The organism is Rhodococcus sp. KRD162 (assembly GCF_017168335.1).
Classification (GTDB): Bacteria; Actinomycetota; Actinomycetes; order Mycobacteriales; family Mycobacteriaceae; genus Rhodococcoides.
The window spans coordinates 177,196-287,468 of record NZ_JABFAU010000005.1 but is presented as its reverse complement, the minus strand read 5'-3'; the positions used below and the strand labels follow the sequence as shown (position 1 = coordinate 287,468).

The window sequence follows — 110,273 nt, the reverse complement described above, 5'->3', positions numbered from 1 at the left end:
TCGAGTCGAGACCAACCCGGTCACGCGGTCCTACCGTTACACCGACTACTGGGGCACGGCCGTGACTGCATTCGATTTGCACGCACCGCACACCGAACTCGAGGTCACCGGATCTTCGGTCGTCGAGACCGATCCCTTCGTCTACCCCGACGAGACTGCTTCGTGGAAGGAACTGTCGAGCGATCCGATCACGGATCGATTCAACGAGGTGCTCGACAACACCCAGTACGTGCCCAAGAACCGGCAGCTGACGTCCGTGGCGAAGAAACTGTCCAAAGGGTTGCCGCCGCAGGAATCGGTGGTGGAGATCGCCAACTGGGTCAACCAGGAGATGTCGTACGTGCCGGGAACGACGGGTGTGCACACCTCGGCCGTCGAGGCATGGTCGGAGAAGAAGGGCGTCTGCCAGGACTATGCGCACCTGACCTTGCTCATGCTGCGCAGTATCGGTATCCCGAGCAGGTATGTCTCGGGCTACCTGCACCCCAAGAAGGAAGCTGCGATAGGTGCGACGGTCGAAGGGCAGTCGCACGCCTGGATCGAGGCCTGGACCGGTGCCTGGTGGGGCTACGACCCGACCAATGCCATCGCCGTGAACGAGCAGCACGTATCGGTGGGTCTCGGCCGTGACTACGCGGACGTGCCCCCGCTGAAGGGCATCTTCTCCGGCGGTGGTTCGACGGCTCTCGACGTGGTCGTGGAAATCACTCGGCTCGCCTAGGGTCGTGCGCCTTTTGCGTACCTCTGGGTACGCAAAAGGCGCACGACGTCAGGACCAGCCGAAGTCGCGGCGCAGCCGGTCTGCGACGGAATCGAATTGGGGCTTGCTCAGAATCGCGCCCTCACGGCGGATTCCGTCCTCGGGCACGTCGAGCACCCGGTCCAACCGAATCCAACTGGGTCTTCCCTTGGCGTCCCAGGGGCCGGATCCGATCGACTGCCAGTCGCGGTCGCCGTCGCGGCTGCTCTGGCTCGACAGCATCAACCCGAGCAGGTCCTTGCCCTCGCGCCCGACGACCAACACCGGACGATCCTTGCCCTGGCTGGCGTCTTCCTCGTAGGTCACCCACGTCCAGACGATCTCGCCCGGATCCGCTTTGCCGTCCAAGTCGGGGGAGTATTCGATGGTGCGGGCGCGCTGTGCAGTCGGCCTGGTCTGCGATGCGACCGGGCGACCTGGGCGCGCGGCCGGGGCGGACGGTTGTGCGCCCGTTCCGCTGATCGCGTCCTTGCCCTTCTGCAGAGCACCGGACTTTTGTAGTTGACGCAGCAGTCGTGGGCCCTCGCGCATCGCGATCTTGCCCAATTCCTTGCCGAATCTGCTCCAGTTGCCAGCCATGCGGCGAGTGTAGCCATCCCAGCGCTGCTGCTCACAGCGCGAAGCCGGACTGCAGAACACCCGAGTCGGACAGCCGGAGACGGCGCACCGTACTCGGCGTGGGACGATAGAGTCGCCCGTTCGCTCATTTCGAACACGCCAGCCGAAGGATACGAGTGCCCAGCTTCGCCGACACGACGTTCACCGATCCGACCAGGATTAGGAACTTCTGCATCATCGCCCACATCGACCACGGTAAGTCGACGTTGGCGGACCGGATGTTGCAGCTCACCGGAGTCGTCGACGATCGGTCGATGCGCGCGCAGTACCTGGACCGCATGGATATCGAGCGCGAGCGCGGAATCACCATCAAGGCACAGAACGTCCGTTTGCCCTGGGTAGTCGACGGTGAGGAATTCGTTCTGCACCTGATCGACACTCCCGGACACGTCGACTTCACCTACGAGGTCTCACGCGCACTCGAGGCCTGCGAAGGAGCGGTGTTGCTCGTCGACGCCGCACAGGGCATCGAGGCTCAGACATTGGCTAACCTGTACCTGGCCCTCGACAAAGAGCTCACCATCATTCCGGTGCTGAACAAGATCGACCTTCCGGCGGCCGATCCGGATCGCTACGCCGCCGAGATCGCCCACATCATCGGGTGCGAGGCCGACGACGTGCTGCGCGTATCCGGCAAAACCGGTGTGGGCGTGGAGGAACTGCTCAACGAGGTCGTCAAGCTTGTTCCGGCACCGGTCGGCAACCCCGACGGCCCGGCCCGCGCAATGATCTTCGACTCGGTCTACGACACCTACCGCGGCGTCGTCACCTACGTCCGTGTGGTCGACGGTGCGCTCAACCCGCGGGAGAAGGTCACGATGATGTCGACCGGCTCGACGCACGAGCTGCTCGAGGTCGGCATCGTTTCACCGGACCCGAAGGCCACCAAGGGCTTGGGCGTCGGCGAGGTGGGGTACCTCATCACCGGCGTGAAGGATGTCCGCCAGTCCAAAGTCGGCGATACCGTCACCACCTTCCGCAAGGGTGCGACCGAACCGCTGACCGGCTATCGCGAGCCCCGGCCGATGGTCTACTCCGGTCTGTACCCGGTCGACGGTTCGGACTACCCCGACCTGCGCGACGCTCTCGAGAAGCTGCAACTCAACGACGCAGCCCTGACGTACGAGCCGGAGACCTCCGTCGCTCTCGGGTTCGGCTTCCGCTGCGGCTTCCTCGGTCTGCTGCACATGGAGATCACCCGTGAGCGGCTCGAGCGGGAGTTCAACCTGGATCTGATCTCGACCTCACCGAACGTGGTCTATCGCGTCGAGATGGAGGACGGTGCCGAGCACATCGTCACCAACCCGTCGTACTGGCCCGAGGGCAAGGCGAGGGAAGTATTCGAGCCGATGGTCAAATGCACCATCATCTCGCCCAGCGAGTTCATCGGTTCCATCATGGAACTGTGCCAGGGACGACGCGGAGACCTGGGCGGTATGGACTACCTGTCCGAGACCCGTGTGGAATTGCGCTACACGATTCCGATGGCCGAGATCATCTTCGACTTCTTCGACATCCTCAAGTCCCGAACGCGCGGATACGCCAGCCTCGACTACGAGGAGATCGGCGAGAAGAGCGGGGCGTTGGTGAAGGTCGACATTCTGCTGCAGGGTGAGGCCGTCGACGCGTTCTCGGCGATCGTGCACAAGGACGCCGCTGCCGCGTACGGGAACAAGATGACGACCAAGCTCAAGGAACTGATTCCGCGTCAGCAGTTCGAGGTCCCGATCCAGGCCGCCATCGGATCACGCATCATTGCCCGCGAGAACATCCGCGCGATCCGTAAGGACGTGCTCGCGAAGTGCTACGGCGGCGACATCAGCCGCAAGCGCAAACTGCTCGAGAAGCAGAAAGAGGGCAAGAAGCGGATGAAGACGATCGGTCGCGTCGAGGTGCCGCAGGAAGCCTTCGTCGCCGCGTTGTCCTCGGAGTCCTCGGCGGACAAGCCGAAGAAGTAGGACGGTAGCTCCCGGTCGCTGGAACGAACCTCACACCTTTTTCACCGACTGCGCGCCCCTCCTCGCATCAGAGCAGGGGCGCGCGGTCGGCAATGGGGGCGCGCGGTCGGCAATGGGGGCGCGCGGTCGGCACCGAACTCTGTCGTCAACGACGGGGGAGTACGTTTCGAACCTGTGACCACCTCGATTCTGAAGCAGTTGCGTGTTCCCGTTGTCGGTGCTCCCATGGCCGGTGGCCCCAGCACTCCGGAGTTGGCCCGCGCGGTCTCGGAGGCCGGCGGATTGGGGATGATTGCCGGGGGTTTGCTGACGCTCGAAGCGTTTGCAGCGCAGATCGATTCGGTTCGCGATGTGACGATCGGAGTCAATCTGTTCCTGCCGGAAGAGTCGTCCGGTGCCGACGTCCAGGCGTACGCCGAGCGGGTGGCACCCTGGTTCGAGCGCTTCGATGCCGAACCGGGAGTGTTGCCGCGTCGCGACGACTTCTACGCTGACAAGTTCGCCTGGCTGCTGGCACATCCGGTGCCGGTGGTGTCGAGTACGTTCGCGACGTTCGATGCGGACGAGGTCGCGACACTGCACTCGGTGGGTACCGAGGTGTGGGCCACCGTCGCCACGGCGTCCGACGCGTCGGTGGCCACCGCGAACGGAGTCGACGCACTCGTGGTGCAGGGCCCCGAGGCAGGTGGGCACCGAAGTACGTTCGACGGCTCGGCCCCCGAGCAGCCCTTGACGGAACTGCTGGCCGCAGTACGCGAGATTTCCCAGCTACCCCGAATCGCTGCCGGTGGATTGATGGACGGCAACGACGTTGCGCCACTGCTCGATTCGGGTGCAGCGCACGCTGTGCAGCTGGGCACGGCGCTGCTGAACACGCCGGAAGCCGGTACCAAACCGGTACACCGACAGCAGTTGACGCGCGCGACGGACACCGCTGTGACCAGGGCGTTCTCCGGTCGTCCGGCGCGGGGTCTGGTGAACGAGTTCATGCGCGAGAACTCCGAGGCCGCGCCGCTCGCGTACCCCGATCTGCACTATTTGACGGCACCGCTGCGTGCGAAGGCAGCCGCACAGAACGATCCGTCGGCACTGTCGATGTGGGCAGGTACCGGTCATCGCCGAGCGCAGTCGAAGCCCGCGGCCGAGTTGGTCGCCGAATGGGCGAGGCAACTCGGCCGCTGAACGACACTGCTCAGGTGTTGGAGTGCGCAGGCTGGAAATGCCCTGCCGCCTGAGCCTCCTCGGCGCGGATGACGTGCACCACGGCGTTGATGAGTGCCAGGTGGGTGAATGCCTGCGGGAAATTGCCGAGGTGACGGCCGGTGCGATGGTCGATCTCCTCGGCGTAGAGCTTGAGCGGGCTCGCGTAACCGAGGAGCCGTTCGCACAGGTGCTTCGCTCGCGGGAGCTCGCCGATCTCGACCAGCGCCGAGACCAGCCAGAAGGAACAGATCGTGAATGTTCCTTCTTCGCCGGCCAATCCGTCGTCGGTGGTGTCGGTTCGATACCGCAGCACGAGCCCGTCCTCGGTCAACTCGTCGGCAATGGCAAGCACCGTCGCGCGAATACGCTCGTCATCGGCAGGTAGGAACCGCAGCAGCGGCGCGAGCAGCAGTGACGCATCCAGCGAGTCGTGGCCGTAGCGCTGGGTGAGAACACCGCGGGAGTCGATGCCGTTCGCGAGAATGTCTTCCTTGATCTCGTCGGCGATCTCGTTCCACTTGGCCGAATATTCGTCCTGGCCGTGGATGTCGGCGAGCTTGGCGCCGCGGTCGAGCGCGACCCAACACATGAGCTTCGAGGACGTGAAGTGTTGCGGTTCACCGCGTACCTCCCAGATACCACGATCGGGCTTGCGCCAGTTGGCGATCGCTTCCTCGACCTGACGCTTGAGTAGCGGCCACAGGAACTCGGGGACGTGTTCTCGCGACTTGACGTGGAGGTACACCGAGTCGAGCATCGTGCCCCAGATGTCGTGCTGTTCTTGGTTGTAGGCACCGTTGCCGATACGGACGGGTTGGGCACCGTCGTAGCCGGACAGGTGCGACAGCTCCTCCTCGTCGAGGGTCTTCTCGCCGCCGATGCCGTACATGACCTGCAGGGGATTGACCTCGCCGTTGGCTGTGGTCGCGACATCGGACATGAACGCGAAGAAGTCGTTGGCCTCCCGGTCGAGTCCCAGGGTGTACAGGCCCCACAGAGCGAAAGTGGAATCCCGCACCCAGGTGTATCGATAGTCCCAGTTACGTTCTCCACCAGGCGTTTCCGGAAGTGACGTGGTCGACGCGGCCAGCAGAGCACCGGTCGGCGCGTAGGTCAGGCCCTTGAGAGCCAATGCGCTGCGCTGAAGGTATCCGCGCCACGGATGGTCGGGGAATCGGCCGATCGTGATCCATTGCCGCCAGCATTCCGACGTCTGCCACATCTTGCTCGAGGCTTCCTCGAACGTCTGCGGCGCAGGTAGATCGGACCAGGACAACGCGACGAACACGTTGTCGCCCTCGGTCAAGCGGGTGCGTGCGCGGGCCTCTCGGCCTTCGATGCCGATCCGCAGATTGGTGGTCAGTTTCAGCGTCGGCTGATCGCCGTCACTGCTCGCGGCGCAGGTTGCCGTCGTCTCCTCGTACACCTTCCCGGTGTATTCCCACTTGGCCGGGGCGCGGTGGTAATCGAAGGCCGGCTCGCAACTCATCTCCAATTCGACCGTCCCGCTGACGCACTTGATGGTCCGAAGCAGAATGTGCTCGGCATCCCAGTCGCTCGGCGCACGTTTGTGGGTTCGTGAGCGTTGATCGGTGTTGTGCCATGGGCCCATCACCAGGGCGTCGCGTACGGTGATCCACCCGGTCTCGGTCTGCCACGTGGTTTCGACGATCAGGCCGCCCGGCAGGTAGCGGCGGGCAGCCGGGACGGACTGGCCGTACGGTCCGACCCGAAAGTGACCCGCACTGCGATCGAGAATTGCGCCGAAGACGCTGGGTGAGTCCGGCCGTGGCACACACATCCACTCGACGGACCCGTTGCGTGCGATCAAACAAGTCGTTTCGCAGTCCGAGAGGAACGCGTAGTCGTCGATCGGCGGAAAGGCGCTGCGATACGACGTCGCCGCGTACGCCGGCGAGTCGGTACGTCCCAACGCTCCTTGAACTTCGACTCCGCCCAAACCTGGGTGTCCCGATCCCATAACGGGTTCGTCGGCCACCGGGGGTACGGGCGAAGTATTTTCGAATGCCGTCATGGCGTAATCATCGACGCATCGATGGCAGTCGTCCACTGCTGGTCGTCGGTCGGCGTGGCGTGGGTGTGGAGCCGGCTGGTTTAAGCTGCGAGGGTGGAACCGGTTGCACGATGGTGGGACGGCGTCGAACTGTGGATAACGGGATTGCCGTTCGTGCCGCAGTCGGTCGTCGCGTTGCTGGTCATCGTGCCGACGGCGTTCCTGTTGGCACGGGTGTTCGATCGACTGCTCGCAGTGTTCCTGCGTCTGCTCGGACGCGACGCCCGTGCGGCTCGGGAGGCGGAGTCGACGGCGACGGCCTCCACCACGACGAAGGACGGATAGTAATGCCACGGTCTCGGGTCACGTTGGCGCTCATCGCGCTGCTGGTGCTGGTTGTCATCGCCTGGTTGCTCACTCGGTAGCCTTTCCGGCCCCGACTCGTCTGCCGAGTTAGAGCCGACACCGATCCTCTGCTAGATTTCTGCCGTGTCGTCTGCAGCCGAGTACCGCGTCCGCCATCAGTTGGCGTTGATTGCTGTCGGCATGTTGGCAGTCGCCGATATCGACTGTTGTTGATTTCTTCCCTCGTCGAACAGGTTCCGTCGATCCGCTGTCGGCATGCGCATGCCTCGCACGCGGCCGGGATTCGTTGTTCGTGCGATTGCGCACGGTGACCTCGGCCTCGGCCACACGGCTTCGGTCGACGAGGGTATCGACTCGGCCCAGTTCGTTCTCAGTGCACACCATCATGAAAGGCCCTCGCTCGATGAGGCATGGCTCTCGCTACCTGCTGACCACGTTTGCTGCCGTGGGGGCGTTGGTACTCAGCGGCTGCAACGGCGGGTCCAGTGACGTCGTCGGTGGCCCCCCGGACACTGCCAGTGGTCCTTCCCTGACCCTCGTCGGCTACGCAGTGCCCAAGAACGGCTGGGACGCAATCGGTACGGCCTTCGCAGCGACCGAGGACGGCGACGGCACCGCGATCAACGCCGACTACGGCCCTTCGGGTAACCAATCTCGTAAGGTTGCCGACGGCGCGCCCGCCGATATCGTCAACTTCTCCGTGGAGCCCGATATCACGCGACTCGTCGACGCGGGCAAGATCGACGAGGACTGGAACCGCAATGCCTACGGGGGAGTGCCGTTCGGCTCCGTGGTGACGATCGTGGTTCGGGAGGGCAACCCGAAGAACATTCGCACGTGGGACGACCTGCTCGAGCCGGGTGTACAGGTGATCAGCCCGAGCCCGCTCAGTTCCGGATCGGCCAAGTGGAACCTGCTCGCCCCGTACGCGGCGATGAGCAACGGCGGCCAGGACGAGCAGGCGGGTCTCGATTTCGTTCGTACGCTCGTCGCTGATCATTTTCCGGTGCAGCCCGAGTCGGGTCGCGCGGCCACCGAAGCGTTTCTGCAAGGCCAAGGTGATGCGTTGCTGAGTTACGAGAACGAGGCACTCCTCATCGAGCAGCAGGGCCAGCAGGTGGAGCACGTCGACGTTCCCGTGACGTTCCGCATCGACAACCCGGTGGCGGTGGTCAACAGCAGCGCTCACCTGGACCGGGCGAACGCTCTCAACGATTTCGTCTATTCCGACGAGGGGCAGCGGATCTGGGCCGAAGCGGGCTTCCGTCCGGCGAACCCGGAGATCGAGTCGGAGTTCTCCGACAAGTTCTTCACTCCCGAAAAGCTGTACACCATAGATGATCTGGGCGGCTGGGAGCAGGTCGACGCGGACCTGTTCGGTGACAACGGCGCGATCGCGAAGATCTATCAGGAAAGTACTCGGTAGATATCGATGTCACCTTCGACCACAGATACATCGACTGCGGAATCGACCGTTCCGCCCGGTACGAGATCACGGTTTCGTCCAGGCGGCGAGGGCCGCAAGTTCAGGGGGCCGGGATCGGTAGGGCCACTCGGGCTCGGGGTGGCCGTGCTGTGGCTCAGCGTCATCGTATTGCTTCCGCTGGCAGCGTTGACCGTTCAGTCGTTCGACGACGGTCTGTCCGGTTTCTGGGATGCGATCTCCGAGCCGCGGGCAGTGGCCACGTTCAAGGTGACACTCGAGGTATCCGTCGCGGCAGCAGTGCTCAATCTGTTCCTCGGCACGCTCATCGCATGGGTGTTGGTGCGGGACGAGTTCCCGGGGAAACGGTTCGTCAATGCGCTGATCGATCTGCCGTTCGCACTACCGACCATCGTCGCGAGCCTCGTGCTGCTCTCGCTGTACGGCCCGGCGAGTCCGATCGGGTTGGTGTTCAATGCAACCAAGCCCGCAGTGGTCGTCGCGCTGCTGTTCGTCACGCTGCCGTTCGTGGTGCGGGCGGTGCAGCCGGTGTTGATCGAGCTCGACAAGGACGTGGAGGAGGCGGCTGCCTCTCTCGGGGCGAACAACTGGACCATCTTCCGGCGCATCGTGTTGCCGGTGTTGTTGCCTGCCGTGCTCTCCGGCGGTGGCCTTGCGTTCGCCCGCGCCATCGGTGAGTTCGGATCGGTGGTGCTCATCGGTGGCAACATCCCGAACGACACCCAGGTGGCCTCCCAGTACATCCGTGAGCTGATCGAGTACGACAGGTCCACCGATGCAGCGGCAATCTCCGTGGTGCTGTTGGGAATTGCGTTTGCGGTGCTGTTCGTCCTGCGTGTGGTGGGCAATCGGCTGGCCCGTCGTGAGGAGCAGATCTCGTGAAGATCGGTCTACCGGTCAAGCTGACCCTGCGCACCGTCGCCCTGCTGTATCTCGCCGTACTCGTGCTGCTGCCGCTCGGGACCATTTTGTACCGCACCTTCGAAGACGGCGTCGTCACGTTCTGGGAGCTGATCACCACTCCGGCCGCACAATCGGCACTGCAGCTCTCGCTGTTGATCGTTGCCATCGTGGTGCCGATCAACATCGTGTTCGGTGTGGTCACAGCTCTCGCGCTCGTACGCGGGCGGTTCCGCGGCAGGGGCGTGCTCGAGGCGATCGTGGATCTGCCGTTCGCGGTGTCGCCGATCATCACCGGTGTTGCGCTGATCCTGCTGTGGGGTGCGAACGGTTGGTTCGGCGGCGTCGAAAGCTTGGGCTTCAAGGTCATTTTCGCGCTTCCTGGCATGGTCATCGCGACCATCTTCGTCACGCTGCCGTTCGTTGTTCGCGAGGTCGAACCGGTGCTGTACGAAATCGGTGAAGAACAGGAAGAGGCCGCCTCGACATTGGGCGCGTCGTCCTGGCAGACGTTCTGGCGCATCACGTTGCCTGCGATCCGGTGGGGCCTGACCTACGGCGTGGTACTGACCGTCGCGCGATCCCTCGGCGAGTTCGGTGCCGTCATCATGGTCTCGACCAATCTGCCGGGAATCTCGCAAACACTGACACTGCTGGTCAATTCACGCTACGAGGACTTCAATCAGCAAGGTGCGTATGCGGCCTCCACGCTGCTCATGGCGATCGCCGTGGTCGTGCTGCTGTTGATGACGGCCCTCGAGAAGAAGAGGACGAACCAATGACCGAGACATCCCCGGAGATCGAGATCTCGGTCGCCGGTGCCAACAAGCGGTACGGCGATTTCGCAGCGCTCGACGATGTCGACATCGACATCCCCAAGGGTTCGTTGACGGCATTGCTGGGTCCCAGTGGTTCGGGCAAGTCCACTCTGCTGCGCTCGATCGCGGGCCTCGAGCAGCTCGACTCCGGCCGCGTGGTGCTTGCAGGGCAGGACGTGACCTGGGTGAGTCCGCAGCGTCGCGAGATCGGCTTCGTGTTCCAGCACTACGCGGCGTTCAAACACCTCACGGTGCGAGACAACGTCGCGTTCGGTCTGCAGATTCGCAAGCGGCCCAAGGCCGAGATCGCCAAGAAGGTGGACGAGCTACTCGAGATCGTCGGGCTCGCCGGCTTCCAGAGCCGCTACCCGGCGCAGCTGTCCGGTGGACAGCGGCAGCGCATGGCGTTGGCCCGTGCACTGGCCGTCGACCCGCAGGTGTTGCTGCTCGATGAGCCGTTCGGTGCACTCGACGCCAAAGTACGGGCCGACCTCAGGACGTGGCTGCGGCGACTGCACGACGAGGTGCATGTGACGACCGTGCTGGTGACCCACGATCAGGAAGAAGCGCTCGACGTCGCCGATCGAATCGCCGTGCTCAACAAGGGAAGAATCGAACAGATCGGGACGCCGGAGGATCTCTACGACCGTCCGGCCAACAATTTCGTGATGTCGTTCCTCGGCCAGGTCGCCAGACTGAACGGAGTTCTCGTCCGCCCGCACGACATTCGCGTCGGACGCGATCCGTCGTTGGCGCAGGCGCAGGCCAGCGGGACGGCGGAATCGGCGGGAGTGACACGTGCCATCGTCCAGCGCGTGGTGCGTCTCGGGTTCGAGGTCAAGGTCGAATTGGAGAACGCCGCGACCGGTGAGTTGTTCGCCGCGCAGATCACTCGTGGCGACAGCGAAGCCCTCGGTCTTCGTGAGGGCGACACGGTGTACGCGCGAGCGACTCGGGTACCGGAAGTTGCCGACGCAGCTCACCAGGCTGCCTCGGCCCCTGTGAACTGACCGTCGCCGCGTATCTCACGCGGTACGGTGCCGACACACGCGCTGCAGGGCGGCGTCGTAGCGCCAGGAAGCGATCTCGGCTACCGCCGGATGGGAGCCGATGACCTCGGCGAATGTCACGTCCGGGTGCTCCAACAGCAGACGTGTGACTCGGTCGGTCAATCTGCCCGGTGCCAGAAACCATGGTGCCACCACGATGCGAGTGGCACCCATCGAGCGCAGCTGCGCCACGGCCTCGGTAGCAGAGGGTTCGACCGAGGTCGCGAAGCAGGCCACCGCCCCGGCCCAGGAGCTTCCGGACACCAGATCTTGGGCCAGGAGTTCGGTGCGTTCGTTCGCCGATGCGTCGTTCGAGCCGACTGCGGCCAGCGCGACGCCGACGGTCGTATCGTCGAGTGCAACCCCGGTCTGCACGACACGATCGCGAACGGCATCGACGAGCAGACGATCACCACCGAGTACGTCCGATTGTGCGATGGACAGGTGCGGATGACGTCCTCGCGCTGCATTCAGCAGCGCGGGTAGGTCGACCTTCGCGTGATAGGCGCTGCCCAACAGCAGCGGAACTGCGACGATGCGCGTATGACCGGACGAGGCCAGCTCGTCGACCACCGTGTCGACGCCGGGATCGGTCAGATCGAGAAACGCAACCCGGACGTCCAGATCCGGTCGCCGTCGACGTAGCACGTCGACGGCGCGGCGGATCGAAGCGCCCGAGCGCGGGTCGCGGCTGCCGTGGGCAACCGCGATCAGAGCGGTCACGCCGGAACTGCCGACCCCAGCTCGACCGCAGCCAATGCATTCCCCACGAGCCCGGCCGCGAGGGTGTTTCCACCGGCTGGATCGATCAGCAGGAAGCTACCCGTGTGCCGGTTGACGGCGTAGTCGTCGGCCACGATCGGTTCGGCGACGCGCACGGAAATTCGGCCGATCTCGTTGAGCTCGAGCGACTCCGGATTCTCCTGCGCAGTGAGATCCTGCTCGTCGAAACGTTCGATGAGAGTGCCGACGATGGCCTGCGTCGTACGGGTTCCGTGCTTGAGCAGCAGCCGGGCACCCGGGCGGAGCGGCTTCTCGGCGAGCCAGCAGACAGTGGCCTCGAAATCGCCGATGGGCTCGGGCGCGTCCTGCGGGGAGGCGATGGTGTCTCCGCGCGAGACGTCGACATCGTCGGTGAGCACGAGAGTGACACTGCGCCCGGCGTGCGCCGTACGCAACTCACCGTCCGCGGTGTCGATGCGTTCGACCGTCGTTCGGGTGCCGGAGGGCAGAATGACCACCTCGTCCCCGACGTCGACGGTGCCTGCTGCGACCTGGCCTGCGTACCCGCGATAGTCGGGGAACTCTGCCGTGCGGGGTCGAATCACGTACTGCACGGGGAATCGAAGACCGACGCGGTGTGGCTCGGCGTCGACCGGTACCGACTCGAGGTGCTCGATGAGCGTGGGCCCGTCGTAGTACGGGGTTCTGTCCGACTGCACCGCGACGTTGTCACCGTGTAGCGCAGAGACCGGGATCTCGACGACGTCCTCGCTGGACCAGCCGAGGGAGGAGGTCAGCGAGTTGAACTCGGCCGAGATGTCGGCGAAGACCTGCGCGGGGTCCTCGACCAGATCGATCTTGTTGACCGCGAGGACCAGCCGTGGAACGCCGAGCAGAGCGAGAACCGCTGCGTGCCTGCGGGTCTGGGTGATGACACCCTTGCGGGCATCGACCAGCAGGATGACGAGCTGAGCCGTCGACGCCCCGGACACGGTGTTGCGGGTGTACTGCACGTGGCCTGGGGTGTCGGCCAGCACGAACGAGCGGTGTGGCGTCGCGAAATAGCGGTAGGCGACATCGATGGTGATGCCCTGTTCGCGCTCGGCGCGCAGTCCGTCGACCAGCAGGGACAGATCCGGCGTGGCCAGGCCCTTGTCCACCGATGCCCGAGTGACGGCGTCGATCTGGTCTGCCAGAACGGATTTGGTGTCGTACAACAGCCGTCCGACGAGGGTCGACTTTCCGTCGTCGACGCTCCCTGCGGTGGCGAGGCGAAGGAGCTGCGTGCCTGTGCTCGAGCTGCTCATCAGAAGTATCCTTCTCGTTTGCGATCTTCCATTGCAGCCTCGGAGACACGGTCGTCGCCGCGGGTCGCTCCGCGTTCGGTCAGCCGCGATGCGGCGACCTCGGCGAGGATTGCCTGGTTGTCGGCGGCCTCGGAGAGTACTGCGCCAGTGGTGGATCCGTCGCCGACGGTGCGGTAGCGCACCGACAGAGTCTGCAGTTCTTCGTTCTCGGCGGGCCCACCCCACACGCCGGGTGTCATCCACATGCCATCACGCTGGTAGACGGGTCGCTGGTGGGCGTAGTAGATGCTCGCCAGTTCCACGTCGTCGCGCGCGATGTAGCGCCAGATGTCGAGTTCGGTGAAGTTGCTGAGCGGGAACACCCGCACCTGCTCGCCGGGGGAATGCTTGCCGTTGTACAGGTTCCACAGTTCGGGTCGCTGCTTCTTGGGCTCCCACTGGCCGAATGCGTTGCGCAACGAGAAGATTCGTTCCTTCGCACGGGCCCGCTCCTCGTCGCGTCTGGCACCGCCGAAGACGGCGTCGAACCGATTCTCGGAGATCGCGTCGAGAAGAGGCACGGTCTGCAGCGGGTTGCGGATGCCGTCGGGACGCTCGGTGAGGCGTCCGTCGGCGAGGTAGTCCTCGACCCTGGCCACGTGCAGGCGCAGGTTGTACTTGGCGACCACGTGATCGCGGAAGTCCAGTACCTCCTGCAGGTTGTGGCCGGTGTCGACGTGGAGCAGCGCGAACGGCAGGGGAGCGGGCCAGAACGCCTTGATCGCCAGATGCAGCAGAACGGTCGAGTCCTTGCCGCCGGAGAACAGAATGACGGGACGCTCGAACTCGCCCGCCACCTCCCGGAAGATGTGAATGGCCTCGGATTCGAGTGCGTCGAGGGTGTCGAACCGATCTGCGTCGAGATGGGTTCGACCGACGGTGGCCGAGGTGAGGTCGAGTGTCATGAGGCGTGCAACCCACATTCGGTCTTGGCCTTGCCGGCCCAACGACCGCTACGCGGGTCGGCTCCGGGGGCAGGTTTGACGGTGCACGGTGCGCACCCGATGGACGGATAGCCTTCGTCGACGAGGGGATTGACCAGAATCGAATGCTCGTCGATGTAGGCCTGCATCTGCTCATCCGACCACGGTGCGATCGGGTTGATCTTCACCAGGCCGAAGGCGTCGTCGAACGAGATGAGCGGAGCGTTGGCGCGGGTGGGTGCTTCGACCCGCCGGATGCCGGTGACCCAAGCGCTGTAGTTCGCCAGTTCCTTCTTCAGCGGGGCGACCTTGCGCATCGCGCAGCACCGGTTGGGCTCACGTGCGAACAGGTCCTTGCCCTCGATCGAATCCTGTTCCGCAACAGTCTTCTCGGCGCGGGCATTGATGACGTGCACGCCGTACACGGATTCGACGGCGTCGCGTGTGCCGATCGTCTCGGCGAAGTGGTAGCCGGTGTCGAGAAACAGCACATCCACACCGGGATGAACCTGTGCTGCGAGATGAACGAGAACCCCGTCCTGCATGTTGGAGGCGACGATGAAGTCCTCACCGAAGGTGTCCTCGGTCCACTGCAACAGCTCCAGTGGGCTCGCCCCGTCGAGTTCGCGGGCACCGCGCTCGGCGATGTCCTTCAACTCCTCCACCGTCAAATTCAGCCTGGTACTCATCGCAAATCCGCCTCGTCTGCTCGTACGGCCCATTGAGCGAACCGTTCGCCGTCCTCGCGGTGCTTGTCGAAATTGCGCACCACTCTGTCGATGTAATCGCCCAGCTCGGAGCTGTTGACCTTGTGCTGGCGCAACTTTCGGCCGAACGCACTGTCCAGACCGAGGCTGCCTCCGAGATGAACCTGGAATCCCTCTACTTGATTCCCGGCACCGTCGTCGACCAGCATGCCCTTGAAGCCGATGTCGGCGATCTGTGAACGCGCGCACGAGTTGGGGCAGCCGTTGATGTTGATCGTGATCGGAACGTCGAGTCGACTGTTGATGTCGGCCAGGCGCTGCTCGAGCTCGGGCACGAGAACCTGTGAGCGCTTGCGGGTTTCGGCGAAGGAGAGCTTGCAGAACTCGATGCCGCTGCAGGCCATCAGATTCTTGCGCCAGTGCGAGGGTCGGGCCGGCAGGCCCAATGCGTCGAGATCTGCGATCAGCTGCTCGAGCCTGTCGTCCGGAACATCGAGAACGATCAGCTTCTGATACGGCGTGAAGCGAATCCGATCAGACCCGGCTTTCTCGGCGGCATCGGCCACAGCGGCCAGGATGGTGCCCGAGACGCGTCCTGCGATGGGCGCGACACCGACCGCGTTGAGACCGTTCTTCAGCTTCTGCACACCGACGTGATCGCGAGGCCGAGTCGGCTTCTCGGGGGCCGGTCCGTCGATGAGCTTGCGGTGCAGGTATTCGTCCTCGAGGACCTGGCGGAATTTCTCGATACCCCAGTCCTTGATCAGGAACTTCAGCCGCGCCTTCGTGCGGAGCCGGCGATACCCGTAGTCACGGAAGATCGAGACGACGCCTTCCCAGACGTCCGGTACCTCCTCGAGGGGAACCCAGACGCCGACACGTTGCGCGAGCATGGGATTGGTGGACAAGCCACCGCCGACCCACAGGTCGAGTCCGGGACCGTGCTCGGGGTGGTTCACTCCGACGAACGCACAGTCGTTGATCTCGTGCACCACGTCCTGAAGGCCGGAGATGGCCGTCTTGAACTTGCGCGGCAGGTTCGAGTACTCGGGTTTGCCGATGTACCGCTCGACGATCTCGTCGATGGCCGACGTGGGGTCGAGAATCTCGTCGACGGCCTCACCGGCGAGAGGGGAACCGAGCACCACCCGTGGGCAGTCGCCGCAGGCCTCGGTGGTCTCGAGCCCGACCGCCTCGATTCGACGCCAGATCTCGGGAACGTTCTCGACCTCGACCCAGTGGAACTGGACGTTCTCACGATCGGACAGATCAGCGGTGTCACGGCCGAACTCCTTCGAGATGTTCGCGAGGGTGCGCAGTTGTTCGAGGTTCAGCGCGCCTGCGTCGCATCTGATCCGCATCATGAAGTACTTCGCCTCGAGCAGATCGATGTTGTCGTCACCGGTGAAGGTGCCGTCGTAGCCCTGCTCGCGCTGTGTGTAGAGGCCCCACCACCGGAAGCGGCCGCGCAGGTCGCTCTTGTCGATGCTGTCGAACCCCTGCTTGGAGTAGATGTTCTCGATGCGGGCACGGACGTTGAGCGGGTTGTCGTCCTTCTTGGACTGCTCGTTGGCGTTGAGTGGCTCTCGGTAGCCCAGGGCCCACTGTCCCTCGGCTCGACGCTTGGTCGGCCGCGGCGTGCGCTCCCGTGGCTTGACGGAGGCAGCGTCGGTGGTCGCGTCGCTGGTCGACGACATGCAATGCTCCTGCATCTTCTGTGCGGGCCGGCTCTCGGGTTGTGCGCGTGGATGTGCGCTACCCACATGAAGGGAGTGCCGGTGAATCGAATGGACGTGCTCGAAGGAGGCTGGTCAGCAGCCGGACGTGCATCGACACGACGCGCTACAGACGCGGCCGAGATCGACATGGCGGCGCGCCACGAGTCGAACTCCTGAGTCGGTCACGGGTGCCATTGTGCCACGTCATCGCAGCATTGCCGACCGCGGAGCCTATTTACCCCGTTTTTCGGGTAAATAGGCTGGCAGACCTGCCCGACGGCGGGTGGGCAGAGTCGATCGCCGACTCTGGGACACTGGTGAGCGTGAACAACGCCGTCTCCATCCCGTCCGACTTCGAGTTGCCGCACGAGGCATTCGCCGGCGTGGGGGACCGAGCGTTCGGCATCTACGTACATGTCCCGTTCTGCGCGACGAGATGCGGGTACTGCGATTTCAACACCTACACGGCGGGCGAGTTGGGGACCTCGGCGTCGCCGCAGTCCTGGCTGGAGGGTCTGCGACGTGAGCTGGACACCGCCGCGGCCCTGATCGAGGCGGGGACCGGGCGAGTTCCGACAGCTGACACGGTCTTCGTCGGTGGTGGCACGCCGTCACTGCTGGGGGGCGACGGTCTGGCCGAGGTTCTCGGTGCCGTCCGGTCCAGTTTCGGACTCACCGACGGCGGCGAGGTGACCACCGAATCCAACCCCGAATCGACATCCGCGGAATTCTTCGACCGACTTCGGGGGGCAGGCTTCACCCGAGTCTCGCTCGGAATGCAATCCGCCGCGCCGCACGTGCTCGCCGTACTCGATCGAACCCACACGCCCGGCCGGGCGGTCGCGGCCGCCAAGGAGGCGCGCGCTGCCGGTTTCGAGCACGTCAACCTCGACCTCATCTACGGCACCCCCGGCGAGCGAGACAGTGACCTCGACCAGTCGCTCGCCGCGGTACTCGATGCCGGTGTCGACCACGTGTCGGCCTACGCGTTGATCATCGAGGACGGAACTGCCATGGCGCGCAAGGTGCGGCGTGGCGAGTTGCCCGCTCCGGACGACGATGTACTGGCGAGCCGCTACGAGCGCATCGACACAGCCCTCGGTGCTGCGGGCCTGTCCTGGTACGAGGTATCGAACTGGGCCGCCGACGCCGATGCACAGTGCCGTCACAACATCGGTTACTGGGATGGCGGCGACTGGTGGGGTGCCGGCCCTGGAGCGCACAGCCACATCGGCGGTACCCGATTCTGGAACGTCAAGCATCCTGCTGCGTACGCCGATCGCCTCGCAGCTGGGCAGCTGCCGGTCATGGGGAGCGAGGTACTCAGTGTCGAGGATCGGCACCTGGAGGAGCTGATGTTGACCGTGCGATTGCGCTCGGGGGTGCCGATGGCTCTGCTCGGCCCTGCCGAGCGTGCCGCCGCCGAGCAGACCGTCGCGGACGGGCTCATGCTGCGGTGCGGTGATCGGCTGGTACTGACCGATCGGGGCCGGTTGCTCGCGGATGCAGTGGTGCGCAGCATCGCCGCGGCGTGAGAACTCGGCCTCAGGCACCGAGTGCGTCGTAGTCGAACACCCTGGCGTGCAACACCGTTCGATTCCGTAGAGCCGCCCGAACCGCTCGGTGCAGGCCGTCCTCCAGATAGATGACGCCGCGGAACTGCACAGCGTGCGGGAAGAGGTCACCGTAGAAGGTGGAGTCCTCGGACAACAACCGGTCCAGTTCGAGCACCTTCGTGGTGGTGACGATCTCGTCCAAACGCAGTTGGCGTGGCGGAATTCTCGACCAGTCCCGGATGGAGAGTCCGTGCTCGGGGTACGGCTTTCCGTCGCGGACGCCTTTGAAAATCATCGCGAGCCCCGAGCCACTGGACCGAATCGACAGACAGTTTCCACTCGGACCACAGTAAGGCCTTGCACCATCATGCGTCGGTCGGCTACTAGACTCGAGCGGCGATTGGAAACGAGAACGGAGGTGGGCACCGATGTCGAGCACCGACGACAGGCGGTTCGAGGTTCTACGAGCGATCGTGGCGGACTACGTGTCCACTCAGGAACCCGTCGGATCACGTGCTTTGGTCGAGCGGCACAACTTGGGGGTGTCGAGTGCAACGGTGCGCAACGACATGGCGGTGCTCGAGGCCGAGGGGTACATCGCCCAGCCACACACCAGCTCGGGCCGGGTCCCCACCGACAAGGGTTACCGGCAGTTCGTCGACCGGATTGCCGACGTCAAACCGCTGTCGGCGGCCGAACGCCGCGCCATCCTCGAGTTCCTCGAGAACGGCGTCGACCTGGACGATGTTCTGCGACGCGGCGTGCGATTGCTCGCTCAGTTGACCCGTCAGGTCGCCGTGGTGCAGTACCCGACTCTGTCGGCATCCTCGGTTCGACACCTCGAGGTGGTCGCGCTCACTCCGGCCCGGCTGCTGTTGGTGCTCATCACCGACTCGGGCCGAGTCGATCAACGCATCGTCGAACTCGGTGACGTCATCGACGACGAGAATCTGGCGCAACTGCGCAGGCTTCTCGGCGGCGCATTGGAGGGCAAGCGTCTGGCTGCCGCATCCGCCGCCGTGGCCGAACTCGCCGAGAACTCACCGCCCGGCCTGCGCGACGCGATGATTCGTTCGGCCACGGTGCTGGTGGAAACGCTGGTCGAGTACCCCGAAGAACGCTTGGTTCTCGGCGGAACGGCAAACCTGACCCGCAACGCGGCGGACTTCGCAGGCGACGCGGGGTTTCCCGGGTCGCTCCGGGCGGTACTCGAGGCGCTGGAAGAACAAGTGGTGGTCCTCAAATTGCTCGCTGTGACACAGGACACCCGCACCGTCACCGTGCGGATCGGCGAGGAAACGCAGGTCGAGGAGATGCGCGGAACCTCGGTGATTTCCACCGGGTACGGCTCGGCTGGCATGGTCCTCGGTGGCATGGGTGTCCTCGGGCCGACCCGAATGGACTACCCAGGAACAATCGCGTCGGTCGCCGCGGTTGCCAGATACATCGGTGAGGTCCTGGCCGAGCGCTGAGAGCAGCACGAACCGATCGACCGCCGGTAGCGGGGGCAAGGCCGCCGGCACACAGCATCAACGAACGAGATTCATCTTCTAGGACGAAAGAGACGACGTGGCACGGGATTATTACGGGACTTTGGGCGTCGGCCAGCAGGCGACGGACCAGGAGATCAAGCGCGCCTACCGCAAGCTGGCGCGAGAGCTGCACCCGGACGTCAACCCGGACGAGGCCGCGCAGGCCCGATTCAAGGAGATCTCCACCGCATACGAGGTGCTCTCCGACCCGGAGAAGCGCCGCATCGTCGACCTCGGCGGCGACCCGTTGCAGCAGGGCGGCGGAGGCGGCGGCGGTGGGTTCGGTGGTGCCGGCTTCGGCGGCGGCCTGGGAGATGTGTTCGAGGCCTTCTTCGGCGGCGGCGCAGGCGGCGCGCAGCGCGGCCCCAAGGGGCGGGTGCAGCCGGGAGCGGACTCGCTGCTCAGAACCAAGCTCACGCTCGACGAGTGCGCGACCGGGGTGACCAAGCACATCACCGTCGACACGGCCGTCCTGTGCGATCTGTGCACCGGCTCGGGCACCAACGGAGACTCCAAGCCAGTTCGCTGTGAGACCTGCGGCGGTGCCGGCGAAGTGCAGTCGGTGCAGCGTTCGTTCCTCGGCCAGGTCATGACCAGCCGTCCGTGCCCGACGTGCCGAGGTGCAGGCGAGACCATCCCGGACCCGTGCCGCAAGTGCGGCGGCGACGGACGCGTGCGCTCGCGTCGAGACATCTCCGTCAAGGTTCCGGTCGGAGTGAGCAACGGCATGCGGATTCGACTCGCCTCGCAGGGCGAAGTAGGCCCAGGCGGCGGCCCCGCAGGAGATCTCTACGTCGAAATCGTCGAACAGCAGCACGAGGTGTTCGTCCGTGACGGTGACGATCTGCACTGCACCGTGCGTGTCCCGATGGTCGACGCCGCACTCGGCACGGCCGTGTCTGTCGACGCGATCATCGACGGACCCACTGAGATCTCGATCGAGCAAGGTACGCAACCGAACTCGACGACAGTGCTACGCGGTCACGGAATGCCGAAGCTCCGCTCCGGTATCCGCGGCGATCTGCACGCGCACCTCGAGGTCATCGTGCCGACCAAGTTGGACAGCAAGCAGACACAACTGCTCGAACAGCTCAAGTCCATTCGGGATCGTGATGCGGCCGAGGTCGTCACCACCGGTTCGGCGCACAGCGGCGGACTGTTCTCGCGGTTGCGGGAAGCCTTCAGCGGTCGCTGATCCATGGCCCCCACGGTCTTTTACCTCTCCCCGTTGCCGCAGGTCGGCGAACTCGCAGTCCTCGACGGCAAAGAAGGACATCACGCCGCGACGGTTCGACGCATCCGCGTCGGCGAGCGAGTACTGCTCGGTGACGGGGCAGGTGGGTTGGCCGACACGGTCGTCTCGGCTGCGGAGAAGAACCGACTGGAGCTGACCGTCCAGTCACGCAGCGAGATGCCGCCGCCGACTCCTGCCGTGACGCTCGTCCAGGCGCTGCCGAAGGCAGATCGGTCCGAGCTTGCGGTCGAGCTGGCCACCGAGGCAGGCATCGACGCGGTGGTGCCCTGGCAGTCCTCACGATGCGTGGCGCGATGGGAGGGCCCCAAGGCCGTCAAGGGCGTCGCGAAGTGGCGTAGTACGGCAGCCGAGGCGGCCAAGCAGTCACGCCGGGCATACATTCCGGAGGTGGCCGAGCTACACGATTCACGGTCGGTCTATGCCCTGGTGGGCGACATCGTCGAGCGCGGGGGGATCGTGGCCGTGCTGCACGAGGAGGCCACCTCGGCGTTTCGTGACCTGCCGTTCGGCGAGGTGCCCGAGGTCGCGATAGTCGTCGGACCCGAGGGTGGCCTGGACGACCGTGAAGTCGCCGCTCTCACCGAGGCAGGGGCCACCCCAGTGGTGCTCGGCCCGACGGTGCTGCGGACGTCGACAGCAGGGGCCGTCGCTCTCGGTGCGCTGGGCGTACTGACCTCACGATGGACCCAACTGCCGCCCGACTTCCAGACCGCATGAGCGCACGAATCAAGATCGCCTACGGCGAACACCCGGAGCAGTTCGGCCATCTGTACCTGCCGGCCGAACCCGTCGACACATCGACGCCGGTGGTCGTGGTGGTGCACGGTGGCTTCTGGAGTGGACAGTACGGATCGAACCTGGGGACACAATTCGCCCGAGCCCTCGCCCGCGCAGGCGCTGTCGCGTGGAACATCGAGTATCGACGCGTCGGTGCGGGTGGGCATTGGCCGCAGATGCAGCAGGACGTGCGCTCGGCACTCGACGTTGTCGCAGGTGACGTGCAGCGTCACGCGCCGGTCGGTGTCGACGATGTACGCGTTGTCGGGCATTCCGCAGGCGGACACCTCGCAGTGTGGCTCGGCGGCGAGACCGACACGGCGGTGCGCCCGTCGCGCATCGTTGCCCAAGCCGGGGTTCTCGATCTCGAGCCGAGCGCATTCGGACGGACCAACCCCGCGGTCGAGGCATTGCTGGAGGCTCGGTACGAGGACGACCCCGTGCTGTACCGATCGGCCTCGCCTGCGGCCCGTGCACCCATCGGCATTCCGACGATCTGTCTGCACGGATCGCAGGACGTTCAGGTGCCGGTAGCGCAGAGCGAGCGGTACGTGCAGGCCGCGCGGGCGGCCGGAGACGATGCGCGGCTGACGATCGTGCCAGGCGAGGACCACTTCGCGTTTCTCGATCCCGATTCGCGATGCTGGGCGCTCTCGCTCGACGCCGTGCTGGGCCGAGGCGACGAACAATAGGAATGCGCATCGATCCGTCGGCGTTAAACTTCACCGAACACCACTTGATGTCTTCATCGTCGAAACAAGAGAGCAGGCCATAGCCACCACGTGAGTGAACACAGCGAATTCCCCGCCGAGCGCGATGTTCGGTCCACCTTGGAGCTCGCCCCCGAAGCAGTGATGCCACTGCTGGGACAGTCGGACGAGAACCTGCGGGCGCTCGAACAGATGCTGACGGCAGATGTCCACGTACGAGGAAACGCCGTGACGCTCACCGGGAAAGTGGCCGACGTGGCTCTGGCCGAACGGGTGATCTCCGAGCTGGCCGCGCTGGCCAAGCGCGCTCAACCGGTGACACCCGACGCGGTGCGGCGCTCGGTCGCCATGCTCACCGAGGGCGTATCGGATTCACCCGCCGAGGTCCTGAGCTTGGACATCCTGTCGCGTCGCGGCAAGACGATCCGGCCCAAGACTCTGAACCAGAAGCGGTACGTGGACGCGATCGATGCGAACACGATCGTGTTCGGCGTCGGGCCTGCAGGTACCGGCAAGACGTACCTCGCGATGGCCAAGGCCGTACAGGCATTGCAGACCAAGCAGGTCACCCGCATCATCCTGACGCGTCCGGCAGTGGAGGCAGGGGAGCGGCTCGGTTTTCTTCCCGGAACGTTGCACGAGAAGATCGACCCGTACCTGCGCCCGCTGCACGATGCATTGCACGACATGATGGACGACGAAGCGATCCCCAAGTTGATGCAGGCGGGCGTCATCGAGGTCGCTCCACTCGCGTACATGCGCGGTCGTACGCTCAACGACGCCTTCATCATTCTCGACGAGGCGCAGAACACCACCGCCGAACAGATGAAGATGTTCCTGACGCGTCTGGGCTTCGGCTCGAAGATCGTCGTCACCGGCGATGTCACTCAGGTCGACCTTCCCGGCGGCGCGAGATCGGGTCTGCGCGCGGCGTCCGAGATTCTCACAGACGTCGACGACATCCACTTCGCTCAGCTCAACAGCAGCGATGTGGTGCGGCACCGACTGGTCTCCGAGATCGTCGACGCATACGAGCGCTTCGAGTCGGCATCGGACGGTGTGATTGCGAACCGAGCCCAACGCCGTGCCGGTGGCTCGCGTGCGGCGAGACGATGAATTCAGCGGTACGGAAACGGTAATGCAGGCAACGAGAACGTGGGTAGTGGCTAGATGAGTATCGAAGTGTCCAACGAGTCGGGGATGGACATCTCCGAACCCGAGCTGGTCTCGGTCGCCCGATTCGCGATCGCCGGCATGGACGTGCATCCCGCAGCGGAACTGTCGATGGTGCTTGTGGATTCGGCGACGATGGCGGACCTGCACATGCGGTGGATGGATCTGCCCGGCCCCACCGACGTGATGTCGTTTCCGATGGACGAGCTCGAGCCCGGTGGCCGCCCCGATGCCCCCGAGCCGGGGCCGGCGATGCTCGGCGACATCGTGCTGTGTCCGTCGTTCGCCGCGGACCAGGCCGCTGCCGCAGGCCATTCGCTCGAGCACGAGCTGGCGTTGCTGACCGTGCACGGGGTACTGCACCTGCTGGGCTACGACCACGCCGAACCGGACGAAGAGAAAGAGATGTTCGAGTTGCAGAACCGGCTTCTCGCCGAGTGGTACGAGGAGGCCCGGCGGGCAGAGCGGGCTGCCGAACAGGCCGTTCGAGATGCTCGGCTGCTGGGCAAGGCCGGTTTCGTCGACGGTGGGGAGCGATGATGTGTGGGTTCGCACCAGCGGGAGTGCGGGGTTCTAGCGCGTGAGTAGTGCTGTCGCACTCATAGTCTTCGCTGTTCTACTGGTGCCCCTCGGAGGCATGTTCGCCGCTGTCGACTCCGCGCTGAACACGGTCTCTCGGGCGCGCATCGACGACATGGTCAAGGACGAGCGACCGGGTGCAGCCGGCCTCGTCGTCGTGGTCGGCGACCGCCCGAGATACGTCAACTTGATGGTCCTGCTGCGCATCCTGTGCGAGATCGGCGGCGCCGTTCTGCTGGCGGGCGGACTGACTCAATTGATCGATTCGACGACAGCGCTGGTGATCACCGTGGTGGCCATGGTGCTGGTCAGCTATGTCGTGATCGGTGTCGGCCCGCGAACCCTCGGCCGCCAGAACGCGTACTCGATCGCGCTGGCGGCTGCGTTTCCGCTACGGGCGCTCGGTTGGCTCCTCGGCCCGATCTCTCGACTCCTCATCCTCATCGGTAACGCGATCACCCCGGGCAAGGGATTTCGCAACGGCCCCTTCGCCTCCGAGATCGAACTTCGGGAATTGGTTGACATGGCCCGCGAGCGCGGCGTGGTGGCCGACGACGAACGGCGAATGATCCAATCGGTGTTCGAGCTCGGTGACACCTCTGCCCGTGAGGTCATGGTGCCTCGGCCGGAGATGGTGTGGATCGAGTCCGACAAGTCTGCAGGCCAAGCCACTTCCCTGGCCGTGCGTAGCGGCCATTCGCGGATTCCGGTGATAGGCGAGAACGTCGACGACGTCGTCGGCGTCGTGTATCTGAAAGATCTCGTTCAGCGGACGTACTACTCCACCGACGGTGGGCGCGGAGTACAGGTGTCCGAGCTGATGCGTCCGGCTGTGTTCGTGCCGGACTCCAAGCCGCTCGACAGTCTGCTGGCCGAGATGCAGCGAGATCGCAACCATATGGCGCTGCTCGTCGACGAGTACGGCGGCATCGCAGGTCTGGTGACCATCGAGGACGTCATCGAGGAAATCGTCGGCGAGATCGCCGATGAATACGACTCCGACGAGGTAGCGCCCATCGAGGAGCTCGACGATGGACGCTATCGAGTGTCCTCGCGGGTTCCACTCGAAGACCTCGGCGAGATTTTCGGCATGGACATCGAATCCGAGGAAGTCGACACCGTCGGTGGGCTGCTCGGCCACGAACTCGGTCGCGTACCGTTGCCCGGTTCGCAGGTGATCACCCACGGCCTGCTCCTGCGCGGTGAAGGGGGAGCGGACCCGAGGGGCCGCGTCCGCATCACCACCGTGCTCGTCGAAAAGCTCGAAGCCGACGAAGAATCCACCGAGGACGACGATCCGTCGGACGTCACCGACCAACACTGAAATCTGGAGGTGCTCGATGTCCGAGCAGCACAACGAAGAGTTCCGATCCGGATTCGTCTGTTTCGTGGGCCGACCCAACACCGGCAAGTCCACCTTGACCAACGCGTTGGTCGGCACCAAGATCGCGATCACGTCCTCGCGTCCGCAGACAACGCGGCACACCATCCGCGGCATCGTTCATCGTGAGCACGCACAGTTGATCCTCGTCGACACCCCCGGATTGCACCGTCCCAGAACGCTTCTGGGGCAGCGTCTCAACGACCTGGTGCAAGAGACCTACTCCGAGGTCGATGTCATCGGCCTGTGCATCCCGGCCGACGAGAAGATCGGGCCGGGAGACCGGTGGATTCTCGAACAGGTCCGGCACATCGCGCCGAAAACGACACTGATCGGCATCGTGACCAAGATCGACAAGGTCAAGAAGGAACGGGTCGTGCAGCAGTTGATGGCGCTGTCCAAGCTCCTCGGGGACTCCAGTCACGTCATCCCGGTGTCGGCCGAATCCGGTGAGCAGGTGGAGAAGCTGGTCGATCTGCTGGCCTCCGAACTGCCGCCGGGACCGGCGTTCTACCCCGACGGCGAGCTGACGGACGAGCCCGAGGAAATTCTCATGGCCGAGCTCATCCGCGAGGCAGCACTCGAAGGCGTCCGCGACGAGCTGCCCCACTCGCTGGCTGTCGTCATCGAGGAAGTCGTTCCCCGCGAGGGCCACGACAACATGCTCGACGTGCATGCGATTCTCTATGTCGAGCGATCGAGTCAGAAGGCGATCATCATCGGCAAGGGTGGATCGCGACTGAAAGACGTCGGCACCGCGTCGCGCCTGCAGATCGAGAAGCTGCTCGGTACCAGGATCTACCTGGACCTGCACGTGAAAATTGCGAAGGATTGGCAGACCGACCCCAAGCAGATGGGCAAGCTCGGCTTCTGAACGCACCCGTCACCGTAGCCGGCGATGCACTCGGTTTCGCGGTGTGGGAATTCTCCAGATCGTGGTGGGCTACGAAGTTTCGCAGGACTCGGTCCACCAGGGTTCGGGGCGTCTGCGGTGCCACTGCAGCACGTTCTCGAGTTGAGCCGCAACCGACACCAGCAGTGGCTCCGAGGACTCGTGCCCCATCAATTGCAGGCCGATGGGCAGCCCGTCTCTGGTCAGGCCTGCCGGGACGTTGACGCTCGGCCACCCCAACACGTTCCACGGCCAGGTGTACGGGCAGTGCTCGGTGATGACGCGATCGGTGTCGGCGTTGGAGATGCCGTCGATGGCATCGACCCGCGGCGGCGGGGTGGCCGTCGTCGGTGCGAGCACGATGTCGTAGTCGTCGAAGAACCGGCCGATACGGCGTCCGATTCGCGGTTCGGCGGCGCGGGCGGCGCGCAACGGTGCTCCGGCGAGGACTCGGCCGCTTGTGGCATTGGCCCGCGTGCGCGGATCGGCAAGAGACGGGTCGGGTAGCCGATCGAGCCATGCGGCGACACCGGCCAATGAGCGAGGTAAGAAGTTCAGGCCCAACAACATTCCGTACGCCGGATCGTCGACCACCACCGTATGGCCGAGCAATCGCAGCACCGCGGCCATCTCGTATGCGGCAGCGGCGATCTCGGGATCCAGCGCGGCAGGTGTCGGGATGAACGGCTTTCGCAGGCTCAGCGCGATTCGGAGCGGACCGCAGTCGCGACCGATGGCATCGGAGACGGTCACGGGGGCCGGTCGATGCTTGTCACCGTCGTGGCTACCCGAGACCACATCGAGGAGAAGAGCCGCATCGGCGACCGTGCGGGCGAGCGGGCCGATGACGGTGATGCCGTTGAAGGCCTCGGGATCCGGCCAGGTCGATATGCGTCCGCGCTGCGGTTTGATGCCCACGAGATTGGTCCACGACGCCGGGATGCGAACCGAGCCCGCACCATCGGAACCCAGTGCAGCAGAAACCAATTCGGCCGACACCGCGGCGGAGCTGCCGCCGGATGAGCCGCCGGGGGTGCGTTCGCGGTTCCACGGGTTGCGGGTGTGGCCGAAGGTGCCGCTGGTGAACGGCCATTGGCCGAGCTCAGGGCTGTTGGTCTTTCCCACGATGATCGCGCCGGCGGCGCGTAGTTTGCGCACCACCTCCGAGTCCGCGGTTGCGGCCGGAAAGTCGCCGGCGCAGCCGAACGCGGTCGGTTCGCCGGCAATATCGACATCGTCCTTGACGGCGATCGGAACACCGAGCAGCGGAGCGCGCGTTCCGGCGGCGAGCTGGCGATCCGCCTCGGCGGCCTCGGCGAGGGCGGCACTGCGGCGCACGATGCGGAAGGCGTTGAGCGTGGGTTGGCTCCTGCCGATCCGATCGAGTGACGCGGTGACCGCCTCTACCGAGGTGATGCGACCCGACGCGAGCTCGGCGGCCTGGGCAACGAGAGTCGACCGATGAAAATCCACGTCTGCACAGTATCGACCGTGTCCAGCGCGGGAAACGGCCACCGACAGGGTGCCCATGGGACACTGGAGACCGTGAGGCCATACCGTGACAACGCAGTCGTCCTGCGCCAGCACAAGCTGGGCGAGGCCGACCGTATCGTCACGCTGTTGACCAGGGAGAACGGGATCGTGCGGGCCGTCGCGAAGGGGGTTCGCCGTACCAAATCCAAGTTCGGCGCGCGGCTGGAGCCGTTTGCGCACATCGACGTTCTGCTCTATCCGGGGCGCAACCTCGACATCGTCACCCAGGTGCACACGGTCGAGGCGTTCGGTGGAGACATCGTCGCAGATTACGGCCGCTACACCACGGGGTGCGCGGTTCTCGAGACCGCCGAACGGCTGGCAGGTGAAGAGCACGCACCCGCGCAGCGACTGCATCAGCTGACCGTCGGTGCTCTGCGTGCTCTCGCACAGCACATTCGGCCTCCCGAGTTGGTGCTCGATGCGTACCTGCTGCGCGCCATGGGATTTTCCGGCTGGGCTCCCGCCTTGACCGATTGCGCGCGGTGCGCAGCGGCTGGGCCGCACCGGGCATTTCATGTGGCGGCCGGTGGCGCGGTGTGCGTGCACTGCCGACCTCCGGGATCGGCGACGCCGTCGACCGGTGTTCTGGATCTGATGGTGGCGCTGGAGAGAGGGGAGTGGGACTACACCGTCACTACCTCCGATGCCGTTCGCAAGCAGGCCAGCGGACTGGTGGCGGCGCACCTTCAATGGCATCTGGAACGACAGCTACGCACACTTCCGCTCATCGAACGCTCGCACCCGCATCAGGTGCCGCTGGCGCAACCTGGCTCCGTCTTCGCCGACACCGTCGGGCAGGATGGGGACCGTGATTCGACGACGAGAGCCGCAACCTCGGCCTGACGCACAGCCGACGGTGCGCCCTCCCGATCCGCATCCGTCGGGCGCTCGACCGCCGATTGTGCAGCCGGAATTGATACCCCGCCACGTCGCGCTGGTGATGGATGGCAACGGTCGGTGGGCGCAAGACCGGGGTCTGCCGCGTACTGCGGGGCACGAGCAGGGTGAAGCGGTGCTCATGGACACCGTCTGCGGGTGCATCGAGATCGGCGTGCAGTGGTTGTCGGCTTACGCCTTCTCGACGGAGAACTGGAAGCGCAGCCCCGACGAGGTCAAGTTTCTGATGGGCTTCAACCGCGATGTCATTCGGCGTCGACGCGACGAGATGAACGAGATGGGCGTGCGGGTCCGCTGGGCCGGTCGACGGCCGCGGTTGTGGGGCAGCGTGATCAAGGAGCTCGAGGTTGCCGAGGAGCTGACCAAGGACAACACCGTGATGACGTTGACGATGTGCGTCAACTATGGTGGGCGGGCCGAGATCGCCGATGCCACAAGGGAAATTGCTCGACAGGTTGCCGCAGGAAAGCTGAACCCCGAGAAGATCACCGAGGCCACTGTCGCCAAGTACCTCGACGAGGCGGATATGCCGGATGTGGATCTGTTTCTGCGTCCGTCGGGGGAGCAGCGGACGTCGAACTTCTTGCTGTGGCAATCCGCATACGCGGAGTTCGTGTTTCAGAAGAAGCTGTTCCCGGATTTCGACCGCCGGGATCTATGGGAGGCGTGTATCGAATTCGCTTCGCGTGATCGACGGTTCGGGGGAGTGAAATATGAGTGACGATGCGAACGAGGCAGCGGCTGAAGGGCTTTCGTTACAGACACGCGCGCAGCTGGCCTTGTCCCAGTTCGCGACCGTCACGGTCGGTGATGAGGGTTCGCTCGGTTTCGACTATGCCGGTGCACTGTGCTCGTTGCGTGCGGTTCGGCTCTCGCCCGAGCTCGAGGTTCTCTCGCTCACTGCGGTGCTGGCGTGGGATCGGCCGCTCAAGGCCGCTCTGCACAAGAAGGTGGCCGATCGTAATGCCGATTCGCAGTTCGGTGCCATCTCGGTCAATACCCATGACAAGCTCGCAGATGTGTTGCTGCGCTACACCTTTCCGGCCACCGGCTTGGACGACGAGGCCATGCTGACGATGCTGATTCTGGTGCTCGCCGGGGTGGAGAAAGCACGCGAGGGTTTGCTCCCCTGATCGGTCCGCCAAGGCGGGCAAGACTGCAGCGGTGGTGCTTCCGTACGACGGCACCAACTTCTACGTCCCGGTTTCGGCGGAGAACATCTCGATGCTCGATGCGGACCTGGTGCTCTACCTCGGAGCCGGTGACGGTATCGACGTGGTGGCGGAGCACCCGATCGTCGGAACTCCGACAGCCGCCCGCAACGATGCCATCGTTGCGGTGTCCACCGATCAGCGCGGGGCGATCACGTACAACTCGGTGCTGTCGATACCGTTCGCCCTCGAGTCGGTGGTGCCTCGTCTGGCGGGCGCTGTGGCGTGAGACGGGCTCAGCGACCGGCAGCGCTGCATTGACTGCAGGTGCCGAAAATTTCGATCGTGTGGCTCACGTCGGTGAAGCCGTTGGACTCGGCGACGCTCTGCGACCACTTCTCGACGGTGGGCCCTTCGACCTCGATGGTGAAGCCGCACGACCGGCACACCAGGTGATGGTGATGGCCGGAGGAACAACGCCGATAGACCGACTCGCCGTTGTCGGTGCGGAGTACGTCGACGGTCCCGGCGTCGGCGAGGGTCTGGAGGGTTCGATAGACGGTGGTCAGCCCGATGCCCTCGCCGCGTTTACGCAACTCGTCGTGTAGATCCTGTGCAGACTTGAATTCCTCGATGGTGTCGAGCAGATCCGAGATCGCACTGCGCTGCTTGGTCGCTCGTACTCCGACGACGACAGGTCGTCTGGGGGTTGCGGTGTCGGTGGACTTGTCGGTCACAGGTTTCGGCCTTCCTCGGCGTGGGCCACGGCGTCGACGACGATATGGGAGAGGTGATCATCGACCAATCGGTACAGCACCTCGCGGCCGTTGCGTTCTCCACGGACAACGCCGGCTGCCTTGAGTACTCGCAGGTGTTGGCTGATCAACGGTTGGGTGACTCCGAGAGCGACCACGAGTTCGTGAACGCAGCGCTCGGACTCGCGCAACTGAAGCACGATGGCGATACGCACCGGGGCCGCGAGCGCGCGGAGGATGTCGCCTGCCGCGGCCAGCGTCTCCTTCGGCGGAATCGCAGCCGGGGGAGCCGCTGCGAACGGGTCGTCCTGGTGCATCGGATGCTCTGGGTCCTGCCGATGCTTCGAGTCTGATTCCACGGCCTGCTCGGTGGACACGGTTGCGGCTCCTTCGGTCGCCGATTCGGTCTCGGCGCACTCGCCCTGCGTGGTCGACGTCATGACGTCAGGGTAATGCAGTTGTTGTTATTGCAAATCGTAATCATTGTGATATGCATAGGTGCGCATGTCAATTTCCGCGCCCGACCGCTGTTCGGACGCACCCGCCACGCCAGATAGTCTGATCAGGTCCGAAACCGCCCGCGGCACCCCCCGATACGCCGTGACCGAAGATGGAGAGCTCCGCCAGTGGCACCCAAGTCCAAAGTCGACACCGTCGCCAACCTCGCCAAGCGCAGAGGCCTCGTCTACCAGTGCGGCGAGATCTACGGCGGCACCAAATCGGCCTGGGACTACGGCCCGCTCGGCGTCGAGCTCAAGGACAACATCAAGAAGCAGTGGTGGCGCAACATGATCACCAGCCGCGAGGACACCGTCGGGCTCGACTCCTCGGTGATCCTGCCGCGTGAGGTGTGGGAGGCCTCCGGCCACGTCGAGACCTTCTCCGACCCGCTGGTCGAGTCACTGCACACCCACAAGCGCTACCGCGCGGATCACCTCATCGAGGCCTACGAGGAGAAGCACGGTCACCCGCCGGAGAACGGCCTGGCCGACATCCGCGACCCGGAGACCGGAGAACCGGGTTCCTGGACCGAGCCGCGTGCATTCTCGGGCCTGCTCAAGACCTTCCTCGGCCCGGTCGACAACGAAGAGGGCTTGCACTACTTGCGCCCCGAGACCGCGCAGGGCATCTTCGTCAACTTCGCCAACGTGCTGACCACCTCACGCAAGAAGCCGCCGTTCGGCATCGGCCAGATCGGCAAGAGCTTCCGCAACGAGATCACTCCAGGAAACTTCATCTTCCGCACCCGCGAGTTCGAACAGATGGAGATGGAATTCTTCGTCAAGCCGGGCGAGGACGAGCAGTGGCATCAGTACTGGATCGACTACCGCATGAAGTGGTACACCGATCTCGGCATCGACCCGGAGAACCTCCGCCTGTACGAGCACGCTCAGGAAAAGCTCTCGCATTACTCCAAGCGGACCGTGGACATCGAGTACAAGTTCGGGTTCCAGGGCAGTGCATGGGGTGAGCTCGAGGGTGTCGCGAACCGCACCGATTTCGACCTCTCGGTGCACTCGAAGGCCTCTGGTCAGGACCTGAGCTACTACGAGCAAGCCACCGACACCCGGTACACCCCCTACGTCATCGAGCCGGCCGCAGGCCTGACGCGTTCGCTGATGGCGTTCCTCGTCGACGCATACAGCGAGGACGAGGCTCCCAACGCCAAGGGCGGAGTCGACAAGCGGGTGGTGCTCAAGCTCGATCGCCGTCTTGCCCCGGTGAAGGTTGCGGTGCTGCCGCTCTCACGCAACGCCGATCTGACGCCCAAGGCGAAAGATCTTGCGCAGCAACTGCGTCAGTACTGGAATGTCGAATTCGACGACGCCGGGGCCATCGGCAGGCGCTACCGTCGTCAGGACGAGATCGGCACCCCGTTCTGCATCACGGTCGACTTCGAGACCCTCGACGATCACGCAGTCACCATCCGCGAACGCGACACGATGGCTCAGGAGCGGGTGGCTCTCGATCAGGTCGAGGGCTACCTCGCCGCTCGCCTGATCGGCGCATAACACCACACCTTCAGCAGCAGGGCCCGATCTCACGGAGAGATCGGGCCCTGCTGCTGCTTTATGGACGGTCAGAAGCGGCCGCCGCCGCCACCGAAACCGCCACCGCCTCCGCCTCCGCCGAAGCCACCGCCCCCGAAGCCGCCACCGAATCCTCCGCCACCGCCACGCAGCACGCTGTTGATCAGGATTCCGCCGAGCACGGCACCGGCGACATTGCTGCCGCTACCTCCGCCACGTGGGCCGTGACGGTTTTCCCAGTTCCGCACATCGGACTGGGCGATCTGCGACGCGCGCGAGGCCAACTGGCTGGCGGCATGCGCATGCTTGAGGGCCTCCTCGGGGTTCTCGGGTTCGAGCTGACGAGCCGCCGCGAGATGCCGTTCGGCCTCGGACAACCGAGTTCGAGCATCGGCACCCACCCCGCCGCGCCGTGTCGAGATATAATCCGCCGCTGCGGTGATCTGCGCCTGAGCGGCCGCAATATCTCGATCCAGCCGCGCCCGCAACTGGTCCTCGGCGGCTTTCTCCTTCGATGCCTCGTCGACGATCTTCTCGAGTTCGGCGTCGGCCTCGGACAACGCGGTGTAGCTACCGAGCGGATCCGAGGACTGCGCCGTCTCTGCGTTCTTCAGCGCTGTCTGCGCCGCGGAGACTGCCGCCTGCAACTCGGCGCCACCGTGTTCGACCAACCCACGTGCCTGCTCGATGTCGCGTCGGACGTCGGCGATGGCGTCGGGCAGGGTGGCGATCGCGTGGCCGATGTCGTCCCGGGCGTGGTCGACGCCATCGAGCAGGGTTCTGGCCTGATCGACGGCTCGCTCGGCCGTACGGATCGCGGTCACCGCAGGACCTTGCTTTCCGGGCGGCAGCGCCGCAGCTTTGCGGCCGGCCTCGATGTTCTCCTCGGCCAGGGCCAGCCGTTCCTTGGCCATCGTGACGTTGTCTGCGATGGAGGACAATGCGGTCGCGGCGAAGTCCGAATGCAGCTGAGCAAGAACCGATTCGGACTGAGGAATTCGCACCGTCAACTCGACGACGGCTTGGGTCAGTTCGTCGAGGTGGGATCCGGCGTTCATCACCAGGTCACGGAATCCATCGAATTCCTCGACGCGTGAATCGAGTTCGCGATCGGCTTGTCCGCAGGAGGAGATGATCTCGACCAGCATCGCCCGCCGCTGGTCCGGGGTTTCGGGAATGGCGTCGTCCAGGCGTTGTCTAATTTCGAAGGCAGAGGCCAGGGCTTTTTTGGCGTTGTCGTGGGCGGTGATGAACGGCGCGGCCGCGGAATCTCCGAATTCGCCTCGTGCGAGGGACAATTCCTCGTTGCTCGCACGAACGGCGTTGTCGGTTTCGATCAGAATTTCCTTGGCCCGGGTGTCGAGTACATCGATCGGGAATCGAGCGAGGGCAGCCGGATCGCTCGGATCGATCTCGGCTATCGCGTCGACCTCGGCGGCGACGCGCGCCTTCTTGCGCCGCGAGGAGTAGACAACGGCTCCGCCGCCCGCCACGGCCAGGGCTCCGACGCCGATCAGCAGCGGAACCGACGATCCACCGCTGCCGCTCGAGGCGTAGGCGTCGCCGAGGGCACCGGCCGCTGCTATCGCGGCACCGGACCAATCTTCCTCGCGCAGGGCTGGTTCGAGGTCGTTGACTCGAATGTCGTCCTGCTCGGAGCTGGTGATCTGCGTCAGCCCGGTATTGACGCCGAGGTAGTACGAACGGTCGACGGTCGCCACAGCGAGAAGGATGTCGCGCTGACCGAGGTCACTTCTCTGAGCGGTCTGTTCAGCCCAGTTCGCTGCCGACATGTTGTCGAAATCCGCAACGTAGGTGACCCACAACCGAAGCTGGCTGCTGCTGTAGAGGTCGTCGATGGAGGTCTGCACCTCCGCCATCGAGTCGGGGTCGAGGGCCTGGACGGTGTCGGTGATCTGAGTAGCGAGCCGCGACGGTGCCTCGGCGGACGCGACCCCCGGAGCGAGCAGGACCGCGGCGAACAGGGTCAGCGCGCCCGTGGCGGCGAGCCGACGGAATCGATGGACTGACCTTCTGACGTCTGTGGCGTTGGTATGCCGCCGGTGCTGGACTGCCATGGCGTGAAATCTACCGGCTGTGCGCCGGCGAGATCGAGAAGGTCGATGTGCATGCATGACAGTTGTCACTGCGCAATCGTGACGGTCGGACGAGGTCGATGCTCCTCGATCGCAGGAGAGTTGTTCCCATGACCACAACGAATGCAGTCGAACTGCGAGACGTCACCAAGACCTACGGCTCGGTCCGGGCGGTGGACGGGCTCAGTCTGTCGATCGAACCGGGCGAGGTCGTCGCGTTCCTCGGACCGAACGGAGCGGGAAAGACCACGACGATCGACATCATGCTCGGCCTCGCGACACCCACGACCGGTTCGGTCTCGGTATTCGGCGGTACCCCCGCGGACGCGATCTCCCAGGGACGTATCTCGGCCGTGATGCAGACCGGTGGCTTGCTCCGCGACCTGACCGTCCGCGAAACCGTCGAGCTGACCGCGGCGTTGTTCGCCCACACCCGTTCGGTGCAGGAAGTGCTCACCCGGGCAGGCATCGCCGACATCGGAGATCGCCGAGTCGCGAAGTGCTCCGGTGGTCAGCAGCAACGGCTGCGGTTTGCGCTCGCACTGCTGCCCGATCCGGATCTGCTGGTGTTGGACGAGCCGACCACCGGCATGGACGTCGAAGGACGCCGCGACTTCTGGAATGCCATTCGCGAGGACGCCAGCACGGGTCGAACAGTCCTCTTCGCAACGCACTACCTGGACGAGGCCGATGCCTATGCCGATCGCATCGTGCTGGTTCGGCACGGCAAGATCGTTGCCGACGGCAGTGCCGCCGAGGTGAAGAACCTGGCCGCAGGACGCACCGTCACCGCCACGCTGCCCGGCGTCGACCCGTCGCAGTTGCTCGCACTGCCCGGGGTGGACAGCGTCGAATCGCGGGGCGATCGGGTGATCGTGCACGGACGCGATTCGGACGCCGTGGCTCGATACCTGCTCAACGACGCGCACGCGACCGACCTGGAAATTGTCTCGCGCAACCTCGAGGACGCGTTCCTCGCCCTGACAACCGATTCCGAAAACGACTTCGCTGGGAGCGTCCGATGACTACTACCACCACCACTCAACTCACCACCCGCACGGGCGGCAGAGCCGTTGCCTGGGGCGGATTCTCGCCGACGTTCCTGAGACTGGAAATTCGCCGTCTGTTCCGCAACAAGCGGACGCTGATCTTCACGTTGGTGATGCCGCCGGTGTTCTTCGTCATCTTCGGTACGCAGTCGGACTTCAAGACCGACTACGCCTTCGCGCACGGCAACGTCACCGGTTACATCGCCATCAGTATGGCCGTCTACGGGGCGATGCTCGCCACTACCAGCGGGGGCGCGATGGTCTCGGTCGAGCGGGCCCAAGGTTGGAGCCGCCAGCTGCGGTTGACTCCGCTCAAACCCGTCGCGTACATCGTCACCAAAGTTCTCGTGGCCATGACGATGGGTGCTGCCGCAATCGTCGTCGTGTGCGTCGTCGCGAAGTTCTTCGGTGCCGACATGCCGATCTGGGTGTGGCTTGCCTGCGCAGTGATCGCCTGGCTCGGGTCCGCTGTGTTCGCCGCGTTCGGTTTGTTCATGGGCTACCTGTTGCCGTCGGAGAACGTCATGCAGATCCTCGGACCGGTGCTCGCCTTCCTGGCGTTGGCCGGCGGATTGTTCGTCCCCCTCGGCGACAGCGGCTGGTTTCCGATGCTGGCCAAGTTCACCCCGCTCTACGGCCTCGCCACGGTGGCCCGGGCACCGTTCACCTCGGCCGATACCGGCACCCTCGTGATCGCCGTGATCAACCTGGTGGTGTGGGCCGCGGTGTTCGTCGCCGGAGCGGCCCTGCTGTTCCGAAAAGACACCAAGCGTGCCTGACGCGGAAACCGCTGATCGTGTCGCCCACGGGGATACCGTGGGCGACATGGCCACGTTCACCGCTGATCTGCCCGAGGGCAGGGTGTGGCGATACGGTTGGTTGTTCGGGGCCATCTGGCTGATCTATCTGATCTATCCGCTCAACGAGATACTGGGCCTCGAGTCCGTGGTTGCTCGGGTTTTCGGCATCATCGTGATCGTCGCATTCTGTGTCGTGTTCACCACCACGTTCTGGCGATTCCGCAACGGCCATCGCCGTGGACATCCGCTGCCGACCTCGCGGGCGTGGATTGCGTTGGCTGCCATGGTCGCATTGACCGTGGCAATGAGCGCCTTGATCGGAACCTCCGGATTCGGCGCGACCGTCTACGTCGCGGTCCTGGCGATGATGACCCTGCCGGTCCGGCAAGCGTGGACGTTGGTCGCGGTGATGGTACTGATCATCGAGACAGCACCCCGAGTCGTCTCGTCCTGGGAGCCAGACAATTTCTTCGTATTCCAATTGCTGATCAGTTCGGCTGCGGCGTGGGGCATCACTCAGGTGTTCCAGCGCAACCACGAACTCGCGGTGGCGCGGCAACAATTGGCAGATCTGGCCATAGTCGCAGAACGCGAGCGAATGAGTCGAGACGTCCACGACATACTCGGGCACTCGTTGACGGTCATCACCGTCAAGAGCGAGCTGGCCGGCCGTCTGCTCGAGATCGATCCGGAACGCGCTGCCGTCCAGATCGCCGAACTGGAAGTCCTCGCAAGGCAAGCTCTCGCGGATGTTCGCAGCACTGTCGGCGGCTTGCGGCAGGTCGATATCGGGACCGAATTGGCCAACGCGCGGACGGCTCTGACGGCAACGGGCATCGAGGCCGATCTTCCAGCCGACGCCGATCTCGTGCCGCTCCGTCACCGAGAGCTCTTCGGTTGGGTCATCCGGGAGGCGGTGACCAACGTGGTGCGACACTCCAGCGCCCGGCACTGCCGGGTGACGTTGACGGCATCGAGCATCTCGATCGTCGACGACGGCTGCGGGCCCGCCGAGGGGACCGGTGACGGCAACGGGCTGCGCGGTCTCGGCGAACGAGTGGCGGCCGCCGGTGGTTCACTGACGATCGGCCGGGTTCCGACCGGTGGATTCAAGGTGGAGGTGCACTGTGAATAGACCTACAGCGAATAGACCTACGGCGCGATGAGCATCAGACTGTTGTTGGCCGACGACCAGGCGCTGGTGCGGGGCGCTCTCGCGGCGCTGTTGGGTCTCGAACACGATCTCGACGTGGTCGCCGAGGTGGGCCGGGGTGACGAAGTGATCCCGGCCGTGCTCGAACATCGGCCCGACGTGGTTCTCCTCGACGTGGAGATGCCGGGCAAGAACGGTATCGATGTCGCGGCCGAGCTGGCACTGGTGGCACCGGAGGCGAGGGTGCTGATCGTCACCACCTTCGGTCGACCCGGATATCTACGTCGCGCGATCGACGCAGGCGCATCGGGATTCGTGGTCAAAGACACCCCCGCCAAACAACTGGCCGACGCCGTCCGGCGTGTGCACATGGGACTTCGCGTGGTCGATCCGACCCTCGCGACCGAGACCCTGACCGACGGAATATCACCACTGACGGCCCGCGAGCAGGAAGTTCTTCGCGCGGCGGCGCAGGGTGGGACGGCCGGCTCCATCGCCGCAACAGTGCACCTGTCCGAAGGCACGGTGCGCAATCACCTGTCCTCTGCGATCGGCAAGACCGGTACCAGCACCCGGGCCGAAGCTGTCCGGGTTGCCGAGGAGCGCGGCTGGCTGTAGCTCGGCCCGCGAGATCGACTCGAGGCGCGCCGTGACCGTACCGATGCGCGGGCCTGGCAAACTCGAGGTGTGAATTCAACTCTCGACCGAGATTCGTACGGCGATCCGTACGGCGATCGGTATGCCCCCGACTCCGGTCCCGAGCGCCTCGGGTTCTTCGGCACGCTCGGGCGCTGGACCGGCCGGTTGGTCGCGGGAGTGGTCCTGATGGCGGTGGTGCTGGTCGCCGGAACAGCGATTCGCGTATGGCAGGTCGCTCGCATCGACGACTACTCGAAGGCAGATGCCATCGTGGTGCTCGGCGCTGCGCAGTACAGCGGTACGCCCTCGACGGTGTTCGAGGCCAGACTGTCTCAGGCCGCTGCACTGTACGAACGGGGCATCGCTCCCGAGATCGTCACCGTCGGCGGCAAACAGGAGGGCGATCTGTTCACGGAGGCGGCGTCGGGGCGCAACTATCTGATCGACCAGGGCGTTCCGCCGGACGCGATAGTGGCCGTCGAGACCGGCTCGGACACTCTCGAGAGCATCGAAGCTGTGAGCGAGACACTCCGCGCACAGGGCAAGTCGTCCGTCGTACTGGTCAGCGATCCCTGGCACTCGCTTCGCACTCGGACGATGGCGCGCGATGCCGGACTCGACGCGTGGACCTCACCGACACGCACCGGCCCAGCTGTCTACACCCGAGAATCGCAGGCACACGGGATCGCCAGGGAGACCGGCGCTCTGCTGTGGTACCAGCTGACTCACTTCACCGCAGACTTCTCCTACACGGCAGGCCAGTGACATGACCGGCACCTATTCGGCGCACGACGTCGAACGATTCGTCCCCGAACCCCCGAAGACAGCCGGGCTACGTCCGGGAGCAGACAACGCCTCGCATCGAAGTGCGTTCGCGCGCGACCGGGCCCGAGTGTTGCACTGCGCCGCATTACGACGGCTCGCAGACAAGACTCAGGTGACCGGGCCCCGAGACGGGGACACCCCACGTACGCGGTTGACGCATTCGCTCGAAGTGGCGCAGATCGGCCGCAGTATCGCCGAAGGGCTCGGCAGTGACCCCGATCTGGTCGACCTCGCCGGGTTGGCTCACGACATCGGTCACCCGCCCTATGGGCACAACGGTGAACGGGCCCTCGACGAAGTGGCCAAGGACTGCGGCGGGTTCGAGGGCAATGCGCAGAACCTGCGCATTCTCACCGGACTCGAGCCGAAGATCCTCGACGCCGACGGTGCCAGCGCCGGATTGAACCTGACCCGAGCATCTCTCGACGCCGCGACCAAGTATCCGTGGATCCGGCCGGCCCCCGGTGCGAAATTCGGTGCCTACGACGACGACTCCGCGATTCTGGACTGGGTCCGCGACGGTGCTCCGAACAGGCACAAGTGCCTCGAAGCGCAGAGCATGGATTGGTCCGACGACGTGGCGTACTCGGTCCACGACGTCGAGGACGGGGTGATCGACGCCCGAATCGACTTGCGGGCGCTCTCCGATCCGATCGAGCAACGCGGACTCGCCGAACTCGGCGTTTCGGAGTTTCGTGGACTCGATGTCGACGAACTGATCGAAGCCGCGAACCGGTTGTCGCGGATGCCTGTGGTGATTGCGGTGGGGCGCTACGACGGCACGCTGGCCGCGTCGGTGGCGCTCAAGCACATGACCAGCGAACTCGTCGGGCGCTTCGCGACCGCGGCGATCGAGGGCACCCACGACAAGTACGGCACCGCGCCGCTGAGCCGATACGACGCAGATCTCGTCGTGCCGTCGATCGTCGGCTCGGAGGTAGCGCTGCTCAAGACGATGGCGCTGCGGTACGTGATGTCCGACGCCGGTCACAAGATTCGCCAGGAGCGCCAGCGCGATCGAATCCACCGCGTCGCGCAATGGTTGCTGCGCTCGGCCCCGGGAGAGCTCGATCCGATCCTGGTCCCTGCCTGGCAGCGCGCAAGCAGTGACGGCGAGAGAACCCGAGTCGTCGTCGACCAGATTGCCTCGTACACCGAGAGCAGACTCGAACTGATCGACAAGCGCTCACTGGGAGCTCAGGCCAGCTGGGGCTGATCGTGCTGCTGCGGGTGTCTGGTTCGGCGCTAGACTGCCCTTCGTGGCCGGCCGAATTCCTGAACGCGACATCGCCGCCATTCGTGAACGCACGCGGATCGAGGACATAGTCGGCGACTACGTCTCGCTCAAGCGCGCGGGAGGCGATTCGATGAAGGGACTCTGTCCCTTCCACGACGAGAAATCCCCGTCGTTCCACGTGCGCCCCAATCACGGTCACTATCACTGCTTCGGTTGCGGCGAGGGTGGCGATGCCTACTCCTTCCTGCAGAAGATCGAGCACATCTCCTTCGTCGAGGCCGTCGAGCAACTCGCCGACCGGCTGAACTACTCGATCTCCTACGAGGGCGGGGGGCCGTCGGTCCAACGTGATCGTGGTACCCGGGCGCGCCTCATCGCCGCCAATGCCGCGGCGCAGGAGTTCTACGCGGGCAGGCTCAGCGGTCCCGACGCCCAGGCCGCACGGGACTACCTCACCGAACGCAACTTCGACGGGCACGCGGCACTGGCGTACGGCTGCGGATATGCGCCCGACGGCTGGGACACCCTCACCAAACATCTGCTGGGCAAAGGCTTCGAGGCCAAGGAGATCGTCGACGCGGGGCTGGCGACACCAGGCAAGCGCGGAACCCCGATCGACCGTTTTCGGCGCAGGTTGGTCTGGCCCATCCGAAGTCAGAGTGGTGACGTGATCGGCTTCGGCGCGCGCAAACTGTTCGACGACGACACGATGCCGGGCAAGTACATCAACACCCCGGAAACCATGCTGTACAAGAAGTCTCAGGTGCTGTTCGGTCTCGATCTGGCGCGCAAGGAGATCGCGAAGTCGCATCAGGCCGTCATCGTCGAGGGTTACACCGATGTGATGGCCATGCATCTGGCCGGCGTCAAGACGGCGGTGGCATCCTGCGGCACCGCGTTCGGCGAGGATCACCTGGCGATGCTGCGCAGACTGATGATGGACGACAGCTACTTTCGCGGCGAAGTGATCTACACCTTCGACGGAGACGACGCAGGCCAGGCCGCCGCGATGAAGGCGTTCGAGGGCGATCAGAAGATTGCCGGTCAGACATTCGTCGCCGTCGCACCGGACGGTATGGATCCGTGCGACCTACGCTTGAAGTCCGGCGACAACGCCGTTCGAGACCTCGTCGCACGACGCACTCCGATGTTCGCGTTCGTCGTCAAATCACTGTTGCGAGAACATGACCTGGACACTCCTGAGGGGCGCGTCGAGGCGTTGAGGCGGACCGTTCCGGTGGTCGCACGCATCAAGGACGCGTCGTTGCGGGACGAGTACGCGCGGCAGTTGGCCGGCTGGACCGGCTGGGACGACACCGCGATGGTGCTCGCTCGCGTGCGCGACGAGGCGAAGAAGGGGGCCCGAGGGGAGCCCAGTGGTGCACGCGTTCCCTTCACCAAGCGCCGACAGGAGCCCGCGGAGGCACCCTCTGGACCACCCCGCCCCAACCCGACCGATCCGACACTGTGGCCCCAGAGAGAGGCTCTCAAAGCGGTACTGCAGATGCCCGCGATGGCGGGCACGGTGTTCGACTCACTCCCGCCGGAGAGCTTTCACCACCCGGCGTACTCGGCCGTGCGCGATGCGGTTGCCGCGGCAGGCGGCACCGCCGCAGGTCTGGGCGGAGGGGAGTGGGTCGATGCCGTGGCCAAGCAGGCCAAGGACGCCGTTGTGGTCTCGTTGGTGACCGAGCTGGCGGTCGATCCGATGCGGGTGGCCGACGACGCCCTCACGCGCTACATCTCGGGTGTGCTCGCGAGGCTGCAGGAAGTGTGGGTCGGCCAACAGGTCGCCGAACTGAAATCGAAGCTACAGCGGATGTCGCCGGCGGAGAAGCCCGACGATTACAACGCGCTGTTCGGCGACCTGATTGCCCTGGAGCAGTATCGCCGAAGTCTGCTCGAGCTCGCCGTCGGAAGTGTGGCCGAGGTCGGCTAGCGGCGGAGCTGATCGCGCGGAACGTAGACCTGTGTCTCGTCGTCGATAGGCCGCATCGGCTCGAGTCGGGGCTGGGTGTTGAGGGAGTCGGAGAGCTTCTGGCGGCCGACCTCGATCGCCTTCTTGGTGGCCGGAGACGACGCGACCGCGCTGGCCGTCTTACGAATCTGCTCGTACCGGCCACGGCCCGCCTTGGCACCGAGCACGTATGCAGCCCCAGCCGCCAGTACCAAACGAATCATCAGTGGGTCCTTCCGTAGAGCGTGCGGCTGTGCGTCCATCTTGCCCGATGACGCTCGGGCAGGCCGATCAGGTAGGCGAGCGTCTCGCTGCGGGGGTCCGTAGCCCCGATTTGGTGGTTGGCAGGGGGCATGCGCTATTGTTTCCAACGGCTCACGCGAGAGTGTGCAGCAGCACGACAATCCCCCATAGCTCAATTGGCAGAGCATTCGACTGTTAATCGAAGGGTTCCTGGTTCGAGTCCAGGTGGGGGAGCTCAGAGCCCCCGTCCGGTCCATCCGGGCGGGGGCTTTCGACTGTCCCCGTCTGCAACCAGCTCACCGGAACACCGGTAGCGAGCGCCCAGGCGTTGAAGACCAACTTCCGAGGTGAAGTCTTTCCGCTCTCGGCATTAGACACGCTCTGTCGAGAAATTCCGATTCGTTCCGCAAGCTCGGCCTGTTCGAGGCCGGCCTCTTCGCGCGCAATGCGCAGCCGGTGTCGCGGCTGAATCTCAGGTGCTCGTCCCTGGTCATACACGGTTGTCATGGTTCGTAGCTTAGAACCACGTTCGTAACTTGGCAACTGGTGCGGATGGTGTGTGTGACGGATAACAACATCTACGTCGACAAAATAGCTAAGGACTAATAGTTGACGTGTGCCAAGTTGCACGGTAGAACTTGACCTATGCCAAGTATCGAACACTTGCTAACCGTCGCTCAAGTGGCGTCTCGGTTGGGCATCACCCGCCGCGCAGTTCAGCAGGCCATCGCCCGCAATGCACTGGCCGCCCAGAAGTTGCCCACGAAGACCGGGGCTTACCTGATCGAGCCGGATGAGGTCGATCGATACGACCAGGCGCGCCGTCACGAAACGGCAGTCTCGTGATTGCCATGCAGCGCAACCGATCTCCTCGCAGGTTGGCTCTGTGGTTGCTTGCGATATGTGCGGCGGGCGCGGCCTCGTGGGTGTTGATCTTGTGGGCGTTCATGCAGGTGGGGTCCGCGTTGAAGGTGTGGCTGTGACCGCGCCCGAAGATCCCGACTCGAAGTCGGTGACCATCCACCATCCCGATCGCACGCTGGTGATCGCCGGGGTCGAGAACGTTGTTTGGTTCTCGCCTCGCAGCGCGCCGCACGCTGAGGTTGGGCTGATGATATCTGAGGACGGAACCGTTGAGCTCCTACTCGGTGACGGTCACGCGCACCTGTCGCAGCGCGGTCTTGAGAAGTACCAGGACCTACTGCGAAGCCTGAGCGAGATTGTCAGGAACGACCAGTTCAGGGCTCGAGTCGAGGGTGGCGCGTCATGACCACCAATCCCGTTCAGCGTCAACGGTTCCTCCTGTCACCGGACAAGAGGTATCCGAAGCCCTACAGTCGCGACTCTTTCGATGACGCTGCTGGCCGTACAGTGCCGGAGATCCGCGACGAGGTCGATCGCCGCGACGGGGAGCGTCAGCGTGCCAAGTCGGTTCACGACGCAGCTCGGATGGCGACGTTGTGGATGCGTGATGCGATCCGTGCGATCGAGGACCTGGACTATGTCGACCGGGTCGGGTTTCTCGCTGAGGGTGCCGACCGTCTCGATGCTGTTGCGCTGGAACTTGATCAGCGCTTGGAGCGTCTGCAGACGACGCTCCGTGCTGTGCTGACGGCCCACGAGATTACGCCGAACGTCTACGTCTCCAACGCTGCTATTGAGTCCGACATCGAGAAGCTGATGAAGCGGAGTCCGGCTATGACGGCCCAGGTCCACATCAACAACATGGTCGAGCATGTCTATCAGCTATCCGGCAACGATGCGTTGCGTACGGAGCCTGCGGTTCCGAAGCCTGGCCAGCATCTCAAGAGCCGCCCGTCGGGGAAACCTGCCGGGCTGTCTGACCGTCACGGTGGCGCGCTGAATCCCCCTGCGGCCCCTGACGGTTCAGGCCCCGGTGGTGGCGGCTGACCGGCCCCCCGAGTCGCCGCCACCACCGGTTTCCAGCTACCTCGACCGACAAAGTAACGGGCCCCGCATTGCCCGCGAGGCCCGTCTACTCACCAGAAGAATCGAGTGAATCCTGATGAGCACCAGCAACAATACCCCCGACGATCTGTCCGGCCCTGCATTCGCCGCGCAGCTCGGCTACGACCGGTTCATCCCGGCTGCTGCGACCCCGTCCGACCGTCCCGACGGTGTCGAGCTCCTCGTCCCGCACGTCAACGATGCAGGCAAGACCGTCTACACGGTGTACCCGTGTCGGATGGTGTACCGCGGTGAGCTCGACGGTGTGCACCTGTGGCAGGCCGTCAACGACCGGTGGATGAAGCCCGGAGACAAGCTCCGCGTCGCGTATCTGCCACCGCGCTCGCAGATCACCGGCCCACCGCTCGCAGCGCCGGCGGTGACGCATGGCTGACACCGCCTGCGTCGGCGTCATCAACGGCCGCCGCGCGATCCGAATGGCTCGCGAGGCGAAGCGCGCGCAGCTTATCGACAACGCCGAACTGATCCGGCGGGCAGCGAAGTCCGCTGTCGACCAGCTTGCCGACACCGACGTCGACCGTGATCAGCACAAGCTCATCACCCACATCGCATACCAACTGAGCCTGCTCGAAGCGGTCCTCGAAAACGTAGCGGAGGCATGACATGTCCGACATGAAAGTGATCGTGTCCGAGGTCAACGCGAAGCGTGGCCTGGTCAACGAGCGGTACTTCATCCAGATCGACGCCGTCGACAAGCAGTCGGCACTCGGGAAGGCAGTCGTCGAGCAATCCCCGCAGGGCGGCGGCGAGACACCGATCAACGAGGTCACCGCCGACGCACTCCCCAAGCACGTCCGCGACGCCCTGTACTTGTGGCTCGCATCGGTCGAGGTGATGGCGTCATGACCGACGAACGAATTGCCTACGTCCTCATCGTGGTCGCCGCGGTCAGCGGCTACCTCGCAATGCGTCTGATCTGCACGCTGATCATCGCTGCCGGGTGGTACGTGTCATGAGCAACCAACTCCCACCGGAACGGTGTCGCCTCCGGTTCCACCTGCTGTTCATCGCCGGTCTGGTCGTGATCATCGTCGTGTCGTCACTTCTCCCGCTGGCCGGTGCGCGATGACCACACCTACTCCTCCGGCGGCTCGCCGGTACCAGCAGGTCCCGAAGCAGGTCGACGCGATCGTGTGGACGGGCGACAACTTCGTCGAACTGCTGAAGTTCGTCTCTGACGAGAACGTCGCCAAGCGCGGTGACCGGTTCTTCATCGAGCCACTCGATGAGGAGTCGATGTTTGCGGTGCCGGGTGACTATGTGGTTCGCGATGCGGCCGGCAAGTACCAGTGCATTCCGGCGATCGAGTTTCAGTCCAGCTACGCCGTGGTGGTGTCGCTGTGAAGCGCCTCGACCATCCGGAACGCTTCGAGCAGGCACTCGCGGGACGTCTGCCGGGTGAAGCTTTGTCGCCGTATGACCGGCGGGTATTGGTGTCCACTCTCGTCCGCCGGTGCATGACCGACCGCGAGATCTCCGAGCTCACGAAGTGGACGGACTACACGGTTGTCCGGATCCGCGAGCACCTCGGACTCGAACCGGTATCCGCCGCGCCGGACGTCCGCGAAGAGACCCCGGCGAACCACATCCCGTGCCTGCTGTGCAACGAGATCACCGCGGTCACGGCCGAGTCGGCGCGACACGGAATGTGTCCGGACTGCGCACCGGTGATGGCGCAGACGCGCGCGTCAGTCCGCCGGCATCGAGTGCTCGCCGGTATTCGAGCACGGACCGGCTGAACGAGGAAGGAGTGGAGCGGGCTGTGGCGAGCGAATGCAAGGACTGTCACGCGCCGGTGCATTGGTGCAAGTCGATGTCCCGGGAGGACCGATGGATTCCAGTGGACATCTCACCGGACCCGGAACTCGGCACGGTCCGCAAGCACTTCTCCGGACCGGTCAACGGCCGCGTGGTGTACGGCGAAGTCCTCAAAGGCTCCGACCTCGACGCGGCCCGCGCCGACGGGGAGCGCCTGTGGATTCGGCACTCCGAGATCTGCACCGCCCGTAAGCCGTACAACCCACGCCCCGCTCACGTCCAACTCGATCTGCCGAACAGAACCTGACCGCCCGCTACATGCCAGGAGCGCACACGATGACCACCACACAGTCCGACCCCACTGAGGTCCGCGAGACCATCCTCGAACACCTACGACCGACCGCGATCGTCCCGCACCCGAAGAACCCGCGGACCGATCTCGGTGACGTGTCCGAGCTCGCCGAATCCATCAAGGGTCAGGGTGTCCTCGAACCGTTGATAGTGACTCCCGCGAATGCGAAGGGGAAGTACACGCTCATCGCCGGGCACCGTCGTCACGCGGCCGCGAAGAAGGCGGTACTGAAGACGGTTCCGTGCATCGTTCGGTTCGACCTCGCTGGCGACGACCGTGCGCAGCTCGAAGTGATGCTCACCGAGAACCTGCACCGCTCCGATCTCAACGTCGTGGAGGAGGGCAACGCGTATCAGTCGCTGCTCGAGTTCGACGACGTCGACCTGAAGGGCCTCGCGTCCCGCACCGGGCATAAGCAGAAGACCATCAGGGATCGCATCAAGCTGGCGAATGCGCCGCAGTCGGTGCGCGACAGGCTCGTTGCCCGTCAGGTCACGATCGAGGATGCGCTCGCGCTCACCGAGTTCGCCGCCGATCAGCCGGTCTACGACCGACTCGCTCTATTTCTCGGCACACCGAACTTCGCGTTCACCCTCGAGGAGGCACGCAAGGACAGGGACTGGCTCAAACGCGAAGCGAAGATCGTGAAGGAGCTGACCGACAAAGGGATTCGTGTGGCCACCGACGACGAGCTCGACGAGGAGGCCGACGCAGCTACCGATGCCGCAGAAACCGACCCCGCCGTGGTCACCTTCGATTGGATCGAAGCCCAGAACGAGGAGGAGATTCCAGACGGTGCGGAGCGTGTCGCTCTGACCGACCGGAATGTGGTGTCCGGGTACGTGTGGAAGTACAAGCAGTTCTTCCCCGGACCCGAAGGTGACGCCACCAATCCATCGGGTGAGCCGATCAAACCCGCCGCCGAGACGCCGGCGCAGGCACAGGCGCGGGATGAGCGGGAACGTAAGGCGAAGCTCGACGAGGACCTCCGGATAGCGGCGACAGTGCGCCGCCGTTTCCTCGCCAAGGCCGCAGCCGAGAGCAACTCCGACTTCGCGGTCCGCTGCCTACGCCTGCACGTGATGGACCACTGCACCCGATCCGGATACACCAAGGCCACAGCGGTCGAACTGCTCGGCGTCCCACCGATGACGAAGGACGACGACGAGAACGACCACGCCGAGATCGAACGCCACGTCAACAAGATGACCCTGCCGCAACTGGCAGTGTCCGCATACCTTCTCGGCAACCTTCTACAGGAAGAACACCTCACCGCCGCCTTCCAGTGGCAACGCGCCCCGTACCCGGCGCTCGATGCCTGGCACAACGACCTCACGTCGGTGTTCGGGTACGAGTACTCCGACGTCGAGCAGGGTCTGCTCGACGCACTCGATGCGGCCACGGCCGATGCGCAGGAGTAACCGGTGGACGCCGCCGCCCTCGCTGCCGCACAGCAGTGGTTCCTGTCGCTTCCACCGGAGCGGCAGGTCGGTATCCACCGCTACCTCGCGGGCAAGGAAGCGGCGGCCCCGCACACCGAAGTCGAAGGCCAGCTCGCCATCCCCATCCCCGGGCAACGACACCATCGAGCAGGAAGGGCATAGACCATGAGCGACGTCATCATCACCGTCGGCACCGCCGACCTCCGCGCGGCACTGTCCTCGGTCGTCGTCCACGCCGGCAACGACGAGCACCTCCCCACCTACACTCGCGTCCGGCTGCTCGTCGACCCCGTCAACCTGTGGGTCACGGCCACCGACCGGTTCTCGATGGGACAGGCCATCGTGTCGATCTGGGAGCAGGTCGAACCAGGCGTTGCCACGATCGACGTGCTACCGGAGGACGTGAAGAAGATCCTCTCGATCTTCAAGGCAGGCAAGGAGAAGGCCGACTCGGACGCCCCAGAGTTCCAGGTCCGGATCGAGGCCGACGACGAGTTCGTCACCCTGATCGACTGCGCCGGGTTCGTCGACGGCCGCTCCTACAAGATCCCGCGGCTTCCGCACGATGAGCAGTTCCTCGACATCCCGAAGCTGATCTCGCGATCCCACCACGCGCCGCCGGTGTTGCTCGAGAACATGGCCGTCAACGGCACCGACCTTGCCCGCTTCGCTGTCGCCGCCAACGCCTACGTCAAGCCGCTGCTCATCGAGTCGCACACCGGATCCCGCGCCCTTCTGATCCGGGCAGGGGAGTCGTTCCTCGGCATGCTTCTGCCGCTGAACATCAGCGAGGACACCGAGGCCCGGAACAAGGAATGGGCCGTCGCGTGGTCGTCACGGCTACCGAACCCCGACCACATCAACAACCACGACGAGGCGGCGAGCTGATGTCCAACACCTTCAACGTATTCCGATACTCGATTCCCGTCGTTGGGCCTGAATTCTTCGTCCCGGTCTCACCGAACTCCGTGCTGCTGTCGGTCGCGGACTCGCGCACCGACCCTGGTCGGAAAGTCGACGTGTGGGTGCGGGTGCCAAAGTCCGATCGCTACGCCACCGAGACGGGACGGTACGCGGTGCTCTGCATCAGGGGCACCGGCCATGACGTGGAAGCCGAGGATGCACCCGAATTCCTCGGCACGGTCGTCACCGCTGTCGGTCTGGTGTGGCACGTCTTCTACCGCTTCGAGACCTCGACAGACGGGATGGCAATCCGATGAACAACCCACAGTCTCCGGCAACGCCGCCGGCATTCATCAGCACCTTCGTCGCCACGGACACCCCGGAGGCCCCAAGCGACATGAAAGTGATCATCACCTGCCGAGGAATCGGCGAACCGTACGGCACCAACAGCCTGTCCGGTGTCACGAAGAACTTGGACCCCAAGAAGTACCTGATCATCGAACTGGTGTGGTCGGCCGCGTTCGGGCCGGTACCCCGGTGGGACGGAAACAGCTTCACCGTCAATGTCCTTCACGCCGAACACGCGCTGCTGGGGCTGATCGCCAAGTATCCGGGCGCGATCCTCCTGGGATACTCCGGCGGCGCGCAGGTTGCCGGGAATGTCGCGGCCCAGATCGGTGAAGGCCGGCACCCGGCGCTGACCATCCGCGCCGTCGTCCTGATCTCCGACCCGTCGCGCCACAAGAGCCAGATCATCGGCGTCAACCGCGGCGGCCAAGGCATCCTCGGCGGCCGCTACATCAAGTCGGACCGATTCCAGGTGCTGCAGTTCTCGGCCCCCGGTGACCCGATCTCCGAACTCCCCGAAGGCAACGCCCTCGCCGACCTCGCGCAGCTGATCACCAGCCTGTCCCTCGTCGACGTCCCCGCATGGATGGAAGATCTTCGCCGCAAAGCCCTCGCTGGTGTGCTGCAGTTCTGGAAACGATCGGGAGTGGACTGGTGGAACGCCTACAAGTGGTCCCTGGGCTACACCGCACACGGCCGCCACACCTGCTACCTCCACGAGAAGATGCAGGGCGAGTCCGTCACCTACGCCGAGCGCGCCGCCACCATGATCGCGGGTGTCCGATGAAGAGGTTCAGCACACTCACCGTCTGGCGGCACGGCAACAACGAACGCACCCAGAATCCGAAGGCCGGCGAATTGGTGAACTGGCGCGGATGGATCGACGTACGAAGCAGCGAGAGCGACAAAGCCCGTTCGCTGGCATCCGGTCAGATTCAGATTGTGCTCGCACGCAAGGGTTTCAACCTGTTTAGTGCCCGCCTGCACGTTGGCACTCTGGGCTCCGAGACGCCGTTCGACGGCGACCTGCAGATAGGTGGGGCAGCTGTCTACTGGGGCATTGGCAACGGCCGCAAACTCGCCCAGTGGCTGACCCACGTTACTGGCGACAAGCACGAGTACGACGGCCGAGACGTAGCCTTGACGATCACCGATGGTGGTGCCCTCTCGTGGGAACTGTGGGTTCACCGTGACCGCACCGAACGCGACGAGTTTGCGCGGTGGCGTGACCAGTACATCAACATCAACCTGTTCGACCGGATCTGGGGACCGAAGCGATACGACTACGCCAACCTCGAAACAGCTGCCTTCGTAATCGATATGCCGGAAGGGTCGTACCCGGTCGTCGCTACCGTGCAGCGCCAGACGTACAGCCGCACCAAGTCTCGCCGCATCATCGAGCAGAAGCTGGTTCTCGACGTCCACTCCCGTCACGGCGTTCCGTATCGGTACGACTCTTCGGGCGGCTTCAAAGGTGACCGAGTCCATGGATTCAGCCTCCCGTTCAAGATGCCCCGCAAGAAGGACTGGCAGGTTGACGCCAAGGCGGCGATCACCGGATGGGTGTATCAGCGCAGGGCCGAAACAGGATTCCGCACCGCACAGGAGCAGTCGTCATGACCCAAGACCATAAGACCCCCGCAGGCGCACCAGACCTTGACGCAGAAGAGTTGATCGCCAAGGCGGTCAACGCCCTTATCGATCGCCAGCGGATATTCGACAACGGCATCGCCAATAAGTTGACGGGCGAGCAGGTCGCCGACGAGGTCCTGATGGAGCTGCGCAGCAATGGCTGCTCGATCTCGACGCCTCAACGATTCACGCCGACACCCGCCGACTTCGCATTCACTGCGTACGGAGTCAGCCTCTCCGAGCTCGGTGAAGACAGTGACAGCATGATCGCGCTCGGGCACATCGAACCCCGCCGAATGTTAGCAGCTCTCAACAAGTACTGGCGCAAGTTCTGCGGACTGGACTACGTGGACATCAAGTGGGCGTTCGAAGACACTGTCGGGTCGACTCAGGTCAAACATCGGTGGGTTCAGTTCACCAGAAATCCTCATGCCGACGGTTCGGACTTCGAGTTCGAGTGGATGGCGTGGCCGGCACCTGCGCCGAACCCCGGCGACCCCTACCGCTTCGACATCGCTACCCCCGTAACGAGGTGGGAAGCATGACCTGGCCCGTAACACACGTCTACCGCAGCACCGCAACCGATCTGGTCGAGGCACTGACTCTCGCAGAGACACGCCGCGCGAACTTCAAAGCCGAGTGCGACGACTGGGCAGACACCTACCCGATGGACTCCGCCGACCGCGAATATCAAATCCGCTACAACGGTGTGACCCTCGATCGATGGTTTGCCGGGTTCGAGCACCACAGCGGTGACGACACCCGCTACCGCCGCAAGGTTGCCGACGCGCCGCACCCGGGCTGGAAGTTCAACCGCCGCATCGGATGCTGGGTAGCCGACACACGCACCGAAGCAGGCAAAGCGCTCGCCCGATCGATGCCGTACGTGAGGGGCGCTGCGTCGATCGCGGAACGGATCACCGGCCTGTCCACGATGATCGTCGTCGGATCGACCCGCGACGGCGGAACCTCGTGCACCTCGGCGCGGATTACCGTCGCCGACGGTGTCGTCACCGCAGTCTGCCCCGGTGATCCGTTCTCGCACAACATTGTCGATGGGCCCACCGAGGACTTCCTCGGTTACTGGACCCCAGTGAAGCTATCGGACTACTACGCCGAGCAGGGGCTCTGATCGCCATGACCGCACCGAGTTCGTTCCCGATGGCAGTGGCCGTCACCGATTTGTTCGTCGACCACACCTACCAACGCGATTGCGACGTCAAGCGAGTCCGGAAGATCGCCGCCGAATGGGATCCTCGGCTCGTCGGCGTCCTCGACGTCTCGGATCGAGGCGACCACGCCTGTCCGCGTTTCGCGATCATCAATGGCCAGCACCGCTGGGCTGCGGCAGGTATGAGAGACCCCGACGCGCACCTCGTCGTCAACGTCCATACCGGACTCGACCTCGCTGGCGAGGCGAAGCTTTTCGATGACATCGATCGCAAGACGAAACCCATTTCGACATGGGACCGCTGGCGGGCGCGCAAGGCGGCGGGCGACGCGGACGTCACCGTCATCGAAGACGCGGTCACTCAACTCGGGTTGGAGATCAATCCAAAGCCCGGTCCGAAGAACCTCCGCTGCATCACCAGCCTCGAAAAGCTGCTTCGCAAAGGTGGACAGTCCCTCGTCGTGAACACCCTGTTCTTGATCACGGACACATGGCCGCCGTCCCAGGACGCCCTCGAAGGCGCAATCGTGGCGGGCGTCGGAATCCTTCTCGACTCGTTCGATGACGTCGAGGCCGGTGCCACGTTCAAGACCGGGCGGCTTGCCGACGCCATGACTGAGATGACACCTCGTCAGATTCGCGCACAGGCCCAGAGCCTGCGTGAGTTCGAGTCAGGCTCTCTCGCAACGATGGTCGCCGTTGTATTGATTCGCCTGTACAACCGGGAGCGCGGGCCGAAGCTCGACGAAAAGGCGATCCGCGCATGAGCACTCTCCCAGAGAGCCTCACCTGGCTGGTCTTCGTCGCCGTTGCCGCTGTCGCTGTGTACGGCATCGCGTGGGCAGTTCTACGGGAACCGGATTCGACTCGTGCTCGTAGCTATTCCTGGAATTCCCCTGAGGCTCGAATCTTGAGAGGTGAACTGTGACAAACGCACTGGTGTTCTTGGATACGGAAACGACTGGACTGCATCACGATCGGCGTCCGTGGGAGATCGCGCTGATTCGACGAGAGCCGAACGGCTATACGACGGAGCTGCGGGTGTTCGTTGCCGACGTGGAGCTGTCGTCGGCGGAGCTGATGGGGTTGAACGTCGGCCATTTCTACGACAACCATCCCTCGTTCCGAACAGAGCGACCGATCTCTCTGCGCAACGACCCGGATGGGGCTGAGGAGTGGGAGTTGTCACCGGGAACATGGTTTGCGACCGAGGCGAAGGCCGCGAAGTTGGTCGAGCGAATGACGCGCGGTGCGACGATCGTGGGTGCTGTCCCAAGTTTCGATACGGAATGCCTTGCTGCGATGCTTCGCCGCCATAACCTCTGTCCGGCATGGCATTACCACCTGATAGACGTCGAGGCGGTGGCCTTGGGATATCTCAGCTACCGATACCTCCTGGATCCGGGTCCGGGAAACATTGGTCCCGCTGAAGTGCTCATGCCGCCGGTAAGCTCCGACAAACTGTCGGATTTGTGCGACGTCAAGCCACCCGTGGGGGACGAGCGACACACGGCGATCGGCGATGCGCGGTGGGTGCAGCGTTGGTACGACTCGCTGACGGGCTACTTCAACGGGTACATCGCGGATGAGGACGATCCGTCGTGAGCCGCTCTGAGATCGGCTCTGTCGTAGTCGCATTAGGCCTGGCGACGTCGGCGGTGTTCTTCGTCGCGTTCCGTGTGACGTCGGCGGCTGTGGCGGTAGGCGAGGTGTACCTCGAGCGTCGGGGCCGAACATGATTCGCCCGGTCCACGAGCGCGGGATGAAGGGCTGGAAAATCACCTGCGATTCGTGCGAGAAGGTCGCGCACTTCTACGTCGACACCGCGCGTGAGGCATTCGGCGTCGCCCGACGGCACTCGTGGACCAAGAGCAACAACCGCGATTTCTGTCCCGATCACCCTTCCTGAACCGAGGAGAAGACCATGCGCGTATCCACGAGGGCCCCGCCCCCTAACCATTAATCGTGTTGCCTGCCCGTTGTTTCCCGTTCTCTGACAAAGGATGTCCGTTGCCGTTCTTCCAGCTGGTCGACGAGTTGTCCAACAACCGCAAGATCAAGGCGTTGTTGGATCCCACACTCGACGGCGACATGTCTGGTTGTGCAGCGTTCACCGTGTGGTCGATCTCGGGGACCACCTCTCAGGCAGCGGGTAGCGATGGGGTGGTCAAACGTGCTGACGTCGCGAGGATTCTTCTCGACACTCGGATGAGCCTCGACGCCGCCACGATGTTGGTCGAGGTCGGTTTGTGGCACGCACCGGGGCACGAGTGCCCTCGGTGCCCGCCGGTCGCGGACGGGACATTCCTGTTCCACGACTGGTTCGACTTGAAGTACGACACGGGCGCAGCGGTCCGGCTCAAGCGGCGCAAGGCCGCCGAGCTGAAGACCGAGAAAATAGTTGCGGCTGTGTGGGCGCGGGATTGCATCGATCCGAAGGTCCCGGCGAAGCAGATGTCGGCGCACTGCCGCTACTGCGGCGTCGTGGTCAAGCGCATGGACCACAAGTCACCCGTCAAAGCACACCTCGAGCACGTAGACCCCGCAGTGGCGAACGGCGCACGCAACATCGTGATCGCGTGCTCGCCCTGCAACCAGAGCAAAGGCAACCGAACCCCGCAGGCCGCTGGCATGACGCTACGTCCGGCTCCGCGCCCAGGTCCTGAGCAGCACAGTTCCACCGTGGTCTCGCCGCCACGTTCCGATGACGGGTTGGTTTCGTCTCCACGGTCCGACGCCGGGTTGTCTTCGACGGGTAGCTCCCGCGAAGACGTACTCGCCGGCCGCGACGCAGACGAAGCGGTACTCGCCGGAACCGGTGACGCAGGGACGCAGCTCGCCGCCCAGGATCGCCCCGCTCGGCCGCAGGTGGCCGACCCGTCAACAGTTGTCACGCCAGGCTCACCGGGGCAACCCGTCGCTGGGGCAGTGCACGACAACGCCGACGAGTCGGCCACCACCCGGCCATCGGACCATGACGCGACCAAACCGGATCAACCTTCGATCAAACCGGCACGGCCAGCGGCGAATCCGGAACAAACCCCGATCAAACCGGATCAACCCGGAAATCAACTTTCCGGCACTGTGCTCGGGCGCGTGCGGGCGCAGGTGCGCCAGGCAGGGTCAGGGCAGGGTGATGGTTTGGGTAGGGGTCTGGGGGAGGGTCACTCGTCTGGGTCACCCGACCACCATCCATCCGGAGACACCGCTCGTAAACGTGGCCGCCGCAGATCTCGTGGTCGTTCCCGTAGCTCTACGAAACAGGCCAGTCCAGATCCATCTCCTGACCGACCTGTGAATCCATTACCACCGAGATCAGTCACCACCGCCCAACTCCTGAACCTGGTCGACCAATCGATGGATGCGGGCGCTGCACCCGATGTCGAAGTACCGGCCAGATTCGGCTCGCCGTGGTTCGGGTGGCGGGGCCCGGCGTCGACGGTGACGGAAACCATCTGCGAGATCCACGGCCAGCACGAACCATGTTCCGCCTGCAAGACGAGCGAGGAGTGACCGTGAGCGATTACCCATCCGGCCTGACACTGCGGCCGATCGAGCGGTGGCCGGCACCACCGAACAAAACGCCGGGGCCGTCGCCATTCTCCGCTCCCTGGCGATCGACCCTGCAACTCCTCGACCGCGAGCTCCGGGCGATCGGAACCGGCAACCGACCAGCGACGGCAATCCTGCAGATCGCGATGCGTGAACAGGACTTCCGTCTCGACGGCCTACCGAGAGCGAACGCTGTGCCGACGCACCCCGGTGTCATCCTGTCGATCGAGTCGAGCAAGGGCCCGCTGTCGTTCCCGTGCGATCGGTTCACTCACTGGCAGGACAACCTGCGTGCGATCGCCCTGTCGTTGGAGGCGCTCCGCAAGGTCGACCGATTCGGTACCACGCCGAACGCCGAGCAGTACACCAGATTTCGAGCGATCGGGTCCGCTGCGTCGCCGCCCTCGCAATCGTCGACGAAGGGTGCTCGTCGAGCATTGGAGCTGATCGCGTTCCCGGAAACCGATGGTGTCGACCCATCGGGCATCGGGTCGATCGACCGGCTGAAGCGGTTGGCCAAGGCGAACTCTCATCCCGACCGCAACGGCGGCGACAGTACGCAATTTGGTGTCGTCCAGGATCTGATCAAGGTCCTCGGCTGGGATGAGGGCCGAGGATGAGCATCGACGTCGCTGTCACCACGTGCGTGTGCTCGCTCCCGCACAAGCGAACCCCCGACAAGGGACAGCCGTTCACCGCGGCCGACGGCAAGACCGGTGTCGGTGACGGGATGACGCCGGTGTGGGAGTACGCGGTCGACGGTGGTCGAGCGGTCACCGCCTCGCACGACGGCTCGACCCTCTGCCGCGGTCACCTCACCCGGCTGCAGGATCTCGTCGCGTCGACGCCCCGCACGGTGGAGTGGATGCGCGAGCAGATCGAGCCGTCGAACACCGCTCCGGATCGCAGTGCGGGATACACGAAGCCGTCGAAGAAGGAGCCGCCACTACCGATCTCGGCGGCCGCAGTCGACGCCGCCGACGAGGAACTCGTGTTCCTGTGCGAGTGGGCAGAACAGGTCTCGGCGGATCGCGGGGAGATGGGCCCGGACTTGGCCGGCGCACGCACCACGTGGCGGTCGACGTACCGGCCGGTCGCACCGCTGCAGCAGGATCGCCGCGTCATCGGGTTCCGAGCCATCGACCCGGTCGCCGTGAACCGCGTAGTCAACTCGGTCACGAAGTACCTGCTCGATCGACTGGACTGGATCCCCGAGCAGGAGTGGGCGGGGCAGATGATGACCGAGCTCGGCGCGAACCGCCGCTCGCACACCAACCGGTGGCCACTCGGCGATACCGCCCGCCGCGCAAAGGGATTCCGCTGCATGGACTGCAACCGCGAATCCATCGTCGTCCACCCACCGGCACACGCACCGATGTACGAGGAGATCCCCGTTCTGCGGGAGCCACCCGAGCACTACCCCCCCGGTGGCATCGGCCCTCGGATGGAACCGGCCCCGTTCCCTCGGCTCGACGAGTACGGGCACCCGCTCCTCGATGACGACGGCCGACCGGTCCTGCACATCACCCGCCGCGAGCTGTACGCGCACCCGATGCTCGTCGCCTGCTCGGACCTCCGCTGCGGCGGCCGGGTCGACGAAGTGTATTGGAACTGGGCCAGTCTCGTCGCCGAGTCGGGCGCGGACATCCGAGACAAGGACATCCGAAGCCGAGCGATGGGCACCACGTCCGGGGCAAGCATCTACGAAGGGAACGGCTGGACATGACCGATCAGAGGGCACTCGCGTCCGCACTCGCGGCGAAGCTCACCGAGGAACTGGGTTGGGACTGGAAGGGCGAGCGATTCGAGGACGTGTGCATGCGCGGCGGATCAATGGATGTGCCGTCAGGTAAGCAGGTGATCCACGAGTTGGCCGAGAGCCTGGCGTCTGTGGTGGCTGCCCTCCCTAGCATCGCCATCGACGCGGCGCATCTCACACATCAGCGTGACTGGAGCCGAACGACATTCGGCCCAGGCTCACGCATCGAGGGCGTACTGGACCACATCACGAAGGAGATCGCTGAGGTTCGTGCCAAGCCGGGCGATATCACCGAGTGGGCCGACCTTGCGATCCTCACGTTCGATGGTGCACTACGGCAGGGCTTCGAGCCTGAGGAGATCATCGCCGCGATCAAGGCGAAGCAGTCGAAGAACGAGAGACGAACCTGGCCAAACTGGCGAACTGCCGATCCCGACAAGGCGATCGAGCACGTCCGAACTACGCGAGGCCAAGCATGAGCGCGCCAATCGAACCCAACGCAGTAGTGCAGTTGATCGAGCAATACATCGACGACGAACACCGGGCCGCCGAGAGAGCCGACAACAAAGCTCTACTGGACGAAGACGGGATCTATGGACTCCACAACGTCGCAGCGAAAGTGTACGCCCTCGGCTTCTATGACGGCACCTGTGTCGCGAACGAGCGCCACAATAGGCGTCGGGGCCGCGAGCGGGAGAGTGCACGACCCGAGGGCGACCAATGAACACTGAGGAGTTCGCGGCGATCGAAGCCCGAGCGAAAGCGTGGGAAGCCGCCGTGAAGGAGAACGGACGCCTGTTGGCTGCGGTGCGGGAACGGGACAACACCATCGCACGAGTACGGGAAGTCGGCCTTCTCGGCCTCGATGAGATCGCACAGAAGTCGATCGACGCCACAGTTGCCAGAATGCAGGACCAACTGGGATGCATTCCCGATGATCTAGGCCCCGACGTCATGGCCAAAATCGTTGACTCACACATCGAGCAAGCCGAGCTTTTCGCGGGTCCGGTGCTCGATGCCCTTCGCGCTGCCCTCGACCCACCGCGGGAACAAGACGATCGCGTCCATGCACTGACCATCAGTGATCTGAGCCTGTGTGGTCTCGAAATGGGATGGGGTCTGAACGGCACCTTCAGCAGATCCCATGTGACGTGCGGTGATTGCACCGCTGAACGGATTGGACGCAGTGGAAGTGCTGAGCAATGAACAACGTCGATCCTCTCGATGTGGACTCGGATCAGTACGTGACGCTGGCCGAAGCTCAGCGGCGGACGTCGCGCTCGCGCCGCACGGTCCTGCGTTGGGTGAAGGCCGGCACAGTGCGCACGATTGAACGCCAGGGACTTCGCGGATTCCATCTCGCAGATCTCGTCGATGCGGAAGCGGCGGCACATTACAACGCGGCTCGGACACGAAAACCGTAGAAGCGCTGTGACCAGCGTGTGCCCATGCGGTGGTGTACTCTTCGCGTAAGCGATCGGTGACTCCACGTCCCGGTCGCTTTGTCGTTCCCGAACAAGGAGGTCGCATGACCCGCAGTGAGGAGCAGCGCGAAGCTGACGAGGCACTGACTGCAGCGATCGAGCGCGTGTGGCGCGCATACTACCCGGACACTGAGCCAGGCATCTTGATGGAGTACGTGGTGAACGCCAGGCGACGGACCTTCGACGAAGACGATGGCAGTCCGCTTACCTCGAACGCGACGATGCCTCGTGATGGCAACGTGCCACTCGACACACTGCTCGGTCTTCAGATGTTCGGAGCTCTCCGTACTCAGGCCCAGATCCAGCAGGACTGATGGCACGGGCATCCAAGCGGGTGTGCTCGATGCCTGGGTGTCCGTCGATACAAACTGGACCGCTGTGCACGGTGCATGCGAGGGAGCGGGAACGTTACCAACGAGCAACAGTGCCGACCAAGGTCACTCGGGACCGGGCCGAGCAACGGCGTCGCGCGCAGGCCGTCGCGGATTGGGTTGCGCGGCATGGCTATTGGTGCCCCGGTGTTCGACGGTCAGGGCATGCATCGCGGGACCTCACTGCGGCACACGATCCACCCATTGCGCTCGGCGGTGACCCGCACGGGCCGCTGAAAGTGCACTGCCGGAGCTGCAACAGCAGGCAGGCTGCACGCTTCTGACCAGCGGTAATGCAAATGGTTCGCGACGGTAAACAATGCTCTGACCTGCGGCGGTGCACCCCAGGGGGGTGCCCCTACGGGGCCCTCCTCGAGGTTCGCCGTGGGGGAGGGCTCTCCGAGGTGCGGAGGGTTCAAGAAGTTCCAAAAAAAACAGGAAGGGCTGCTGCCGATGCTCGATCCGAATCGCCAGCCAAGCGACGCGGAGTATCTGCGGATGGTTGAGGCGTGGATGAATCCCGGCCTGGATTTCACTCGAGAGATGTACGACGAGAAGGCGCGCATCGCTCGGCTATTCGGCGGCACCACATCGGAGCCTGCTTCACGAGCTTGAAAGGAACTGCGACATGCCAGTGCAGATGTTCCAAAAGAAGCCAATCAAAGTCCGATCCATTCAGCTCAACTGGGCGAACTGGGACGACGTCTGCACCTTCATCGGTGAGGGCACTTTGACTGACGCGCCTGGTGGTCCGCACGCGGCGATGTCGGAGGAGTACTCGGATACCTGCGGTGAGGGACCGCAATACATCATCCTGTATCTGTTCACGATGCACGGCGATCTGACGCCGTTTCGTCACGGCGACTGGATCATTCCGGATGGAAAGCCCGGGACCTTCTACCCGTGTAAACCTGACGTCTTTGCAGTTACCTACGAACCGGTGAGCAGTGTCGATCACTGATCGGTTGCACAACCTGGTCGCGTCCTGTGTCCGGAAGTTCGCCCACCGCATGGGTTGGTTCTGATCGTTTTTCCCGCGGCGCACTGCTGCGGTGTCTGTTCGGCGCACTGCCGAACGTAGGAGTTGGTGGCGATGACGAATCACGGAGGTGCACGTAGCAGGTCCGGACCGAAGCCGTCGATGTACTCGGCTCGCTCGGATGCCCGTGATCTGAAGGCGACTCGTTTGCCGGTCGAGGGATACAGCGACGACTTCCCGCCGCTGTCGGAGTTCTTACCCGATGCGTCCGAACGTGAAGGACTCGTGTGGGCCGAGGCCTGGACGACTCCGCAGTGAGGTGTACTACTGATGTGAGACACAGTTTGAAAGGATTGTGCTCATGTCTGCTCGACCTACCTATTCCGATGAGTTCAAGGCTGATGCCGTTGAGCTCGTGGTTTCATCTGGCCGTTCGCCGGCTCGGGTGGGCGGGCGAGTTCCTCGAGATCGTGACGATGCCGATGCCGGCGCAGCCGTTCCCGTGGGAGCCGGAGGTGGACGGCATGGTGGAATTCTTCACCACCGCCAACGTCCGGATCGATTTGGAGTGCCGCCTCGGTGCCGTGTCCGGGCCGTTGCTCGCGCGTGGTCCGGCGGTCGCGATAACCGCATTCCAGAATCAGTGGATTCCGCGTGTGCTCTCTCGCGCGGCGGAGGAGACGATCTCTGTTCCGACGTCCTCGTCGACGATCGTTCCGGCGAACACCGCGGTGAACATTTTCCTGATCGCACGCAAGATCGAGACCACGGCGCAGACTCGCCTCGAAACACGCAAGGAACGCGCCTACCTTCGGGTCCGCCCGATCCCGGTTCCGGTGTAGGCCTGTGCCCGAATACTTCGATCCGAAGAACCCGGACATCGGCTACAACGGCCGCGACCAGGACCCTCCCGGCGGTGTGAACATCGGCAACTCGGAGGCGCTGCGTGCGCTCGGTGGGGTGCTCGCGGGTGATCAGGGTTTCGAGAACACTCCGGATGCGCAGGACCGGGAGTACACCGCGCAGGTGCTGACGGCCGGGTTGTCGGCGCGCTTGCTCACCCTCGAAGGCAAGATGGCTGAGGGCGCGGAGTACTCCGACAACTTCAACCGCGACAACTCCTCGAACCTGGGATCGCCGAACCCGGGAGCAGTCCCGGCGTGGATCACATTCGGTCACGGGCAGCCTCTGGAAATCATTGATCAGGCAGCGCAACTCAACCCGTCCGCGCCGTTCAACCTCGTCGATGATGGAACACGATTCGCCTTGTGTCCGCAGGCGGCCTCGTCACCGAATTACACGGTGGTGGCGATCGTGCACCCACTCTCCAAGTCGGGCAAGGTATCGACGAAGGCGTGCACAACAATTTACGGACGGTGTAATGCGGCTGGCACCGAGGGCGTGTACGTCGATTTCTATGGCGGACGGTGCGAGCTCGGCCGGTTCACCCGCTCCGGGAACTCGGTGAATCGAACGCAGTGGAAGTCGAACACCGAACTCTCGTACAACTTTTCGTCCACTCCGGAACTGCGGATGAAGGACAACCGCTACGTGGTGGTGGTCAGTGGTGTCGAGCTGATCGTCCACGACGATGTGTCGGGGTTTCCTGTCGACGGCAATCACAAGTTCTCGATGTTCTCGTGCGAGGCATGGACTGGATTCTTCGGTGCCACACCGGAGTTCTCGGCTGGACTGACCGGCTTCGCGATTCGTGGTAGCGAGTTCACCGCGATCGAGGATGCGAAGGCCGATGCGGGGGCGGCGCTCGAGGCGGCCCAGGGTGCGCAGGATGCCATCGGCACGGTGGTCGAGGATGCGACTGCGGCGGCGACGTCGGCGGCGGAGGCAGCTGCGGCGGCGATCGGGGCGGCACAGCAGCAGTCGATCGACAACACCCAGGCTGCGATCATCAAGGTGCAAGCAGGTCTGCCGGTGGTTCCCTACGACCATTGCATGACCAACCACGAGTGCACGTTCGATCAGATCCTGCGCCGCAAGGTCGCGTCCGGTATCTCGGGCAACGTGAGCAGTGTGTCGGGTAGTTCGTGGAGTACGCACGATCACGTGCGTGGCACTGTCGGATCGAACACTGGCGATCGCACGCTCAGCCCGCACGGGCACAGTGACAGCTTCTCGTTGTCGAAGTCCGATCCGATGTACCTTCCGCCGCAGAACTCGGTGGAGGGCGGGTTCATCCGGGCGAAGTGGGCGGGCGGTCGTGCCTCGATCGTGTACGCGTTGGGTACGGTTCCGTCGTCGTCGCCGAATCCGCTCTACATCTACATCTCTCGGATGAACCCTGACGATGGGTCGTTGCTGCTCGAGCATGTCTCGCCGGATCAGACTGCGGCGATCACCGGCCCGGGGGAGCAGATCTACAACCTGCCCGATGAAATCGTCTTCGATACCAACGAGTCGATCCATCTGGCAATTCATCAGCCGGGCCCGTCGAATGCGCAGCGCCAGTTGGTGGGGATCATCGATGCGGCGTCGATCTCGCGGGAGGGCCTGCTGTATCCGCCTCAGCAGGCGACTCGGTTGATCTCGTCGTCACCGTTGACGGAGCAGTCGGTGATCGCGGCGGATTCGTTGACGTTCGCGGCAGCGGCTCCTCTGTTGTGGATCGGCATCGGTCAGCCCACGGAGTTGCCGCTCCCGGATCCGGTCACGTATTTCGAGGACTTCTCATCGGGGTCGATTCCTGCAACGCTGTCTCGTCAGCAGGGAGCGGCAGCGATCGTCGACAACGGGGCGATCATGCTGCCCGGTGGTCTGATCAACGACGGCCGGCGGCGCTACCGGGTCACGGCGAAGATGGCGCGAGACGATCACGAGGCCACTGGCCAGATTCGGACTCCGACATCGGAACCGGCGTACTTGCGTGTCCGCAGCTATGTCGATGTCGAGGTTCGTGCATCGGGTGTCAAGCTCGCGTACCGCCCGTTTTTCGGTGGTGGAGTCCTGGCCTCCCAGGACTTCACTGTCGATTCCGGTGACGTCTTCCGCCTCCGCGCAGCCGGCAATGTGTTCACCGTGGCCAAGCTGACCGGTACCGATACGTGGTCGACCGTACTCACCTACCCGGACACCACGAATGCGATCCCACGTGGTGCCGCCTACCGATACATCGAGATCGGCCTCGACCGTTCCAGCTTCGTCAATTCCGGCGGCTGGGAATTCATCCTCGCCCGCGATACACCCGAACCCGAATAGGAGCTGTGCCCATGAGTACGGAGTTCACTGTCGAAGGGGAGCGGTTCACCGCACATCGTGACCCGGACGATCCCGACATGTTGGTGGTGACGTGTCTCGATTCCGGGATGTCCTTCTCCGGCCGCTGTGTCGATCTCCCCCGATACGAGCCGGTGTTCGTTGTTCCCGACCCCGAACCGTATTCGGGAATCGGACCGGTGCTCGACGGTCAGGTTGTCGCGGAGCCGGGACCTGATCCGGAGGCACTGCCCGCTCTCGACGTGGAGGAAGGATCGCTGTGACGTCACCGGGGTTGGAGTACGGGCGTGTGGAGGATTGGATCGGTGGCCTCGTCATGGACGGGGTGGACTCCGACGATCTGCCCGATGATGTGGCGTTGACGGGCACGGTGAAGTTGGAGCCGATGCTCGTCGAGACGGCGGGCGGTATCCGGGTGCCGACGATGCCGAAATGGTTGTCGGTTCAGCCGATCACCTGTCAGTACATCAACGGTCGTCTGACTCATCGTGGTCTGCCGTATGTAATGTTGCTGGCCCCGAACGAGGCGACGAACCCGACGAACTGGAAGTGGCAGGCCTCGTTCGATCTGCGGCTCAATGGTGCGCAGGTCGTGCGCAAGCAGTTCGCGTTCGTGCTCCCGATCTACGATCCGGATGCCGAGTTGGTTGCGGGCCGCAATCCGACGGTGGTGAATCTGACGACGGTGCAGCCGGTGAATGTGCCGGGGTCGGGGACCGGTGTGGTGCAGGGACCGGCGGGGTTCTCGATTTCCGGTGTCGAGATCGTCGAGGACGGCATCCAGTTCTATCGCGAGGCTCCCGGTTCGCCGGACGGTCAGGTGCCGGTCGGTGTTCCGGTCCCGTTGCCCGCCGGCAGCGGCGAGGTGGCCGACGATTCGATCGACGCGGCCAAGCTCGCGCCGGAGGTCCGCGCAAAGGTCGACGCGGCCTTGGACGAAGATGCTGCTGACACACGTTATGCACCCGTTTCCGTGGCCGATGTGGCGTCCGGTGCCGCTGCCGCAGCGGCCACCCTGGCAACGCAGAAGCTCACCACCCCGTCAGGCGGCACAGCGGGACAGGTGATCGCCAAGACTGCTGACGGCTTCGCCTGGGCCGACCAGTCCGGTGGCGGCGGTGCATCCGACGCGCTCTACAAGCAGCTCGCTCGCACACCGGAATCTCTCATCGTCGGCGCGATCACCTTCGACGCGAACGGCGCAGCCATCTCGGCGGCGGTCGTCTGGCCGGACGGCACCCCCGGCACGTACACCGCTGATGCCGTGTCAGCGGACTTCCCCTCGGCGGTCGACGCCTACAAGATCACCTACGGCAACCCAGCGACGAAGGTCTACACGCAGCCGTTGATGACCCGAAACGCTGCGGGTGCGGTCACCTCGGCTCCGGCGATCACCGTCTCCGCGGGTGGCGACTACACGACGGGCCTCAAGTTCCACTGGACATTCGACGACCTCGGCCTTGCAGACGGCGCGGCCATCACGAACGTCCCCGCCCTCGTCGGCGGGTATGCGCTCACCGCGCACGCGACCGTGTCCAAACAGCCCACTATTCATCTCAACGCCGCGAACGGCCACGCGGCGGCGAGATTCGTCCGAGCGAACGCGCAGTATCTCCGAACAGCACTGTTCGCGGCACAGGACATCATCGGCCAGCCTGCCACGCAGTACACCGTGTTCAAGCGCACCTCGACCGCTGCTGCAGGATTTGTCATCACGGGCGGCGTGTCGGGCGTTGGACAGCACATGTCGATCAGCGCGGAATCCGCGACGAATCTTGTGAACATCTCGGCGCAGAACGGTGGGTCGGCGGTTACTTCCCCAGCATCGCCGGACATAAATTGGCATGCGGTCGGTGGCGTGTTCGACGGCGCGTCGTCTCGACTCAATGTCGATGGCTCTATTACCACTGGAACTGTGACCAACGACCCTAACGGCGTTCTTCCCCGCGTCACCCTCGGTTCCAATGCAGCAGCAACTGCCACGTACCTCGACGGTGAAATCCTCGAAGTCCGCGTCTACAACCGAGCCCTCACCGAGCAGGATCTCGCCGCACTGCGCACGTCCCTGCAAGCCCGCTACGCGATCGCCTAGGAGCGCCGAACCATGAGTGAATTCACCCGCCCTATCGGCGTACCGAAAGACCAGATCCTCGCGTCCCGGCTGACACTGAACCCCGGCATGCGCCCGTTCTACCGAATGCTCGGCCAGCGCACGAAGCGCAAGCTCATCGGCGTAGGGCTGGGCGCATCTACCTGGGAGGGTTCGGTGGCGGACCCGAATCGGCAGATCTCCTGCCAGCTCGAGAAGATGCTCCAGAATTCGTACAATCCGGCGGGTGTCACGGGCGGCTACAGCCTCAAGTGCCGCAATGCCGGCGTGGCCGGTGCACTCGGCTGGGTGAAGTCCGGATCGTCCGGCGAGATCCTGGATCAGGACACCAAGAAGCTGTCCACTCTCGCCGCAGGAACGACAGCGACACACACCACGTTCCAGCCGTCGACCGGGCTCGACATCTTCTTCCCGTCCGGGCCGACAGTAGGAGCGTTCACCGTCACGATCGACGGCGGCGCACCAATCACCGTCACCCCGTCGTCGACGGAGGGCTACACCGAGAAGTGGTCATCGGGCGTTCTGACCCGACAGGTGCACACCTACGTCATCACCGCTACCTCAGCGACGGTGATCGGCCTGACGTACATCCGCGACCAGGACGAGAACTACGGGCTGCGGCTCTACAACTTCGGTAGAGCGGGTGGCGCGACGACGCAGTTCGTCGACTCGACAGCCGACTCGACATGGGCGCGGATTACGTCGATGCAGCCGGACTTCTTCACGCTGATGCTCGGGCACAACAACCTCGGCGCGACGACGGTGGCGCAGATGCAGACCGACCTCGGGATCATCGCGGACCGAGCGGCGGCGATCGACACGACCAAGAAAGTGCCGATCCTGGTCATGGCGCAGCACTCGACGGATTCGCGATGGCCTGCATTCCACGCGGGCATCAAGGCGTTCGCACAGACCAGGGGCCTACCGTTCGCGTCGTTCTACGACTTCTTCGCGAAGGACACCACCGCAGCGACCACGTCGGGGGACTACTACACCGACAACCTGCACCTGATAAACGAGGGCCACGACATCGCCGCGCTGGCTGTCGCAGATCAGTGGCAGTTGCCGTCACGGAAGACGTTCGCGGTCACTCCGTAGGTAGTTTGCGGATCTCCTTGGCGGGCACGCCTGCGTACAAGGTGTGCTCGTCGAGGTCGGCACGGACCAGAGAACACGCTCCCACGACTACGCCGTTACCGATTGTGACACCAGGAAGGATTGTGGACCCGACCGCAATCCGTGAACCATCCCCGATCGTGATCGGACTTCCAAAGCCTTTTCCTGATCGCTTCGTGGGATCGGAAACGTCGTGGTCGGAAGTGAGGAACCGCGCATCGGCCCCAACGGAGACGTTGTTTCCGAGCGTGATCCCATCGCGCGTATCGAACATGACTCGGTAGCTGATGACGCAGCCAGGTCCGATTGTGACGTTCTTCGACTTGAACAGAACATGTGCGCGAATGATTGCTCTCGGATGAATGCCGGGGATGAACAAGCGCAGGAGTTGCGTTCGGATGCGAGCCGGGAAAATGAACAGGCCGAGCACGTCATTAACGACGAAGAGCCAGAGCACGGAGTGGCGGTCGCCCGCTTCCTGCCACAGGATCTCGCGCAGTCGTCCGAGTTTCACAGGACGTAGTTGAGAGGTATCGCCGCACTAATTTTGTCGCGTACCGCGTCGGCGAACGCGCGGCCCGATAGGTCGGGATGTTCGGCAGCGACAGAGAGCACGAGCGTCCAAGCGTCGTCGTAGCCCTCATCGAGAGAGACGGCGAGTGCTACGAACGGCACCAGTTCGTTTTCGGTCATGCGCGACATCATGCCGTACCGCCCGGTCTCACCGCTCGGCAAGCTCTCCCGCTACCCGCCCATAACACCAATTATGGGCGTGTCGAACTGTTCGGAATCGCCGATAAGTTGGCCGTATGCTGGCGGTATGGCCGACGCGGAAGTTCTCTACCGATCACACTGTGGTCATCTGGAGTACGGGCACGCCGCCGGAGAGGTCGTCCTGATCCGTGCCGAGCCGCGAATCACGGTCCGGACGAACTGGCTCGAGTACATCGAGCGTGTCGCTCGGCTCGGCGGATGCGGCGATTCCGAAAACCCGAGACACGCATGGGTCGATGCATTCGAGCTGGTCGACCACAGCGGCCGGCAGTTCCTGAAGTTCACATCGGCGGCGGCGCAGGACTACATCTGGGAGCTTGGACCGGCCTACGTGCCAGACGACGCGGGATCGGTCTCTCGCGTCGACCCCAACGCCATGACCGTCCGAGATGGGGTCTGGCCGGACTGATCCATTATCCGGTCACTTCGGCACAGCTACCAAGAGGAAATCAACGATGGGTGAGCTCCGAGTTGGGGATAGAGTGTGCCGCAGTTGGCCTGGCTGTGTCGACAGCGTTGGCGTCATCACCGAGCTCGCACCGATACGAACCATGTTTGTGCAGGAGCCGATGGTCCCGGGCGCGATCGTGAAGGTGGAGTCGGGTCCGTTCTGGGGGCAGGTCATGCCGTTCGAGTTGTCTGAGCTACGCCCGGCTACTCCGTCGTGTCCACGTCTGCTCGTTTGAGGATGATGACGTCGTCGCTGTCGGGGTATCGGTAGCCGTAGCGTCCGTCGGGGAGTAGGACCATGCCTGCTTGACCCTCGTCGGGGTCGGGTGGGTATGCCATGCGGAGGATTCTACGAGCGTCCGCGCCCGTCGAAGCTGCCGTCCATGCACTCCGCCGTCCTGGGCGGCGTGTATGTCACCGCACCGCACTCGCGACAGGTGTGGGTGCGATGGTGGTGCACCTCGCAGGAGCAGACTTGGGAGCCGACGAGCACACGGCCGCCGCGTAGCTCGTGGCCGCGCGGGCAATGGGTGGGCGCGGGTTCGGCCCATCGATCGCCGATCCGGTACAGCTCCACCATGCCTCCGAACGTGAGTGCGGGGCTCGGTCTGGCTTCCCTTCCGAACCTCACCCCGCTGACTCGACCATAGCAGGAACTCGAACGGGTGTGCGGAAACGGTCTGTGAGGTGTTGCTGTGGCAGAGGTCCCGTGCGTGTGGTGCCGAGGGTTCGGCCGAATTTCGGCTGGTGAAGTGCGCACCGGCAAACACGTAACGTCGTGGCCCGATCATGCGTGCCCGGACTGCGCTGGTGTGGGCATGCGCGAACCGCCGCCACGGCGTCGATGGCCCAAGAACTGATCGGTGAAAATCTCCCGAGCGCAACGCTTCTCAACAGGAGGAGGTGTCGCCCTGTGTGGTGGCAGATAGGCGGAGCGGTCGCACTCGCGGCCGTGCTCGCATCGAACGAATTCACGAGAAGGAGCACCATCATGGCAGTAGGAACAGAATCCGCCAAGGCCATCGCCGAGGTCCGCGAGGCGGTGGCGGCCGAGGTCGATCAGGCCGCGACGAAGATCATCGAGGCCACCCGGGCAGACGCAGACACCGCTGCGGAGATTCGCACCTTGCTCGCACCGGTCAAGGGAATCATCCCCGACGACGAGGCAGTCGAGACCGGTGCCGGCGACACGGGCGGCACTCTCGAACCCGCTGAGTCCGGTGTGAACGACTCCGGTCAGCCCGAGGCAGTGCAGACCGACGAGACCACGCTCTGACCTGATCAGGTCTGCATGGACGAAGCCCCACCCGGAATCCGTTCCGGGTGGGGCTTTTTCGTGTTCGAAATCGGTACCGATCTGCCGGGTTTGCGCGTACTGTGGCGGGAAATTAGAAGCGGCCCCGGCCGGTGCGGGAACACCGATCGAGGCCTTGCCACCCACCAATCATGTGACATTGGAGCGTGACCGTGCTGAACGGTACCGCGTTGCTTTCTGCAGCGCAGCCTATGCCCGTAATCGACCGCGAGTTTTACGTCGAGTCTTTCCTGCAACGCTGGGACGGGAACACTCGTATCAGCTACCGCGCCGACTTATCTATGTTTCTACTGTGGTGTGACACAAACGGATTCGAGGCGTTCGCGATCCGTCGTCAGCACCTCGAAATGTACATGAGGTATCTCGCCGACGATCGCGGAAACTGCCCGTCCACGGTCCATCACCGACTCGGCACGCTGAAACTGTTCTACGAGCTCGCACTCGATGACGACCTCGTAGCGAAAAACCCTGCACGCCTGTTGAAGATGCCGAAGATCCACCGATCCGCGAACGAGAAAGTGCACCTCGACCGGAACGAATTGCAGGCCGTGTGCCGGACGGCGTACGACTCCTCGCCCGTCGACTACGCGCTCGTGGTCATCATGGGCTACACGGGATTACGTGTCTCCGAGGTCTGCGGCCTAGACGTCGGCGACGTGTTGTCGTATTCGCGTGGCCACCGGATCATGTCGTTCGTGCAGAAAGGTGGAGCGCAGGCGATCGTGCCGCAACCGCCCGTCGTGATGCGCGCGATCGACGCGGTCGTCGACGGCAGGTCGAGTGGGCCGCTTCTGCTGCGGCGAGACGGGACGCGCATGACCCGACGATCGGCCGACCGCGTGTGTAAACGTGTCGCCCGCGCGACCGGTATCACCATGAATGTCTCACCACACACGTTCCGGCACAGCATGATCGTCAACGCAATCGACGCCGGAGTTCCATTACGTGAGGTGCAGCTCGCCGCCAGGCACGCGGACATCTCGACGACCATCGGGATCTACGATCGCGGCCGCCGAAACCTCGACACACACGCATCACACACGTTGGCGGCCTACCTCGGGGCCGTAGCGTGACACAGGAGTACGCGCGGTTCGGGGACAGTGTGTTCAGTTTCCCGGATCGACACGTTCGAAGTCAGCGGTGTGTGAGAGCTTGTTGCACTCGAACGTGTACTCGGGGTTTCCGCTTTCCAATGGATTGCGGAAGGTCCCCGTGGTGACCGTGGTTGTTCGATCGTAGGCAATGTCTATGACGTCGAGCGGGGTGGACGAAGTGATGCCGTTGAGCTTTCGGCCCAGGTCTTGAACGCAAGAAGACGTGACAACTGACTCCTGTGTGTCGGCCTTCTCGTTCTCGCGGGATACGCCCCAATAGACCACGCCAGCCAGAATAAGCACGGCGATACCGACGACAACCCAGATCTTTCCACGTGTGGTCACACAGGTGTGTCTACCAGGTGGGCCTCGAATGTTTGAACGATAGGCCGCGACGGCGGACGTCGAATCCCCCATCGCGGCTGGCTCAGCTTGCGCGCCGGGCTTCCCGAAAGGCGGCACCGAGGTCGGGTACCTCGCTGTCCGAACTGGGAAGTGTCGTGACCAACGGCTGCACTCGTGTGGCCGCGGGGGCCTCCTCCGCCGACTCGAGTGCCGGTGCATCGCGTCGAGTCAGGAGGTACGTCAGGTGGGTGACAGCCAGCAGCGACAGCGGTGGTACGGCGGCGACCAGTATGCGAACGGCGACGGGCAACTCCCCGGTGTACGTCGCGTGCAGTGAGTTACCGACGAGGGACAGGCTCGCCCCTAAGCCGAGCAAAGTCCAGGCGTACCACCGGTGGTGGTCGAGTGCGACGACGGCAACGGTGGCGACGAGGACCAGCCCGTCGACGATGAGGGGCCAGACCCAGGCTTGTCCGGCGGGGACGCCGGACCTCACCGCCAGATCCCGGAGTGCGGTGAAGCTGAGCCAGAACGCGCCGAGCGCGATGAGCGTGGTGCCGACCTTTGCTGTGGCGTCGGCAGGGCGAAAGCTGGACATGGTTTCTCCTGTGTCAGGCCGCGTCGGCGAGTGCGTTGACTGCTGCGCGGAGGTCTTCGTTGCTGGTGGCGAGGTAGCGCTGTGTGGTAGCGACGTTCGAGTGGCCGAGGAGGCGGCAGACGATCATGATGTCGCGCCCGCAGGCTCGGTACATCCGTGTGGCGAATCGGTGGCGGAGCTTGTGCATCGTCCACCCGACGGGGAGGAGGTCGCCGACGAGCTTGCCGACGTAGTGCGCGGAGATGTGCCCGTCGACCGCGCCGGGGAAGAGATACCCGTGCCGGCCGAGTCCGTAGGTGTGTCCGCCCGGCCCGCGGAGGATATCTTTCGCCAGTTTGTCGGTGATCGGGACGGTCCGTTGCTTGCCGCCTTTGCCGTGCACGACGAGCTCGTATCCGTCGAACGATTCCAGCACATCGCTGGTGTGGCACTTGGCGACTTCCTCACGCCGCATTCCGACTTCGTCCGCGAGCCGTGCAGCCATGAGCTCTCGCGGGCCGGCGTTGACGATCAGCTGTGCCCACATGTTGTCGGGGACGGGCCGTGGTCGTGGACGGGACTCGGAAACTTTGGGAAGGGAGATCGCCGGGTTCGTTGTGGCGATGCCGACACGTATGGCCCAGTCGAAGAACTTGATCAACGAGGACTTCAGTCCGCGCCGATGGTCTTTCGACCAGTTCTGGTGCGCGGTGACGTGGACGATGTCGTCGGCAGTGACCACGCCTGGCGAATCGCATCCGAGCTTGCGGGCGACACCCCGAACGTGGCTGCGGCGGGTGCGGATGGTGGTGGCGGGAGCACCGGCCGAGATGAGCCATTCGACCCACCTGATGACGGCGTCCTCCCACTCTGGGGGCAGTGAATACATTTGCTTGTGCATGGTCTGACTGTGATGCAGGTAACGGACTGCTGGGTTGGGTTTCGATACACCCGTCCCAGATCCGTCACGTACATCTAGCGTCGGACGCAGGTGTGTCAGCGACATGCGTACCTCACGCTACCTGCGGAAACGCCAAGGTCAGGGCATTCCCGAACTGGTAATCGAAGGGTTCCTGGTTCGAGTCCAGGTGGGGGAGCGCAATCCCCGTCCGGCATGCCGGACGGGGATTTTTGTTTCCCACCAAAATATCGGGGGACTCGGTTGGTTATCAGACTGCGACGCAGTTGGCTGTATATCGAACGGATGAATCCCTCCTTCGGATGTCAGATTTGTCGGTACCGCACGGGATACTGAACTCACGGTCCGGGAGGCTCAACAGTGCTATAACAAACCGGATCGGTCGGTTTTAAGGGGCTCCATGAGTTTGAGTTACGCGTCCACAGTTCCACGTCACCTCGTCCATCGGCGTTCGCCGGCAGATGTGTTGCTGACCGACTTCGAGACCGTCGACGGGACGCATCGGGCGGCCGTGCAGCTCCCCACGTCTCATCGGACGTTCGCGCCGGTGCGGCGAACACACGACTCGTTGATGGTGGCCGAGGCGCTGCGGCAGGCGGTCAGCCTGTTCTGTCACGTCGACCACGGGGTACCCATCGATCATGTGGTGCTCATCGAGCACTTCCGCTTCGATATCCTCGAGCCGCTGTCGGTGGACGACATCGATGATTCGCTCGTGGCAGAGTCGGTGACGTACGACGTGAGCTACGCCAGCGATCGCATGGACGAATTGACGCTCTCGGCCCGGCTGCTCAACGGCACTCACGTCGTGGCGTCGGGGACGGCAACTGTCCGGCCCATCGATCCCGAGATGTTCTCGCAGCACCGCACACCGACCATGGCCGATCCACATTTTCGGCACCTCCCTGCCGGCACCGAAGTGGTTCCGGCCGCCATCGTCGGACGCCTCGATCCCGCCGATGTGGTGTTGGCTCGGCATACGTCCGACGGAACCCTCGTCGTGGCACCCGACCCGCGCAACATGGCGTTGTTCGATCACACGACCGAATACCTACCGGGGGTGACGATGCTCGAAGCGGCCCGCCAGGCCCTACGGCTGACCACTGGCATTCGCGAGCTCGATTTCATCTCGCTCGAGGTGACGTTCACGGGGTTCGCCGAGTGGGGCAACCCGTGTTCGGTGACGGTCGATGGTGAGTCGGACGGCGTTCACCAGATCCGGTTCGAGCACGACGCGTCGTTGCTGTCGGCGATGTCGGTCCGAGCGACCTCCGAGCCGTGGCTGGCGGTCACCGAGCGCTCCAGTCGGTAACTGGCCCATCGGCCACCAACCGGATCCGCGCGAGCCGTCGACGCGGCACCACCGACGGCAGCACCATGTGCCACAGCTCGGTCATTCGGTCTTGCAGGTCGGCGCGGCCGGTCAGCATCTCCGACACGGTCTGCACGCCCGTGAACGACGCGACGATCAGCCTGGCCAACGACGTCGTATCCACATCCTCGGAGATATCGCCCTCAGCCTGAGCGCGGTCGGTCAACGCCGCGATCCGTCGTATCCAGTCGTCGAACGATTTGGCGTTCGGGTTCTCTGCAGAGGTCGATTCCAACGTCAGCCTCATCCCGCCGCGGGCAATCACCTCGGACTGCAACTGACGCGCCAACTCCTTGGTGATGAGGATCAGCGCGTCGATAGCTTTCGGTGTGTGCTCGATGATGGCGGCAGCCGCCGCCTCGGCCATTGCCATCTGCGCCTCGATGACGGCCTGGGCGAGGTCTTCCTTGGACGAGAAGTGGAAGTACATCGCGCCTTTACTGACGCCCGCGTTGGCAATAATGGTGCTCAAACTGGCTGTGCCATAGCCGAACTTGTCAAAACTGGCCGCAGCACCCTCGAGTACGGCTTGCCTGGTCGATTCTGCGCGCTCCTGCATCGGTAGACCATAGCTGCTGCCTGGGTCGGCGGCATCGCGTGTGGTGCAGGAAGCACTTCACTGGTAGTCGGTGTCCGAGCCCAACGGCCGAGCCTCACGGCACTGGTCCAGTCGACCCTTCAGATACGTTTCGATCCACTCGAACGACGGCGAACCCAGAGGTAAGCGCAGTGGGGGATCCTCCGAGGAAATCGCGGCCAGAACAGCCTCGGCTCCGCGGCGGGGGTCGCACGAACGAATTCGCGTCCGAATCCCGAGCTCGCGCCAGTGATCAACCAGACCCTGCTCGATCCCGTGGTGCTCATTTTCGGTCTCCTCGGGCGTTCTGGATCGGCTGTGAACTGCGAAGACGGTAACGACGGCAGACAACGGCGAGCAAGCGATTTTGATGGCACGCTGACGTGATGTTCGCTACGAGTGCAGGAATTCTGTTGTATCGCCTCGGTGCCGACAGTCCCGAGGTCCTGATCGCTCATCCCGGCGGGCCGTTCTGGTCGCGCAAGGACGAGGGAGCGTGGTCGATCGTCAAGGGTTTGTTGGCCGAGGGTGAAGATCTGTGGACTGCGGCCCGGCGGGAGTTTCGAGAAGAAGTGGGTATCGAGGTGCCGGCCGGAGCGTACGTGGAACTTGGCACCGTCACTCAACGCGGCGGGAAGATCGTCACGGCGTTCGCTGTCGAATCGGATCTCGATGTTTCGAATGCGGTCAGCAACACATTCGAGATCGAGTGGCCGCCGAAATCCGGTCTGATGAAGTCGTTTCCCGAGGTAGACCGCATCGAATGGTTTCCGCTGGACCAGGCGAGACAGAAGCTGCTGCCCTCGCAGCTTCCATTTCTCGACGCGGTGGAGGCGATTGTTGCTGCCAACTAGTTTCGGTGCGGACCACAGGGGTATCCAGCGGCCGGAAATGACGACAGTGGCAGATGCCGGGTGGGAAGCGAATCATGACACAGACGGACACGACCAGTGCACAAGCTCTCGTGGAGACGCAGTGGGGCGGACGCGTCATCGCCTCGTCGTTCGTGGTGTTGGCTGCGGGACTGTCGTGGGTGTTCGCCGCGACTGCGATGATCAGCTAGCAATAACAGACCGTTTGGTTGACACTGCTCATCGACTACTGAGAAGGGCAGCAATTTGACCGACGGCATCGCCTCTGGAACTCCGCCTGCGACACAGGTACCCAAGCGTGCGTGGCAGGCGCTCGTGGTGCTGCTGCTGGGCATGTTCATGGCACTCCTGGACACCACGATCGTCAACGTGGCGCTCCCGACGATCCGCACCACATTGGACGCCTCGGAGTCGGTTCTGTCGTGGATCATCTCCGGATACGCACTGGCGTTCGGGCTCGCTTTGATTCCGGCGGGCAAGGTCGGTGACCGCGTCGGCCACAAATGGGTGTTCTTCACCGGGCTCGCGCTTTTCACCCTCGCGAGCTTCGCGTGTGGACTGGCGCAGAACGATCTGCAGCTCGTCGTCGCGCGGGTGGTCCAGGGTTTGGCAGGCGGCATTTTCGTGCCCGCTGTGACCGCGTTCATCCAGTTGCTGTTCCCGGGTCCGGTGCGGGGCAAAGCCTTTGCGATCATGGGTGCCGTCATCGGTGTGTCGACCGCGCTAGGACCCCTCATCGGGGGCTTGATCATCCAGGTGTTCGGTGACGAGAACGGGTGGCGGCTGGTCTTCTGGGTCAATCTGCCCATCGGAATCGTCGGACTCGTTGCGGCCGCCGTACTGCTACCGAACAAGAACGATTCCGCGCCCACGGCTCTCCCCGGAATCGACTGGCTCGGCCTGGTTCTGATTTCCGCGGGCCTCGTCGCTCTGCTCGTTCCGTTGATCGAAGGCCAGGAGCTGGGCTGGCCGCTGTGGACCTACCTGACGATCGCCGCGGGACTGGGTCTGATCGCACTGTTCGGATGGTGGGAAGTGATCCACACCCGTCGCGGCCACAACCCGCTGGTTCCACCGCGACTGTTCACACACCCGGCCTTCACCGGGGGTGTGATTCTTGCACTCGTCTATTTCGCTGCCTTCACCAGCATCTTCTTCACCATCTCGTTGCTGTGGCAGACCGGACTCGGCAACACGGCTCTGTCGGCCGGGCTGGTGTCGATTCCGTTCGCGATCGGCAGCATCGTCGCTTCCTCGCAGAGCAACAAGTTGACGCTCCGCCTCGGGCGCACGGTGTTGGTTCTCGGCGCGTCTCTGGTTTCGATCGGCCTGATCTGGTTGTGGATCATCCTGGCGACCAGCTCCGCCGACACGATCTCGCATTGGACCCTGCTGGTGCCGCTCTTCGTGGCGGGCTTGGGCAATGGTGCCTTCATCGCACCCAACGCGCAGTTCATCGTCGCGACCGTGGATCGCGGTGATGCAGGTGCCGCAAGCGGGGTCATCTCGACCATGCAGCGAATCGGTTCGGCGATCGGCATCGCAGTGATCGGCAGCGTTCTGTTCGGATCCTTGAACATCACGGGCCCCGACGCCGTCGGATCGGGCTTTCTGCATGGAGCGGCGATGGCGATGGCCGTCAGCGCAGCGTTCAGTGTCGTGGCGCTGGCGCTGGTCTTTGCTCTCCCCAAGAAAGTTCAGGGCGCACACTGAGCAACGACGCTCAGTTCTTCGAGGCTTTGCTGTGCCGCTCGACGACGCTGGACGCGAGGTCGGCAATCTTGACGTTCAGATCCTGGGAGGATTTGCGAAGTAACGCGAACGCCTCGTCGTCGGACACGTCGTGCAACGCCATGATCAACCCGACCGCCTTGCCGATCTCGCGGTTGCTTTCCAGGCCGCCACGTAGCGTCGACGCTTCCTGTCCGTTCATCATCGCGGCGACGGTGACCGCTGTGAACGCGGTCAGGATTATCGCTTCGCCTGCGGTGTCGGAATCGAAGACTCCAGGAGTGTCCGTGAACAGATTGAGTGCGCCCACCTTGTGCTCGTTGACCTTGAGCCGAAAACCCATCGCGCCGCGAACGGGCGTTCGATTGAGCACGCCGCGAGCCATCGCAGGCCACTGAGTCGGCGTCTGGAAGTCGGTCTCGAGCTGCGCTGCTTCGCTGGTGATGGCATCGAGACACGGGCCCTCGCCGGTGGCACGCTCGATATCGTCCACCACACGGGCAATGTCATCCGAGGCCGCGACCGTGACGGCTTTTCCATGCTGCATCAGCATCAGGCTCGCGTGATCGCAGTGGGGGATCAGGAGGGGAGCCGCATTGCAGATGGCGGTGTAGACCTGTTCGGCGCTGCTGCCGCGATACACGATGTCGGCCAAGGCGGCGAATACGGTTGCCGGATCGGTCGATGGTCCGGAAACAGCCGGAGAGGCGTCGAACTGCGAATTGTCGTTCACGTGCTGCTCCCGTCCAGAGTGTCGTAGTTCGAGTGACCAGGACTCGAGATGGCTCAACCGTACCGTTGCCCCGTGGGGTACTCGAACGGGCGGTACCGACAGTAGCCTCGACGCGTGAGCGATGAGCAGGACCCGACCGGGTTCGAGTACGGCCACGACGGGCCGAAGTCGATCGTGGTCGGGGTCGACGGTTCCGATTCGTCCTGGCGCGCCGCTGCCTACGCCGCGGGACTCGCCCGCAGGCAACGATCGCTGCTGGTGCTGGTGTACGTCCAACCGATTGTGACCGCATCGTGGGGCCAAGTCGGCATTTCGCTTGTCGAAACCGGTAAGCAGATCGCCGACGAGCTCCTCGACTACATCCGAGCGTCGGCCGCCAAGTTCGGCAACCGGGAGCGCGTGCGGTGGGAGTTCCGCACCGCACAAGGCGATCCGTACAACGGGCTGATCTCCGTGGCGGAACAACTCCGCACCGACGCTGTGGTGGTGGGGGCGTCCGAGCACGCGGGGCACCGACTTGCGGGTTCGGTGGCGGTCCGATTGGTCAAAGCAGGACGTTGGCCGGTCACAGTGGTGCCCTGAACGAGGCGAAATCGATCCAATACCGGCGTGTGCCCTGTAAAAATAGGCAGTCACCTCGTCGGATGCGAGGCGTACGTGGTACCGATTTCGGAGTTCGAGGAGTTCCATGACCGGTTTGTCACGTAGGCAGTTCATGGCTCGGGTGGGCACCCTCGCGGCGGTGTGGGGCATCGCGCCCCATGTGCTGGGTCAGGCCTCGATCGCGCAGGCGCAGCCGGCAGAACCCACCGGAACCCTGGCGCAGACCATCCTTCGGACTGCGACCGGTCCGGCACGGTATCGCGTGCTCGGTGCCGGGCCCGCGGAGCCGTACGTGACTCGCCTGGACGTATTGGGCCGAGCGCCCCAGGCGTCTCGGGTGCAGTCACGGCGGTCGTTGCTCTATCTCGGGCACCTGTCGGATATGCACGTCATCGACGCTCAGTCGCCGGGCCGGATCGAGCCCATGATCGTGTCCGATCACGCCGCGTGGGGATCGGCATTCCATCCGCAGGACCCGCTGACCGTGCACGTCACCGCGGCGATGGTCAAAGCCTTCGCCGACGCTCGGATCAGCCCGGTCACCGGCGCACCGATGGGAGCCGCGGTGGTCACCGGAGACAGCGCAGACATGCATTCGCATCTCGAATTACGTTGGTACATAGACGTTCTCGATGGTGTTCCGGTTCGGCCCACGAGCGGTTCGGCCGATGTCTTCGAAGGTGTCCAAGCATGGCCGGAGGCACAGTGGGCCTATCGTCCGGGCGATCCGGCGGGAGGGTCGTTCGGCGACTACGGATTTCCGATGCTTCCCGACCTTCTCGACCAGGCCATGTCGGGGACGGTCGAATCTGTGGGGCTACCGGTCCCGTGGTATTCGGTGTACGGCAATCACGACACCCTGTTGCTCGGAACGTTCGATCTGTCCTCGCAACTGCATGCGCTCGCCGTCGGGGGACGCAAGGCCTACACACTCGAGGCGACGGCCACGTCTGCCCTGGCCGGTTATGCGTCGACGGCCAGTCCGCTGCAGCGGATGGCGGACGCGCTGGGCGTCGGATCCGGCGCACGACCGGGGTTTCGGGCAGTGTCTGCCGATCCAGCGCGATACCTCTTCGAGCAACGTGAGTTCATGCAGGAACACTTCGAGACCACCCCGACGCCTGGGCCGATCGGGCACGGCTTCACCCAGCACAATCTCGATTCGGGCGAGACCTGGTGGACGGCCGATCCCACCCCGAACATCCGCACGTTCGGGCTCGATACCTGCAACGCAGTCGCCGGACCCGACGGCGCCGTGCCGGAACAGCAATTCGACTGGCTCACCGACCAATTGAAGCGTGCGCAGGCCGAGAACAAGCTGGTGCTGATCTACACGCACCACAACAGCCTCACACTCGAGAACCGGGCACAACGGCCCGGGCAGTCGGTGAAGCTCTACGGCGCAGACGAATTCATCGATCTACTGTTGAGGTATCCCGTGGTGATCGGGTGGCTGAACGGTCACACCCACCAGAATCAGATCCTTGCGCATTCGCGAGACGGGCGAGGATTCTGGGAGATCACCACCGCGTCGTGCATCGATTTTCCGCAGCAGCAGCAAGTGGTCGAGATCGTCGACAACCGGGACGGCACAATGTCGCTGTTCACGACGGTGCTGGACCACGCCTCGCCGATCACTCCGGGGAACAGCGGGAGCTATCTGGATCTCGCATCGCGCAGTCGGGAGCTGGCGGCCAACGATTGGGCCGAGAATCCGCTGATGCGACGAGGCTCGCGTCTCGATCGCAACACCGAACTGCTGCTGCCTGCGCCCTTCGACCTGAGCACCATCACCGACGCCGCTCTGGAGAAGCAACACCTCGAAGAGCACGCGAGACTGATCGCCCACCAGACGAGGCAGGGAAGATGACCGGCTTGTGCAGGAAACTCCTTCTGGTGTCGGCTGTCTCGGTGGCATGCGCTGGATGCTCGCAGACCGCTGCGCTCGCCCCGGTCGGTGGTGCCGAGCTCGGAGACCTCCGCTACGCAGTCAACGACGTCCTGACGGATAAGGGGATCGAGATATTGGTCGCGCCGGTGTGCTCCGGCACCGGGGCAGAGATAACCTGCACCGGGACGACGACCGGCAACGAACCGATCACGGCAACAGCTACGTCGGAAGACGCGAGCACCGTGAAGATCGAGGTCGGTTCCACTGTTCTGTACTCGGGTTCGGTGCAGGACGTGCTCGATCGCAACTCCACGGTGGGTGCACCGTGAGGGGGAGTCTGGTCCTTGCGGCCGTCGTGGTCGTGTCGGCTCTTGTGCAGGCGCTGACCGTGTTGGGGGATCCGGTTCCGATGTCGTCTCTCGGTTTCGCGGGATTGGTTCTGGCTTCTGTTGCCGCGGTGGTACTTGCACTGTGGATCACCGCGTCGGCGGCACTCGATGTAGTGGACGGCAACGCGTCCGGTGCGCTGAGTCGGGCTTGGCGACGGCCGGGAGTCCTGGTGTGGTGTGTTTTGCTGACTGCCGTCGCCGTTGCGCTCGCAATCCTGTTCCCGCTACTACCCGTCGTGGCGATTGTGGTTGCGCTGCTGATACTCCCGGCGGTAGCGGATGGAAGGAGGAATCCGATCCGTGCAGCACTGCACACTGTCCGACGGTCCCCGGGGCGGAGCGCGATCGCCGTCGCCATCACGATTGTTGTCTTCTTCCTCGCCTGGGTCGTGGCGCTGGTACTGGGATTCTTCGTCACCGGTGTGGTGGCGGCGTTCCTGACCTGGCTTTGGTTCGGGGCCAATGCTGCTGCGCTAATGGTGTACTGGTCGCGGCTGTACCGACGGGCAGCGCTGCTCTGACCGGTATTCAGCCGCGAGCTCGTCGACCGGCTGCGGCCTCGGTGACGATATGAGTGATTCGACCTGCACGAGTGTCGTCTCGCACGGCGCTGACCACCCACCACAGCATCTGCTTGCGGGCGCTCGGCGGAAAGCTGTCCCAGTTGCTCCTTGCGTTCGTGTTTCTGTCCAGCGCAGTCGTCAGCTCGGGTGGTTCCAGGAGGTCCTCGACCTGATCGGCAATCGTCCACCAGCCGTTGGACTTCGCCGCAGCGATGGCGCGGCGGCCTGCGTCGGTCATGAGGCCGCGGCCCTCCATATCGGCGGCGCGTTTCCGGTTGAGCCGGGTCCACGGGCTCTTGGTCCTACGCGGCGTGAACAGCTGCAGGCTGCGGTCCTTGTCGAGATTGCTGCCGGTGGAATCGATCCATCCGAAGCAGATGGCTTCCTCGACAGCTTCGGGGTACGGGCAGCGTGGTAGGTCGGTGGTGCTGCGCCACGAACACAGCCACACGCCTCGGACGGATGCGTGATTGCGCTCCAGCCAGGTACGCCACTGCGAGCGAGTTTCGGCATGAACGATCGGATAGTCGAATTTCCATGAAGCCGGGTGGTCGGATGCCGACGACGAAGATTTCTCAGCAGTCACGTGCGCGCTCCATCTACTCGTCGTGGTGTTGCACACCGGGCTTTGGAAGCGTTCAGTGTGCCCACAATCGAGGACATCCTCTGTCCGCAATGAGGTCGAGGGTATTTCATCGATCGGCACGAATTCCGGCTCGGCTATCGACACCGTGGTGGGGCGGGCGGGGCTCGAACCCGCGACCAATGGATTATGAGTCCACGGCTCTAACCGACTGAGCTACCGCCCCATACTCGTACCAGGTACGAGCCTGCAGAATCGTACAGAATCCGGCCCTCTCAGTGGTGCATCGGGTGCACTACTTGGCCCGGACCTGCACCGGGACCCCGTTGAGGATCGCGTTGGCCGAGACACCGTCGACGCGGCCAGGGTCGGTGATGTCGTTGACACTCGGTCCTTGCACCGTCGTCGCGACCGACAATTGGACACCGGGGCGCTGATGGCCGAAGCCGTGCGGCATGCTCACCACGCCCGGCATCATCTTCTCCGATGCGGCCACCTCGATATCGATCGTTCCGGCAGCGGAGGTGACCGACACCATCGCCCCGTCCTCGATACCGCGGTGCGCGAGATCGTCCGGGTGGGCCAGAAGCTGATGTCGCGCTTTTCCTTTGGTGAGCCGGGTGGTGTTGTGCATCCACGAGTTGTTGCTCCGCAGGTGTCGCCGACCGATCAGAAGCAGCTCGTCACCGCTCGGGACGACGCTCGAGCGCATCAAATCCGTCAGCGCGGGAAGTTCGGCAACCACGACGTCCTGAATCAGCTGGACGCGCTTGTCCCTGGTCTTCAGCTTCTGTGGAAAGCCGGGACGCAGTGGGCCGAGATCGATACCGTGCGGGTTGGCGCGAAGTTTTCTCAGAGACAGCCCTTTTCGCCGACTACGGAGCAGGAGGTCCAGGGTGCGGGCGGGGGACAGGCGTAGGCGGGCTTCGCCGACCAAGCTCTTCGGACTCAGGCGAGACTTCAACCGACCGATCGTCGAACCAGCCAGTTCGTTCTTGTAGCGCAGCGACAGATCTCGGAAGATCTCCCAATCATGCTTGGCATCGGCCTTCTTGGACAGAACCGCCGGCGAGTACTTTGCCGTGTTGTGTACTGCGAAAGAGCTGAAGATCAAGTCGTAGTGATCTCGTTCGAGCGACATCGTCGGCGGCAGAATCACGTGCGCGTGGCGTGATGTCTCGTTGATGTAGAAATCGAACGACACCATGAAATCCAGCCCCGCGAACGCGTCGTTCAGCGTGGTTCCGCCGGGCATCGACAACACCGGATTACCCGACAGCACGGCCATGGCACGAATCTGGTCTTTGCCCTCGGTGGTGATCTCGTCGACGAGCGTCGAACAGGGGTACTCGCCCGAGAACTCGGGTAGGTCGCGAACGCGGCTGCGCCACTTGTCGAAATGACCGCGGCCGACGATGCCCTGCGAGATCAGATCGATCGCCGGATCGGTCACCATCGCACCACCCGGGCGGTCGAGATTTCCCGTCACGATGTTCAGCACCTGAATCGCCCACTGGCACACGGTGCCGAACTGTTGGGTCGAGACCCCCATGCGCCCGTACGCCACGGCTGATTTCGCTGCAGCGAAATCGCGTGCCAGGGTGGAGATCTCGTCCGCCGGGATACCGACGACGGGGGCCACGGCTTCCGGGGTGAACTCCGCGACGAGGTCGGCGAGTCGATCTGCTCCATCGATGTAGTCGGCTACCCGGGAGATGCCGTCGGCGACGATCGTGTGAATCATCGCGAGGAGCAACAGTGCATCGCTACCGGGGCGGATGAAGAAATGGGTATCGGCGATATCGGCGGTCTCCGTCTTGCGAGGATCGACCACGACGAGCCTGCCGCCCCGTTTACGCAGTGCCCGTGCCCGTTTGGCGAAATCAGGAACGGTCATCATGCTGCCGTTCGACGCCATCGGGTTGCCGCCGAGGACGAAGAAGAAGTCGGTTCGGTCTATGTCCGGGATCGGCAACAGCAGTTGGTGGCCGTACAACAGATGATCGACGAGCTGATGCGGCAACTGATCCAGCGAGGTGGCCGAGTAGCGATTGCGTGTCCGGAGCAACGACGTGAACGGAATGCCGTGAGTCATCGCGCCCATCGAGTGGACATTCGGGTTGCCCTGATACAGACCGACCGCGTTGCGCCCGTATTTCTTGCGCGTCGAGACGAGGCCGTCGACGACGAGGTCGTACGCCTCGTCCCAGCTGATTTTCTGCCACGTGTCACCAACCCGCTTGACCGGTGTGGTGAGCCGATCGGAATCGGCGTGCAGATCGATCAGCGAGAGAGCCTTGGGGCAGATGTGACCACGCGAGAGCGGGTCGTTCTCGTCCCCGCGGATCGACACCACAGCATCGTTCTCCACCGTGAACTCGAGTCCACAAATTGCCTCGCACAGATTGCACGATCCGAACACGACCGACATCGCATGTCTCCCATCCCTGTGGACCGAGAGTAGCCCGGCAGGGGACCGGGCCACGCTGTTCGGCCGACAATTAGGCTCACAGTCGTGTCTACCCTCGATCTCACCGCCTCGTGGCCCGTCGACCATGTCAGCGCCGCTGTCGTCACAGACTCCGGCGTTCGTGAGGAAGTGGGTGAGGCCGAGCGCGTGTACGAGCTTGCGTCGGTCACCAAGTTGCTCAGTGCATACGCGGTGCTCGTCGCCGTCGAGGAAGGCGCGGTGGAGCTCGATCAGCCCGCGGGGCCGGAAGGGTCGACGGTGCGTCATCTGCTGGCACACGCGTCGGGATTGGCATTCGGCGAACGGACGGTGCAGGCACCGGCCGGTACCAAGCGGATCTATTCCAGCGCCGGGTTCGAGGTGTTGGCCGAGCTGATCGAAACCGAGTCGCACATCGCGTTTCCCGATTACTTGGACGAGGCCGTGTTCCGTCCACTGCAGATGACGAATACCTCGCTGTCGGGATCGGCAGGCCACGGTGCGAGCTCGACCGTGGCAGATCTGACCAGGTTCGCCGCCGAATTGCTCGCACCGACGCTCCTCGCGACGCAGACACTCTCGTCCGCGACCGACGTGCACTTCCCCGGTCTGAACGGAATCGTGCCCGGATACGGATCGCACAAGCCGTGCGACTGGGGGCTGGGGTTCGAGCTGCGCGGAGAGAAAAACCCGCACTGGACCGGGGGCACCAACTCGTCGGCCACGTTCGGCCACTTCGGGCAGGCCGGAACGTTTCTGTGGGTGGATCCCGCCGTGCGGACGGCATGCGTTGTGTTGACGGATCGGGCGTTCGGAGACTGGGCGAAACCGTTGTGGCCCGAACTCTCCGACGCAGTGCTCGCGCGATGAATCTCATTCGTCAACAGATTGCACTGGCGCAACAGGGGCAACTCGGGGCACACTAGTACACACACGTGTTGATTCACTGCATCCACGCGAAGCATGTCGAGGTCGTTGGGGAAGACGTCCCTCGTCGAAGCTGGAGGTAGTGCAATGCGTGGATCGAATCAGTTCGCAGAAGCGACGTCGGGTGTCGTGTACATCCACTCGTCGCCCGCTGCGTTGTGCCCGCATGTCGAATGGGCGTTGACCGACGCTCTCGACTGCCGGGCGAATTTGAAGTGGTCCGTGCAGCCCGCCTCCGATGGGCAACTGCGCGCCACCACCGACTGGGTGGGTCCGGTGGGTACCGGAGCCACCCTGGCCGGCATTCTTCGCTCCTGGCAGATGCTGCGTTTCGAGGTGACCGAAGACCCCAGCGAAGGCGTCGACGGCGAACGGTTCTCGCACGTGCCAGGCTTGGGCCTGTGGCGGGGAACGACGAGCGCGAACGGCGATGTCGTCCTCGGCGAGATGCGCCTGCGCGCCCTCATGGAGAACAACCAGGGCAATTTCACTGCGGCTGTGGAGCACGCACTCGGATCGGACTGGGATGCTGCCCTCGAGCCGTATCGAACCGGTGGGGCCGGAGCAGAAGTGACGTGGTTGAGCCGCAACGTCGGCTAGAAGCAGGAGTTGCCGGGGGGAGTGCATCCCGGTAGTTTCGCGGGCGTGCCTGGTTCGGCATGTGGGAACGACCGTGGAGTGGGTGGGTTCGATGTTGTCGACCGGAAAAGTGATTCGATTCGACGAGTTCAAGGGGTACGGATTCGTAGCGCCGGACGAGGGCGGCGAGGACGTGTTCATTCACGTCAACGATCTGGATTTCGACAAACGACTACTAGCACCGGGCGTTCGCGTCGAGTACGTGGCCGTCGAAGGCGACCGGGGCCTCAAGGCCACCCAGGTACAGATCATCGACGGGCCGGCATCGACCGCGCTGGTCACCCGACACAAGCCGGATGTGCCGTACCACAACACCGTTCCGATCTCTGAGCATCAGCAGCTGGAAGACGTCCTCTGCGACGTGCTGTCCGAGGCCGAATTCACCGCCGAGCTGACCGATACTCTGCTATCTGCCAACGGCACGTTGACGGCGACGCAGATTCTCGACATTCGATCGGCGATGCTGCGGTTGGCTCACGACCACAAATGGATCGAGAGCTGACCGACCCGGCTGACGCCCACCCCGGCCCCGGCTCGACCCACGGGGTCCAGTGCACCTCGAAGCGGCACTGATTCCAACTGGGAGTCAGAGCGGGATGTTCTTGTGATTGCCGCGCGCCACCGGGGCCGCTGCGAGAGCCTTGGCGACGGTGCTGCGAGTCTTGCTCGGCTCGATCACCTCGTCGACGACACCGATCGCCACCGCACGGTCCACGCCGCCTGCGATGCTCTCGTGTTCGACGGTGAGGCGATCATGCAGCGCCTCACGCTCTTCCTCGGGCGCGGCGGCGAGAGCCTTCTTGTGCAAGATGCCGACGGCTGCCTTCGCGCCCATGACAGCGACCTCGGAGCCGGGCCAGGCGTACACAGCGGTGGCACCGAGAGCGCGCGCATTCATCGCGATGTAGGCACCGCCGTAGATCTTGCGGGTGACGAGGGTGACGCGGGGGACGGTCGCTTCGGCGAAGGCATGCAGTAGTTTCGCTCCGCGCCGGACGACGCCTTCCCATTCCATGCTGACGCCGGGGAGGTAGCCGGGTACGTCGACGACCACGATGAGCGGGATTCCGAACGCGTCACACAGCCGCACGAAACGTGCTGCCTTTTCGGCGCTTTCGGAGTTGAGGCAGCCGCCGAGTCGGATGGGATTGTTGGCGATCACGCCGACGGTGCGGCCGCTGATGCGTCCGAGACCGACGACGATGCTGCGCGCCCAGCCACCCTGGAACTCCTCGAACGTCGATTCTCCTTCGACGTTGTCGAGTAGTTCGTGAACGATCGGGTGGACGTCGTATGCGCGGCGGTTGGATTCGGGCATCAACGCCCGCAGGTCGGTATCGCCGTGCTCGGCAGCGGCGATGTCGAACTCGCCCTGCTCACAGAACATCGACACCAGACGGCGGGCGCGGGTGAAGGCGTCCATCTCGCTGTCGGCGACGATATGGCAGACACCGGATTTCTTGTGGTGAGTGTCGGGGCCGCCGAGCGAGGCCATGTCGACCTGCTCACCGGTGACACTGCGGACGACGTCGGGGCCGGTGACGAACACGCGACCCTCGGGAGCCATGATGACGACGTCGGTCAGCGCAGGACCGTAGGCGGCGCCGCCGGCGGCAAAGCCGAGGACGACGGAAATTTGGGGGACGAGGCCGGAGGCTCTGACCATGGCCTCGAAGACGAGTCCGACGGCATGGAGAGCTTCGACGCCCTCGGCGAGGCGAGCACCGCCGGAATGCCAGACGCCGACGATCGGGGCGCGCTGTTCGATAGCGGTATCGATGGCGGCGACGATGTGCTTGCATCCGTCGACACCCATGGCACCACCCATGACGGTGGCATCGGAACAATAAGCGATGGTGTGGACGCCGTCGATCTCTCCCGACGCTGCGAGGATGCCGGACTTGTCCCGATCGTGCAGCGGCACAGTGGTTCCGGTGTCGAAGAGATTCTCGAGGCGGGCGAGAGGATCGCGGGGATCGGTCGAGGTACCGGATCGAGTGACGGGGGCCAGAATTGTCATCGCTTGTCCTTCTTCAGGGCCCCAGTGGGGCGAGGCCCGGGCCGGGGCGTTCCGTGGGAACGACCCCAGCCCGGATCATGCACTGCGAGAGCGTGATTCGCCGAGTCGAACAGTCGACTCAGCGAATCACGCCTTACCGAAGGCGAGCGCTACGTTGTGCCCACCGAATCCGAACGAGTTGTTGATCGCGTAATCGATCTGTCCGACGCGGGGCTCGCCCTTGACGACGTCGAGATCGATCTCGGGATCCTGATTCTCCAAATTCAGCGTGGGAGGGATGATTCCCTCGCGCACTGACAGCACCGTCAGGACCGACTCGAGGGCACCGACAGCACCGATCGAGTGACCGAGAGCGGATTTCGGTGCGTACACCGCTGCGTGATTTCCGACGGCCTGGTTGATTGCCAGCGCCTCGGCGGTGTCTCCGATGGGAGTTGCCGTTGCGTGGGCGTTCACGTGGGTGATGTCGGACTTCTGCAGGCCAGCGGTCTCGATCGCGCGCTTCATGGCGCGTGCGGCACCCTTGCCCTCCGGATCGGGAGCCACGAGGTGGAATCCGTCCGAGGTGATTCCTGCACCGAGCAGGCGGGCGTGAATCGTTGCGCCGCGTGCCTTGGCGTGCTCTTCGGTCTCGATGACCATGAGCGCACCCGCTTCACCGAACACGAAGCCGTCACGATCCTTGTCGAACGGACGTGAGGCTCCCTTCGGATCGTCGTTGTTGGTGCTCATCGCCCGCATCATGGAGAAGCTGGCGATCGGAACCGCGTCGATGTAGCCCTCGACGCCGCCGGTGACGACCATGTCCGCGTCGCCCATCACGATCATCCGCCATGCATGCGCAATGGCTTCCGATCCCGAGGAGCATGCGGAGACGGGGGTGATGACGCCTGCCTGTGCTTTGAGCTCGAGTCCGACGACCGCGGCGGGACCGTTCGGCATGACCATCTGAACGGCGAGCGGGGATACCTTGCGGTAGCCGCCGTCTTTCATCTTGTCGTTGGCGTCGATCAGTGCGTCGCCGCCGCCGAGACCGGTACCGATCGACACACCGAGGCGAAGCGGATCGACGTCGGGTGTTCCGGCGTTCTTCCATACTTCGCGACCGAGCACGGTGGCCAGCTGCTCCACGTAACTCAGGCGACGAAGTTCGACCCGAGAGAGCAGGCTCTGCGGCTTCACCGCGAGGTGCCCACCGATCCGTACGGGCAAGCCGTACTCGGTGACGAAATCGTCTTCCAGAGCGTGGATACCGCTGTCGCCGTTCAGCAGACCCTTCCACGTTGCATCGACGTCACCCGCGAGTGACGTGGTCGCAGCGAGGCTGGTGACGACGACACTGGGGAAGCGTCCGTTGGCGGTGGATGGGTTGGTCATGGGCCCTGTCACTCGCTCGCGGAGTCGTCGAGCTTGGCCTTGATAGCTTCTGCGGCTTCGGGGTTCTCCGCTTCGAGCTTCTGGATGTAGTTCACGGCGTCGCCGACGGTGCGCAGACCTGCGAGGTCCTCGTCGGGGATCTTGACGCCGTACTTGTCCTCGGTCTGCACTGCGATCTCGACCATGGAGAGCGAGTCGATGTCGAGGTCGTCCACGAAGGACTTCTCGATGGTCACCTCGGACGGTTCGATGCCCGTGACCTCTTCGATGATCTCTGCAAGTCCGGCGATGAGGTCTTCCTGGCTGGCCACTGTTGTGGGTCCCTTCTCTTGAAGTGTAGAACGCCGAAGTCATGTGCTTCGAGACGCGGTTGTGCATTTTTCTGCCACTCGGGGAGTGGAAGTCGATCCGCAGTGCCGAGACTGCGGGGTGTGCTACCGAGCTATCCGAGCTCGGCCAGTGCGGAAATGTCCGCCGGTGTCTTCAGGCCGAGGTTGGCGACGCCGCGCAGTTCACGTTTGGCGATGCCGACCAATGCGCCTGCCGGGGGCAGTTCCACAAGTCCGGTGACCTGCGCGGTGCGCAGGTAGGCGTTGCACAGATCCCAACGCACGGGGCGAGTGACCTGAGCAGCAAGTTTGTCGAGTGCGTCGGCACCGGACGCGACCGGCTGACCGTCCGAGTTGGACAGCAGGGTGCGGGTCGGCGCGGATGCCGTGATTGCGGCGGCAGCAGCGGCAACGGTATCGCCCGCCGAGGCCATGTATTCGGTGTGGAATGCGCCGGCCACCGGGAGGGCGCGAACGCGAGCCTTCTCGGGCGCGCTCTCGGCCAGTTCGGCCAGCTTGGTCAGCAGCCCGGCTGCGACGATCTGCCCGGCTGCATTGACATTGGCCGGGGTGAGATCGAGCTCTTCGAGCCGGGCGAGCACAGCGGCCTCGTCTCCGCCGAGCACCGCAGACATGCCCGTGGGCTGCAGTGCGCAGGCCTTGGCCATGGCAGCGCCGCGTACCGCGGCGAGCGAGACTGCCTCGTCGGAGGAGATGACGCCTGCGATGGCTGCGGCGGCGAGCTCGCCCACGGAGTGGCCGGCGACGACGGCGTCCTCGGGGAACAGGCCGCGCGCGGCGATCTCCTCGAAGGCGAGCAGAGCCGAGGCCACGACCAGCGGCTGAGTCACAGCAGTGTCGGTGATTTCTTCTGCGGTGGCGGTGGTGCCGAGGCGAACGAGGTCCAGGCCGGAAGCCTTCGACCACAGCGCCAGCCGATCCGCCGCGCCTGGCAGTTCGAGCCATGGCAGCAGCATGCCGGGAGTCTGGGAGCCCTGACCGGGCGCAAGCAACGCAATCACAGAGTTAAGGGAACACCGTCGGCCCTCTGATCGGTGATGTCGCGCTCGATGAACTCTCGACAACCAATTTGTGGGAACCCTACAAATTGCCTCGTGAGCACCGGCCATCGCCGGACGGGGGTCGGGCGTTACGTGACCACTTCGCCGAATGTGACTTGTGTGACATATGGGGCAGAATGGGACGGTTCGTGATGAGTTCGAGCCAGCCTTCCTACCGTTGCCGCGACCCGGAGCACGTACGCATCGCGAGGATTCGTGGGATCACGACCGGTGACTTCTGCGATTCGCTTGAGGCGATAGCGCACCGTATTTGGATGAACAAACAGCTGCCGTGCGCAGGTTTCCACGGCCCCGCCACAGTCCAGATACGCGTCGAGTGTGTCGGCCAGGCCGGACCCGGCCGAAGCCAAAGGAACGACCACATGATCGTTGAGTGCCGAGATCGCCGCAGCATCGTTCAGCAGGGCGCGCTCGGGCAGTAACTCGCCTGCGTGCACCGGACGTGGTGCTCCCCGCCAACCAGCCACGGCCTGCATTCCGGCGAACGCCTCCACCGCACTGGAGTGCGCGGCACCGAGGGTGCGCGTAGTCGGACCGATCACGACCGGTCCGTCGGAGAAGTTCTGCAGCATGTCCTCGACGAACGAGTTGTGCGCGGCCGAGTCGGTGATCGGCCCGCTGACCACCATCACCAGTCGTGTTCCCTGCACCACGGCCAGCGCGGCGCGGCCGTGCTTCTGTGCCACCGAATGCACGGTGCCGACGACCGAGACTCCTCGATCGTCGGGGGGAGTGCCCACCAGCACCGTTGCCGGCGCAGTGGCATCCCAGTTCAACGTGGCGGCGCGCGAGAGCATGTCCGAGCCGGTGTCACCGCGCACGACGGCGTCCACCACGAGGGCCTCGAGGCGCGTGTCCCACGCGCCGCGCGACTCGGCGGCGCTGGCGTAGACCGAAGCGGCCGCGAAACCGAGCTCGCGTCCGTATCGCAACACGGCCTCGGTCAGGGCCACCAGCTGCTGATCGTTACGTGCCAGCGCCGGGAGCCACTGCTCGAAGAACTCCATCGCCACCCGGACCATGTCCACGGTCTGGCGCAGAGTCAGCCGTCGAGCGAGGTCCTGAGGGATCACCTGAAAAGCGTCGAGAGAGAACCGGATATCGCTGTTGGGGTTCTTCAACCACTCGAGGAAATTGTCGACGGCCGTCTGAATCAACAACTGGACGCTGGCGCGCTGGGCGGCGTCGAGGTCACCGAAGAACGGCAGCTGACCCTGCATCGTGGTCACGGCCTCGGTCGACAGACGCCCGGAGAACTGTTTGACCCGTCGCAGCAGGGCATCCGGTAGGGGATCGCGCTTCTGGCGAGAGGGTGCAAGCGAGGCGACCGGAAGATGGACTTCGTTGTCCGAGGTCAGGGGGTCGCGGGTCGAGGAATCGCGGGTCAACGAATCTCGCAACGCTTCACGGTAGGCGTCGCGTCGGGATACATCACGCGCAGACGCGCTGCCCGGGGAGTCGGGTTTCGCATCGGACATAAGGAGAACCTACGCCCGACCCCCGCCTGCACCGCGACGGACGTGCATCGCGATGTAGGACGGGGGTCGGCCGAACAGGGTGTGAACCTACGCCGAACCGGTATCGGCGAAGGACGTCGGAGCTGCGGTGACGTCGTCGATCTTGTACTTGTCCGCGGCCTCGACGGCCTTGGCCTTGTCGATCTCACCGGATGCCGCGAGAGCGGACAAGGTGGCCACGACGATCGACTCGGCGTCGACGTTGAATACGCGACGCGCGGCCGGACGGGTGTCGGAGAACCCGAAACCGTCGGTGCCGAGAGTGACGTAGTCGCCCGGAACCCACTGGCGGACCTGGTCCGGGACGGCACGCATCCAATCCGAGGATGCGATGACCGGGCCGTTGGCATCGGCCAGTGCCGAGGTCACGAAGGGCACACGCTTGTCGGCACCGGGATTGCGCAGAGATTCGCGCTCGGCGTCGACGCCGTCGCGGCGCAGTTCGCCCCAGGACGTCACCGACCACACGGCCGACCGCACGCCCCACTCCTCGAACAGCAGTTCCCTGGCTTTACGTGCCGAGACCATCCCGACGCCCGAGGCCAGCAGCTGCGCCTCGGGTCCGTCGCCATCCTGTGGTGCTTCGAATCGGTAGATGCCCTTGAGCAGACCCTCGACGTCGAGGTTCTCCGGCTCGGCTGGCTGTACGTACGGCTCGTTGTACAGGGTGATGTAGTAGAAGATGTTCTCGCCGCCGAAGCCTTCGACACCTTCGGTGCCGCCGTACATCCGTCGCAGACCGTCCTTGACGATGTGTGCAATTTCGTACGAGAACGCCGGGTCGTAGGACACGGCCGCCGGGTTGGTCGACGCCAACAGCAGCGAATGACCGTCGGCGTGCTGCAGACCTTCACCGGTGAGGGTGGTGCGACCGGCCGTGGCACCGAGGACGAACCCGCGAGCCATCTGATCGGCGGCAGCCCACAGACCGTCGCCGGTGCGCTGGAAACCGAACATCGAGTAGAAGATGTACAGCGGGATCATGACCTCGCCGTGCGTGGAGTACGAGGTTCCGACCGCCGTGAACGAGGAGGTGGACCCGGCCTCGTTGATGCCCTCGTGCAGGATCTGGCCGACGGTGCTCTCCTTGTAGGCGAGCATCAGCTCCGAGTCCACCGAGGTGTAGAGCTGGCCGTTGCGGTTGTAGATCTTCAGCGACGGGAACCACGAGTCCATACCGAACGTGCGGGCCTCGTCGGGGATGATCGGCACGATGCGGTGACCGATCTCCTTGTCTCGCAGCAGCTCCTTCATCACTCGCACGAGCGCCATCGTGGTGGCGACTTCTTGCTTGCCCGAGCCCTTGCGGAGGGTCTTGTACGTGTCGTCGCCCGGCTGAGGCAGCGGCTTGACGTCGACCCGGCGCTCGGGAACGAATCCACCGAGCTTGCTGCGGCGATCGAGCATGTACTGGATCTCGGGGGCATCCGCACCGGGGTGGTAGTACGGCGGCATGTACGGATCCTTCTCGAGCTCCTCGTCCGAGATCGGAATGTGCTGCAGGTCGCGGAACGTCTTGAGGTCGTCGAGCGTGAGCTTCTTCATCTGGTGCGTGGCGTTGCGGCCCTCGAAGTGCTTGCCGAGGGTGTAGCCCTTGATGGTGTGCGCCAGGATGACCGTCGGCTGGCCCTTGTGCGCCATCGCGGCCGCATAGGCAGCGTGCACCTTGCGGTAGTCGTGGCCGCCTCGCTTGAGGTTCCAGATCTCGGCGTCGGACAGATCCTTGACGAGTTCCTTGGTGCGCGGATCGCGCCCGAAGAAGTGATCTCGAACGTAGCTACCGTCGTTGGCCTTGTACGTCTGGAAATCGCCGTCGGGGGTGGTGTTCATGAGGTTGACCAGGGCGCCGTCGCGATCCTTGTGCAGCAGGGCATCCCACTCGCGGCCCCAGACCACCTTGATGACGTTCCAGCCGGCACCACGGAAGAACGACTCCAGTTCCTGGATGATCTTGCCGTTGCCGCGCACCGGGCCATCGAGGCGCTGCAGGTTGCAGTTGACGACGAAGGTGAGATTGTCCAGGCCCTCGGTGGCCGCCACATGTGCGAGTCCACGCGATTCCGGCTCGTCCATCTCGCCGTCGCCGAGGTAGGCCCACACGTGCTGATCGGTGGTGTCCTTGATGCCGCGGTCGTTGAGGTAATGGTTGAAGCGAGCCTGGTAGATGGCGTTCATCGGGCCGAGACCCATCGACACCGTCGGGAACTCCCAGAAGTCCTGCATCAGCCGCGGGTGCGGGTACGACGGCAGTCCGCCGCCTTCGGTCTCGTGGCTCGCTTCCTGGCGGAAACCGTCCATGCGCTCGGCTGGAATGCGGCCTTCGAGGAAGGCGCGGGCGTAGATGCCGGGGGAGGCGTGACCCTGGATGAAGATGTGGTCACCGCCGCCCGGGTGGTCCTTGCCGCGGAAGAAGTGGTTGAAGCCCACCTCGTAGAGCGCGGCGGAGGACGCATAGGTGGAGATGTGACCGCCGACGCCGACTCCGGGACGCTGCGCGCGGTGCACCATGATGGCCGCGTTCCAACGAATCCAGGCGCGGTAGCGACGCTCCATCGACTCGTCGCCGGGGAACCAGGGCTCGTTCTCGGTGGGGATGGTGTTGACGTAGTCCGTCGATGTCAGCGACGGCAGCGCGACGCGGCGCTCACCAGCGCGCTCGAGCAACCTCAGCATCAGGTAGCGAGCGCGGTTCGGTCCGGACCTCTCCAGCAAGCCGTCGAACGACTCGATCCATTCGTTGGTTTCGTCGTTGTCGATATCGGGCAGATACGACGCGACACCCTCACGGATGACGCGGACCCGACCGTCCGAACTTGCCGTTTTGCCTGCAGACGATGTGTTCTGCCGTTCGCCGCTGTTCACTTCGGACAACGTGTGCACTCCTCAATGTGGCGGACGCTCGGTGTGGCGCCCGGTCCCGGTAGTCCGCCCCTGTGACGGCGGTCTACTCTCCTCGTTCTCGTGATTCCTCCCTAATCCTGCTACATCTCGCCGGTTCTGGTAGTACAGAGGTCCAATACCCACCGGTAGAAATTTATGTACGCAATTTCGGCGCGGTCAGCTTGCGCGAACGGCTTCGACCCTGTTCGCTTTGACTACTGCACCCACAATTCAAGGAGGTCACCACCGTGGTCGCCGCGGCGGACGCTCAGAACTACGCTCAGAAACTTGGCATCACTCGCGACATGGTCGTTCAAGAGCTGGGCTGGGACGAGGACACCGACGATGATCTGCGCGCCGACGTAGAAGATGTGATCGGTGGCGAGACCCTCGACGAGGATTCCGACGAGGTGATCGACGTTGTGCTGCTGTGGTGGCGCGATGGAGACGGTGACCTGGTCGACGCGCTCATGGATGCGATCGGTCCGCTCTCGGACGATGGCATCGTGTGGGTCCTCAGCCCCAAAACCGGGTTGCCCGGTCATGTTGAACCCAGCGAGATTGCCGAATCGGCTCCGACCGCGGGGTTGACGCAGACCTCTGCGGCAAACCTCGGTGACTGGATCGGAAGTCGATTGGTTCAGCCCAAGACCCCTGCCACGAAGCGGTAGGCCATGCTCGACACAGGAAGACGGTTCTAAATGCCGATCGAGGTTGGCGCACAAGCGCCCGACTTCACCCTCAAAGACCAGAACAACCAACTGGTCACGCTGTCGTCGTACCGGGGCGTGAAAAACGTTCTGCTCGTGTTCTATCCACTGGCCTTCACCGGCACGTGCCAGGGCGAGCTGTGCAAAGTACGCGACGAACTACCGACCTTCGAGAACGACGACACTGCGGTGTTGGCAATTTCGGTGGGCCCTCCTCCCACCCACAAGATCTGGGCTGCAGAACAGGGTTACACCTTTCCGTTGCTGTCGGACTTCTGGCCGCACGGTGAGGTAGCGCAGGCGTACGGCGTGTTCAACGACACTGCCGGCTTCGCCAATCGTGGGACCTTCGTGGTCGACAAATCCGGAATCATCAGATTCGCCGAAATGAACGGTCCCGGGGAAGCCCGGGACAGCTCATCGTGGGCCGAGGCGCTCGCACAGGTGAGCTGACCTGCGGAATTGTAGTTAGACACCAGACACGATAAATTTCTCCAAGCGTTCCGGTGGCCCGGGGTTCTCCCCAGGCCACCGGTACTCGGGCGTATAGCTCAGCGGTAGAGCTCTGGTTTTACACACCAGCGGTCGGGGGTTCGAACCCCTCTGCGCCCACCGTCTTCACCCGCGTCGAAACACGACGTTCTGGTCGCTACATCTCGCGGCCGAGCAGCAACAGCAGCAGTACTCTGCGAAGGTCCGCGTGAATCTCGGGCAGGCGGTCTATGCGGCCTGCGCGTACCTCGCGCGCAACGAGTTCAGTAGCGACCGCCGCAGCGGCAGTAGCGTCTATCTCGGCCGGAGCCCCGTCGATGCCTGCTCGAGCCCGCAGCAACGTCCCGATTCCGCGCAGCGTCTGCGCGAACAATGCGGCCCGTGAGTCGCGTGAAGCGTATGCACGATCGCCCACGGTGAGGATCTCCACGAAGAACGCGCGCGAGCCGCCGGGCCGCTCCATCCACCACCGAAGATAACGATGAAGTCCGGCATCGAAAGCGGCGAACATGTCCTCGGCTCCGGACATCTCGCGGGCGGCGTCGCTCAGCTCTTCTCGTAGTGCGTCGCCGTGCTGCTCGCACAGGGCGATGAAACACTCGGCTTTGTCGGAGAACAGGGCATAGAACGCGCGATCGGTCACCCGCGCTCTGCGGGCCACTTTGGGGACGCTTGCTTTCGAGTAGCCGACCTCGTCGACCAGGTCTTCCATCGCTTGTAGCAACCGGGCGCGCTGCGAGGCCCTGACTTCCTCGGCCCCGAGTTTGTGTCGTCCACGAGGGAGTGGAGTGGCACCGGTGTTCGTGTCCGGCATCAGTACCTCCTCACCGTTGTGTGTCGTGTGCTCCTCATCCAATCATCCGGCCCTGCTTCCCTTTGGACATGCATGCGTGTTTAATGTGGCGCATGACGAAACGCCATATCCTCCGTCTCGCGACGCGGATCGGTCTTGCAACGCTGGTGGTAGTGATCGCTGCCGGAACGGCGAGTGCGGTCGGACCCGCTCCGGGACCGGTTCAAGCAGCTGCCCTGGGGGCGCGAGCGTTCATCTACGGCAACCCGCTGTTGGAATTGCTGCGCGTGCGTGACACGGCCACCAGTGTTCCGTGTCCGGATGACCGCGGCCTCGCTCCGGTGAACGCGATCTCCTCGCGCCCAGCCTTCATCACGCCGGACGAGAAGCTCGTGGTCGCCCCGAACGTCGACACGCTGTATTCCATGGCGCATCTGGATCTGAGCGAGGGTCCGGTGGTGCTGTCGCATCCGGACATGGGAGACCGATATTTCAACTTTCAGCTCATGGACTCGTACACGAACGTGGTCGGATACGTGGGCTCTCGCACCACTGGCTCGGATGCCGGAAAATTCGCGATCACCTGGTCCGGGGCACCTGGCCCTGAAGTCCCCGGTGCCACCACGATCACCGTGTCGGACAGCAGGATCTGGTTGCTCGGACGCACACTCGCCGGCGACGAAGCCGACCGAGCCGATGCATTCGCGTTGATGAGCCAGTACTCGGTCACACCACCCGCGGGTCCGCAGACATTCACCGACTGCGCGCCCTTCGTCCCCGTGGAGCCGCCGAAGCCGGAGGGAACCGCGCTGCTCGACGCCATCAGCGCGGCCATGGAACAGAATCCGCCTCCGATTCGCGACGCGGCCGAGCTTGCCGAACTCGCGCGCATCGGCGTCGGACCCGGACTGCGCGTTGCCGATGCGGGCCTGAGTCCGGTCGCATTCCGCGCACTCGATCGAGCCGTACGTGCTGCCGAGTCCTCCTTGCCGGCTGTAGTGAGCGGCTCGCAGTATGCGGGTGCACTCCGCAACCAAGGGTGGTCGTCACCGCCGGACACCATCGGTGACTACGGAACCGATTACACCACCAGGGCGGGCGTGGCCGAGATCGGACTCGGAGCCAACACCCCAGAGGAAGCTGCATACGTCACCGCGTTGCTGGACCGAAATGGCCTGCCGCTCAACGGGGCAAACAGCTATCGACTGCATTTCCCGCCCGGTGAGCAACCGCCCGCCGACGCGTTCTTCTCCATCACGGTCTACGACGGGGACGGATTTCTGCCGCCCGTCCCCGGGGATCGCCACAGCATCAGCGACAGCAGGCCCGGCCTGGTCTATCAGCCGGACGGCTCACTGGACTTGATCTTGTCGCGGGACGATCCCGGAGTGCCCGGTGCGAACTGGCTTCCGCTGCCCGACGGCCCTTTTCGCGTATACCTCCGGATGTACGTTCCAAAGTCGGCTGTGCTCGACGGCAGTTGGTCACCGCTTGGAATCGAACGGTGGAACCGCTAGCTTCCGGCAAGAGGTCGCCCCAGGCCGTCGACGCTGTACGCAGCGGGTAGTCGATCCACCGGTGTTAGATTCGCGTGCGAAAAGAGTTCCTGACGGCTCGAGGTGGATCTGGTGACCGAGTTCGACTCCCTGATGACTGTGCTCGACGAGCGATACTCCTGTCGGCAGTTCCTGCCGAAGCAAGTCTCGAGGGAAGTGCTCGAGCACTTGTTGGCGGCCGCTCAACGCACTCCGTCCTGGTCCAACACCCAGTCGTGGCAGATCATCGTGACCGAAGGCGATGCCACCAGGAGGTTCTCCGAAGCATTGGTGAAGCACGTGGCATCCAGCGTCCCGCAACCGGACTTTCCGTTCCCGGCCAACTACAACGCCCTGCACCGCGCACGACGGCGGGAATGCGGCGGTGCACTCTACGAGAGCATCGGAGTGGTCAAGTCCGACACCGAGGCGACGACCCGTCAGTTCATTCGCAATTACGAGCTGTTCGACGCCCCGCACGCAGCCATCATCACCACCGACGCCGATCTCGGTGTGTACGGGGCGGTCGACTGCGGGTTGTATCTGCAGACCTTCCTGCTGGCCGCCCACAGCCTCGGTCTCGGAGCGATCGCGCAGGCCGCACTCGCTGCCTACTCGTCATTCGTGCACGAGTGGTTCGACATTCCGGACGATCGGCGCGTGGTGGCGGGCATCTCGTTCGGCTACCCGGACGAGACACACCCCATCAACGGTTTTCGCACCAGCCGAGCGCCTTTGGGCGAGACGGTGAGATTTGTCAGCTGAGCACGTCCGGCGTCAGTTGCCCAGTCTCAGAATCAGTTCTCTGCCCACGTCCGTTCCCGAACGCCATGCGCTCTCCACCCTGGGCACACCGGAGTCACACCACTGATCGCCCGCGAGACCGACGAAGCGTCCGTCCTGTTGTTCGAGCGCGAAGTTGGAATCGTGTTGCGCTGCAGGCTTGGCGAACGTCCATCGATGGGCGTGCGTCCAGGTGGGCTGCGTCGTGATCACCGACAACTCGCGTAGGGCATCGAGAACCGAGCCGATCGCGCCATCGGGTTCGTCGAGGTGCTGCTGCGCTCGCTCCGACGTGGTGTGCGCCACCAGAACCGGAGCGCCGTCTGCGCGGCGTGCACCGTCGTCGACGACGAAATCGATATCGGGATGATCGTTGACGAATGCCGCGTCCCTGAAGGGGATGTCGAGCCCGTCGAACCCGCACGCCACCGCGATGACCGCGTCGTAGTCGACCGCGTCGGGGACCGAGGTCAGTCGCGCCGCCTGCGGATCGGGCATTGCCACCACCACGTGGCCGTCCGGCAAGTCGGTGAGTTCGGTCGAATCCTGGATCTCGAAGCCTTCCACCATGTTTCGTACCAGCGATCGAAGCCCCGCCGGGGTGGCCCAGCGGACCGGGCCGGTGGTGGTGCACGGGACCGTCTCGGGCTTGAGGATGCCGAATGTGTTGGCCCACTGGCGTGCCAGACCTTTCGACTCCCAATCGGCCACGACCGTCGTGAACTCCTGATCTCGAACAGTGAAGTAGCCCGCACCGAGATCGACGCGACGCCCGTGCAACTCCGGTGAGCTCATCCGACCACCGGGAGCGCGACCTCGATCGACGATGCGGAAGGGCACACCGGCGTGGTGGAGAACCTGGGCACACGCTGCGCCCGCCATACCGGCACCGACGATGGTGACCGAATCGCTGAGGGATCCCGAATCGGAGGTCATCGGTCCAGTATGCCGGGCCGAGTCAGTCGGAGGGGGGATCGGTGCGGTGAAGGTAGGTGGCACCCCTCGGTGAGATTCGGTACCCGGTGTCGAGGCTGATCGTCAGCCCCAGATTCTTCAGCCGGCGTACTCGGGCCTTGAACGTCTTGGTGTCGAGGCCGCTGCGCTCGGCGAGGTCTGCAGCGCGACGCCCCGGCTCGGCGGCGATTGCCATCAACGTGTTTCTGGTCCATGGGCTGCCGGATCGTGAATCCATCCGCGTCAGCGTTGCGCTGAGGGTGTGGAGGGCGTCGTCGTCGAGGGCATCGTCGGCAGCGAGGGCGTCGCGCGGATCTGCGCCGACGTAGGACACCTCGATGACGAAGGTGGGATTGGAGGCGGGGCCGAAGAACGACTTCTCGAGCTGCGCACGAGTGCCCTCACCGGCCGCCCTCGCGTCTGCGTCGGTGACCTCGGCTGGATCTATCTCGCGGACCGAGTCGATACGAATCATTCCCGACGGCGAACGGAGTACGGAACCGGCTGTTGCCTTCGGACTCGACCATCGTCGATACACGCGTCGAACGGAGCCGTCCGCGATGGCTCTGGCAACGGCGACGGTGAAGATCATGAGCCTGCGTCCACGGATCAGACGATATCAACTCCGCGGCCTTGTGCACGGAAAGTTCTGTACCACAGGTCGTCTGGACAATTCGGTCAAGACCCGCGGGGACTTCGGACATGTGGTCGACTATTGGTATGTCAATTACGGACAAGCCGGAAACCGGTGAACAAGGACTCGGCACCAGTCTCAAACCACGCCACGTGACGATGATATCGATAGCAGGCGTCATCGGGGCCGGACTGTTCGTGGGCTCTGCCAACGCCATCGCCACCGCAGGACCGGCCGTGCTGCTGTCTTACCTGTTTGCGGGCATCCTGGTCATCCTGGTGATGCGCATGTTGGGGGAGATGGCGACCGCCAACCCCGATACGGGGTCGTTCTCGACCTACGCAACGCGGGCACTGGGCCACTGGGCCGGGTTCTCGGTGGGATGGCTCTACTGGTGGTTCTGGGTGCTGGTCATCCCGGTCGAAGCCACCGCAGCGGCAGCCATTCTCACCAACTGGCTCGGTGGAGCGCAATGGATGTGGGCGCTGATCATCGTCGTCGCGCTCACCGCGACCAACCTGATCAGCGTCGGCAACTACGGAGAATTCGAATTCTGGTTCGCGCTGGTGAAAGTGGTGGCCATCGTCGCCTTCATCGGGCTCGGCATCGCCGCCATCCTGGGATGGCTACCCCGTTCCGAAGTCTCTGGCGTGGACCAACTCTGGGCCTCCGGCGGATTCATGCCCCTCGGATTCGGTGCCGTGATCGCGGCCATGCTGACGACGATGTTCTCGTTCATGGGCTCGGAGATCGTCACCATCGCCGCGGCCGAATCCAAGGACCCGGCAAAAGGAATCACCCGCGCAACGAATTCGGTGATCTGGCGAATCTCGATCTTCTACTTCGGATCGATCTTCATCATCGTCGCACTGGTGCCGTGGAACGAACTCGATCCTGCGACCGGTTCGTATCAGTACGTGTTGTCCAAGATGGGAATTCCGCACGCCGACACGATCATGGACATCGTCATCCTGACCGCCGTCGCGTCGTGCTTGAATTCTGCACTCTACACAGCGTCGCGCATGCTGTATTCCCTCGGCGATCGAGGCGACGCGCCGCGCGCAGTCAAGAAAATCACCTCCAACGGAGTGCCGTGGATCGCGGTGATCGCATCGATGGTGCTCGGCTTCCTCGCCGTCGTCGGCAACTACATCCTGCCCGAGAAGCTGTTCACCTACCTGCTGGCGACCACCGGAGCGGTCGCCCTGTTCGTCTACCTCGCCATCGCCAGTAGCCAGTTGGTGCTGCGCCGTCACCTCGATCGCGACGGTGAACGCCCCGCGGTCCTGATGTGGCTGTACCCGTGGCTGACGTATCTGGCGATCGGGTTCATCGTATTCGTCCTGGTGATGATGGTGATACGTCCGGAGCAGCGATCCGCTATCGCACTGTCGGCTGTGCTTGCGGCGATCACCGTGATCGGCGGAATACTGGTGCAACGCCGAAATGCGCGGAAAGGCAGTGAAGTTCCCGCGCATTTCGGTGAGTTCGACTAGCGACCCGCGTACACCTGCCGGTACAGATCGATGATCTGTTCGGCAGTGGGGACGACCGGATTGTTGCCCGGGCTGCCCGACGCCAGGGCTTGCTCGGCCATCAGCGGCAGCAGCTCGTCCCACTTCGCTTTGTCGATGCCGAACGTCTCGGGCGTCGGAACCTCGACCTCACGGCACAGTGTGACGATCGCGTCTTGCAACTTGCCGCCGGCAACCCGATCCGAATCGCTTTCCGAGGCCGCACCGAGTGCACGGGCGCAATCGGCATAGCGACCTTCCGCTCCCACGATCGAGAACGCCGTAACGGCAGGCAGGAGCATCGCATTCGACAAGCCGTGCGCCACATGGAAGTGTGCGCCGATCGGGCGGCTCATCCCGTGCACCAAACAGACGCTGGCATTGGAGAACGCCATGCCGGCTTGCGTGGAGGCGTGCATCATCGCCTCCCTCGCCTGCCGGTCGTCACCGTCCCGGTAAGCACGAAGCAGTGACGTACCGATCGTACGAATCGCGCTGAGCGCCAAACCGTCGGAAATGGGGTTGGCTTTTTTGCTGACGTACGCCTCGATGGCGTGTGTGAGTGCATCGACGCCGGTATCGGCCGTCAAGCGCGCCGGCATCGACATGGTCAACTCGAAGTCGATGATGGATGCGATCGGCAGAAAGGACAGGCCGGGGCACAACATCTTCTCGTCCGAGGCTACATCGGTGATGATGGTGAACTGAGTTGCCTCCGAACCACTTCCGGCTGTGGTGGGAATGGCGATGATCGGTAGGGCCGGGCCGGTCGAGACGACGGGAGCCTTGAAATCCCGCATCGTGCCGCCCTGCACCGCGAGGATCGCCAGCGCCTTCGCCGTGTCCATCGGACTGCCTCCGCCGAACCCGATGATCGAATCGGCCGAATGCTGCCGCACCGCATCGAGACCGGCGACGAGGGAATCCGTCGTCGGATCCGGGACGGTGCCGGAGAACAAAGCGGGTGTCTTTCCGGCCTCGGTCATGACGGTCATCAGGCGATCGGCGGACCCGTTTCCGGCCAAGAAAGCGTCGGTGACCAGCAACGGCCGTGAGACATTCAAGTCGGTCAGAACAGTCCCCAGCTCCGCGACTGCGCCTCCGCCGAGTTTGAGGAACCGAGGAAACGAAATATTGGCAACCATGGTGTGCTCCAGCTCTTTTTCGGGGGTCAGCTGTTTTCGGGGAAGCCGAGGTTGATGCCGCCGTGGCTGGGGTCGAGCCAGCGGCTGGTGACAGCTTTGCCTCGGGTGAAGAAATGGACGCCCTCGGTGCCGTGGGCGTGACTGTCTCCGAAGAGGGAGTTCTTCCAACCGCCGAAGCTGTAGTACGCCATGGGAACCGGGATGGGCACGTTGATGCCGACCATGCCGACCTCCACCTCGTTCTGGAAGCGTCGTGCCGCACCGCCGTCGTTGGTGAAGATGGCGGTGCCGTTGCCGTAAGGATTGTCGTTGATCAGCGCGAGTGCGTCGTCGTAGGTGTCGACGCGGACGACCGAGAGAACAGGTCCGAAGATTTCGTCGGTGTAGACGCTCATCTCGGGGGTGACGTGGTCGATGAGAGTGGGACCCAGCCAGAAGCCGTTCTCCCCGCCGTCGGCCTGCACCGCGCGCCCGTCGACGACCAGGCTGGCACCGGCGGCTTCGCCCGCGTCGACATAGGAGGCGACCTTGTCTCGGTGCGCCTTCGTCACCAGCGGGCCCATGTCCGCATTACGGGTTCCGTCGCCGGTGACCAGCGGCCTGGTGCGTTCGGCGATCTTGGCGACGAGTTCGTCGGCGATGGGACCGACAGCGACGAGGGCGGAGATGGCCATGCATCGTTCGCCCGCAGAGCCGAAGCCGGCGTTGACCATGGCATCGGCAGCCAGGTCGAGATCTGCATCGGGGAGTACGACGGCATGGTTCTTGGCTCCGCCGAGAGCTTGGACACGCTTTCCGTGAGCGGTACCCGTGGCGTACACGTATTGCGCGATGGGGGTCGAACCGACGAAGGAAACCGATTTGATCTTCTTGTTCTCGAGCAACTCGTCCACGGCCAGTTTGTCACCCTGCAGAACGTTGAACACGCCGTCGGGCAGGCCCGCTTCCTTCCACAGCTCGGCCAACCAGATGCTGGCGCTCGGATCCTTTTCGGAGGGTTTGAGGACGACGGTGTTGCCTGTTGCGATGGCAACGGGGAAGAACCACATCGGGACCATGGCGGGAAAGTTGAAGGGCGAGATGATCGCCACCGGCCCGAGCGGCTGACGGATCGAATAGACGTCCACGCCGGTCGAGGCGTTTTCAGTGTATCCGCCTTTGAGGAGATGGGCTATGCCGCAGGCGAATTCGACGACCTCCTGTCCGCGGGAGATCTCGCCGAGGGAATCGGAGAGCACTTTGCCGTGCTCGGCGGTGATGATGTCCGCGAGCTCGTTCTTTCGTGCGTTCAGCAGTTCTCGAAATGCGAACAGGACAGAGGTTCTCTTGGCAAGTGAGGTATCGCGCCAGGCCGGGAACGCGGCAGCGGCCGCGTCGATGACCGCGCGGGCGTCGTCGGTGTCGGCAAGTGCGAGGCTCCCGGTGATCTCACCGGTCGCGGGGTTGGTGACGGGGGAGGTCCGGTCGGACTTGCCGGAGTAGTGCTTTCCATCCATCCAGTGCGCGATGACGTCGGTCAACGTTCGATCCTTTCCATCGGTGTGTCTCGAGTCTCACTGTTAACGATGCACGAGTCAAAGGCCAAATACGCAGAACGCCGTGCATAAATGCACAGGAGGATAGGCTGGGTGAGTGTTCAACCCAGACCACCTTCGCTACTTTCTCGAAGTGTCCAGGACAGGACGGTTGACCGATGCTTCGCGCACACTCGGCGTGGACCACACCACCGTCGGCCGACGCATCACCGCGCTCGAAAAGTCGGCCGGGCAGCGACTTTTCGACAGGACCCCCGCAGGATGGCGATTGACCGAGGCAGGTCGACGGCTGGTCGGTTATGCCGAGACCGTGGAGTCGACGCTCATCGCTGCCTTCGAGGACCAGACCTCCGACACCGGTTCGCTACGCGGCACCGTCCGCATCGCAGCCCCGGATGGATTCGGGGCCTTCGTGCTGACACCCGAACTGGGAGTGCTCCGGGACAGGCATCCGGATCTCGATATCGAGTTGGTCACCGCCACCGAGCACAATTCTCTGGCCACCCGAGAGTTCGATATTGCGATCACACTGGAACGGCCGTCGCCGAGATTCGTGGTGACTCGCAGGTTGGCGACCTATTCGCTCCAACTCTTCGCCACCGAGGCCTACCTGGCCGCAAGACCGCCCATTCGCACCGTCGAAGACCTGCGCGAACACACCCTCATCTCCTACGTCGACGCGCTACTCGACGTTGCACCACTTCGTATCCTGGACGCGATCCTGCCCGAGGGGCGCGCCCGAATACAGACCAACAACATCACCGGTCAGTGGATCGCCGCGAGGTCCGGTGTGGGAATCGCCCCCTTACCCAGCTATATCGGCGAGCCCGACGCAGCGCTGACAGCGGTGTTGCCCGGCGTCGTCTCGGTCGAGCGCACGTACTGGACGGTGGTGCCGCGAGAGTTGACCGGCTTGGCCAGGGTGAAGGCCGTCGACGAATTCCTTCGATCCGTCGTGATCGAGGAACAGCATTTGTTTTCTGCGCAGCAGTGAGGGCAGGGCGAGCTCACAGAGCGAGAGTGCCAGTGGCCGTTGAATTTTGGACCTCCGAATGAGACGTGGGTCTCGTGATGACGGACACACGTGACGGCCGCCTCAAATCCGTAGGAATCGGCCTACCGACCGGTAACAATCGTGTACCGGCAGTCCGCAACGCGGATCCACACCAGATTCTGGGGGAATCATGACAATGTTCGTAATGGCAGCCGTCGGCTTCGTTGGAATGGCAATCGCACTGCTCGACGACGGAAGCGACATCGACTTCCGCAACCGTCAACTCGCAGGTGCCTATCGCCGACGCTGGGCCTGACACACCGAGTTTCTGCACCGGATGCGCAGTTGGCAAGATTCGACGGATGTGGACGTACCCCCGCGCGATCGGCTTACTGGCCGGCTACGGCCTCGATCGAATGTTCGCAGACCCACGGCGCTGGCATCCGGTCGCGGGATTCGGCACGACGGCACTGCGCCTCGAACGCATTCTGTACCGTGACAGCACAGCTCTCGGCGTCGTTCATGCCGTGACGCTGATCGGTTCTGCGGCCGCGGTGGGCATCGGCTCGAGCCGAGCGGCGGCTCGATCGACACTGCCCGTCGACACTGTGCTGATCGCAGCCGCAACATGGGCGGCGCTGGGCGGGACATCGCTGTCCAGGGTGGGGCAGCAGATGGCCGATCACCTCGATCGCGAGGATATGGCGAGCGCGCGTGCGCTGCTGCCATCGCTGTGTGGTCGAGATCCGGACTCGCTCGACATCGACGGCCTGGCCCGCGCCGCAGTCGAGTCCATCGCCGAGAACACCTCCGACGCCGCCGGGGGTGTGTTGGTGTGGGGAGCACTGGCCGGTGTCCCGGGAATTCTGGCCTACCGCGCGAGTAACACGCTCGATGCCATGATCGGCTACCGGTCTCCGAAGTACCGACACTTCGGCTGGGCGGCAGCGCGAATCGACGACGTGCTGAACGTGGTGCCGGCCCGAGTGACGGGTCTGGCGACCGTACTGGCAGCGCCGCTGGTGCACGGTTCGCCCAAGCAGGCATGGACGATGTGGCGACGCGACGCGTCACAGCACCCCAGCCCCAACGCAGGTGTCGCCGAAGCCGCGGCCGCCGGGGCGTTGGGCCTGCAGTTGGGAGGCCGAACCAGCTACCGGCACGGAGTCGAGATCAGGCCGACCCTCGGCGACGGATCGCCGCCGACGGCACGCGACCTCCGCCGAGCGGTCGGTCTGTCGATCCGCGTGCAGGAACTCTCCGCCGTCGGGTCAGCGATTCTTGCCGTAGCGATCTGCCAGGCGAGGATCCGACGACACCGCCGTGCGTGACGCTGCCCGTGCCCTCGCTCGCTTCTCACGTCGAGTGGGCAGCGTGAACTCTTCTTCCTCGTCCTCCCGAGCCGTCTGGTCGTCGGCCATCGGTTCTGGTCCGTCGGACATCGCCGCGGCCAACTCGGCCCGAGATGCGCGTCGCTCCCTCAACTCGGCGCGAACGAAGTACGCCAGGCCGAGTGGGGCCATGATCCCGAACGCCAGCCACTGCAGACCGTAGGACAGGTACGGGCCCGCGTCCGTCTGCGGCAGATCGATCAAGCCGAGACCGCCCGGCTGATCGGCATCGAGCTGCAGGTACCCGTCGATGGCGTCGACGCCGACGGCGGTCCCGATCTGCTCGGGATTGATGTTGTAGACCTGCAGCCGGCCGTCCTCCTCGATGGGCTCCCGCGAGGTGCCCTCGGCTTGACGAACCCGCGCGTTCAACGTCACCTCGCCTGTGGGTGGCGCCGCGAAATCGGGTGCACTGGTTCCCTCCACCGGCAACACGTACCCGCGGTTGACGAGCACGGTGGGCCCGCCGTCGATGACGAACGGAGTGATCACCTCGTACGCCGGCTTTTCTCGGATGCTGCGCAGCCGAACCAGCGCGTCGGAATCGGCGACGTAGGAGCCCGTTGCGATGACCCGACGCCATTCGTCGTCGGCTGCGAAACCGTCGGCAGTGAGAACCTCGGAGATCGGAACCGGATCCGCCGCGACCGACCGGGTGATCAGATCGTTGCGTGCAGAGGTCGAAGTGTTCTTCCCCAGCTGCCACGGAGCCAGCACGCTGAAGCACAGGAACGCGAAGGCCAGCGCGACGGCGGCCAGCACCAACCACTTCGGACGCAGCAAGAACCCTAGCTTTTCCACCCCACCACGGTAGCCGGGTCAGCCGGACAGCCGAGACCGCGCCCAATCCAACAGCCCGGGAACTGCGCTTTCGATCTGTTCACGCACCTCGGTGAACGCGGCGTCGGACGAGTAGTACGGATCTGCAACCGACGAGTCCTCGGCATCCGGATCGAACGAGCGCAGCAGCGCCACCCGATCGGCAGGCGCGCCGAGCTGCAGCAGCGCCCGCGCATGCCCGGTATCGAGCGCGACGATCAGATCTGCCGCCAAGTGTTCCGGGCCGACCTGCGCCGCAGCGTGCTCGCTGTCGTAACCGTGCGCATCGAGCTCGGCGACCGTCCGCGGATCCGCGCCGTCACCCACGTGCCAGCCGCCGGTTCCCGCGCTCGATACCCGTACGGCGTCATGCAGGCCGGCATCGCGAAGGTGCCGAGCGAAGACCTTCTCGGCCATCGGCGAGCGGCAGATGTTGCCGGTGCAGACGAATGTCACGTGCAGGGGCTCGTTCACTGCGACACCGCCGCCGTCGTGTTCTGTTCCAACACGGTGGCCAGCTGGTCCATGCTCGTGGCCGTGAACGCAGCGTCCGCGCTCTCTCCGTCGATCCCGTACCCCCACTCCACGTACACCGTCGGAATGCCGAATCGCGCAGCGCCGTGCACATCGTGATCCCGGTCACCGATCATGATCACCCCCGTCGTGCCGCCGTCCGTGTGTTCGACCGGTTCGATGCCGAGATTGGTCAGTGCATGGGCAATGACATCGGACTTCGCTCGGCGGCTCCCGTCGTTGCTGGCACCACCGATGAAGTCGAAGTATCCCGACAATCCGAAGTGATCGAGAATCCGAACGGCGAAGCGCTCGGACTTGGACGTCGCCACGCCCAAGCGCACTCCGCGATCCCGCAATCGGGTCAGTACCGACTCGATGCCTTCGAACGCTGTGTTCTCGGCCCAGCCCCGCTCGTCGTATCGCTGGAAGTACGCCGCCAATGCGCGCTGGGCCGCGTCCTCGTCGAGTCCGAGCCCACGCAAGGTGTCGATCAGCGGCGGCCCGACAACCAACGACAGCTGCTCCTCGGTCGGCTCGGGAGCCTCCACGGACGCCAACGCATGCCTGAAACCGGCATGAATTCCGGGGGCGGAATCGGTCAGAGTCCCATCGAGATCGAACAGGACAACGGATGCGGGGGGAGCGGCATGCATGGTCGGAGCCTATCGCCGACCGCTGCCGCTACGCTTGCCGCGATGAGCGAATCAGCTGCCCGACCCGACGCGCGGCTGCGCCGCAAACCCGATGCGCGGCTGCGCCGCAAACCGGATGAGCTCCTTCGTCACCACGGAGACGTGGAGGTCGATCCCGGATCGGTCGACTTCGCCGTCAACGTTCGCGGCGACGGTCCGCCGGAATGGCTTCGCGAACGGCTCGGTGCTGCGCTGGGTTCGTTGGGCTCGTACCCGACCGCCGCAGCCGAGCTGGCAGCACGAGAGCAGGTTGCTGCCCATCACGGCCGATCGCCGGACGAGGTGTTGTTGCTCAGCGGTGGTGCGGAAGGATTCTCGATGCTGCCTCGCATCGAGCCGCGCCTGGTGGCAACCATCCATCCGTCGTTCACCGAACCCGACTGGGTGCTCGAGCAGACGGGTATCCCGGTGCAGCGAGTGATCCTGCCGCCGCCCTTCGAGTTCGATGCGAGGCTGGTGCCCGACGCCGCCGACATGGTGATCATCGGCAACCCGACCAATCCGACATCCGTACTGCACCCACTGGAGACGATCCTGAGCGTGCGGAGCCCCGGTCGCACAGTGGTGATCGACGAGGCCTTCGCGGACGCCGTGCTCGGCACCGGCGAGTCGGCGGCATCGCAGAGCCTGAACGACGTACTGATCCTGCGGAGCCTGACCAAGACGTGGGCGTTGGCGGGACTTCGGTGCGGCTACGCGCTCGGGCACCCCGACGTCCTCGCGCAACTTCAGCACGGCCGCGCGCACTGGCCGCTCGGGAGCCTGCAGCTCGAAGCGATCCGCGCCTGTAC

At 64.2% G+C, this 110,273-nt stretch carries 128 protein-coding genes and 3 tRNA genes (2 of these 131 only partly in view); 92 read left to right on the top strand and 39 right to left on the bottom strand.

What is annotated here, in order from left to right; all coding sequences use genetic code 11:
• Positions 1-721: the 3' portion of a transglutaminase family protein gene (locus J1M87_RS09800; protein WP_206489632.1), read on the top strand. Its footprint begins 110 nt before the window's first position; 721 of the gene's 831 nt are visible here — the last part of the coding sequence; the start codon falls outside the window, past its left edge; it ends in the stop codon at positions 719-721.
• A gap of 48 nt (positions 722-769) precedes the next feature.
• On the opposite strand, the gene J1M87_RS09795 is transcribed toward J1M87_RS09800, so the two are convergent.
• A complete protein-coding gene (locus J1M87_RS09795; protein WP_206489355.1) occupies positions 770-1,339 on the bottom strand; it encodes a type II toxin-antitoxin system PemK/MazF family toxin in 570 nt (189 codons plus the stop codon).
• 149 nt (positions 1,340-1,488) lie between these two features.
• Between J1M87_RS09795 and lepA the strand changes: the two genes are divergently transcribed.
• The gene (gene lepA, locus J1M87_RS09790) at positions 1,489-3,336 is read left to right on the top strand and encodes a translation elongation factor 4 (protein WP_374222377.1); all 1,848 of its coding nucleotides are present in this window, start codon (positions 1,489-1,491) and stop codon (positions 3,334-3,336) included.
• 174 nt (positions 3,337-3,510) lie between these two features.
• On the top strand, positions 3,511-4,518 hold the full coding sequence (locus tag J1M87_RS09785) for a nitronate monooxygenase (protein ID WP_206489353.1): 1,008 nt from the start codon (positions 3,511-3,513) through the stop codon (positions 4,516-4,518).
• Positions 4,519-4,528: 10 nt separating this feature from the next.
• Here J1M87_RS09785 and J1M87_RS09780 read toward each other — a convergent pair whose 3' ends face one another.
• A complete protein-coding gene (locus J1M87_RS09780; RefSeq protein ID WP_241256630.1) occupies positions 4,529-6,574 on the bottom strand; it encodes a glycoside hydrolase family 15 protein in 2,046 nt (681 codons plus the stop codon).
• A 93-nt stretch (positions 6,575-6,667) separates the two neighbouring features.
• Between J1M87_RS09780 and J1M87_RS09775 the strand changes: the two genes are divergently transcribed.
• The 6 genes from J1M87_RS09775 to J1M87_RS09755 all read left to right on the top strand — a co-directional run bounded on the left by J1M87_RS09775 (position 6,668) and on the right by J1M87_RS09755 (position 11,091).
• Positions 6,668-6,898: a hypothetical protein gene (locus J1M87_RS09775; protein WP_206489352.1), complete on the top strand. Its 231-nt coding sequence runs from the start codon at positions 6,668-6,670 to the stop codon at positions 6,896-6,898.
• A gap of 144 nt (positions 6,899-7,042) precedes the next feature.
• On the top strand, positions 7,043-7,132 hold the full coding sequence (locus J1M87_RS29395; RefSeq protein ID WP_310180897.1) for an Ms4533A family Cys-rich leader peptide: 90 nt from the start codon (positions 7,043-7,045) through the stop codon (positions 7,130-7,132).
• 190 nt (positions 7,133-7,322) lie between these two features.
• Positions 7,323-8,345 (top strand): sulfate ABC transporter substrate-binding protein, encoded by a 1,023-nt coding sequence (locus J1M87_RS09770; protein WP_206489351.1) that lies wholly within the window; start codon positions 7,323-7,325, stop codon positions 8,343-8,345.
• A 6-nt stretch (positions 8,346-8,351) separates the two neighbouring features.
• Complete coding sequence (cysT, locus tag J1M87_RS09765) at positions 8,352-9,245, top strand: sulfate ABC transporter permease subunit CysT (protein ID WP_241256629.1); 894 nt, start codon at positions 8,352-8,354, stop codon at positions 9,243-9,245.
• Positions 9,242-10,045: a sulfate ABC transporter permease subunit CysW gene (cysW, locus tag J1M87_RS09760; protein ID WP_206489350.1), complete on the top strand. Its 804-nt coding sequence runs from the start codon at positions 9,242-9,244 to the stop codon at positions 10,043-10,045. Before cysT ends, cysW begins: the two co-directional genes overlap by 4 nt.
• A complete protein-coding gene (locus J1M87_RS09755; protein WP_206489349.1) occupies positions 10,042-11,091 on the top strand; it encodes a sulfate/molybdate ABC transporter ATP-binding protein in 1,050 nt (349 codons plus the stop codon). Before cysW ends, J1M87_RS09755 begins: the two co-directional genes overlap by 4 nt.
• Before the next feature lie 15 nt (positions 11,092-11,106).
• Here the strand turns inward: J1M87_RS09755 and J1M87_RS09750 are convergent, their stop codons facing one another.
• From J1M87_RS09750 to J1M87_RS09730, 5 genes are read right to left on the bottom strand one after another with little or no spacing between them, the layout of a single operon-like run.
• Complete coding sequence (locus tag J1M87_RS09750) at positions 11,107-11,853, bottom strand: sirohydrochlorin chelatase (RefSeq protein ID WP_206489348.1); 747 nt, start codon at positions 11,851-11,853, stop codon at positions 11,107-11,109.
• The gene (locus J1M87_RS09745) at positions 11,850-13,160 is read right to left on the bottom strand and encodes a sulfate adenylyltransferase subunit 1 (protein ID WP_206489347.1); all 1,311 of its coding nucleotides are present in this window, start codon (positions 13,158-13,160) and stop codon (positions 11,850-11,852) included. Before J1M87_RS09745 ends, J1M87_RS09750 begins: the two co-directional genes overlap by 4 nt.
• Positions 13,160-14,104, bottom strand: coding sequence for a sulfate adenylyltransferase subunit CysD (gene cysD / locus J1M87_RS09740; protein WP_206489346.1), 945 nt, complete (start codon positions 14,102-14,104; stop codon positions 13,160-13,162). The genes J1M87_RS09745 and cysD overlap by 1 nt, the downstream gene beginning before the upstream one ends.
• Complete coding sequence (locus tag J1M87_RS09735) at positions 14,101-14,811, bottom strand: phosphoadenylyl-sulfate reductase (protein ID WP_206489345.1); 711 nt, start codon at positions 14,809-14,811, stop codon at positions 14,101-14,103. The genes cysD and J1M87_RS09735 overlap by 4 nt, the downstream gene beginning before the upstream one ends.
• Positions 14,808-16,526, bottom strand: coding sequence for a nitrite/sulfite reductase (locus J1M87_RS09730; RefSeq protein ID WP_206489344.1), 1,719 nt, complete (start codon positions 16,524-16,526; stop codon positions 14,808-14,810). Before J1M87_RS09730 ends, J1M87_RS09735 begins: the two co-directional genes overlap by 4 nt.
• Positions 16,527-16,870: 344 nt before the next feature.
• Between J1M87_RS09730 and hemW the strand changes: the two genes are divergently transcribed.
• Positions 16,871-18,082 (top strand): radical SAM family heme chaperone HemW, encoded by a 1,212-nt coding sequence (hemW, locus tag J1M87_RS09725; RefSeq protein ID WP_206489343.1) that lies wholly within the window; start codon positions 16,871-16,873, stop codon positions 18,080-18,082.
• Positions 18,083-18,092: 10 nt separating this feature from the next.
• Here the strand turns inward: hemW and J1M87_RS09720 are convergent, their stop codons facing one another.
• A complete protein-coding gene (locus tag J1M87_RS09720) occupies positions 18,093-18,398 on the bottom strand; it encodes a type II toxin-antitoxin system VapB family antitoxin (RefSeq protein WP_008715485.1) in 306 nt (101 codons plus the stop codon).
• Between the two features lie 133 nt (positions 18,399-18,531).
• Between J1M87_RS09720 and hrcA the strand changes: the two genes are divergently transcribed.
• From hrcA to era, 8 genes are all read left to right on the top strand, one after another.
• Positions 18,532-19,575 carry a heat-inducible transcriptional repressor HrcA gene (gene hrcA, locus J1M87_RS09715; RefSeq protein WP_206489342.1) on the top strand — a complete coding sequence of 348 codons (1,044 nt, stop codon included), beginning with the start codon at positions 18,532-18,534 and terminating at the stop codon, positions 19,573-19,575.
• A 97-nt stretch (positions 19,576-19,672) separates the two neighbouring features.
• On the top strand, positions 19,673-20,830 hold the full coding sequence (gene dnaJ, locus J1M87_RS09710; protein WP_206489341.1) for a molecular chaperone DnaJ: 1,158 nt from the start codon (positions 19,673-19,675) through the stop codon (positions 20,828-20,830).
• A 3-nt stretch (positions 20,831-20,833) separates the two neighbouring features.
• The gene (locus tag J1M87_RS09705; RefSeq protein WP_206489340.1) at positions 20,834-21,607 is read left to right on the top strand and encodes a 16S rRNA (uracil(1498)-N(3))-methyltransferase; all 774 of its coding nucleotides are present in this window, start codon (positions 20,834-20,836) and stop codon (positions 21,605-21,607) included.
• Positions 21,604-22,359: a S9 family peptidase gene (locus tag J1M87_RS09700; RefSeq protein WP_206489339.1), complete on the top strand. Its 756-nt coding sequence runs from the start codon at positions 21,604-21,606 to the stop codon at positions 22,357-22,359. The genes J1M87_RS09705 and J1M87_RS09700 overlap by 4 nt, the downstream gene beginning before the upstream one ends.
• A gap of 90 nt (positions 22,360-22,449) precedes the next feature.
• Positions 22,450-23,493 (top strand): PhoH family protein, encoded by a 1,044-nt coding sequence (locus J1M87_RS09695; protein ID WP_206489338.1) that lies wholly within the window; start codon positions 22,450-22,452, stop codon positions 23,491-23,493.
• A 54-nt stretch (positions 23,494-23,547) separates the two neighbouring features.
• Positions 23,548-24,090, top strand: a complete 543-nt coding sequence (ybeY, locus tag J1M87_RS09690; protein ID WP_206489337.1) for an rRNA maturation RNase YbeY — start codon at positions 23,548-23,550, stop codon at positions 24,088-24,090.
• A gap of 40 nt (positions 24,091-24,130) precedes the next feature.
• Positions 24,131-25,453, top strand: coding sequence for a hemolysin family protein (locus tag J1M87_RS09685; RefSeq protein WP_206489336.1), 1,323 nt, complete (start codon positions 24,131-24,133; stop codon positions 25,451-25,453).
• Positions 25,454-25,469: 16 nt separating this feature from the next.
• Entirely contained in the window at positions 25,470-26,384 is a 915-nt protein-coding gene (gene era, locus J1M87_RS09680) for a GTPase Era (protein WP_206489335.1), read from the top strand.
• A 69-nt stretch (positions 26,385-26,453) separates the two neighbouring features.
• Here the strand turns inward: era and J1M87_RS09675 are convergent, their stop codons facing one another.
• Positions 26,454-27,932 (bottom strand): amidase, encoded by a 1,479-nt coding sequence (locus J1M87_RS09675; protein ID WP_241256628.1) that lies wholly within the window; start codon positions 27,930-27,932, stop codon positions 26,454-26,456.
• 15 nt (positions 27,933-27,947) lie between these two features.
• Here J1M87_RS09675 and recO point away from each other — a divergent pair, with 15 nt between their 5' ends.
• The 4 genes from recO to J1M87_RS09655 are packed head-to-tail and all read left to right on the top strand — an operon-like array spanning position 27,948 to position 30,275.
• Positions 27,948-28,781 carry a DNA repair protein RecO gene (recO, locus tag J1M87_RS09670; protein WP_206489333.1) on the top strand — a complete coding sequence of 278 codons (834 nt, stop codon included), beginning with the start codon at positions 27,948-27,950 and terminating at the stop codon, positions 28,779-28,781.
• On the top strand, positions 28,738-29,556 hold the full coding sequence (locus J1M87_RS09665) for an isoprenyl transferase (RefSeq protein WP_206489332.1): 819 nt from the start codon (positions 28,738-28,740) through the stop codon (positions 29,554-29,556). Before recO ends, J1M87_RS09665 begins: the two co-directional genes overlap by 44 nt.
• Positions 29,549-29,968 (top strand): hypothetical protein, encoded by a 420-nt coding sequence (locus tag J1M87_RS09660; protein ID WP_206489331.1) that lies wholly within the window; start codon positions 29,549-29,551, stop codon positions 29,966-29,968. Before J1M87_RS09665 ends, J1M87_RS09660 begins: the two co-directional genes overlap by 8 nt.
• A 31-nt stretch (positions 29,969-29,999) precedes the next feature.
• Positions 30,000-30,275 carry a hypothetical protein gene (locus tag J1M87_RS09655; protein WP_206489330.1) on the top strand — a complete coding sequence of 92 codons (276 nt, stop codon included), beginning with the start codon at positions 30,000-30,002 and terminating at the stop codon, positions 30,273-30,275.
• Positions 30,276-30,282: 7 nt separating this feature from the next.
• On the opposite strand, the gene J1M87_RS09650 is transcribed toward J1M87_RS09655, so the two are convergent.
• Positions 30,283-30,723 (bottom strand): Fur family transcriptional regulator, encoded by a 441-nt coding sequence (locus J1M87_RS09650; RefSeq protein ID WP_206489329.1) that lies wholly within the window; start codon positions 30,721-30,723, stop codon positions 30,283-30,285.
• Positions 30,720-31,058: a metalloregulator ArsR/SmtB family transcription factor gene (locus J1M87_RS09645; RefSeq protein ID WP_206489629.1), complete on the bottom strand. Its 339-nt coding sequence runs from the start codon at positions 31,056-31,058 to the stop codon at positions 30,720-30,722. Before J1M87_RS09645 ends, J1M87_RS09650 begins: the two co-directional genes overlap by 4 nt.
• Positions 31,059-31,367: 309 nt before the next feature.
• Here J1M87_RS09645 and J1M87_RS09640 point away from each other — a divergent pair, with 309 nt between their 5' ends.
• A complete protein-coding gene (locus J1M87_RS09640) occupies positions 31,368-32,753 on the top strand; it encodes a glycine--tRNA ligase (RefSeq protein ID WP_206489328.1) in 1,386 nt (461 codons plus the stop codon).
• 68 nt (positions 32,754-32,821) lie between these two features.
• Here J1M87_RS09640 and J1M87_RS28995 read toward each other — a convergent pair whose 3' ends face one another.
• Positions 32,822-34,849 (bottom strand): TPM domain-containing protein, encoded by a 2,028-nt coding sequence (locus J1M87_RS28995; RefSeq protein WP_274610872.1) that lies wholly within the window; start codon positions 34,847-34,849, stop codon positions 32,822-32,824.
• Positions 34,850-34,977: 128 nt separating this feature from the next.
• Here J1M87_RS28995 and J1M87_RS09630 point away from each other — a divergent pair, with 128 nt between their 5' ends.
• From J1M87_RS09630 to dnaG, 7 genes are all read left to right on the top strand, one after another.
• Entirely contained in the window at positions 34,978-35,892 is a 915-nt protein-coding gene (locus J1M87_RS09630; protein ID WP_206489327.1) for an ABC transporter ATP-binding protein, read from the top strand.
• Positions 35,889-36,695 carry an ABC transporter permease gene (locus J1M87_RS09625; protein ID WP_206489326.1) on the top strand — a complete coding sequence of 269 codons (807 nt, stop codon included), beginning with the start codon at positions 35,889-35,891 and terminating at the stop codon, positions 36,693-36,695. Before J1M87_RS09630 ends, J1M87_RS09625 begins: the two co-directional genes overlap by 4 nt.
• A gap of 46 nt (positions 36,696-36,741) precedes the next feature.
• Positions 36,742-37,851: a sensor histidine kinase gene (locus J1M87_RS09620; protein WP_241256627.1), complete on the top strand. Its 1,110-nt coding sequence runs from the start codon at positions 36,742-36,744 to the stop codon at positions 37,849-37,851.
• Positions 37,852-37,878: 27 nt separating this feature from the next.
• A complete protein-coding gene (locus J1M87_RS09615) occupies positions 37,879-38,487 on the top strand; it encodes a response regulator transcription factor (RefSeq protein WP_206489324.1) in 609 nt (202 codons plus the stop codon).
• 69 nt (positions 38,488-38,556) lie between these two features.
• Positions 38,557-39,273, top strand: a complete 717-nt coding sequence (locus tag J1M87_RS09610; protein WP_206489323.1) for a YdcF family protein — start codon at positions 38,557-38,559, stop codon at positions 39,271-39,273.
• 1 nt (position 39,274) lies between these two features.
• Positions 39,275-40,549, top strand: a complete 1,275-nt coding sequence (locus J1M87_RS09605) for a deoxyguanosinetriphosphate triphosphohydrolase (RefSeq protein ID WP_206489322.1) — start codon at positions 39,275-39,277, stop codon at positions 40,547-40,549.
• A gap of 43 nt (positions 40,550-40,592) precedes the next feature.
• On the top strand, positions 40,593-42,509 hold the full coding sequence (gene dnaG, locus J1M87_RS09600; RefSeq protein WP_206489321.1) for a DNA primase: 1,917 nt from the start codon (positions 40,593-40,595) through the stop codon (positions 42,507-42,509).
• Here the strand turns inward: dnaG and J1M87_RS09595 are convergent.
• Positions 42,506-42,751, bottom strand: coding sequence for a hypothetical protein (locus J1M87_RS09595; RefSeq protein ID WP_037151265.1), 246 nt, complete (start codon positions 42,749-42,751; stop codon positions 42,506-42,508). The two genes, dnaG and J1M87_RS09595, sit on opposite strands and share 4 nt — an antisense overlap.
• 180 nt (positions 42,752-42,931) lie before the next feature.
• Between J1M87_RS09595 and J1M87_RS09590 the strand changes: the two genes are divergently transcribed.
• Positions 42,932-43,004: transfer RNA gene (locus J1M87_RS09590), tRNA-Asn, on the top strand.
• Here the strand turns inward: J1M87_RS09590 and J1M87_RS09585 are convergent.
• Entirely contained in the window at positions 42,966-43,277 is a 312-nt protein-coding gene (locus tag J1M87_RS09585; protein ID WP_206489627.1) for a helix-turn-helix transcriptional regulator, read from the bottom strand. The genes J1M87_RS09590 and J1M87_RS09585 overlap by 39 nt on opposite strands.
• 138 nt (positions 43,278-43,415) lie before the next feature.
• Between J1M87_RS09585 and J1M87_RS09580 the strand changes: the two genes are divergently transcribed.
• From J1M87_RS09580 to J1M87_RS09400, 37 genes are all read left to right on the top strand, one after another.
• Complete coding sequence (locus J1M87_RS09580; RefSeq protein WP_082521243.1) at positions 43,416-43,616, top strand: helix-turn-helix domain-containing protein; 201 nt, start codon at positions 43,416-43,418, stop codon at positions 43,614-43,616.
• 420 nt (positions 43,617-44,036) lie between these two features.
• Positions 44,037-44,681, top strand: a complete 645-nt coding sequence (locus J1M87_RS09575) for a hypothetical protein (RefSeq protein WP_206489319.1) — start codon at positions 44,037-44,039, stop codon at positions 44,679-44,681.
• A gap of 115 nt (positions 44,682-44,796) precedes the next feature.
• On the top strand, positions 44,797-45,132 hold the full coding sequence (locus tag J1M87_RS09570) for a hypothetical protein (RefSeq protein WP_206489318.1): 336 nt from the start codon (positions 44,797-44,799) through the stop codon (positions 45,130-45,132).
• Positions 45,125-45,361 carry a hypothetical protein gene (locus J1M87_RS09565; RefSeq protein ID WP_206489317.1) on the top strand — a complete coding sequence of 79 codons (237 nt, stop codon included), beginning with the start codon at positions 45,125-45,127 and terminating at the stop codon, positions 45,359-45,361. The genes J1M87_RS09570 and J1M87_RS09565 overlap by 8 nt, the downstream gene beginning before the upstream one ends.
• A gap of 1 nt (position 45,362) precedes the next feature.
• Positions 45,363-45,605: a hypothetical protein gene (locus J1M87_RS09560; protein ID WP_206489316.1), complete on the top strand. Its 243-nt coding sequence runs from the start codon at positions 45,363-45,365 to the stop codon at positions 45,603-45,605.
• A 219-nt stretch (positions 45,606-45,824) separates the two neighbouring features.
• Positions 45,825-46,103: a hypothetical protein gene (locus J1M87_RS09555; protein ID WP_206489315.1), complete on the top strand. Its 279-nt coding sequence runs from the start codon at positions 45,825-45,827 to the stop codon at positions 46,101-46,103.
• Complete coding sequence (locus J1M87_RS09550; RefSeq protein WP_206489314.1) at positions 46,100-46,498, top strand: hypothetical protein; 399 nt, start codon at positions 46,100-46,102, stop codon at positions 46,496-46,498. Before J1M87_RS09555 ends, J1M87_RS09550 begins: the two co-directional genes overlap by 4 nt.
• Positions 46,499-46,572: 74 nt before the next feature.
• The gene (locus J1M87_RS09545) at positions 46,573-46,824 is read left to right on the top strand and encodes a hypothetical protein (protein WP_143545184.1); all 252 of its coding nucleotides are present in this window, start codon (positions 46,573-46,575) and stop codon (positions 46,822-46,824) included.
• Between the two features lie 29 nt (positions 46,825-46,853).
• A complete protein-coding gene (locus tag J1M87_RS09540; RefSeq protein WP_206489313.1) occupies positions 46,854-48,290 on the top strand; it encodes a ParB/RepB/Spo0J family partition protein in 1,437 nt (478 codons plus the stop codon).
• 3 nt (positions 48,291-48,293) lie between these two features.
• On the top strand, positions 48,294-48,473 hold the full coding sequence (locus J1M87_RS09535) for a hypothetical protein (RefSeq protein WP_206489312.1): 180 nt from the start codon (positions 48,294-48,296) through the stop codon (positions 48,471-48,473).
• 3 nt (positions 48,474-48,476) lie between these two features.
• Entirely contained in the window at positions 48,477-49,199 is a 723-nt protein-coding gene (locus J1M87_RS09530) for a hypothetical protein (protein WP_206489311.1), read from the top strand.
• Positions 49,199-49,531, top strand: coding sequence for a hypothetical protein (locus J1M87_RS09525; RefSeq protein WP_094650253.1), 333 nt, complete (start codon positions 49,199-49,201; stop codon positions 49,529-49,531). Before J1M87_RS09530 ends, J1M87_RS09525 begins: the two co-directional genes overlap by 1 nt.
• On the top strand, positions 49,528-50,349 hold the full coding sequence (locus tag J1M87_RS09520) for a hypothetical protein (RefSeq protein ID WP_206489310.1): 822 nt from the start codon (positions 49,528-49,530) through the stop codon (positions 50,347-50,349). Before J1M87_RS09525 ends, J1M87_RS09520 begins: the two co-directional genes overlap by 4 nt.
• Positions 50,346-51,182 (top strand): hypothetical protein, encoded by an 837-nt coding sequence (locus J1M87_RS09515; protein WP_206489309.1) that lies wholly within the window; start codon positions 50,346-50,348, stop codon positions 51,180-51,182. The genes J1M87_RS09520 and J1M87_RS09515 overlap by 4 nt, the downstream gene beginning before the upstream one ends.
• The gene (locus J1M87_RS09510) at positions 51,179-51,739 is read left to right on the top strand and encodes a hypothetical protein (protein ID WP_206489308.1); all 561 of its coding nucleotides are present in this window, start codon (positions 51,179-51,181) and stop codon (positions 51,737-51,739) included. Before J1M87_RS09515 ends, J1M87_RS09510 begins: the two co-directional genes overlap by 4 nt.
• Positions 51,736-52,326 (top strand): hypothetical protein, encoded by a 591-nt coding sequence (locus tag J1M87_RS09505; RefSeq protein WP_206489307.1) that lies wholly within the window; start codon positions 51,736-51,738, stop codon positions 52,324-52,326. Before J1M87_RS09510 ends, J1M87_RS09505 begins: the two co-directional genes overlap by 4 nt.
• 5 nt (positions 52,327-52,331) lie before the next feature.
• Positions 52,332-53,132 (top strand): DUF6551 family protein, encoded by an 801-nt coding sequence (locus tag J1M87_RS09500; RefSeq protein ID WP_206489306.1) that lies wholly within the window; start codon positions 52,332-52,334, stop codon positions 53,130-53,132.
• The gene (locus J1M87_RS09495; RefSeq protein WP_206489305.1) at positions 53,129-53,293 is read left to right on the top strand and encodes a hypothetical protein; all 165 of its coding nucleotides are present in this window, start codon (positions 53,129-53,131) and stop codon (positions 53,291-53,293) included. Before J1M87_RS09500 ends, J1M87_RS09495 begins: the two co-directional genes overlap by 4 nt.
• A gap of 113 nt (positions 53,294-53,406) precedes the next feature.
• Entirely contained in the window at positions 53,407-53,970 is a 564-nt protein-coding gene (locus tag J1M87_RS09490) for a hypothetical protein (protein ID WP_307830769.1), read from the top strand.
• The gene (locus tag J1M87_RS09485) at positions 53,967-54,104 is read left to right on the top strand and encodes a hypothetical protein (RefSeq protein WP_206489303.1); all 138 of its coding nucleotides are present in this window, start codon (positions 53,967-53,969) and stop codon (positions 54,102-54,104) included. Before J1M87_RS09490 ends, J1M87_RS09485 begins: the two co-directional genes overlap by 4 nt.
• Positions 54,101-54,274, top strand: coding sequence for a hypothetical protein (locus J1M87_RS09480; RefSeq protein WP_206489302.1), 174 nt, complete (start codon positions 54,101-54,103; stop codon positions 54,272-54,274). Before J1M87_RS09485 ends, J1M87_RS09480 begins: the two co-directional genes overlap by 4 nt.
• 101 nt (positions 54,275-54,375) lie before the next feature.
• On the top strand, positions 54,376-55,878 hold the full coding sequence (locus J1M87_RS09475) for a hypothetical protein (protein ID WP_206489301.1): 1,503 nt from the start codon (positions 54,376-54,378) through the stop codon (positions 55,876-55,878).
• 2 nt (positions 55,879-55,880) lie between these two features.
• Entirely contained in the window at positions 55,881-56,537 is a 657-nt protein-coding gene (locus J1M87_RS09470) for a molecular chaperone DnaJ (protein ID WP_206489300.1), read from the top strand.
• Entirely contained in the window at positions 56,534-57,643 is a 1,110-nt protein-coding gene (locus J1M87_RS09465; RefSeq protein ID WP_206489299.1) for a hypothetical protein, read from the top strand. Before J1M87_RS09470 ends, J1M87_RS09465 begins: the two co-directional genes overlap by 4 nt.
• Positions 57,640-58,155, top strand: a complete 516-nt coding sequence (locus tag J1M87_RS09460; protein WP_206489298.1) for a dATP/dGTP pyrophosphohydrolase domain-containing protein — start codon at positions 57,640-57,642, stop codon at positions 58,153-58,155. The genes J1M87_RS09465 and J1M87_RS09460 overlap by 4 nt, the downstream gene beginning before the upstream one ends.
• Positions 58,152-58,400, top strand: a complete 249-nt coding sequence (locus J1M87_RS09455; protein WP_206489297.1) for a hypothetical protein — start codon at positions 58,152-58,154, stop codon at positions 58,398-58,400. The genes J1M87_RS09460 and J1M87_RS09455 overlap by 4 nt, the downstream gene beginning before the upstream one ends.
• Positions 58,397-58,882, top strand: coding sequence for a hypothetical protein (locus J1M87_RS09450; RefSeq protein ID WP_206489296.1), 486 nt, complete (start codon positions 58,397-58,399; stop codon positions 58,880-58,882). Before J1M87_RS09455 ends, J1M87_RS09450 begins: the two co-directional genes overlap by 4 nt.
• The gene (locus tag J1M87_RS09445) at positions 58,879-59,100 is read left to right on the top strand and encodes a hypothetical protein (protein WP_206489295.1); all 222 of its coding nucleotides are present in this window, start codon (positions 58,879-58,881) and stop codon (positions 59,098-59,100) included. Before J1M87_RS09450 ends, J1M87_RS09445 begins: the two co-directional genes overlap by 4 nt.
• A 104-nt stretch (positions 59,101-59,204) precedes the next feature.
• A complete protein-coding gene (locus tag J1M87_RS09440; protein WP_057478526.1) occupies positions 59,205-59,474 on the top strand; it encodes a hypothetical protein in 270 nt (89 codons plus the stop codon).
• Between the two features lie 441 nt (positions 59,475-59,915).
• On the top strand, positions 59,916-60,146 hold the full coding sequence (locus J1M87_RS09435; protein WP_206489294.1) for a hypothetical protein: 231 nt from the start codon (positions 59,916-59,918) through the stop codon (positions 60,144-60,146).
• Positions 60,147-60,159: 13 nt separating this feature from the next.
• Entirely contained in the window at positions 60,160-60,492 is a 333-nt protein-coding gene (locus J1M87_RS09430; protein ID WP_206489293.1) for a hypothetical protein, read from the top strand.
• 132 nt (positions 60,493-60,624) lie between these two features.
• The gene (locus J1M87_RS09425) at positions 60,625-60,828 is read left to right on the top strand and encodes a hypothetical protein (protein ID WP_206489292.1); all 204 of its coding nucleotides are present in this window, start codon (positions 60,625-60,627) and stop codon (positions 60,826-60,828) included.
• A gap of 68 nt (positions 60,829-60,896) precedes the next feature.
• Positions 60,897-61,352 carry a hypothetical protein gene (locus J1M87_RS09420; protein WP_206489291.1) on the top strand — a complete coding sequence of 152 codons (456 nt, stop codon included), beginning with the start codon at positions 60,897-60,899 and terminating at the stop codon, positions 61,350-61,352.
• A 4-nt stretch (positions 61,353-61,356) separates the two neighbouring features.
• Entirely contained in the window at positions 61,357-63,723 is a 2,367-nt protein-coding gene (locus J1M87_RS09415) for a hypothetical protein (RefSeq protein ID WP_206489290.1), read from the top strand.
• Positions 63,724-63,734: 11 nt separating this feature from the next.
• Complete coding sequence (locus tag J1M87_RS09410) at positions 63,735-64,004, top strand: hypothetical protein (RefSeq protein ID WP_206489289.1); 270 nt, start codon at positions 63,735-63,737, stop codon at positions 64,002-64,004.
• Positions 64,001-65,833: a LamG domain-containing protein gene (locus J1M87_RS29265; RefSeq protein ID WP_206489288.1), complete on the top strand. Its 1,833-nt coding sequence runs from the start codon at positions 64,001-64,003 to the stop codon at positions 65,831-65,833. Before J1M87_RS09410 ends, J1M87_RS29265 begins: the two co-directional genes overlap by 4 nt.
• 12 nt (positions 65,834-65,845) lie before the next feature.
• Positions 65,846-66,949: an SGNH/GDSL hydrolase family protein gene (locus J1M87_RS09400; RefSeq protein WP_206489287.1), complete on the top strand. Its 1,104-nt coding sequence runs from the start codon at positions 65,846-65,848 to the stop codon at positions 66,947-66,949.
• Here J1M87_RS09400 and J1M87_RS29260 read toward each other — a convergent pair.
• Both J1M87_RS29260 and J1M87_RS09390 read right to left on the bottom strand, forming a co-directional pair.
• Positions 66,939-67,481, bottom strand: coding sequence for an acyltransferase (locus J1M87_RS29260; RefSeq protein WP_206489286.1), 543 nt, complete (start codon positions 67,479-67,481; stop codon positions 66,939-66,941). The genes J1M87_RS09400 and J1M87_RS29260 overlap by 11 nt on opposite strands.
• Complete coding sequence (locus J1M87_RS09390) at positions 67,478-67,660, bottom strand: hypothetical protein (RefSeq protein ID WP_206489285.1); 183 nt, start codon at positions 67,658-67,660, stop codon at positions 67,478-67,480. The genes J1M87_RS29260 and J1M87_RS09390 overlap by 4 nt, the downstream gene beginning before the upstream one ends.
• Positions 67,661-67,787: 127 nt before the next feature.
• Here J1M87_RS09390 and J1M87_RS09385 point away from each other — a divergent pair, with 127 nt between their 5' ends.
• On the top strand, positions 67,788-68,150 hold the full coding sequence (locus J1M87_RS09385; protein WP_206489284.1) for a hypothetical protein: 363 nt from the start codon (positions 67,788-67,790) through the stop codon (positions 68,148-68,150).
• Between the two features lie 245 nt (positions 68,151-68,395).
• Here the strand turns inward: J1M87_RS09385 and J1M87_RS28990 are convergent, their stop codons facing one another.
• Positions 68,396-68,530 carry a hypothetical protein gene (locus J1M87_RS28990; RefSeq protein ID WP_274610871.1) on the bottom strand — a complete coding sequence of 45 codons (135 nt, stop codon included), beginning with the start codon at positions 68,528-68,530 and terminating at the stop codon, positions 68,396-68,398.
• Between the two features lie 652 nt (positions 68,531-69,182).
• Between J1M87_RS28990 and J1M87_RS09380 the strand changes: the two genes are divergently transcribed.
• On the top strand, positions 69,183-69,467 hold the full coding sequence (locus J1M87_RS09380) for a hypothetical protein (RefSeq protein WP_206489283.1): 285 nt from the start codon (positions 69,183-69,185) through the stop codon (positions 69,465-69,467).
• Between the two features lie 230 nt (positions 69,468-69,697).
• Positions 69,698-70,579 carry a tyrosine-type recombinase/integrase gene (locus tag J1M87_RS09375; protein ID WP_274610882.1) on the top strand — a complete coding sequence of 294 codons (882 nt, stop codon included), beginning with the start codon at positions 69,698-69,700 and terminating at the stop codon, positions 70,577-70,579.
• A gap of 33 nt (positions 70,580-70,612) precedes the next feature.
• Here the strand turns inward: J1M87_RS09375 and J1M87_RS09370 are convergent, their stop codons facing one another.
• The 3 genes from J1M87_RS09370 to J1M87_RS09360 form a co-directional block, all read right to left on the bottom strand.
• Positions 70,613-70,945: a hypothetical protein gene (locus tag J1M87_RS09370; RefSeq protein ID WP_206489281.1), complete on the bottom strand. Its 333-nt coding sequence runs from the start codon at positions 70,943-70,945 to the stop codon at positions 70,613-70,615.
• An 82-nt stretch (positions 70,946-71,027) separates the two neighbouring features.
• Positions 71,028-71,543 carry a DUF2637 domain-containing protein gene (locus J1M87_RS09365; RefSeq protein WP_206489280.1) on the bottom strand — a complete coding sequence of 172 codons (516 nt, stop codon included), beginning with the start codon at positions 71,541-71,543 and terminating at the stop codon, positions 71,028-71,030.
• Between the two features lie 13 nt (positions 71,544-71,556).
• Positions 71,557-72,423 carry a tyrosine-type recombinase/integrase gene (locus tag J1M87_RS09360; RefSeq protein WP_241256626.1) on the bottom strand — a complete coding sequence of 289 codons (867 nt, stop codon included), beginning with the start codon at positions 72,421-72,423 and terminating at the stop codon, positions 71,557-71,559.
• Between the two features lie 418 nt (positions 72,424-72,841).
• Here J1M87_RS09360 and J1M87_RS09355 point away from each other — a divergent pair, with 418 nt between their 5' ends.
• Positions 72,842-73,753, top strand: a complete 912-nt coding sequence (locus J1M87_RS09355) for an AfsA-related hotdog domain-containing protein (RefSeq protein WP_206489279.1) — start codon at positions 72,842-72,844, stop codon at positions 73,751-73,753.
• Here J1M87_RS09355 and J1M87_RS09350 read toward each other — a convergent pair.
• Positions 73,731-74,372, bottom strand: a complete 642-nt coding sequence (locus J1M87_RS09350; protein WP_206489278.1) for a ScbR family autoregulator-binding transcription factor — start codon at positions 74,370-74,372, stop codon at positions 73,731-73,733. The genes J1M87_RS09355 and J1M87_RS09350 overlap by 23 nt on opposite strands.
• 404 nt (positions 74,373-74,776) lie before the next feature.
• On the opposite strand from J1M87_RS09350, the gene J1M87_RS09345 reads away from it, so the two are divergent.
• The 3 genes from J1M87_RS09345 (at position 74,777) to J1M87_RS09340 (ending at position 76,975) form a co-directional block, all read left to right on the top strand.
• Complete coding sequence (locus J1M87_RS09345; RefSeq protein ID WP_206489277.1) at positions 74,777-75,244, top strand: NUDIX domain-containing protein; 468 nt, start codon at positions 74,777-74,779, stop codon at positions 75,242-75,244.
• A gap of 74 nt (positions 75,245-75,318) precedes the next feature.
• The gene (locus J1M87_RS28985) at positions 75,319-75,453 is read left to right on the top strand and encodes a hypothetical protein (RefSeq protein WP_274610870.1); all 135 of its coding nucleotides are present in this window, start codon (positions 75,319-75,321) and stop codon (positions 75,451-75,453) included.
• Between the two features lie 55 nt (positions 75,454-75,508).
• Positions 75,509-76,975: an MFS transporter gene (locus J1M87_RS09340; protein ID WP_206489276.1), complete on the top strand. Its 1,467-nt coding sequence runs from the start codon at positions 75,509-75,511 to the stop codon at positions 76,973-76,975.
• Positions 76,976-76,985: 10 nt separating this feature from the next.
• Here the strand turns inward: J1M87_RS09340 and J1M87_RS09335 are convergent, their stop codons facing one another.
• Positions 76,986-77,726, bottom strand: a complete 741-nt coding sequence (locus tag J1M87_RS09335; protein ID WP_206489275.1) for a GAF and ANTAR domain-containing protein — start codon at positions 77,724-77,726, stop codon at positions 76,986-76,988.
• 114 nt (positions 77,727-77,840) lie between these two features.
• On the opposite strand from J1M87_RS09335, the gene J1M87_RS09330 reads away from it, so the two are divergent.
• The 4 genes from J1M87_RS09330 to J1M87_RS09315 all read left to right on the top strand — a co-directional run bounded on the left by J1M87_RS09330 (position 77,841) and on the right by J1M87_RS09315 (position 81,130).
• The gene (locus J1M87_RS09330) at positions 77,841-78,308 is read left to right on the top strand and encodes a universal stress protein (RefSeq protein WP_206489274.1); all 468 of its coding nucleotides are present in this window, start codon (positions 77,841-77,843) and stop codon (positions 78,306-78,308) included.
• Positions 78,309-78,414: 106 nt separating this feature from the next.
• Complete coding sequence (locus J1M87_RS09325) at positions 78,415-80,199, top strand: TIGR03767 family metallophosphoesterase (protein ID WP_206489273.1); 1,785 nt, start codon at positions 78,415-78,417, stop codon at positions 80,197-80,199.
• The gene (locus J1M87_RS09320) at positions 80,196-80,549 is read left to right on the top strand and encodes a hypothetical protein (protein WP_206489272.1); all 354 of its coding nucleotides are present in this window, start codon (positions 80,196-80,198) and stop codon (positions 80,547-80,549) included. Before J1M87_RS09325 ends, J1M87_RS09320 begins: the two co-directional genes overlap by 4 nt.
• Complete coding sequence (locus J1M87_RS09315; RefSeq protein WP_206489271.1) at positions 80,546-81,130, top strand: EI24 domain-containing protein; 585 nt, start codon at positions 80,546-80,548, stop codon at positions 81,128-81,130. The genes J1M87_RS09320 and J1M87_RS09315 overlap by 4 nt, the downstream gene beginning before the upstream one ends.
• Positions 81,131-81,137: 7 nt before the next feature.
• Here J1M87_RS09315 and J1M87_RS29255 read toward each other — a convergent pair whose 3' ends face one another.
• From J1M87_RS29255 to J1M87_RS09300, 3 genes are all read right to left on the bottom strand, one after another.
• Positions 81,138-81,758: a YdeI family protein gene (locus tag J1M87_RS29255; protein ID WP_206489270.1), complete on the bottom strand. Its 621-nt coding sequence runs from the start codon at positions 81,756-81,758 to the stop codon at positions 81,138-81,140.
• A 146-nt stretch (positions 81,759-81,904) separates the two neighbouring features.
• Positions 81,905-81,981, bottom strand: a tRNA-Ile gene (locus tag J1M87_RS09305).
• A gap of 69 nt (positions 81,982-82,050) precedes the next feature.
• Positions 82,051-84,186 (bottom strand): molybdopterin-dependent oxidoreductase, encoded by a 2,136-nt coding sequence (locus tag J1M87_RS09300; RefSeq protein WP_206489269.1) that lies wholly within the window; start codon positions 84,184-84,186, stop codon positions 82,051-82,053.
• An 84-nt stretch (positions 84,187-84,270) separates the two neighbouring features.
• On the opposite strand from J1M87_RS09300, the gene J1M87_RS09295 reads away from it, so the two are divergent.
• From J1M87_RS09295 to J1M87_RS09285, 3 genes are all read left to right on the top strand, one after another.
• A complete protein-coding gene (locus J1M87_RS09295; protein WP_206489268.1) occupies positions 84,271-85,074 on the top strand; it encodes a serine hydrolase in 804 nt (267 codons plus the stop codon).
• Positions 85,075-85,218: 144 nt separating this feature from the next.
• Positions 85,219-85,731, top strand: a complete 513-nt coding sequence (locus J1M87_RS09290; RefSeq protein WP_206489267.1) for a DUF3145 domain-containing protein — start codon at positions 85,219-85,221, stop codon at positions 85,729-85,731.
• A 91-nt stretch (positions 85,732-85,822) separates the two neighbouring features.
• On the top strand, positions 85,823-86,272 hold the full coding sequence (locus J1M87_RS09285) for a cold-shock protein (RefSeq protein WP_206489266.1): 450 nt from the start codon (positions 85,823-85,825) through the stop codon (positions 86,270-86,272).
• Between the two features lie 84 nt (positions 86,273-86,356).
• Here the strand turns inward: J1M87_RS09285 and J1M87_RS09280 are convergent, their stop codons facing one another.
• The 6 genes from J1M87_RS09280 to aceE all read right to left on the bottom strand — a co-directional run bounded on the left by J1M87_RS09280 (position 86,357) and on the right by aceE (position 94,966).
• Positions 86,357-87,790, bottom strand: a complete 1,434-nt coding sequence (locus J1M87_RS09280) for an acyl-CoA carboxylase subunit beta (RefSeq protein WP_206489265.1) — start codon at positions 87,788-87,790, stop codon at positions 86,357-86,359.
• 126 nt (positions 87,791-87,916) lie between these two features.
• Positions 87,917-89,167, bottom strand: coding sequence for a KasA/KasB family beta-ketoacyl-ACP synthase (locus J1M87_RS09275; RefSeq protein ID WP_206489264.1), 1,251 nt, complete (start codon positions 89,165-89,167; stop codon positions 87,917-87,919).
• A gap of 8 nt (positions 89,168-89,175) precedes the next feature.
• Positions 89,176-89,478 (bottom strand): meromycolate extension acyl carrier protein AcpM, encoded by a 303-nt coding sequence (gene acpM, locus J1M87_RS09270; protein WP_027497448.1) that lies wholly within the window; start codon positions 89,476-89,478, stop codon positions 89,176-89,178.
• A 131-nt stretch (positions 89,479-89,609) separates the two neighbouring features.
• Positions 89,610-90,518, bottom strand: coding sequence for an ACP S-malonyltransferase (locus J1M87_RS09265; protein WP_206489263.1), 909 nt, complete (start codon positions 90,516-90,518; stop codon positions 89,610-89,612).
• Between the two features lie 128 nt (positions 90,519-90,646).
• On the bottom strand, positions 90,647-92,056 hold the full coding sequence (locus tag J1M87_RS09260; RefSeq protein ID WP_241256624.1) for a CdaR family transcriptional regulator: 1,410 nt from the start codon (positions 92,054-92,056) through the stop codon (positions 90,647-90,649).
• Positions 92,057-92,143: 87 nt separating this feature from the next.
• Positions 92,144-94,966 carry a pyruvate dehydrogenase (acetyl-transferring), homodimeric type gene (gene aceE, locus J1M87_RS09255; protein ID WP_206489262.1) on the bottom strand — a complete coding sequence of 941 codons (2,823 nt, stop codon included), beginning with the start codon at positions 94,964-94,966 and terminating at the stop codon, positions 92,144-92,146.
• A 257-nt stretch (positions 94,967-95,223) separates the two neighbouring features.
• On the opposite strand from aceE, the gene J1M87_RS09250 reads away from it, so the two are divergent.
• From J1M87_RS09250 to J1M87_RS09240, 3 genes are all read left to right on the top strand, one after another.
• The gene (locus tag J1M87_RS09250; RefSeq protein ID WP_206489261.1) at positions 95,224-95,646 is read left to right on the top strand and encodes a DUF3052 domain-containing protein; all 423 of its coding nucleotides are present in this window, start codon (positions 95,224-95,226) and stop codon (positions 95,644-95,646) included.
• Positions 95,647-95,676: 30 nt separating this feature from the next.
• Entirely contained in the window at positions 95,677-96,138 is a 462-nt protein-coding gene (locus tag J1M87_RS09245) for a peroxiredoxin (protein ID WP_206489260.1), read from the top strand.
• Positions 96,139-96,225: 87 nt separating this feature from the next.
• Positions 96,226-96,297: transfer RNA gene (locus J1M87_RS09240), tRNA-Val, on the top strand.
• 37 nt (positions 96,298-96,334) lie between these two features.
• Here the strand turns inward: J1M87_RS09240 and J1M87_RS09235 are convergent.
• Positions 96,335-96,991, bottom strand: coding sequence for a TetR/AcrR family transcriptional regulator (locus J1M87_RS09235; RefSeq protein WP_206489259.1), 657 nt, complete (start codon positions 96,989-96,991; stop codon positions 96,335-96,337).
• 92 nt (positions 96,992-97,083) lie between these two features.
• On the opposite strand from J1M87_RS09235, the gene J1M87_RS09230 reads away from it, so the two are divergent.
• Together J1M87_RS09230 and J1M87_RS09225 are read left to right on the top strand one after the other, a co-directional pair.
• Positions 97,084-98,487: a DUF1254 domain-containing protein gene (locus J1M87_RS09230; RefSeq protein WP_206489258.1), complete on the top strand. Its 1,404-nt coding sequence runs from the start codon at positions 97,084-97,086 to the stop codon at positions 98,485-98,487.
• A 132-nt stretch (positions 98,488-98,619) separates the two neighbouring features.
• Complete coding sequence (locus J1M87_RS09225; protein WP_206489624.1) at positions 98,620-99,270, top strand: nitroreductase; 651 nt, start codon at positions 98,620-98,622, stop codon at positions 99,268-99,270.
• A 12-nt stretch (positions 99,271-99,282) separates the two neighbouring features.
• On the opposite strand, the gene J1M87_RS09220 is transcribed toward J1M87_RS09225, so the two are convergent.
• Both J1M87_RS09220 and J1M87_RS09215 read right to left on the bottom strand, forming a co-directional pair.
• On the bottom strand, positions 99,283-100,224 hold the full coding sequence (locus J1M87_RS09220; RefSeq protein ID WP_206489257.1) for an NAD(P)/FAD-dependent oxidoreductase: 942 nt from the start codon (positions 100,222-100,224) through the stop codon (positions 99,283-99,285).
• A gap of 22 nt (positions 100,225-100,246) precedes the next feature.
• A complete protein-coding gene (locus tag J1M87_RS09215) occupies positions 100,247-100,834 on the bottom strand; it encodes an ASCH domain-containing protein (RefSeq protein WP_206489256.1) in 588 nt (195 codons plus the stop codon).
• 128 nt (positions 100,835-100,962) lie between these two features.
• Here J1M87_RS09215 and J1M87_RS09210 point away from each other — a divergent pair, with 128 nt between their 5' ends.
• A complete protein-coding gene (locus tag J1M87_RS09210) occupies positions 100,963-102,372 on the top strand; it encodes an amino acid permease (RefSeq protein ID WP_206489255.1) in 1,410 nt (469 codons plus the stop codon).
• Here J1M87_RS09210 and J1M87_RS09205 read toward each other — a convergent pair.
• Together J1M87_RS09205 and J1M87_RS09200 are read right to left on the bottom strand one after the other, a co-directional pair.
• On the bottom strand, positions 102,369-103,535 hold the full coding sequence (locus J1M87_RS09205) for an iron-containing alcohol dehydrogenase (protein ID WP_206489254.1): 1,167 nt from the start codon (positions 103,533-103,535) through the stop codon (positions 102,369-102,371). The genes J1M87_RS09210 and J1M87_RS09205 overlap by 4 nt on opposite strands.
• A 26-nt stretch (positions 103,536-103,561) precedes the next feature.
• Positions 103,562-105,031 carry a CoA-acylating methylmalonate-semialdehyde dehydrogenase gene (locus tag J1M87_RS09200; RefSeq protein WP_206489623.1) on the bottom strand — a complete coding sequence of 490 codons (1,470 nt, stop codon included), beginning with the start codon at positions 105,029-105,031 and terminating at the stop codon, positions 103,562-103,564.
• 136 nt (positions 105,032-105,167) lie between these two features.
• Here J1M87_RS09200 and J1M87_RS09195 point away from each other — a divergent pair, with 136 nt between their 5' ends.
• From J1M87_RS09195 to J1M87_RS09190, 3 genes are all read left to right on the top strand, one after another.
• The gene (locus tag J1M87_RS09195) at positions 105,168-106,064 is read left to right on the top strand and encodes a LysR family transcriptional regulator (RefSeq protein ID WP_206489253.1); all 897 of its coding nucleotides are present in this window, start codon (positions 105,168-105,170) and stop codon (positions 106,062-106,064) included.
• Between the two features lie 190 nt (positions 106,065-106,254).
• Positions 106,255-106,380 carry a hypothetical protein gene (locus J1M87_RS28980; RefSeq protein ID WP_274610869.1) on the top strand — a complete coding sequence of 42 codons (126 nt, stop codon included), beginning with the start codon at positions 106,255-106,257 and terminating at the stop codon, positions 106,378-106,380.
• A gap of 46 nt (positions 106,381-106,426) precedes the next feature.
• Entirely contained in the window at positions 106,427-107,395 is a 969-nt protein-coding gene (locus tag J1M87_RS09190; protein ID WP_206489252.1) for a cobalamin biosynthesis protein, read from the top strand.
• Here J1M87_RS09190 and J1M87_RS09185 read toward each other — a convergent pair.
• Genes J1M87_RS09185 through J1M87_RS09175 form a run of 3 tightly spaced genes read right to left on the bottom strand, consistent with a single transcriptional unit; the run spans position 107,336 to position 109,443 of the window.
• On the bottom strand, positions 107,336-108,256 hold the full coding sequence (locus J1M87_RS09185) for an SURF1 family protein (protein ID WP_206489251.1): 921 nt from the start codon (positions 108,254-108,256) through the stop codon (positions 107,336-107,338). The two genes, J1M87_RS09190 and J1M87_RS09185, sit on opposite strands and share 60 nt — an antisense overlap.
• Before the next feature lie 18 nt (positions 108,257-108,274).
• Positions 108,275-108,748 carry a low molecular weight protein-tyrosine-phosphatase gene (locus tag J1M87_RS09180; RefSeq protein ID WP_206489250.1) on the bottom strand — a complete coding sequence of 158 codons (474 nt, stop codon included), beginning with the start codon at positions 108,746-108,748 and terminating at the stop codon, positions 108,275-108,277.
• The gene (locus tag J1M87_RS09175; protein WP_206489249.1) at positions 108,745-109,443 is read right to left on the bottom strand and encodes an HAD-IA family hydrolase; all 699 of its coding nucleotides are present in this window, start codon (positions 109,441-109,443) and stop codon (positions 108,745-108,747) included. The genes J1M87_RS09180 and J1M87_RS09175 overlap by 4 nt, the downstream gene beginning before the upstream one ends.
• Positions 109,444-109,485: 42 nt before the next feature.
• Here J1M87_RS09175 and cobC point away from each other — a divergent pair, with 42 nt between their 5' ends.
• A protein-coding gene (gene cobC, locus J1M87_RS09170; protein ID WP_206489248.1) for an Rv2231c family pyridoxal phosphate-dependent protein CobC crosses the window boundary here: on the top strand, positions 109,486-110,273 show its 5' portion. The gene runs 298 nt beyond the window's last position; 788 of the gene's 1,086 nt are visible here — the first part of the coding sequence; the start codon lies at positions 109,486-109,488; its stop codon lies beyond the right edge, outside the window.

Bases quoted from the DNA above. Each gene is read 5' to 3' on its own strand.
- J1M87_RS09795 (WP_206489355.1), bottom strand. From the start codon at position 1,339: ATGGCTGGCAACTGGAGCAGATTCGGCAAGGAATTGGGCAAGATCGCG.
- J1M87_RS09780 (WP_241256630.1), bottom strand. From the start codon at position 6,574: ATGACGGCATTCGAAAATACTTCGCCCGTACCCCCGGTGGCCGACGAA.
- J1M87_RS09770 (WP_206489351.1), top strand. From the start codon at position 7,323: ATGAGGCATGGCTCTCGCTACCTGCTGACCACGTTTGCTGCCGTGGGG.
- cysT (WP_241256629.1), top strand. From the start codon at position 8,352: ATGTCACCTTCGACCACAGATACATCGACTGCGGAATCGACCGTTCCG.
- J1M87_RS09755 (WP_206489349.1), top strand. From the start codon at position 10,042: ATGACCGAGACATCCCCGGAGATCGAGATCTCGGTCGCCGGTGCCAAC.
- J1M87_RS09745 (WP_206489347.1), bottom strand. From the start codon at position 13,160: ATGAGCAGCTCGAGCACAGGCACGCAGCTCCTTCGCCTCGCCACCGCA.
- cysD (WP_206489346.1), bottom strand. From the start codon at position 14,104: ATGACACTCGACCTCACCTCGGCCACCGTCGGTCGAACCCATCTCGAC.
- J1M87_RS09735 (WP_206489345.1), bottom strand. From the start codon at position 14,811: ATGAGTACCAGGCTGAATTTGACGGTGGAGGAGTTGAAGGACATCGCC.
- J1M87_RS09730 (WP_206489344.1), bottom strand. From the start codon at position 16,526: ATGTCGTCGACCAGCGACGCGACCACCGACGCTGCCTCCGTCAAGCCA.
- J1M87_RS09720 (WP_008715485.1), bottom strand. From the start codon at position 18,398: ATGATTTTCAAAGGCGTCCGCGACGGAAAGCCGTACCCCGAGCACGGA.
- hrcA (WP_206489342.1), top strand. From the start codon at position 18,532: ATGTCGAGCACCGACGACAGGCGGTTCGAGGTTCTACGAGCGATCGTG.
- J1M87_RS09705 (WP_206489340.1), top strand. From the start codon at position 20,834: ATGGCCCCCACGGTCTTTTACCTCTCCCCGTTGCCGCAGGTCGGCGAA.
- J1M87_RS09700 (WP_206489339.1), top strand. From the start codon at position 21,604: ATGAGCGCACGAATCAAGATCGCCTACGGCGAACACCCGGAGCAGTTC.
- ybeY (WP_206489337.1), top strand. From the start codon at position 23,548: ATGAGTATCGAAGTGTCCAACGAGTCGGGGATGGACATCTCCGAACCC.
- era (WP_206489335.1), top strand. From the start codon at position 25,470: ATGTCCGAGCAGCACAACGAAGAGTTCCGATCCGGATTCGTCTGTTTC.
- J1M87_RS09675 (WP_241256628.1), bottom strand. From the start codon at position 27,932: ATGGGCACCCTGTCGGTGGCCGTTTCCCGCGCTGGACACGGTCGATAC.
- J1M87_RS09665 (WP_206489332.1), top strand. From the start codon at position 28,738: ATGGGGACCGTGATTCGACGACGAGAGCCGCAACCTCGGCCTGACGCA.
- J1M87_RS09660 (WP_206489331.1), top strand. From the start codon at position 29,549: ATGAGTGACGATGCGAACGAGGCAGCGGCTGAAGGGCTTTCGTTACAG.
- J1M87_RS09645 (WP_206489629.1), bottom strand. From the start codon at position 31,058: ATGCACCAGGACGACCCGTTCGCAGCGGCTCCCCCGGCTGCGATTCCG.
- J1M87_RS28995 (WP_274610872.1), bottom strand. From the start codon at position 34,849: ATGGCAGTCCAGCACCGGCGGCATACCAACGCCACAGACGTCAGAAGG.
- J1M87_RS09630 (WP_206489327.1), top strand. From the start codon at position 34,978: ATGACCACAACGAATGCAGTCGAACTGCGAGACGTCACCAAGACCTAC.
- J1M87_RS09625 (WP_206489326.1), top strand. From the start codon at position 35,889: ATGACTACTACCACCACCACTCAACTCACCACCCGCACGGGCGGCAGA.
- J1M87_RS09620 (WP_241256627.1), top strand. From the start codon at position 36,742: ATGGCCACGTTCACCGCTGATCTGCCCGAGGGCAGGGTGTGGCGATAC.
- J1M87_RS09615 (WP_206489324.1), top strand. From the start codon at position 37,879: ATGAGCATCAGACTGTTGTTGGCCGACGACCAGGCGCTGGTGCGGGGC.
- J1M87_RS09605 (WP_206489322.1), top strand. From the start codon at position 39,275: ATGACCGGCACCTATTCGGCGCACGACGTCGAACGATTCGTCCCCGAA.
- J1M87_RS09595 (WP_037151265.1), bottom strand. From the start codon at position 42,751: ATGATTCGTTTGGTACTGGCGGCTGGGGCTGCATACGTGCTCGGTGCC.
- J1M87_RS09585 (WP_206489627.1), bottom strand. From the start codon at position 43,277: ATGACAACCGTGTATGACCAGGGACGAGCACCTGAGATTCAGCCGCGA.
- J1M87_RS09580 (WP_082521243.1), top strand. From the start codon at position 43,416: ATGCCAAGTATCGAACACTTGCTAACCGTCGCTCAAGTGGCGTCTCGG.
- J1M87_RS09575 (WP_206489319.1), top strand. From the start codon at position 44,037: ATGACCACCAATCCCGTTCAGCGTCAACGGTTCCTCCTGTCACCGGAC.
- J1M87_RS09570 (WP_206489318.1), top strand. From the start codon at position 44,797: ATGAGCACCAGCAACAATACCCCCGACGATCTGTCCGGCCCTGCATTC.
- J1M87_RS09565 (WP_206489317.1), top strand. From the start codon at position 45,125: ATGGCTGACACCGCCTGCGTCGGCGTCATCAACGGCCGCCGCGCGATC.
- J1M87_RS09560 (WP_206489316.1), top strand. From the start codon at position 45,363: ATGTCCGACATGAAAGTGATCGTGTCCGAGGTCAACGCGAAGCGTGGC.
- J1M87_RS09555 (WP_206489315.1), top strand. From the start codon at position 45,825: ATGACCACACCTACTCCTCCGGCGGCTCGCCGGTACCAGCAGGTCCCG.
- J1M87_RS09545 (WP_143545184.1), top strand. From the start codon at position 46,573: ATGTCCCGGGAGGACCGATGGATTCCAGTGGACATCTCACCGGACCCG.
- J1M87_RS09540 (WP_206489313.1), top strand. From the start codon at position 46,854: ATGACCACCACACAGTCCGACCCCACTGAGGTCCGCGAGACCATCCTC.
- J1M87_RS09530 (WP_206489311.1), top strand. From the start codon at position 48,477: ATGAGCGACGTCATCATCACCGTCGGCACCGCCGACCTCCGCGCGGCA.
- J1M87_RS09525 (WP_094650253.1), top strand. From the start codon at position 49,199: ATGTCCAACACCTTCAACGTATTCCGATACTCGATTCCCGTCGTTGGG.
- J1M87_RS09520 (WP_206489310.1), top strand. From the start codon at position 49,528: ATGAACAACCCACAGTCTCCGGCAACGCCGCCGGCATTCATCAGCACC.
- J1M87_RS09515 (WP_206489309.1), top strand. From the start codon at position 50,346: ATGAAGAGGTTCAGCACACTCACCGTCTGGCGGCACGGCAACAACGAA.
- J1M87_RS09510 (WP_206489308.1), top strand. From the start codon at position 51,179: ATGACCCAAGACCATAAGACCCCCGCAGGCGCACCAGACCTTGACGCA.
- J1M87_RS09505 (WP_206489307.1), top strand. From the start codon at position 51,736: ATGACCTGGCCCGTAACACACGTCTACCGCAGCACCGCAACCGATCTG.
- J1M87_RS09500 (WP_206489306.1), top strand. From the start codon at position 52,332: ATGACCGCACCGAGTTCGTTCCCGATGGCAGTGGCCGTCACCGATTTG.
- J1M87_RS09495 (WP_206489305.1), top strand. From the start codon at position 53,129: ATGAGCACTCTCCCAGAGAGCCTCACCTGGCTGGTCTTCGTCGCCGTT.
- J1M87_RS09480 (WP_206489302.1), top strand. From the start codon at position 54,101: ATGATTCGCCCGGTCCACGAGCGCGGGATGAAGGGCTGGAAAATCACC.
- J1M87_RS09465 (WP_206489299.1), top strand. From the start codon at position 56,534: ATGAGCATCGACGTCGCTGTCACCACGTGCGTGTGCTCGCTCCCGCAC.
- J1M87_RS09460 (WP_206489298.1), top strand. From the start codon at position 57,640: ATGACCGATCAGAGGGCACTCGCGTCCGCACTCGCGGCGAAGCTCACC.
- J1M87_RS09455 (WP_206489297.1), top strand. From the start codon at position 58,152: ATGAGCGCGCCAATCGAACCCAACGCAGTAGTGCAGTTGATCGAGCAA.
- J1M87_RS09450 (WP_206489296.1), top strand. From the start codon at position 58,397: ATGAACACTGAGGAGTTCGCGGCGATCGAAGCCCGAGCGAAAGCGTGG.
- J1M87_RS09445 (WP_206489295.1), top strand. From the start codon at position 58,879: ATGAACAACGTCGATCCTCTCGATGTGGACTCGGATCAGTACGTGACG.
- J1M87_RS09440 (WP_057478526.1), top strand. From the start codon at position 59,205: ATGACCCGCAGTGAGGAGCAGCGCGAAGCTGACGAGGCACTGACTGCA.
- J1M87_RS09430 (WP_206489293.1), top strand. From the start codon at position 60,160: ATGCCAGTGCAGATGTTCCAAAAGAAGCCAATCAAAGTCCGATCCATT.
- J1M87_RS09425 (WP_206489292.1), top strand. From the start codon at position 60,625: ATGACGAATCACGGAGGTGCACGTAGCAGGTCCGGACCGAAGCCGTCG.
- J1M87_RS09420 (WP_206489291.1), top strand. From the start codon at position 60,897: ATGAGTTCAAGGCTGATGCCGTTGAGCTCGTGGTTTCATCTGGCCGTT.
- J1M87_RS09410 (WP_206489289.1), top strand. From the start codon at position 63,735: ATGAGTACGGAGTTCACTGTCGAAGGGGAGCGGTTCACCGCACATCGT.
- J1M87_RS09400 (WP_206489287.1), top strand. From the start codon at position 65,846: ATGAGTGAATTCACCCGCCCTATCGGCGTACCGAAAGACCAGATCCTC.
- J1M87_RS09390 (WP_206489285.1), bottom strand. From the start codon at position 67,660: ATGACCGAAAACGAACTGGTGCCGTTCGTAGCACTCGCCGTCTCTCTC.
- J1M87_RS09385 (WP_206489284.1), top strand. From the start codon at position 67,788: ATGGCCGACGCGGAAGTTCTCTACCGATCACACTGTGGTCATCTGGAG.
- J1M87_RS28990 (WP_274610871.1), bottom strand. From the start codon at position 68,530: ATGGCATACCCACCCGACCCCGACGAGGGTCAAGCAGGCATGGTCCTA.
- J1M87_RS09380 (WP_206489283.1), top strand. From the start codon at position 69,183: ATGGCAGTAGGAACAGAATCCGCCAAGGCCATCGCCGAGGTCCGCGAG.
- J1M87_RS09375 (WP_274610882.1), top strand. From the start codon at position 69,698: ATGCCCGTAATCGACCGCGAGTTTTACGTCGAGTCTTTCCTGCAACGC.
- J1M87_RS09365 (WP_206489280.1), bottom strand. From the start codon at position 71,543: ATGTCCAGCTTTCGCCCTGCCGACGCCACAGCAAAGGTCGGCACCACG.
- J1M87_RS09360 (WP_241256626.1), bottom strand. From the start codon at position 72,423: ATGCACAAGCAAATGTATTCACTGCCCCCAGAGTGGGAGGACGCCGTC.
- J1M87_RS09355 (WP_206489279.1), top strand. From the start codon at position 72,842: ATGAGTTTGAGTTACGCGTCCACAGTTCCACGTCACCTCGTCCATCGG.
- J1M87_RS09350 (WP_206489278.1), bottom strand. From the start codon at position 74,372: ATGCAGGAGCGCGCAGAATCGACCAGGCAAGCCGTACTCGAGGGTGCT.
- J1M87_RS09345 (WP_206489277.1), top strand. From the start codon at position 74,777: ATGTTCGCTACGAGTGCAGGAATTCTGTTGTATCGCCTCGGTGCCGAC.
- J1M87_RS28985 (WP_274610870.1), top strand. From the start codon at position 75,319: ATGACACAGACGGACACGACCAGTGCACAAGCTCTCGTGGAGACGCAG.
- J1M87_RS09325 (WP_206489273.1), top strand. From the start codon at position 78,415: ATGACCGGTTTGTCACGTAGGCAGTTCATGGCTCGGGTGGGCACCCTC.
- J1M87_RS09320 (WP_206489272.1), top strand. From the start codon at position 80,196: ATGACCGGCTTGTGCAGGAAACTCCTTCTGGTGTCGGCTGTCTCGGTG.
- J1M87_RS09300 (WP_206489269.1), bottom strand. From the start codon at position 84,186: ATGTCGGTCGTGTTCGGATCGTGCAATCTGTGCGAGGCAATTTGTGGA.
- J1M87_RS09290 (WP_206489267.1), top strand. From the start codon at position 85,219: ATGCGTGGATCGAATCAGTTCGCAGAAGCGACGTCGGGTGTCGTGTAC.
- J1M87_RS09285 (WP_206489266.1), top strand. From the start codon at position 85,823: ATGTTGTCGACCGGAAAAGTGATTCGATTCGACGAGTTCAAGGGGTAC.
- J1M87_RS09280 (WP_206489265.1), bottom strand. From the start codon at position 87,790: ATGACAATTCTGGCCCCCGTCACTCGATCCGGTACCTCGACCGATCCC.
- J1M87_RS09275 (WP_206489264.1), bottom strand. From the start codon at position 89,167: ATGACCAACCCATCCACCGCCAACGGACGCTTCCCCAGTGTCGTCGTC.
- J1M87_RS09260 (WP_241256624.1), bottom strand. From the start codon at position 92,056: ATGTCCGATGCGAAACCCGACTCCCCGGGCAGCGCGTCTGCGCGTGAT.
- J1M87_RS09245 (WP_206489260.1), top strand. From the start codon at position 95,677: ATGCCGATCGAGGTTGGCGCACAAGCGCCCGACTTCACCCTCAAAGAC.
- J1M87_RS09235 (WP_206489259.1), bottom strand. From the start codon at position 96,991: ATGCCGGACACGAACACCGGTGCCACTCCACTCCCTCGTGGACGACAC.
- J1M87_RS09230 (WP_206489258.1), top strand. From the start codon at position 97,084: ATGACGAAACGCCATATCCTCCGTCTCGCGACGCGGATCGGTCTTGCA.
- J1M87_RS09225 (WP_206489624.1), top strand. From the start codon at position 98,620: ATGACTGTGCTCGACGAGCGATACTCCTGTCGGCAGTTCCTGCCGAAG.
- J1M87_RS09220 (WP_206489257.1), bottom strand. From the start codon at position 100,224: ATGACCTCCGATTCGGGATCCCTCAGCGATTCGGTCACCATCGTCGGT.
- J1M87_RS09215 (WP_206489256.1), bottom strand. From the start codon at position 100,834: ATGATCTTCACCGTCGCCGTTGCCAGAGCCATCGCGGACGGCTCCGTT.
- J1M87_RS09210 (WP_206489255.1), top strand. From the start codon at position 100,963: ATGTCAATTACGGACAAGCCGGAAACCGGTGAACAAGGACTCGGCACC.
- J1M87_RS09205 (WP_206489254.1), bottom strand. From the start codon at position 103,535: ATGGTTGCCAATATTTCGTTTCCTCGGTTCCTCAAACTCGGCGGAGGC.
- J1M87_RS09200 (WP_206489623.1), bottom strand. From the start codon at position 105,031: ATGGATGGAAAGCACTACTCCGGCAAGTCCGACCGGACCTCCCCCGTC.
- J1M87_RS28980 (WP_274610869.1), top strand. From the start codon at position 106,255: ATGACAATGTTCGTAATGGCAGCCGTCGGCTTCGTTGGAATGGCAATC.
- J1M87_RS09190 (WP_206489252.1), top strand. From the start codon at position 106,427: ATGTGGACGTACCCCCGCGCGATCGGCTTACTGGCCGGCTACGGCCTC.
- J1M87_RS09175 (WP_206489249.1), bottom strand. From the start codon at position 109,443: ATGCATGCCGCTCCCCCCGCATCCGTTGTCCTGTTCGATCTCGATGGG.